Origin of the sequence: Bacillus solitudinis, from assembly GCF_002797395.1 — a bacterium.
Classification (GTDB): Bacteria; Bacillota; Bacilli; order Bacillales; family Bacillaceae_D; genus Halalkalibacter_A; species Halalkalibacter_A solitudinis.
The window spans coordinates 899681-1015023 of the sequence record NZ_KZ454943.1 but is presented as its reverse complement, the minus strand read 5'-3'; the positions used below and the strand labels follow the sequence as shown (position 1 = coordinate 1015023).

Sequence of the window (115343 nt, the reverse complement as noted above, 5' to 3'; positions counted from 1 at the left end):
CAGCTTGAAAGACTTCTAAACCGAGATAAATCCAAAAAAGATGAGGCACTAAAGAGGATACACTCACAACTGGATTTAGAGGAAAAGCGTATGAGAGCAGATTCAGTTATTGATAATAATGGTTCTTTAGAAGAGACAGAAAAGCAAGTACTTAGAACTTTAGATGAATGGGATATTAAACCTCCAAATTAGTTTGGAGGTTTTTTCGGGGTTAAAATAGAAAAAATTATCGGTTAAAGCAAAAAAAACTGTTTAAAGAAATTATATATGTTATACTATTTATGTTTAAGTTGATGAATAGTATAACATATATAAGGAGAGGTGTTTAATTAGTGAAAGTAAGAGTAGCAATTAACGGGTTTGGACGAATTGGGCGTATGGTATTTCGAAAAGCTATTTTACATCCTGAGATAGAAATTGTGGCAATTAATGCAAGTTATCCATCTGAAACTATCTCCCATCTAATAAAATACGATAGCATTCACGGTATATTTCCAGCTGATATAAAAGCGTTAGCCAATGGAATAAGGGTGAATGGGCAAGACATTATATTATTAAAAGCACGAGACCCAAGGCAGTTACCTTGGGGAGAAATGGACATTGATATTGTCGTTGAAGCAACAGGGAAATTCAAAACAAAAGAAACAGCAGGTTATCATTTAGAGGTAGGTGCCAAAAAAGTTCTAATTACAGCGCCTGGTAAAGATGAAGATAAAACAATCGTAATGGGTGTAAATAATCATGAGTATGATCATGAAAGTCATCACATCATCTCAAATGCCTCTTGTACTACAAACTGCCTAGCGCCTATTGCAAAAGTTATCGATGAAGCTTTTGGAATTGAGAACGGGATGATAACAACAATACATTCTTACACAAATGACCAGAAGAATATTGATAATCCACATAAAGATTTGAGGAGAGCTAGAGCTTGTGGACAATCAATCATTCCGACAACTACAGGAGCAGCTAAAGCAATTTATAAAGTATTACCTCAACTGGAAGGGAAATTGAATGGGTTGGCTTTGAGAGTACCTACACCAAATGTATCACTTATTGATTTTGTTGCGACAGTTAGTCATGACGTTTCTGTTTTTGATGTGAACCGGATATTAAAGCTAGCTGCTGAAACATCACTGATAGGAATATTAGACTATTCAGAGGAGCCGCTGGTCTCGATTGACTTCACTGGCAATGAAAACTCATCGATTGTTGATGGTCTATCGACGATGGTGCTAAATAAACGACAAATCAAAATACTAGCATGGTATGATAATGAGTGGGCTTACTCATGTCGGATCGTCGATTTAATGAATATGATTGCACATGAAATGAACCTCACGAGCAATACTAAATCAGCTTAGAGATCTTAAATTATAAGAATTGAGTCCCCAAGTATTTTGAATTGTTCACTAAATCGAGACAACAATAAGGGAGCTAGAAATAAGGAGATAGGACCAAAGAGAGAAACTTTTGCCTTGCAAAGGAAGAAAATCGTCCAATAAAAAGATAAAGATATTGTTGCATTCGAATTATAAAACAAGTATACTGATTTTCGTGAACTTCAATTAGAGCAAACCAGGAATCGTTTATTTGCAGTAACGGGTTAGGACCTCTCTGGACTAACTTTCCCCCGTGTAACTGAACATTCCTACATGCTTGAGAAGGCATGAATTTTTGGTAAAGGGGGATTCAACTTATGGACACTATGGGTCGTCACGTCATTGCAGAGCTTTGGGGTTGTAACGTGGAGAAGTTGAATAATATGAATTTGATTGAACGGGTTTTTGTGGATGCTGCTTTAAAGGCAGGAGCTGAAGTGCGCGAGGTTGCATTTCATAAGTTTGCTCCACACGGTGTAAGTGGCGTGGTTATTATTTCTGAATCACATCTCACGATTCACAGTTTTCCGGAGCATGGTTATGCAAGTATTGATGTGTATACGTGTGGAGATCGAATCGATCCAAACGTAGCATCTAACTACATCGCAGAAGCACTTGGTGCATCAACAACTGAAGTCATCGAGGTTCCAAGAGGTATGGGACCAGTTAAAATTGAAAAATCAAAAGTTGAGGCACTATAAGATACAGGGAGCGAGGTGATATTCACCTCGCTTTTTTGGTACAAAGAAAAGGTTCCTACCGAAGGACGATGAAAAAGTCCCTTTTAGCAGATTTAAGGAAGAGGCAATGGCTCCACACGTTGCGCGCCACTATGAGAAACCCACTCATAGCAAGCTTAAGAACAAGTAACGGTTCCGCTCATTGCTTAAAGGCTATAGAAAAAAGGTGGAAATCGTACTTTTTTCAGTGCGCTCCTACTATCGGTTTTTCTTATGTTTTTTTCTTTTCCTACATATACTTAGCTATGATATGATAAAATGATAGTATAAAACGTTGAAGGTAAGGTGAAGACTATGGGGTTAAAAGAATCACTAATGATGTTTTTTAGTGCGAGAGCTGAGTCATCAGAAAAGCATTTTATTGAAGAATTAAAAACGCGTTACTATAAAACCTCAAAAGATAAAGCAATTGAAGCAGTAGAGAGTGTATTAAATAAAGAAGGACTTAAAGTGAAAAGAATTGAAGCAGAGCGCGGTGAAGTCATTGCAACATCTCAATCTGGTCAAAAAGTACTTCTAATCGCAACGGTTGTAACAGTTAGACCATTTCGTACTGCGGTTGACTTTTCTTGTTCAAAAGAAACGATTTTACCTTCAGATTTTGGGTATAGCCGTAAGAAAGTTATTAAATTGTACCAAATGCTTGATAAGGAACTCACATACATAGGTTCTGCTCTTGGTGATGAGCTACTGTAAGCCTTTTCGTTACTACAAACGGTAAAACATTCCTTTACTACCTTAGAATCTTAGTCGGAAGTGCTTGTCAGTCTTCGCCTTTTTCTATATCATGGAGATTAGGAAAAAGAAGAACGTGACCTGTACAAACATGAAAAAGTGCAGGAGGTGGAGATGGTCAGATGCGATGTCCAGCTTGTCATTATAATGGAACCAAGGTCCTTGATTCAAGACCAAGTCATGAAGGACGATCCATTCGTCGGAGAAGAGAATGTGAGTCCTGTAACCACCGATTTACGACATTTGAAATGGTTGAAGAAGTGCCGCTTATTGTCGAGAAAAAGGACGGAACTAGACAAGAATTTAGTCGAGATAAAATATTACGTGGTTTAATTCGTGCTTGCGAAAAGAGACCGGTCTCTTTGGAAACATTAGAAAAAATTGTCAATGATGTTGAAAGAGAGCTTAGAGGCAAAGGGAAAAATGAAGTGAATAGTCATGATGTTGGAGAATTGGTCATGGAAAGGCTAGCCAATGTGGACGATGTGGCTTACGTTCGTTTTGCTTCGGTTTATCGACAATTTAAGGATATTAATGTCTTTATTAAAGAATTAACAGAGCTAATGAATAAAAGCTAAAGAATAAGAGCTTAAGGCGCACGGCGCTGCAAGCTCTTTTTTACCTGAAAAACGATTGTTGGCATGAAGGAGGTATGAGAATGAGCTGGCATTGGAAAGAACTTCTACCAGTAGATCGATTAACAATTCGTTCAGCGGACTATTTAACCGATGTGGATCGGCAAGTATTAGCTTTGCTTTATCAACCTTTAACAGGTGCATTTGCTTATAGCTTGTATATGACATTATGGTCACAGCTTGAACAAGATCAATATTGGGGAAAAGAACAAACGCACCGTCAGCTTATGCTCATGATGGGGGGAGATCTGCAAACGATTTTTGAAGAAAGAAAAAAGCTCGAAGCGATTGGTTTATTAAAAACGTTTAAGAAGAAAGAGGAAGAGACATCTGTTTATTTATATGAATTGCAGCCCCCTATGTCACCTCAGCAATTTTTTGAAAATGATGTGTTGAGTGTGTATTTGTTCAATAGACTCGGAAAGAACCAATATCGACAACTTCGTGAGCGCTTCGTAGCAGAGAAGGTTTCTCGTGAGGATTATGTGGAGTTAACGTACTCTTTTGATGAGGTTTATACATCCCTTCATCATTCGGAAATTGTATCAAATCTTCAATCGGAAACAAGTGAAGGGCTGCGACTTGAAGAAGACAAAGAACTTTTATCTAGAAAGAAGGAACGTGATTTGGCGTTCACGGGTGATTTTGACTTTGAATTGTTAAAGCATGATTTATCATCTTTTGTTATCCCAGAACATGTGCTGACATTACCAGTTAAAGATGCAATTATCCGATTGGCGTTTGTTTATCGAATCGAGCCACTTGAAATGAGTCGTATTGTTCAACAAGCTGCACTTCATGATGATAAAGTGGATATTTCGGAATTGCGTAAGAAGGCACAGGAATGGTACAAGCTAGAGCATGGTTCTGAACCGCCTTCTCTATCGCTTAGAACGCATCCACCCGAGCATCAAACAATGGCGCTAAAGGAACCGACGTCAGAAGAAGAAAAAACGATAAGATTCTATGAAACGACGCCGCCATTAACATTACTTGAAATTCGTTCTAACGGGTCAATGGTTGCTCCAGCAGATGTGAAAATAATTGAAGGTTTAATTTTGGATTTTCAATTACTCCCAGGTGTCGTGAATGTTTTACTTGATTATGTGCTTTGGCAGCATGATATGAAGCTACCTAAAGCATTTGTTGATAAAATTGCTGGACATTGGTCTAGGAAAAAAGTCAAGACTGTTACGGCAGCGATGGGTTTAGCCTTGGAAGAAAAGCTAAAGAAAGAAAAGGTTGTCCAACTAGCCGGTGAGAAGAAGCAGCCACAAAGAAAAGCGAAGAACCCTAGAAAAGACACACTTCCTAAATGGTTAATTGAAGAAAAAAAGAAACAAGAAATAGAAAAACATTCGATAGACCGAAGAGAAGAACAAGTTCCATCTCAAGGTCAATCGGATGCAAAGCAACGTTTTGAAGTAATGATGGAAGAAAGAAAGCGTCGGAAAGAGCAGAAGGGGGAGATGTAAATGGAGTCGATTCAATCAGCATTAAAGCAATGGTCAAAAACTAGCCGTGTTCAGGAGAGGTTAGAGGAAGCAAAGCGAGATGTACTTACAGACCCATTTGTACATCAATTCCTTTCAACTGTACCCAACGTGACTGAAAGTATGATTGAGCAAGGTATGATTAAGCTTTATGAATTTAAGAAAGAACAACAACATTGTTCAAAATGTCCTGGTTTAAAAAAATGTCCGAATTTAATGCAAGGATTTCAGCCAGAGTTGTTTGTTGAACGAGGTCATATTAATATAAACTATTCTACTTGTGACGTGAAAAAGAAAGAAGATCAGCTTAAGCAACAAAGACAATTAATTAAATCTCTTTACATTCCAAAGGAGATTTTAGAAGCACGATTTGACGCCATTGATCTTGATTCGGAGCGTGAAGAAGCAAGTGCGACTGCTCTAGAGTTTGCTTTACATGCAAAACCAGGAGAGGACGGCCAAGGCCTTTACTTTTTCGGTATGTTTGGAGTGGGGAAAACCTATATTATGGGCGCAATTGCGAATGAATTAAAGGATCGAGGCGTAGAAACGTTAATTGTTTATACACCTGACTTTTTTAGGGAAATGAAACAATCAATTGGTGACGGTACATTCCAAGAAAAAATTGACTTAGTGAAAAAGGCACAGGTATTAATTCTCGATGATATAGGAGCTGAATCAATTTCAAGTTGGATACGAGATGATGTTCTTGGCGCTATTTTACAGCATAGAATGCTTGAGAAATTACCTACCCTATTTACCTCAAACTATGATTATACGGAGTTAGAACATCATCTATCTTACACTGATAAAAGTGGCATCGAAGAACTAAAGGCAAAGCGAATTATGGAAAGAATAAAACATTACACTGACCCTGTATTTGTTAAGGGGAAAAATCGACGTTCTCGTCATTAAACAGAAACTGTAAAAGAGTAGGCTTTCCTTTGCTGTAAACAGTTTCTGTGTTACGATAAAGCTATTCTATTTTGATAGATTGTGGGGGTTACAAATGAGCATCAATCCTATTCTTGAACGAGCGGTGAATGGCGAGCGGATTTCAATGGAGGATGCCGTCAAGCTTTACGAAAGCGATGAAGTTGAGAAAATGGGTGAGGCTGCCAATAAAATTATGAAAAGATGGCATCCAGAACCAATTACAACATTCGTGATCGGTCGCAATGTTAACTATACAAATTTTTGTGATACGTATTGTCGCTTTTGTGCATTTTATCGGTCACCTGGTAGTAAGGAAGGCTATGTATTAGAAGATGACGTTATCTATCAAAAAATCCAAGAAACAATGGACGTTGGTGGAACGGAAATCCTCATGCAAGGTGGAACCAATCCAAATCTCCCTTTGTCGTACTATACAGACTTATTACGTAATATAAAAAAACGTTTTCCTGGTATTTGGATGCATTCGTTCTCTCCTGCTGAAATATGGAAGATCGTTGAGGTATCAGGGCTATCGCTAGAGGAAGTACTTACAGAGCTGCATCAGGCAGGGCTTGACAGTATGCCTGGTGGAGGTGCAGAAATCTTAACAGAAGAAACGAGATTGCGTGTGAGCCGTTTAAAGGTAACGTGGGAGCAATGGATCGATGCGATGAAGGTATCGAAGAAAGTTGGGATGCACGGGTCCGCTACGATGGTCATTGGCTTTGGTGAATCATTCGAAGAGCGTGCGCTTCATATGCAACGGGTTCGTGACGCTCAAGATGAAACAAATTGCTTTACGGCCTATATTTCCTGGTTATTTCAACCAGAGAACACAGGAATGTATAAAACGAAAAAACTCACACCACGTGATTATTTAAAGAATGTCGCCATTTCACGTATTTTTGTAGATAATATTGAGAATTTCCAATCCTCTTGGGTAACAATGGGACCTGAGGTAGGGAAGAAGTCACTTGAATACGGCTGTAATGATTTTGGAAGCACGATGATGGAAGAGAACGTCGTGTCTGCAGCTGGAACGACACATAAAGTGAACACAAATGAAATTCTTAAATTAATTCGTGAAGCAGGAAAAGTTCCAGCGCAACGGAACACAAAGTACGAAATTGTTCGTCGCTTTGATGGTGAAGAAACTGCAGAAAAAGATTTTGTCATGCAAAACTAATAAAAGTAGATAGAGAGTAAACAAAAACTTAGCGATTAGGAAGCCACTAAAAAAGGTGAAAGTCGAGGCCACTGAAAAACCCTTTGAAAACATTTCGAGTAGGTATGAATGGCTTCACTCGTTGCGCGCCTTGCTATGAAAAAACCACTCATAGCAAGGCTTTTCAAAACCGGGCAACGGATCCGCGCATTACTAAGAGGGCACGGAAAAAGGAAAAGTCGACCTTTTTCCGTGCCCTTTCAGCATTAGCTAGGTCTTTGTGTATTTAAATTAAAATCTCTCTCCAATGACGTCATTTTCGAAGATGTCATCAGAGGTTTCGCAGATTTTCATTTAATTTTTTAGCTTCATTTTTAAAATAGAGGTAGAAACTAAACCATATGATGACATAGACGACAAGAAAGAATGCAATTGAAAGAAGGACGCTTTTCATATCAAATGGTATCCACCCTATACTAAACGATAAGATGAAGTAGGGAACAGTAACCGTAATAAAGTGCAGGGCTGTCTGCTTTGGCAAGCTGAGTGTTTTTATCTCAAAATAAAGTGGTGATACTGTGAAGAACCAACCGCAAAAAATGGTACCAAGAGAGTTCTTAAGAAAAATTTCCCCATCAAGTATATGTTGTCCGCCGAAATAGACGACAATATTTGTTGTGATTACGGCAATAAATGCACCGAAAAAGATACCTATCATACTTCTAAATAAAAAGGTTTCCATTAGTTTTTCCTCCTATCCATTTTTAAAGTCTCTTTAATTGCATTAACGTAATGTCTTGAAACGTACTCTTTTACCCCCCGATTTAAAATGAACACAGAGCGTCCCGTTGAAAGATGCTTCGAAACGGCTTAACTCATAGAGGTTGGCAATAACCGATTTTGACAGACGAACAAATCGTTTGGAAGGTAGGAACTGTTCGAGTTCGTATCGTTTTTCTTTTAATTTGAATGCTCCTTCTGGCGTCACCGCAAGCACAGCATCCCCTTTTGCATGAAAATAATGTATATCGACAGGCTTTAATATATGCTGCATGTCGCCTTTTTTGCCGACAATAAATTCGGTTTCTTGTCCTTTCATGTAATCAAATCTCTTTAATTGAGTCATCCACTTCTTAACAACGAATTGTCACGATCGTCTCTCCGTACTCACTGCTGATATCGAATGATACTTTCAATTGATTGACCTCCTTTTGACCTTTATCTGATAATCATAGTGTATTCGTTTTGTTGCTCACTGCCTGCACAATAAAGATAAAGCACCATAATTTAAAAGCAACTTGTAGATTTTAGCTACTCAAATACAAAGAATTTAAGGTGAAAACCGTATAACACTATAAACAGGGTGTTACTTCTGATATTTCTTGCAGTCTAATCAGTTATTGCGCGTAAAGGCAAGGAAAGCTCGTCAAAGAGTTGAAGAAAAAAGTGGATTAATGCTTATTATTCTTAGTTTGTTCACTAAAATAGGTCAATTTTGAATCTAACTTTATCTACAATGAAATCCCCCAACTTTTCTATCATGTTTTCTTCCTACAAGCATAGGATGGAATTAGAGCCTGTCTGAACAAGACTGCATGAGGAAGCAAACATAGAGGATTTTTTCTTTTAGAGGGTTAGGAGGAGTATGTGTTGATATCAATTCATTTTGAAGAAGAGTATGATTGTCGTCAGCTATTTGAACAGCTGAGAGGGTATATGCGTAAATATGCTCCACTTGGATTGGATGGAGTGGTGGAATCAAGTGGGGGGTCAACAATTCTTGTAAACTATAAAAATGATTATGTAGACTTTTATGATTCCTTTCATCCACTCTTGACATCCGTGTTAACGGAGCACGTGATTAATACGAAAGAGGAAGAATGGCTTCTAGATATCATTGAGACGCTGTTTTACTTCACGGATCGGGAGGAACAGAAACAAATTCTAACAATAGCTCGCTCCATTCTTGAAGGTGATCGAACCGATTTACCATCATTACTGCCTTTTTTTAATCGGCATTCTTTTATTTATGATGCATTTTCAAAGCATCTTGAGGAAGAGACCAGCTTCTATTACGAGCCTTTTTTAATCTTTCGATTGCGTGATTATGGTGAAATGTTAATTGATTGTGTTGAAATTGCCATCGATGAATACATGCTTGAGCAAGAATATCAAAATATGATAGAGGATTATCGACAATACATTCAGTATAAAAAACCGAAAATGGATCTTTTATATATTGTTCATGATCAACATTTCTCATTTTACGATGCTCATTTTCGGAGATTGACGAGAGAGGAAATTTTATTTCACTTACAAGAGGAACTTGTATTTGAGCAGGAAGTTGAAATTGAAGAAATGGTTATAAGCCCCCTAGTAAGCATGGTTCCAAGAATGATCCATGTTTTCTCTGATGATGAAGAACATGGTGTCATCGTATCAATTCAAGCTATTTTTCAAGAAAGAATGAAACTTTTTCCACTTAAAGCCTATGAGCAAGATTTAAGTTAAATTTTAATGACCTCTTGATTTTCTAATCTCGGCTCCATATAATACTACATATCAGTAAATACAACACAAAAAGTATTGACGAGGACATGAGACGTTAGAAAAGTTTTCAGAGAGGGGAGCAAATGCTGGGAGCTCCTTAGCTTGATTAATGATCTTACCACCTTTGAACTGCGACAGGGAAACACAGCGATGTGGATTATCTGAAGCCGGAGCGCAACCGTTATTTGTATGATGAGATATAGCTGATGCTATCAACAAGGGTGGAACCACGAACACACTCGTCCCTTTTTTTGGAGGGATGGGTGTTTTTTTGTGCGAAAATAAACTTAAACAGAAGGAGTGAACGTGATGGCTGAAATAATCAAAATGACTTTTCCTGATGGTACGATCAAGGAGTTTCCAAAAGGAACTACAACAGAAGACATTGCAGCATCGATTAGTCCAGGCTTGAAGAAAAAGGCGTTAGCTGGAAAGGTAAACAATGATCTCATTGATTTACGTACTCCGATTACAGAAGATGGTTCTGTTGCAATCGTTACTCAGGATTCTGAGGAGGCCCTTGAAATCGTTCGACATAGTTCGGCTCACTTAATGGCACAAGCGGTTAAACGATTATTCAAAAACGTGAAGCTGGGTGTCGGACCAGTAATTGAAGGTGGTTTCTACTATGATATCGATTCAGAGGAATCGATTACAGCAGAAGATCTTCCGAAAATAGAAAAGGAAATGAAGAAAATCATTTCGGAGAATCTTGATGTGATTCGTATCGAACTACCGAGAGAAGAAGCCAGAAAGAAGTTTCAAGAAATTGGTGATGAATATAAGCTTGAGTTAATTGAAGCGATTCCTGCAGGAGAAACATTAACGATTTATGAGCAAGGTGAATTCTTTGACTTATGCCGAGGGGTCCACATTCCTTCTACAAACAAAATTAAAGAGTTTAAGCTATTAAGTTTAGCAGGTGCATACTGGCGTGGTGATAGTAAGAACAAAATGCTTCAACGGATTTATGGGACAGCCTTCTTTAAGAAAGCGGACTTGGATGAACATTTGCGCTTGTTAGAAGAAGCAAAGGAACGTGATCACCGTAAGTTAGGAAAAGAACTTGGGATTTTTGCGTTGTCTCAGAAGGTAGGTCAAGGTTTGCCGCTCTGGTTACCAAAAGGAGCAACAGTTCGACGCATTATTGAACGATACATTGTTGATAAAGAGGAACGCTTAGGCTATCAACATGTGTATACACCGATTCTCGGAAGTGCGGAATTGTATAAGACCTCTGGACATTGGGAGCATTATAAGGATGATATGTTCCCGGTGATGGAACGTGACAATGAGGAATTTGTTTTGCGTCCCATGAACTGTCCCCATCACATGATGGTGTACAAGCAAGATATGAGAAGCTATCGACAATTACCTTTACGCATAGCTGAACTTGGGATGATGCACCGTTATGAAATGTCCGGTGCGGTATCAGGTTTACAACGAGTACGTGGTATGACTTTAAATGATGCGCACATTTTCTGTAGACCGGACCAAATCAAAGAAGAGTTCTTACGCGTGGTGCATTTGATACGTGAAGTCTATAAAGACTTCGGGTTAGAAAGTTACAAATTCCGTCTTTCATACCGCGATCCTGAGGATAAAGAGAAGTATTTTGATGATGACGCGATGTGGGATAAGGCACAAAGCATGCTAAAAGATGCGATGAATGAGTTAGGAGATGTTGAATATTACGAAGCAGAAGGAGAAGCTGCGTTCTACGGACCAAAGTTAGATGTTCAAGTTCGAACAGCTCTAGGTAAAGATGAGACTCTCTCCACTGTACAACTTGATTTCTTATTACCTGAACGCTTTGACCTAACGTATGTTGGGGAAGATGGCCAACAGCATCGTCCAGTCGTTGTCCACCGAGGGGTCGTTTCAACAATGGAACGGTTTGTTGCATTTTTACTTGAGGAGTATAAAGGAGCATTCCCAACTTGGCTGGCTCCTGTTCAAGTGCAAGTTATCCCAGTTTCGCCTGAAGTACATCTTGACTATGCAAAAAAGGTAAGAGAAGCTTTGCAAGCAGAGGGCGTTCGAGTTGAAATTGATGAACGAGACGAAAAAATCGGATACAAGATTCGAGAAGCGCAAATGCAAAAAATCCCTTATATGCTTGTTCTTGGTGATAAGGAAATGGAAGCTGAAGCTGTAAATATTCGTAAATACGGGGAGCAGGAGTCAAATTCACTTGAATTATTAAGTTTTATCAACCAAGTGAAAGAAGAAATAAAAAAATAATTTGAACAAAATTCACCCTTATTTTAAAATGACCATTGCAATATTAGAAAATGTTCGCTACACTGTTCTAGTCGCCTTAACTTTAGTTGACACCTTTCAAATGGTTATGTTATAGTGATCTAGTAATTTAATAGTGGACACAAAGCAAGAAGAAGCGCCCGCTTCTCACCTGATTGACGCGATAGCAGTTGGCAGGTTTGATGGGATTCATTTTTTACAAATGACCGAAGCGTGGGCGCATTATGCTTACGCTTCTTTTTTATGAAATGAAGGGAGCTCGTCATGAGTGCCCGGTAGCACAATTGCTTTGATCCGTTAATATCCTTTGGAGGTGGCTCATTATTAGTAAAGACATGTTGGTCAATGAAGGGATTCGTGCACGTGAAGTACGTCTTATTGGGGCAAACGGTGATCAAATTGGTATTAAGCCAAAACTAGAAGCACTGGAAATGGCCCAAAATGTGAATCTTGATTTAGTTTGTGTGTCCCCGAATGCGAAACCACCTGTATGTCGTATTATGGACTACGGAAAATTCCGTTATGAGCAACAAAAGAAAGAAAAAGAAGCACGTAAAAATCAAAAAATCATCAATGTCAAAGAGGTTCGTTTGAGCCCTACGATTGAAGATAATGACTTTAATACGAAGCTTCGCAACGCTCGAAAGTTTCTTGAAAAAGGAGATAAAGTAAAAGTAGCGATTCGCTTCCGTGGACGTGCGATTACTCATTCTCAAATCGGGCGTAAAGTATTAGAACGTCTAGCAAAGGAATGTGAAGACGTTGCAACAATCGAAGCTATGCCTAAGATGGAAGGTCGTAGCATGTTCCTTATCTTAGCGCCAAAAGTTGAGAAGTAAAAGTAGATTAAAGGAGGACCCAAGGAATGCCTAAAATGAAAACTCATAGAGGCGCTGCAAAGCGTTTCAAGAAGACAGGATCTGGAAAGCTCAAGCGTTCACACGCATTTACAAGTCACTTGTTTGCAAATAAGTCAACAAAGCAAAAGCGTAAATTACGTAAGTCTGCAATGGTTCATTCAGGAGACTTCAAGCGTATTCGCGCAATGTTAACGTACAAAAAATAATTGATTCGTTTCGGATAGAAAAAAGGAGGGTTCTTCGATGCCAAGAGTAAAAGGCGGTTATGTCGCTCGTCGTCGTCGTAAAAAGGTTTTAAAGTTAGCTAAAGGTTATTATGGTTCTAAACATACTCTGTTTAAATCAGCTCAAGGACAGGTAATGAAGTCATTACTATATGCTTACCGTGATCGTCGCAACAAAAAGCGCGACTTCCGTAAGTTATGGATTACACGTATTAATGCAGCTGCTCGTATTAATGGTCTTTCATACAGCCGTTTGATGCATGGTTTAAAGCTTGCTGAAATTAATGTAAACCGTAAGATTCTTGCTGACCTTGCAATTAATGATGAGCAAGCATTTGCTCAACTTGCACAAAAAGCAAAATCAAGCTTGAACGTTTAAGCTAAAAAGGTATCTCAAAAGGTTAATATACCTAAGAGATACCTTTTTTTAGGATAATGATAGATCTCTGAGGAGAAGGGAAAGTAGGTGTAGGTTCTGATTGAGCTGATTTATATCTTTACCATGTCATTAATCGGTTATTTCATAATGGGCTATGATAAACGTCAGGCGAAGCTTAGAAATTATCGAGTTTCAGAACGAACTTTATTTATGGTCGCTTTGTTAGGGGGGAGTCTTGGGATGTATGGTGGAATGAAGACTTTTCGACATAAGACGAAGCACCGAAACTTCACGATTGGGATTCCATGTATTATTATTATTCAGACGATTTTGATTCTATTATACTTTAGTTTCTAGATCCTCTAGCGGTAGCCTCCATTAGCAGCAGATAAGAGGCTAAAGCTTTAATCGTTAAATGAATTGTATTAGCCCTCATCATCATGTAAGCTCAATCATAGAGTAAAGAAAGGGGGCTCCCAGAAATGGAAGAATTTTTAGAACAATCCTATCTGTTTATAGAAAAGGCGGGTTGGCTTGGTCCTTTCTTTTTTGTTTTACTTCATATATTTAGACAGGCTTTCTTTATTCCTGTTTTGGTTATTTGTTTAATAGGTGGTTATTTATTTGGCACATTATACGGTTCCATTTACTCAGTTTTAGGGTTAACAGCTGTTAGTGTTGTATTTTATGGTCTTATTCAAATCTTTCCGGGTATCCGTGGGAAATTAACTCGTCTAAAACATCGTTTTTTAAAAGATAAACAAGACTTAAACCTTGCTCAAATGATGGTGATGCGGCTAATGCCGTTCATTCATTTTCATCTTGTCTCTCTCTACTTAATTGAAACAACAAAGAACGTAAGAGAATATACAAAAAAATCTTTTTATGTAAGTATTCCACCTGCCATTGCCTATACGGCATTTGGCGACATGATTCATGAGTTGCCTTTGGCGGGAACGGCTATATTTGCATTATTTCTTGTTCTGTTGTTTGTGCTGATGCGAAAACGTGAAACAAGGATTAGCTGGCAAGAGTTTTTTCAAACAAAAAACACCTAAAAGCCATCAAGAAAACGATGACTTTTAGGTGTTATTTTTTTAGAAAGTCTTTTATCGGACTTTTCCATTCGATTTTAGCATTTGGATAGCGAATCCATATATCATCTTCAATGAATTGAAAATCTTGTCGACTTAAGCCTTTTAGCCGTTCCGTACTTCGAGCCCATATATAAATCGACACGATATCAAACGCTTGCTCAGTTGTACCTAAATATTTTTCGCCTTCAAACATGACACCTTTGTAGGTAAGCAAAAAATTCTTTCGGACATTTTTTTCTTCATCCAAAAAGAAAAATTGTTGTTTTTCATGAGCTTGTTCAAGCTTACGGCGTGGATGAAATAAATATTTAACTGCACTATATATGAGAATGACAAGAGCCAATAGGATGACTAAACGAAATAGGATAACCATAGTCCATTCCCCTTTCTAGAAGGTTTCCCTTCTTATTATAGTCTATACGAACAAGAACGTCATTGGTTGCGAAAAAATTCTGTTATAATGAAAACATCGAATAAAGGAGGAGAAGAATGGATATTGCAGGATTATTTGAAACGCAACGCACGTTAAATGAGCGAATTGTTCGTGAGCATCAATTAACTGGAAAAGACTTATTTTTTGAGCAACAGCTTGCTTTTTTAGTGGAGCTAGGTGAACTAGCAAATGAAACAAGATGCTTCAAATATTGGAGTAAAAAGCCTTCATCAGAAGAAGCCATTATTCTCGAGGAATATGTGGATGGTCTCCATTTCATTTTAACGATGGGAATTGCTCTCAATTTTATAAGTAGTGACCTGGGTAGAACAAGTGAAAAAGAAGAGTCTCTTACAAAGCAATTTATCCGCGTAATGGTACGCACGCATCAATTGACTGAGAAACGCACAGAAGCTAGTTTTAAAACATTGTTTCAGGATTTCCTTATGCTTGGCAAGATGCTTGGTTTATCTGAAGAAACGATTGAACATGGCTACTATGAAAAAAACCAAATTAACCATAAGCGTCAAGATGAAGGATATTAATTTACGTTTCGCTATTTGAGTTGCGTTCTAGGGTTCGTTATAATAGGGAGAGATTGTAAATTGAGGGAGGCTATACATATGGCAAAGCTTAATGAAAAATTGCAAATGTTAAAAGATTTAACTGATGCGAACGGCATTCCCGGTAATGAAAAAGATGTCCGAGAGGTTATGACAAAGTACATAACACCTTTTGCCGATGAGGTATCAACAGATCGTTTAGGAAGCCTTATCGCAAAAAAAGTAGGTAAGGAAGATGGACCTAAAATTATGATTGCTGGTCATCTTGATGAAATTGGATTTATGGTAACAAGCATTGACGATAAGGGGTTTCTACGCTTTCAAACGGTTGGAGGCTGGTGGGAGCAAGTTATGCTGGCTCAGCGCGTGACAGTGATGACGAGAAATGGTAATGTTCCTGGGGTTATTGGTTCAAAGCCGCCGCACATCTTATCTCCAGAAGCACGCAAGAAGCCCGTTGATAAAAAGGATATGTTCATCGATATTGGTGCAACAAGCAAAGAAGAAGCCATGGAATTTGGCATTCGTCCAGGTGATTCAATTGTGCCTGTTTGTGAATTTACTGTTATGAAAAATGAAAAGTATTTGATGGCCAAAGCATGGGATAACCGTATTGGCTGTGCCATTGCAATTGATGTTCTACGTGAGTTAAAAGGTGTCGACCATCCTAACGTCGTTTATGGTGTTGGTACGGTTCAGGAGGAAGTCGGTTTACGAGGAGCGCGTACGTCAACACATCTCATTGAACCAGACATTGGGTTTGCAGTGGATGTTGGAATTGCAGGGGATACACCGGGTGTCACTGAAAAAGAGGCACTTGCAAAAATAGGGGATGGGCCACAAATTGTCCTTTACGATGCATCAATGGTCTCTCACAAGGGACTACGTGATTTTGTAACAGATACAGCGGATGCGAATAATATCCCGTATCAATTTGAAGCTATGGCTGGTGGAGGAACTGATTCTGGGGCTATCCATTTGACGGCAAATGGTGTTCCTGCTTTATCAATCACTGTAGCAACGAGATATATTCACTCACATGCAGCGATTTTGCATCGGGACGATTATGAAAATGCCGTGAAGCTCATTGTCGAAGTGATAAAGAAGCTTGATAGAGAAACTGTAAACACGATTACCTTAAATTAAATAAATCTAAGAAAACAATGTGGTTAATATTTTTCAACCACATTGTTTTTTGACTTTTTGTATAAGGAGATGATTAGGTAAAAGAAAGAGCATATCCAGTTGACTGGACATGCTCTTTCTTTCACTGTAATCCTTGGCTAATTTGCTGACAAAGCTGATCTTTCTGCTCTTCATCTGCATTCTTCCAGTACACTTCAAATAATACGCCTAGACCTGGAAGCATTTTTTCTTCGCCATTTTTAAGGGCATCTTGGATAGTTGCCTCGACGTCTTGGACACTGCTACCTTGGATATTGGACATGATTGCACCACGAATGTTGAAGCTCATTTCGGACCACTCCTTTTATATTTATTTGGATCTAGTATGTAGTATGTCTCATCCTAGACTGGATTATCACGAAAAAAATGGGTATGATGGAAAAAGAATTGAAGCAAAAGAGGGAGTTTAACATGAAGCGGATAGATTCACCAAAAAATGAGCAAATAAAGCATTGGAAAAAGCTTAAAACAAGGAAAGGCCGTGAGAAGGTAGGACGTTTTTTAATAGAGGGTAATCATCTTGTTGAAGAAGCATTGAAATCGCCAATAGAGGTGGAATGGTTGTTAATGACTGAAACGACAGTGATTCCTTCAAGTTGGGAAGCGAGAAATCAAGATGTTATTATAGTAAGCGACCAAGTCATGAAAGAATTAGCTGAAACGGAAACACCTCAAGGAATGGTTGCTATTTGCATCTTACCCCAAGAACAGGCGTTTACAGAACTTAAAGGTCAATTTCTAATGATTGATCGCGTACAGGACCCAGGTAATTTAGGCACCATGATTCGTACTGCTGATGCAGCTGGGGTAACGGGAGTCATCCTTGGTGAAGGAACAGTTGATGTGTTTAATAGTAAAGTGATTCGTGCCTCACAAGGATCAATCTTTCATTTACCCATTGTAAAAGGTGACGTATTAGAGTGGATTCAACAGTTTAAAATGGTAGGAATCCCCGTGTTTGGAACAGCTCTAATGGGAGCAAGCTCCTACACGGCGATTGAACCTCAATCTAATTATGCATTAATTGTTGGCAATGAAGGGGAAGGTGTAGCGGAAGAAATTCTAGCGATTACTGACCAAGATATATACGTACCAATTTATGGCCAAGCGGAATCATTAAACGTTGCTGTTGCAGCAGGTATTTTGCTTTATTATTTACGTGGATAAGAAATTAAGGTTGCAACAGCATTCAAGATTCTCTATAATATAGAAGCAAATTCATATGAAAAAAGCAACGAAAGAGAGTAGTATGATGTCGACCACCATTAAGGGAGGAAATGCCGAGACTGAAAGCATTTCTATGGCAGGAATATCTGAATTCACTCTGGAGCTGACATCGGACCACAGCATCATGTTGTGAAGGTGTTTCCGGCATAGCCGTTATAAAATGAAGTAATTGTGACGTTTATTTTCACAATAATAAGGGTGGTACCGCGAGCCATCGTCCCTTTTAAGTGACGATGGCTCTTTTTTGCTTTTGATACATACTTTAAGGAGGAAATAACATGCGTGAGCGTTTAGAAGAGCTTAAAGATGAAGCCTTAGCAAAGGTTGAAAATGCAGAGGATGTAAAGGCCCTGCAAGAAGTTCGTGTAGCGTATTTAGGAAAAAAGGGTCCGATTACAGAAGTGCTCCGTGGGATGGGAAAGCTTTCTGCTGAAGAACGTCCTGTCATCGGACAAATGGCCAATGATGTTCGTGATGTGATTAAAGTGAAACTAGAAGCAAAGGAACAAGAGCTTGAAGAAGCAGCTGTGGAAGAGCAGTTAGCTAATGAAAGCATTGATATTACATTGCCAGGACGCCCGGTAAGCAGAGGGGCTCGCCATCCATTAACATCGGTGGTTGAGGAAATTGAAGATATCTTTCTTGGATTAGGATTTTCAGTGGAGGAAGGTCCTGAGGTTGAAACAGACTATTATAACTTTGAAGCATTAAATTTGCCGAAAGATCATCCAGCACGTGATATGCAAGACACCTTCTACTTTACTGAGGACCTTTTACTTCGTACTCAAACCTCACCCGTTCAAGCAAGAACAATGGAGAAATTCAAAGGGCAAGGTCCTGTGAAAATCATTTGTCCTGGTAAAGTATTCCGAAGAGATGATGATGATGCAACCCATTCACATCAATTTATGCAAATTGAAGGGTTACTAGTTGATCATAAGGTACGAATGAGTGATTTGAAAGGGGTTTTAGAAACCTTTGCAAAACGCTTCTTTGGAGAAGATCGTAATATTCGTCTCCGTCCTAGCTTTTTTCCTTTTACAGAGCCATCGGTTGAGGTTGATGTTTCCTGTGGAATTTGTGCAGGAAAAGGCTGTCGTATTTGCAAGCAAACTGGCTGGATTGAAGTTTTGGGTGCAGGGATGGTCCATCCAAAAGTTCTAGAGATGAGCGGATTCGATCCGAATGTTTACAGTGGTTTTGCTTTTGGAATGGGTGTTGAACGTTTGGCAATGTTGAAATATGACATTGATGATATTCGTCATTTCTATACGAACGATGTGCGCTTCTTAGCGCAATTTAAACGGGTGTAAGGAGGAGAGAATTATGTTAGTATCTTATAATTGGTTACAAGACTATGTGAAAATAGATGACATTCGTGCTGCTGAAATTGCTGAGAAGATGACAAGAGGCGGCATTGAAATTGATATCATTCATCAACTAAACAACGGAATATCAGGAATTGTCGTTGGACATGTATTGGAATGCACTCAGCATCCAAATGCAGATAAGCTTAATATATGTAAAGTGGATATCGGAGAAGAAGAGCCAGTTCAAATTATTTGTGGTGCTGCAAATATCGGTGCTAATCAAAAGGTCGTTGTCGCAAAAGTTGGAGCAGTTTTACCGGGGAACTTTAAAATTAAGAAAGCAAAGCTTCGTGGTGAAGCGTCCCATGGTATGATTTGTTCCTTACAAGAGCTTGGGATAGAAAGCAAGCTTGTTCACAAAGACTTTTCGGAAGGAATTTATGTATTCCAAGAAGCCGTTGAAGTTGGAAGTGACGCGCTAAAAGCATTGAATTTGGATGATGAAGTGCTTGAGCTTGATTTAACGCCGAACCGAGCGGATTGTATGAATATGATTGGTGTTGCTTATGAGGTAGCAGCTTTATATAGCCGTGATGTAATGCTTCCATCTATCCATGTCACAGCGAGTGAGGAGAAGTCTTCTGACTATGTTACTGTCAACGTTGAAGCAAAGGAAGATAATCCTTATTACGGAGCAACCATTATTAAAAATGTAAAAGTAGGGCCATCTCCATTATGGCTGCAAAACCGATTAATGGCAGCAGGCATTCGTCCGATAAGTAATGTTGTCGATGTGACGAACTATGTTTTACTCGAATATGGTCAACCATTGCATGCTTTTGATTTTGATCGCTTTGGCTCAAAAGAAGTCCTTGTCCGCCGGGCGAAAGCCGGAGAAAAAATAGTCTCGTTAGATGATGTCGAACGAGAATTATCTAGCGAACACCTCGTAATTACAAATGGTATCGATCCAATGGCAATTGCCGGCGTAATGGGTGGGGCAAAGTCGGAAGTTTCAACTGACACGACAACAATTTTGCTAGAAGCGGCTTATTTTAAAGGATCGACGGTTCGGAAGGCTTCACGCGATTTAGGATTACGTAGTGATTCAAGTGCACGTTTTGAAAAAGGAATTGACCCAAGACGAGTAAAAACAGCTGCTCAACGTGCAGCCACTTTAATTGCGGAATTGGCAGGTGGTACGATTCTTTCGGGTGTCGTTGAAGAGGATACTCTCCAAATTGAAGAACCAATTGTTACGATTGCCTTATCGAGAATGAATGAGCGTCTTGGTATGAAATTATCTACTGAAGAAATTCAAAGCATTCTGACGAGACTTCGCTTTGAGTTTAGCCTAAACGGGGATAACGTTAGTGTGAAAGCACCCTCACGTCGTCCAGATATCCGAATTGAAGAAGACATTATAGAGGAAGTTGCCCGGTTATATGGGTACGATAATATCGCGACAACATTACCAGAGGGAAAGACAACACAGGGAGCGTTAACCACCTATCAAGCAAAGCGCCGTCAAGTTCGTCGTTTCTTAGAGGGGGCTGGTCTTTCGCAAGTCATCACATATTCCTTAACAACTGCCCAAAAAGCAAAAGGGTTTGCTGGTGAGTATGCTGGTAAAGCACCGATTCGACTAGCAATGCCGATGAGTGAAGACCGTAGTACGATGAGAACGAGCTTAATTCCTCATTTGTTTGATGTACTAACTCATAACTTAAATCGGAAAAATAATGATGTTCATGTTTACGAAATGGGATCAGTCTTTACTAGTGAAGAGGAAACAATAACGAAGCAACCAAATGAACGTGAAATGGTAGCGGGAGCTTTAACAGGGATGTGGCATGAGCATGCGTGGCAAGGGGAGAAAAAACCTGTTGATTTCTATGTGGTAAAGGGAATTCTAGAAGGGATTTTTGCAGAGCTTGGACTAGAAGAGGAGATTGACTTTGTACAAGCTAAGAAACCAGGGTTACATCCTGGACGTACGGCAACAATTACTTTTGCTGGCCAAGAGATAGGGTTTATCGGTCAAGTTCACCCTACAACTCAAAAAGCAGAAGATTTGAAGGAAACATATGTGTATCAGCTTGATTTAGAAGTAATACTTTCTTACGAAGCAAAACCGGTACTTTATGAAGCTCTTCCACGTTTCCCGGCAATCGGCCGGGATATTGCACTAGTTGTTGATAGAGACCTTGCATCTGGGGATGTAAAATCGGTCATTGTTGAAGCAGGAGGAGAACTATTAAAAAGTGTTCGCTTGTTTGATTTATATCAAGGTGAACATATGGAAGCAGGAAAGAAATCGTTAGCCTTCTCGCTAACATACTTTGATCCAGAACGTACATTAACTGACGAAGATGTGACGACAGTTCATGAGAAGGTTCTTGCGAGGTTACAAGAAAAAGTAGGGGCAACCCTTAGAGGATAGTTTGAAAGCAGTCACGATTGTGACTGCTTTTTCAAAGGAAAAAGAACGATTTGATGAGTATTGCCTTATAGTATTTTAAAAGTATACTGCTGACGGTACTAACATTATATTTCCAACAGTGACGGTTCATGTTATGATAGAGTGTAGAATTTTGTTCAGAAACAGATTGGAGGCATTTGGGTGGCAGATAAAGATGTAAAGCAACGGACAACTGTTACGATATATGGTCAGCAGTACACGGTTGTCGGTCAGGAGTCACCTGCTCATATAAAAGAAGTGGCCCAATATGTTGACCAGAAGATGAAAGAGATAAAAAAACGTAGTCCGTATCTAGATACAACGCGTTTAGCAGTTTTAACGGCAGTCAATGTCGTCGATGATTATATGAAAATTCTAAAAGACTCCCCTAAAATAGAAGATTCAAATGAACGGGAACAATCGACAGGAGACAAATAACATGCTTAGCTTTCTTTTACTGTTTTTAATGCTCTGTAGTTTTTTTATAGGAAGAAGACGAGGATTTATTCTACAAGTGATTCATCTTGTTGGATTTGTCGTATCTTTTATTGTAGCATATAAGTATTACAGTGAATTAGCTACATTTGTTCGCTTGTGGATTCCTTATCCTCAGTTTCCTGAAGATAGTCCGGTTGGTATGATCGTTAATACCCTTAATGGAGAACATGTATATTATTCTGGCATTGCATTTGCGATTTTGTTTTTTGGGACTCGAATAATCTTACAAATTTTCGGTTCAATGCTCGACTTTGTCGCACATCTTCCGATTTTACGTTCGGTTAATGGTTTATTGGGTGGAATTCTTTGTTTTTTAGAGGCCTATTTAATTTTACTAGTTATTCTTTTAGTTGCCGCACTCTTACCGGTTGAACTTGTACAGGAAGCCCTACAAAATTCAATAATTGCACAACTAATGATTAATCACACGCCCTTTTTATCTGGATGGCTTGAAGAAATTTGGGTACGAAATGAATTATAACATCGAGGCTTCTCCATAAACGGAGAAGCCTTTTTAGAAAGATATCATAGCTATCTTAACGAATAGCAATGGCCTTTAAGCACTTAAGTTTACTATGAGTGCGTTTCTCGTAGCAGGCGCGCAACGTGTGGAGCCATTGTTTCTTCCTCGAATCTGCTAAAAGGGACTTTTTCAGTGGCTTCGGGGTTAAGCGTTGATTTTGTAACGAAAATCGGTATCATGAAAGTGAGGAAGAAACATGAATGTGAATAAGAAAGATGTTTTAAAAGTCCTTGAAACGATAGCTATTTATTTAGAGATAAAAGGGGAAAATACATTTAAAGTGTCTGCGTATAGAAAAGCGGCACAAGCACTAGAGACTGATGAACGTACCTTAGATGAAATCAACGATCCATCAACATTAAAAGGAATAGGAAAAGGAACTGCAGAGGTAATTAATGAATTTGCGAAAACGGGAGAATCCTCTTTACTTGAAGAACTAAAGAATGAACTACCAGCCGGACTTCTCCCCCTCTTAAAACTATCAGGTCTAGGTGGAAAAAAGGTCGGAAAACTTTACCAAGAGTTAGGGATTATTGATTCTGTTTCACTGAAGCTTGCATGTGAACAAGGAGAGGTTCGTGATTTAGCAGGATTCGGCAAAAAAACAGAAGAGAAGATCCTTCAAGCACTTGAAGAATTTAATACACGACCAGACCGTCTAGCTCTTCCTCTCGTAATCCCAGTTGCCGAGAAAATTGAAAACCAACTCGAGTGTTTTGAAAAAGTTGAACAATTCTCAAGAGCAGGGAGTTTGCGACGGTTACGAGAAACGGTAAAAGATTTAGATTTTATTATTGCGACCGACGATCCTACTCGTGTACGGGAACAATTATTAGAACTTGATAACATTACCACGATAATTGCTAGTGGCGAAACAAAAGTCTCCATTGAAGTGATAAGCGATTTTCCTATATCAGTTGATTTTAGATTGGTAACACCGGCTGAATTTGCCACAACCTTGCATCATTTTACTGGATCAAAGGATCATAATGTGAAGCTCCGTCAAATAGCGAAAGCGCGTGGAGAAAAAATTAGTGAATATGGTGTTGAGAATGTGGAAACAGGCGACATCAAAACGTTTAAAACGGAAGAAGCCTTCTTTCAATACTTTGATTTGCCTTTTATTCCACCTGAAGCACGAGAAAATCAAGGAGAAATTGAGCGTTTTCAAACGATGACCAATTACGTCACACTCGATAAGATAAAAGCAGACCTTCATATGCATACGACGTGGAGTGATGGGGCTCAATCGATTGAAGATATGGTTAATGCCGCAAGAGCAAGAGGGTATCGATATATTGCAATTACAGATCATTCAAAATTTCTAAGAGTAGCAAATGGATTGACTGAAGAACGCTTACGTGAACAGCATACGAAAATTCGGGCTCTGAACGAACAACTTGACGATTTTACGATTTTCACGGGAATCGAAATGGACATACTTCCAGATGGGTCCTTAGATTATAGTGATGAGGTTTTGGCTGAGATTGACTTTGTTATTGCTTCAATCCATTCCTCGTTTACTCAGTCGAAAGAAGTCATTATGAACCGATTAAAAACAGCACTCATGAATCCACATGTAGATTTAATTGCTCATCCAACTGGGCGGTTGCTTGGACGCAGAGACGGCTATGATTTAGATGTTGAAGCGCTGATTAAGCTAGCGAAAGAAACGAATACAGCTCTTGAGTTAAATGCTAATCCACATCGATTGGATTTATCTGCTCATTGGTTAAAAAGGGCTGAAGAAGCTGGGGTCATTCTTTCGATTAATACCGATGCGCATAATTATAGTATGCTAGAACATATGAAATACGGAACTGGATTGGCTCGTAAGGCAATGTTGAATGCTGACAATGTATTAAACACCTGGTCAGTAGACCGTTTTAGAACATTTTTAAAACGTTGAATCATTTCGTCAGTTAAGCACGTATAAGATATGGATTTAAAAAAGGGGTTTACGAAAATGAAGCGTGTACTAAGAGTATTAGAATATGAAAAGATGAAGCAACAGCTACTTGGTCATGTTTCATCTTCTCTCGGACGACAAAAAATTGAAGAGCTTGAACCCTCAATTCAATTTGAAGAAGTACAGCAATGGCAATTTGAAACGGCGGAAGGAGCACAGGTCCTCAGGCTAAAAGGACATATCCCTTTAGGTGGTATATTTGATGTAAATGCTCATGTGAAGCGAGCGAAAATTGGCGGAGCTCTTTCAGCATCTGAACTAATTGAAGTAGCGAGTACCATCTATGGGGGAAGACAACTAAAGAAGTTCATTGTTATGATGGTGGAGGAAGAGGAGGTCGAACTTCCGCGTTTATTTGATTATGTTACTCAAATCGAACCTTTGATAGAGGTAGAACGTGCGGTAAAGCAATGTATTGATGATAATGGTCATGTCCTCGATTCAGCGAGTTCAGCCTTGCGCACGATTCGTCATCAGGTCAGAAGTTATGAATCAAGTGTTCGCTCTAAGCTTGAGAGCATCACACGGTCATCAAATACGCAAAAAATGCTTTCAGATGCGATTGTTACGATACGGAATGAACGGTTTGTTATCCCTGTAAAACAGGAGTATCGAAGCTCTTTTGGCGGAATCGTCCATGATCAGTCAGCATCAGGAGCTACGCTATTCATTGAGCCACAGGTCATAGTTACTTTGAATAATCAGCTACGTGAAGCCAAAGTAAAGGAATCACGAGAAATTGAACGAATTTTAGCAGAGCTATCAGATTTAGTTGGTGAATGTGCCGATGAACTCCTTGTTAACTTAAATGTGCTAGCAATACTAGATTTTATCATTGCAAAGGCACGCTATGCAAAGCAAATTAAGGCGTCCGAGCCTAAATTAAATGAGACAGGATATGTTGCATTAATAAAAGCTAGGCACCCGTTAATCGACCAAGATGAAGTTGTCCCCATTGATGTTGAACTTGGTGGCGAATTTCGCTCCTTAATTATAACGGGACCAAACACAGGAGGAAAGACGGTTACCCTTAAAACAATTGGCCTACTTACTTTAATGGTGCAGTCTGGGCTCCAAGTACCAGCGGAGTACGGATCTGAAATGGCCGTCTATCAAAAAGTATTTGCAGATATTGGCGATGAGCAGTCAATTGAACAAAGCTTAAGTACCTTTTCATCTCATATGACTAACATTGTCAATATCCTAGATAAAGTCGATTTTCAAAGCCTTGTCCTTTTTGATGAACTAGGAGCTGGAACGGATCCGACGGAAGGGGCGGCATTAGCGATTTCGATCTTGGATGACGTTTATCGGCGAGGTGCGTGTGTCGTAGCCACGACCCATTATAGTGAATTAAAAGGCTATGCCTATAACCGCGAAGGCGCGATGAACGCAAGTGTTGAATTTAACGTTGAAACACTAAGACCCACGTACAGATTATTAATTGGGGTTCCAGGCCGGAGTAATGCATTTGCTATTTCACGAAGATTGGGCTTAAGCGAAAAAGTTATTGAACAAGCAAAACAACAAATCGATAGTGAGTCCAACCATATAGAAAATATGATTGTCTCTCTAGAAACAAGTCAAAAATCTGCAGAATCCGAGTGGGAAGAAGCGGAAAAAATCCGTGAAGAAGCAGAAGGACTTCGCAAAGAATTAATTAGCCAGCTTGAAGAGCTCGAGAAAGAGAAAGAACGTATTTTAGAAGAAGCCGAGACCAAAGCCACGAAAGCAGTAGAAAAGGCGAAGGAAGAAGCAGAATTTATTATTGAAGAGCTTCGTGAAATGCAAAAGGAAGGTCTTTCAGTGAAAGAGCATCAAATTATTGATGCGAAAAAACATTTGGAAGAAGCTACACCTAAACTCACGACACAGCAAAAGAAAGTTAAAAAGCTAGCAGAGGCAAAAAGAAAGATTAAAACAGGGGATGAAGTAAAAGTTCTTAGTTTTGGACAAAAGGGATCTGTGATTGAACAAATCAGTGACGATGAATTCCAAGTCCAGATGGGCATTATGAAGATGAAGGTCAAGCGTGATGACATGCAGCTACTAGAAAAAGCAAAGCAAGTTGAAACTAGAGCGATGGCAATGCTACAAGGAAGTGGCCATGTAAAGCCTGAATTAGATTTGCGTGGTGAACGATTTGAAGAGGCGATGACGCGAGTCGAGAAATACATTGATGATGCCTTGCTCGCAGGATACCATCAAGTTTCAATTATTCATGGTAAAGGTACTGGGGCTCTTAGAAAAGGTGTAAAAGAGTTAGTTAAACGACATCCCCATGTGAAGGGAGCTCGTGATGCTGCGATGAATGAAGGTGGGCTTGGCAATACCGTCATCGAGCTTAAGTAAGCGAGGAGAAGTATATGGAAAAATTATTTGAGATTGAGTTTGTTCAAACTGCAGCCTATTATAGTGTATCGGTCTTAGCGCTCCTCGTATTTTTAGCCATTTTCGAAACGGTCACCAAGTATCGAAATTGGGAAGAAATTAAGAAAGGAAATATGGCTGTAGCTTTAGCAACCGGAGGAAAAATTTTTGGGGTTGCGAATATTTTCCGCCATTCAATTGAGCATGCTGATAGGTTACTAACTATGCTTGGTTGGGGAGTTGTAGGATTTTCTTTACTACTTTTAAGTTATTTTATATTTGAATTTCTAACACCCTCATTCAAAGTAGATGAAGAACTTGCACGTGACAACCGTGCTGTCGGGTTCATTTCGCTAGTGATATCTGTTGGACTTTCGTATGTAATTGGAGCTAGTATCATTGCTAGATGAGGGATGTTGAGGAGAGAGTATTGTGGAAACGTTAATGAAGATATTATATGTATGCTGTGCAGCCTTTTTTCTTGCAGGTATTGCTTATATAGTTTTTTTTACATGATGATAAATTACCGTGCCACTCTTTTTTTAGGGTGGTATGTGTTTTTAGAAAATAGAGAACGCTTTCAATTGGAGTGGTAAACATGGATTTTATTCAAATTGAAGTTGAAAATAAGGTCGCTTTGGTCACGATAGTGAGACCACCTGCAAATGCGTTATCAAAACTTTTAATTAAAGAGTTAGATGAAACGTTTTCTTTTATTGAAGATGAGCCTGATATTCATGTTATCGTTGTTTGTGGTGAAGGTCGTTTTTTTGCAGCTGGGGCTGATATTATAGAATTTGTAAAAGTTGAAAGTGGAGAAGCCTTTACTGAGATTGCTAAAGCAACTCAAAGTTTTTTTAATCGAATTGAGCAAGGCTCAAAGCCGGTCATTGCTGCGATTCATGGGGCTGCGCTCGGTGGTGGGTTAGAGCTAGCCCTAGCCTGCCATATTCGTTTGGCGACTGAAGACGCAAAGCTAGGACTTCCTGAGCTTAATTTAGGGATTATACCTGGCTTTGGTGGAACTCAGCGTTTACCGCGGCTAATTGGGAAAGCAAAAGCGCTTGAATTAATGTTAACTGGTGAGCCTGTTAGTGGAAAGGAAGCTTTAGATATAGGGTTAATTAATGCTATACATTCTAAAGAAAATCTGATCGATGAAGCAAAAATACTTGCTCTGAAGATAGCGGAAAAAAGCGAATTAACAACAAGAATGGTACTTGAATTAATGAAATACCAAGAAACGAATTTGAAGGAAGGATTAAATCAAGAAGCTTTACTATTTGGTCAAGCCTTTGAATCTGAAAATGGAAAAGAAGGAATTCAGGCTTTTATTGAGAAACGAAAACCAATGTTTAAATAGAAAAGTCTCACAAGTCCTAAGATAAGCATTCTATTTGTTTTTCTACTTAGAAAGAGGGTACAATAGCAACGAAGCAACTTATTCGCCACACATTAGCGTGAATGGTATAATCAAGTTGGAACACTTTAACAATCGAAGGAGGCTATTACGATGGCTATTGTACATGCAACAGATCAAAATTTTGCTTCTGTAACAAACGAAGGGGTCGTGCTTGCAGACTTTTGGGCGCCTTGGTGCGGACCTTGTAAAATGATTGCCCCTGTCCTTGAAGAGCTAGACTCTGAAATGGGAGATAAAATTAAAATTGCAAAACTTGATGTCGATGAGAATCAAGAAACAGCTGGTAAATACAGTGTTATGAGTATTCCAACACTTCTTGTATTTAAAGACGGCGAAGTGGTGGATCAAGTCGTAGGATTCCAACCAAAAGAAGCTTTATCAGAATTACTAAACAAGCATTTGTAAGAGGAAAACGGCCGTGTTCTCAAATTTGAGGGTACGGTTTTTTTTGAAGATAAGAAAGCTACTGAACAGCTTTTCTTATTGCTTGACGGATGAAGAGGAGTTAAAGGCATCTTCCAACTTTTCATACTTGAAAAATTCTCGACATTCGCCAACAATAGAGAGAGAAGGGGGGAAGAAGATGAATTATTTAAAAGAAAAACTAGCTGTTCTCCCTGCTCAACCTGGATGCTACCTAATGAAAGATCGCCAAGGTACGATTATTTATGTCGGTAAAGCAAAGTTGTTAAAAAACCGAGTCCGATCTTATTTTACTGGATCGCATGATGGAAAAACACAGCGTCTTGTCAGTGAGATTGTTGACTTTGAATATATTGTAACGTCATCAAATATTGAAGCACTCATTTTAGAATTGAACCTAATAAAAAAGTACGATCCAAAATATAACGTCATGTTAAAAGACGATAAATCCTATCCATATTTAAAAATTACAAATGAAAAGCATCCGCGCTTAATTACAACTAGACAAGTAAAAAAAGATGGTGGAAAGTATTTTGGTCCTTATCCCAATGTGGGGGCTGCCACTGAGACGAAGAAAATGCTAGATCGTCTCTACCCGTTGCGAAAGTGCCGAACATTACCTGATAAAGTGTGTCTTTATTATCATATAGGACAATGTTTAGCGCCTTGTGTGGTGGAAGTTACAGATGAGCAGAATCAAAGTATGGTTCAAGATATTACGAGATTTCTTCGTTCAGGTCATGATGAAATCAAAGCTCAGCTAACAGAAAAAATGATGAAAGCATCTGAGGATTTAAACTTTGAGCGGGCAAAGGAGATTCGTGATACGCTCTCGCATATGGAGGCAGTGCGTGAAAAACAGAAAATGACAATAAATGACCATGTGAACCGAGATGTGTTCGGCTTTGCCTACGATAAAGGTTGGATGTGTGTCCAAGTTTTTTTCATTCGCCAAGGTAAATTAATTGAACGTGACGTATCCGTCTTTCCATTTTATAAAGATGCAGCTGAAGACTTCTTAACATTTATCGGCCAATTTTATTTAAAAAAAGAGCATATAAAGCCGAGTGAAATTCTTGTACCAGAAGTAGCAGATGTTGAGTTAGTTGAGGAGCTCTTAAATGTAAAAACCTCTTATCCTAAGCGCGGAAAGAAAAAGGAGTTAGTTGATCTTGCGACTGAAAATGCAAATGTTGCTTTAAAGGAAAAATTCTCTCTCATTGAAAGAGATGAGGAACGCACGATTAAAGCGATTGAAAACTTAGGTCAAGCAATGGGGATAGCCACACCTTATCGAATTGAGGCCTTTGATAATTCAAATATTCAAGGAACTGACCCTGTATCGGCAATGGTGACCTTTATTGATGGAAAACCAAGTCGGAAAGATTATCGGAAATATAAGATTAAAACCGTTAACGGGCCAGATGATTACGGGTCTATGAGAGAGGTTGTTCGCCGGAGGTATGTTCGTCTTCTTAGTGAACAACTACCCTTACCTGATTTAATTGTTATCGACGGGGGAAAGGGACAAATAGCAATAGCACAGGAAGTGATAGTAGATGAGCTTGGATTATCAATACCAGTTTGTGGCCTTGCTAAGGATGAGAAACACCGGACATCACAATTGTTAAAGGGAGATCCACCTGTTATTGTTCCGTTAAAACGTGACAGTCATGAGTTTTACTTATTACAAAGAATTCAAGATGAGGTGCATCGTTTTGCAATTACGTTTCATCGTCAAACAAGATCAAAAACATTTTTTCAATCAATTCTTGATGACATACCGGGAGTTGGAGAAAAGAGGAAAATGAACTTATTAAAACATTTTGGTTCAGTCAAAAAAATGAAAGAGGCAACGATCGAAGACTTTATACAGCAAGGAATACCGGAAAAAGTTGCTGAAGCAATTTATGAGAAATTAACATTAGAAAAATAATTAAAACTTGCGTAGTTTAGTAATCTTTGCTAAAATAGTAACCAATTGAATATGTGCCACGCTTCAATATGAAGTGATGGTAGAGGCGCGAAAACCATGAGTAGCTAGTAATAGAACGATGAGGTTCATTGACGACATGTGAAAGGGGAATTCGCCGAAGTTTAAGTGAAACTCATAATCGCTTATGCTGGACTTGTGTTGAACAAGCACAAGGCTGTCACATAACCACACCCATAGGTTATGTGGAGAACTATCTCACGTGAGAAAAGGGGAGCAATGTGGTACCAGTCTTGGTATTTTCAAGCAACAGTGAGGGGTTTTCCTTATTGTTGCTTTTTTTGTTACCTTTTGATTGCGTTTCGAGTGTGTGGAGAGGATGAAAGTAAATGGCAAGAATCGTACAAAAATACGGTGGAACATCTGTAGGGTCAGTGGAAAGAATTGAGCATGTCGCTAGTCGAGTGGAGAAATCTTATACTGAAGGAAATGAAGTAGTCGTCGTTGTTTCAGCAATGGGGAAATCAACCGATCAATTAGTTGAGTTAGCAAAAGCTATCACCGATTCACCTAGTAAGCGTGAAATGGATATGCTTCTATCGACAGGCGAGCAAGTCACAATTGCTTTATTAACATTAGCGCTTCAAAAAAGAGGCATTGATGCTGTCTCATATACAGGCTGGCAAGCAGGGATAGAGACAGAAGACACCCATGGTAACGCTCGTATAACCAATATCGATACAGCTAGAATTGAAATGGAGTTAGTTCAAAAAAAGATTGTCATTGTCGCCGGTTTTCAAGGCGCATCGAGACTAGGAAATATAACGACACTAGGACGCGGCGGCTCTGATACGACGGCTGTTGCATTAGCTGCAGCTTTAGAAGCAAACCGTTGTGATATTTATACGGATGTCACAGGGGTGTTTACGACAGACCCCCGTGTGGTCAAACAAGCTAGAAAGCTTCAAGCTATTTCTTATGACGAAATGTTAGAAATGGCCAATTTAGGTGCAGGAGTATTACATCCACGAGCTGTGGAATTCGCGAAAAATTACCAAGTACCGCTAATGGTTGCTTCAAGTATGGTAGATGAAATAGGGACAATGATTGAGGAGGAAGTAACAGTGGAACAAAATCTAGTCGTGCGAGGAATTGCATTTGAAAATGATGTAACAAAGGTAACCGTATCAGGATTACCAAATAAAATTGATACATTACCAACATTGTTTAAGGCGCTATCAGAAAACAATGTCAATGTCGATATTATTGTTCAAAATCAGTTAGATGCCGAGCATGTTAATGTTTCATTTTCAATTACAGAATGCATCATTGTCGAAACGTTAAGAGCTCTTGAACAGGTAAAGGAAGAGTTGGGATTTACTGAGATTACTCATGAAGGTGAACTTGCGAAAGTATCAATTGTAGGTTCTGGAATGGCCTCAAATCCTGGAGTTGCTGCATCGATGTTTGAAGTGCTTGCACAGAATGATATCTATATAAAAATGGTTAGCACGTCAGAAATCAAGGTATCCGCAGTCATTGACGAGGAGAATATGGTTTTAGCGGTTGAAGCATTGCACGAAGCTTTTAGGCTAGCTGAGGAAGTCGAAGTTGTATCCTGAAGTACGCACATATTAAAAATGAATAGTATATGTTTCTAAATGATTTTGTGAGTTAAATAAATCAATGTGCCTGCTATGAGTGATCAATTCATAGCAGGATTAAAAGAAAACAACGGCTGTAAAGCTTTCTATTTTTCAACTGCATCGTGGGTGTCAGTTTGTACTTGTAAAAGGACGTAATCACGCTTCACGTGATAAATTGATTCGGAAATAAAGCCTACTAAACTTTCCACCTGTTGAGCTAAAAAGCCAGACTCTAACTGGTAACAACGTGAATCGTATTTTCCCATCCATGGTCCACGGAGTTCAAATCTACGTTCCTGTTTCTTTTCTTTTACAAGAGATAGGGATCCCCATTCAGCTCTATTAAAGAACTCAATCGTTTCCTCAATTGAATGTAGGGGGTACTTACGAGCTAAAGCTTTCCCACTCCAATATAATAGAGCATCATGCTCTTGACCGAGTAACTCATTTAATAAATCGTTACGAATCAAATCATAACCAAATAACTGGGTTTCATTCGCTTCCATTTTTAAAACACACCTCTTTCTTATCTCATTATAATCGGGATGCCATTTTTTCTCTAGACCTTCTAGATTCAATATTTCAAGAGTGGTATACTTAAGCTCGAATAAATGCGGAGGTTTTAAATGTATGAGATCCTCAATGAGTCAATTTTTAAGTCCTTTTCGTGTCATCATCATTGCTTATATTGTTGCAATGGTCCTTTTTAGTGTATTACTTTATTTACCTATCTCACATTTACCTGGTGTGAATGTTTCTTTCTCTGAGGCGTTATTCACATCAGTTAGCGCAGTAAGCGTAACAGGGTTAACAGTTGTTAACGTCTCTGAGACCTACAGCTATATTGGGGTTATTTTTCTTTCTTTGGCAATTCAACTTGGAGGTATAGGGGTTATGACTTTAGGTACCTTTGTGTGGATGCTTTTTGGACGAAAAATCAATCTATCACAACGAATGCTTATTATGGTCGACCAAAATCAAAATCAATTTGCTGGCTTAGTTAACTTAATGAGAGGTATTTTGTTTGTTGCACTTATTATTGAATTGATTGGTACAATAATATTAGGTAGTTACTATCTGCGTTATTTTGATACGGCATTTGAAGCTTATTACCAAGGTGCCTTTGCGGCCTTAAGTGCATTTACAAACGCTGGGTTTGATGTGACTGGTCAATCATTAATCCCCTTTGCTGATGATTACTACGTTCAGCTTGTGACGATATTACTTATTTTTGCAGGAGCGATAGGATTTCCAGTACTTTTAGAATTAAGAGCATATTTCTCAAGGGAAAATCCTAATTTTAAATTTAGCTTATTTACGAAAATTACGACAACAACTTATTTCGTTGTGTTCCTTATTGGTGTGATCGGAATTTGGGCTTTAGAAAGTGGCAATTATTATGTGGGCTTGGAGTGGCATCAACAATTATTTTTTTCATTATTCAATTCGGCAACGACAAGAAGTGGTGGTCTAACGATAATGGACGTCTCTGACTTAGGACAAGCAACCATCCTCTTTATGTCTGGTTTAATGATTATTGGTGCGAGTCCATCTAGTGTAGGTGGCGGTATTCGAACAACGACCATAGCTGTAATGTTTCTAACGATCAGAAGTTTTGCTTTAGGGAAAGATGATGTTAAAGTATTTGGGCGTGAAATCCATCCTGAGGACCGACAAAAGGCGTTTATTGTTCTTTCTGTATTTTTAGTAATGTTATTTGCTGCAGTAACGTTAATTGTTGCATTTGAAGGCCAACAGATATCCCTTAGTGCAATTATTTTTGAAACAGCATCAGCTTTTGGAACTTGTGGATTATCAATGGGGATTACACCAGAACTATCCTTTCCAAGTCAGTTTATCTTAATTATTTTAATGTTTATTGGTCGAGTTGGGTTGATTGCATTCTTATTTTCGGTTCGGCGCAAAGAAACAAAAAGCCATTTCAAGTATCCAACAGAAAGAATTATCATCGGTTAATATATTAATATATATTTTTTTTAAAAGAGGCTTTGTCATACCCCCTTATTTTTAGTAAAATAAGAGGGGAGAAAAGGTCTTTTTTTCTTTCCTAAACAAGGATTGCAGCTATATTAAAATAAGTAAAAGCTTGTATACGTTTTCTTGACGAGGTTATCCGATGGGAGTACAATTAATTTGTCGTTTTTTTCACAGAAACTTTATAAAGGTTTCACATTTTCGTAGAATTTCCATATCCCGATATTTCGCGGTGGGGAGGTACACATTATACGAAGAAAAGAGAAGAAAGATCTGTTTAGGAGTATGGATAGGGACAAAAACATTTTTGGGGGGAAAAGGTATGGCAAGTAATCGAGAGTATTTTAATCGAAAGTTACATTCCTTACTTGGCGTTATACCAATTGGACTATTTTTAGTTCAACATTTGGTCGTCAATCATTTTGCAACTAAGGGAGCAAGCGCATTTAATCAGGCTTCACATTTTATGGAAGGTTTACCTTTCCGTTACGCACTTGAAATCTTCGTTATTTACATTCCAATTTTATTTCATGCAATTTATGGACTTTACATTGCGTTTCAGGCGCGAAATAATACAAGCCGTTATGGATTCTTCCGAAATTGGATGTTTCGCTTACAACGAATTTCAGGTATCATCCTCTTAGTCTTTATTGCTTGGCATGTATGGGAAACTCGAATTGCAGCAGCATTTGGAGCGGAAGTTAACTACAATATGATGGCAGACATACTTAGTTCACCATTTATGTTAGTTTTCTATATTATTGGTGTTGTGTCAGCTACATTCCACTTAGCAAATGGTCTTTGGTCATTCGTAGTATCGTGGGGAATTACAGTATCACCTCGTTCACAACAAATTGCAACATATGTAACGATAGCAATTTTCGTCGTATTAACGTTTGTCGGGATTCGTGCAATCCTAGCATTCATTAATCCAGACTTAGCAAACATTTAAGGAGTGGGTCAATATGAGTAAAGGAAGAGTTATTGTTGTCGGAGGCGGACTAGCTGGTCTGATGGCAACAATTAAAGCAGCAGAAAAAGGCGTTCCAGTCGATCTTTTTTCGTTAGTTCCTGTTAAACGTTCTCACTCTGTATGTGCGCAGGGCGGAATTAATGGAGCAGTTAACACAAAAGGGGAAGGCGATTCTCCGTATGAACACTTTGATGATACTGTTTATGGAGGCGACTTTTTAGCAAACCAACCTCCTGTTAAGGCGATGACAGAGGCTGCGCCTGGTATTATTCATTTAATGGATCGTATGGGTGTTATGTTTAATCGTACGCCAGAAGGCTTGCTTGACTTCCGTCGCTTTGGTGGAACTCAACATCATCGTACAGCGTTTGCTGGTGCTACGACTGGTCAGCAGTTACTTTATGCATTGGACGAGCAAGTGCGTCGTCATGAAACAAGTGGTCTTGTAACAAAGTATGAAGGATGGGAATTCCTTTCAGCTATTGTTGATGACGAGGGTACCTGTCGGGGAATTACTGCTCAAAACTTAAAAACATCAGAAATCCACAGTTTTGCAGCTGATGCAGTAATTATGGCCACTGGTGGTCCTGGAATTATTTTTGGTAAATCAACCAATTCTGTAATTAATACGGGATATGCAGCCGCTAAGCTTTACGAGCAAGGTGTTTACTATGCAAATGGTGAATTTATTCAAATTCATCCAACGGCCATTCCTGGAGATGATAAGCTTCGTCTAATGAGTGAATCAGCCCGTGGTGAAGGTGGACGTGTATGGACATACAAAGACGGTAAGCCATGGTACTTCTTAGAAGAAAAATACCCTGCCTACGGAAATTTAGTGCCACGTGATATTGCAACACGTGAAATTTTCGACGTCTGTGTTGAGCAGAAGCTTGGAATTAATGGAGAGAACATGGTGTATTTGGACCTTTCTCACAAAGATCCTAAAGAGCTTGATATTAAGCTTGGTGGTATTATAGAGATTTACGAAAAATTCATGGGTGATGACCCTCGTAAGGTACCAATGAAAATCTTCCCTGCTGTTCATTATTCAATGGGTGGTATGTGGGTTGATTACGATCAAATGACTAATATTCCTGGTTTGTTTGCTGCGGGTGAATGTGATTATTCACAGCATGGTGCAAATCGTCTCGGTGCAAACTCTTTATTATCAGCTATTTATGGCGGTATGGTTGCAGGTCCGAATGCGGTTAATTACATTAATAGTCTTGAAAAATCGGCAAGTGACCTGTCATCTTCAGTATTTGAAAATGAAGTGAAGAAGGAACAAGAGACGCTTAATAAGATTATGACTTTGGACGGAAAAGAGAATGCCTATATTCTTCATAAAGAGCTTGGTGAGTGGATGACTGATAACGTAACAGTTGTTCGTTACAATGAAAAGCTTCTTAAAACAGATGAAAAGATTCAAGAATTGATGGAACGCTACCAGAATATTAACATTAATGATACAGCGAAATGGAGCAATCAAGGGGCTTCGTTTACACGTCAGTTAGATGGCATGCTTAAACTAGCACGAGTGATTACAATGGGAGCTTATAATCGTAATGAGAGCCGTGGTGCTCACTTTAAGCCTGATTTTCCTGAACGTAATGACGAAGAATTCTTAAAGACAACAAAAGCAAAATACAATCCTGAGACAAAAGCGCCTGTGTTTGAGTACGAGGAAGTTGACACATCATTAATTCAACCGCGTAAGCGTGACTATTCTCAAAAGAAACAAGGAGCTGTTAAATCATGAGTGAAAAAACAATTCGTTTCGTTGTAACACGACAAGATGACCCGAACAGTACTCCTTATAACGAGGAGTTTCAAGTACCTTACCGTCCGAATATGAACGTTATCTCCGCATTAATGGAGTTTCGTCGTAACCCCCTTAATTCAAAGGGAGAACAGACAACACCAATTGCTTGGGACATGAATTGTCTTGAAGAGGTTTGTGGGGCATGTTCAATGGTTATTAATGGTAAGCCACGTCAATCTTGTACAGCGCTTGTCGACCAACTTGAACAACCAATTCGTCTTGAACCAATGAAAACATTCCCAGTTGTTCGTGATTTGATGGTTGATCGCAGTCGTATGTTTGATTCATTGAAAAAGGTTAAAGCATGGATTCCAATTGACGGTACGTACGATCTTGGTCCAGGGCCACGTATGGCGGAAACGAAACGTCAATGGGCATATGAGCTTTCAAAATGTATGACTTGTGGTGTATGCCTTGAAGCTTGTCCAAATGTGAACAGCAAGTCCGATTTCATTGGTCCTGCTCCGCTTTCACAAGTTCGTTTATTTAACGCACATCCCACTGGTGAGATGAATAAAGCTGAACGTCTTGAAACAATCATGGGAGACGGTGGCCTTGCTAATTGTGGTAATTCTCAAAACTGTGTGCAATCATGTCCTAAGGGAATTCCTTTAACGACATCTATCGCTGCATTAAACAGAGAAACAACTCTTCAATCATTCAAGAACTTCTTTGGTGGTAATTAATTAATGTAAAAAGGCTTCTCCTAATGGAGAAGCCTTTTTTTCTCGTATGAAACTAAAAACCAGAGTCCTTATAGTATGAATAACTGGTTTTTAGTTTTAAACTCATATGAACTATATTTCAAGCTCCCCTAGTCTGATGAGTTCAATAACGGCTTGGGAGCGCCCCTTGACCCCCAATTTCTGCATTGTATTGGAAATGTGATTTCGAACAGTTTTTTCACTTATGAAAAGCAGTTGAGCAATATCTCTTGTCGTTTTGTCTTGCACAAGTAGCTCGAATACTTCGCGTTCCCTTTTCGTAAGTAAAGGTTTAGGTCCAAATTCTGCTCCTTTCAATGAGTTCACTCCTTCTTGCTCAGGCTAAAAGCGATGTGGTTTCTCAGTCCCACGAGTTGAAGGGGTTTAGTCATCATAGTATATGTGGATTTGAGAACTCTTGTGATACGTAAAGAACAAAAATAAGTTAAAAAGTATGAGGAATATGAGGCTGTCGACTAATTAAAATTCAGGAAATACATTTTTAAAGTCTAAGAATCTTATACATCTATTGAAAGACGAATTTCAATTATGGTATAATGTGACTAATCTTATTGTAAACCTATTGGATAATCGCTTTTTTAGTTCTTATTCAATTGGACAATTGCCTGGTATTGTTCTTTTTCTAAAGCTTTCAAGCATACATAGTGGTCGCACTTTAATTTACGTGTTACTGACTCGATCAGGCATGAGTAAGGAAAGTGTATATGGGGATAGGATGGGGTACTCTAAATTAAGTACATCATCATTTCGTCATGTGCGTTTCTTTGCTGGTGTCTTTTTTAGTATGCTTGGAGTGTGAACCGTTTTCAAACTTTTTTCCTAAACAGAAAAATACTGGAAATGAATTAGGTAAATTTGCATAAGAGTTAGCAAAGTTATTTACATCCAAAATTCTTTTATCGAAAGAGGTTGATTAATGATGGCAGAAAAAACATTTAAAATCACAGCAGAAACAGGAATTCATGCGCGTCCAGCTACACAATTAGTGAATAAAGCAGGACAATATTCTTCAGATATCACACTTGAATTCAAAGGTAAGTCTGTAAACCTGAAATCAATCATGGGTGTTATGTCTCTTGGAGTAGGTCAAGGTGCAGAGGTAACAGTCAAAGCTGAGGGATCCGATGCTAGTGAGGCTTTAAAAGGAATTGAAGAAATCATAAAAGATGGGTTAGGTGAATAAATAACATGCAACAAACTCTTACTGGCATCGCTGCATCAGCAGGTGTTGCGATTGCTAAGGCTTTTGTTCATGAGGAGCCTACTTTCAACATAGAACGACTGAACATTGAAAACGTAGAAGATGAAATAGGGCGGTTGCAGGATGCACTCTCTGTGTCAAAGCAAGAGCTTTCGGCAATTCGTGACAAAGCAGAAGCAGAGTTAGGTGCTGATAAAGCTGAAATTTTTTCTGCTCATTTGCTTGTTTTAAGTGATCCTGAATTAGTGGATAGTGTTTCAGATAAAATTAAATCAGATGGTCAAAATGCCGAGTTTGCTTTAAATGAAGTGGCAAATATGTTCATTACGATGTTTGAAAATATGGATAATGAATATATGAGAGAACGAGCGGCAGACATCCGTGATGTGACAAAGCGAGTGCTAGGTCATTTACTCGGAATTGAGGCGCGTTCTTTGGCTACTCTTGTTGAAGAAACGATTGTGATTGCGGACGACTTAACCCCTTCAGATACAGCTCAGTTAAATCCCGTTTTCGTCAAGGGGTTTGCTACAAACGTTGGAGGCAGAACCTCTCATTCAGCAATCATGTCACGGTCTTTAGAAATTCCTGCTGTAGTTGGAACAAAGGAAGTAACCACTCAAGTGAAAACTGGTATGATGGTTATTGTTGATGGTCTGGATGGACAAGTCATTATTGAGCCTACAGAAGCTCAGCTAACTGAGTATCGCAAGAAAAAGGCCGATTATGATAAACAGAAAGAAGAATGGGCAAAGCTCGTTTTAGAATCAACTGTTTCTAAAGACGGGGAACATGTAGAGTTAGCTGCAAATATCGGAACGCCAAAAGATTTGGACGGTGTTATAGGTAACGGTGCAGAAGCTATTGGTCTATATCGTACTGAATTCTTATACATGGGGCGCGACAATCTTCCGACTGAGGATGAACAGTTTGAAGCCTATAAAGAAGTTGTTGAACGAATGGAAAATAAGCCAGTCGTAATCCGAACGCTAGATATAGGTGGAGACAAAGAATTACCCTACTTAGATTTACCGAAAGAATTAAATCCATTTTTAGGATTCCGTGCCATTCGTTTATGTCTAGAAGAGCAAGGCATTTTTCGAACGCAACTGCGAGCATTACTTCGAGCAAGTGCATTTGGAAACTTGAAAATTATGTTCCCGATGATTGCAACAATGGAGGAATTACGTCAAGCGAAACAAATGTTACAAGAAGAGAAGGACAACCTTTTAGCAGACGGTATTGAAATATCTGAACAAATTGAGGTTGGAATCATGGTTGAGATCCCGTCAACTGCAGTTGCTGCTGACCTGTTTGCGAAAGAAGTTGATTTCTTTAGCATTGGGACGAATGACCTTATTCAATATACTATGGCTGCAGACCGAATGAATGAACGGGTCTCCTATTTATACCAACCATATCATCCGGCTATTTTACGCTTAGTAAAAATGGTCATCGATGCCGCTCATAAGCAAGGAAAATGGGCGGGGATGTGTGGTGAAATGGCTGGAGATGAAATTGCCATTCCGTTACTGCTTGGTTTAGGTTTGGATGAATTTAGTATGAGTGCTACATCTATATTGCCGGCTAGAAGTCAAATTCTTAGTCTATCTAAGACTGAGCTTTCTCAATTTGCAGAAGAAATGCTTCAACTTAGTACTGCAGATGAAGTAGAGCAACAAGTTAGAGAACAATTTATAAACGCTTAAGGTGAAAAAGCAATTGTCCTAGGGCAATTGCTTTTTCAGTGTGATGCTTGCAATTCGAAACAAAAACATACACAATAATAAAATGGTAGATAACTAGAAATAACCATGTATCATCCATTTGCGAAATGAATACTGTGATATCAACCAGAGAAGTTTATAAATCTAATCTTTCTATTAAAGAAATGAAGAAATTGAGGGAGTATTGTTGGATAGACCAATTGGAGTAATAGATTCAGGATTAGGTGGATTGACGGTAGCTAAAGAGCTTCTCCGCCAATTACCAAAGGAAGAAATTGTCTATATAGGCGATTCTGCTCGTTGTCCATATGGCCCTCGTTCGGCTGAAGAGGTGAGGGCTTTCACTTGGGAAATGATTAATCGTTTAATGGAAGAACGAATGAAAATGCTAGTTATTGCTTGTAATACAGCAGCGGCTGTTGTGCTTGATGAAGTAAAAAGAGAATTAGCGATCCCTGTTGTAGGGGTTGTACACCCGGGAGCGATTAGTGCTTTAAAGGTGACTAAATCCGACCATGTAGCTGTTATTGGGACAACTGGTACGATTGAAAGCCGAGCATATGAAAAAGCGCTAGTTTCGATTAATAGTCAAGTGAGGGTTGAGAGTCTAGCTTGTCCTCCTTTTGTTCCGCTTGTTGAAAGAGGTGTATTTGAAGGAGAAGAAGCGCGAGAAATCGTTGCGGAAGCACTTCATCCACTTAAGAAAAAAGGCTTCGATACGCTGATTCTAGGTTGTACCCATTATCCTTTGCTACGTCAGGTCATCCAAGAGGAAGTAGGCGATGAAATCCAATTGATTTCGTCAGGGGATGAAACGGCGAGAGAGGTGAGTGGGCTCCTTTATCATAAGGGGCTCCTATATACGAAGGATAGAAATCCTCAGCATTCGTTTTTCACAACTGGAAATGCGGATAATTTTAAATGTCTTGCTGATAAATGGCTTGAGATGAATGTGGAACGTGTAAGAACGATAAAGCTAGGCTAAGAAAGGAAACCTGATTAAGCAAACATGCTTAATCAGTTTTTTTTTTTTGAAAAGAGAAGAAAGTAGATAGTTAGTATTTTTAGGAGAAGCTTTTTTGTAATTAGCAGAAGAACAAGTCCTCCACACACTGGGCGTCTCCTACAAGAAGAGCATTTGAAGATGACCTAAAACCTGACAGCGGTGTACGCTCCTTGCTTCTTAAATAGGGCTGCAGTGTAGCTTTTTCTTAAAAACTAAGACAAAGTTGGTCTATTTTGTATGGAGGCTCGTATATATGTAGTACAAACCATCTTAGGAGGGAAAACAATGCGCAAAGTATTTATAAAAGGAATTCCTGTATTGTTATTTACTACACTAACTGTAACGGCTTGCTCGTTTGGTTCAGATGAGGCGATGAATGAAATGGACACACCTCCTGTAAATTATGTGGAGGAAGGAGATTCATTAGATATTGAAGAGTTGAATGAGGAATTGCCGGGAGAAGAAGCCCCTGATGCGCAAGGTCCAGACGATGAAGAAAATGTAGATAAGATTGAACGCGAAATCTATCTTATTGATTCAAATGGTCTTGTTGTCCCTCAAACGCTATCGCTACCAAAAACGGAGGGTACGTTACGACAATCGCTTGAATACCTAGTAGAAGGCGGTCCGATAACTGAAATATTACCGAATGGATTTCGTGCGGTCATCCCCGCTGGAACGGTCGTTGATGTACATTTAGAAGATGGGACAGCGATTGCTGATTTTTCGAATGAATTCAAGGAATACAACCCAGATAATGAACAGCAAATTCTTCAAGCGATTACTTGGACACTAACACAATTTGAAAATGTAGACCGAGTTCAAATTCGTATAAATGGATACGACCAGGAGATGATGCCTGTAAATGGCACACCGATTGGTAAAGGGGTCAGTCGTGCGAATGGAATTAATCTAGAGGCTGACCAAGTTGTTGATGTGGTGAATAGTAATGAAGTTAATCTGTATTTCCTAGCGCAAAATGGTGAGGATACGTACTATGTTCCTGTTACTCGACGCGTAAACTTAGGTAAAGATGCAGTAAAGACTGCAGTTGAGGAATTGTTAAATGGCCCCTCGTATCATACAAATTTACTTACGGATTTTAGTAAAGATGTTGCATTAATTGATGACCCTATGTATGAAAATGGTGTTGTTACATTGAATTTTAATGAAAGTATTTTAAATCAATTGCAAGGTGCCGCTATATCTGAGGAAGTGATGAGCATGCTTGCACTTACCTTGACAGAACAAGAAGGTATTGAGAAGGTAGCTATCCAAGTAAATGGTGAGAGTAATATTATGCAAGAAAATGGAGAAATGGCTAAACCAGTCGCAAGACCAAGTCTTGTGAATAAAGGTAGTTATTAACCCAAAGAATCAGGAAAAAAATTGGAGTTACGCATACTTTTTTATTATAATAAAAGAATGGTGTAAAGGAGGAGCATATAGCTTCCTCCTTTTTAGTATCTATAATAAGTACATTGCATAAAAGTGGATAGCTACCTATAGTTTGTGTGAAGATAGAGAAAGAGTAAATTGAGGGAGGAATGGATATGAGAGTAGATGGTAGAGCTGTGGACGAGTTACGACCAGTTCAGCTTGATTTGAATTTTATTACACATCCTGAAGGGTCAGTTCTTATCTCAATGGGACAGACGAAGGTGATTTGTACAGCAAGCATTGAGGAACGAGTTCCCCCGTTTATGAGAGGCCAGGGCAAAGGGTGGATTACTGCTGAATACTCGATGCTTCCACGTGCAACAGAACAGCGCAATATTCGTGAATCATCAAAAGGAAAGGTCTCAGGTCGAACGATGGAAATTCAACGACTAATCGGACGTTCTTTACGTGCTATCCTTGATCTCGAGAAATTGGGCGAACGAACGATTTGGATTGATTGTGATGTTATTCAAGCAGATGGGGGCACGAGGACAGCTTCAGTAACTGGGGCTTTCATAGCGCTAGCTTTAGCTGTGAATCAGGCAGTTGAGAAAAAGAAAATAAAAGAATGGCCAATTCGTGATTATCTTGCGGCCGTCTCGGTCGGAGTTGACAAGGAGCATGGTGAAATCTTAGATCTTTGTTATATTGAAGATGCCGCTGCGGAAGTGGACTTAAATGTGATTATGACTAGCTCAGGAGATTTTGTTGAGTTACAAGGTACAGGTGAAGAGGCAACTTTTTCTCGAAGTCAGTTAAATGCCTTACTTGATTTAGCGGAAAAGGGTGTATTATCATTAATTAAACACCAAAAGGAAGCGCTTGGGGAGATTACAAGTAAAATGCAAGCGAAGGGTGAGTGAAAATGATTAATGAAATTATCATTGCAACTAAAAATATAGGAAAAGTTAATGAGTTCGTTCAATTATTTTCTGAATTTAATGTAAAGGTCCGTTCTTTACTTGACTATCCTGAGATTCCGGATATTATCGAGGATGGTCAAACATTTGCTGATAATGCAGTCAAAAAAGCTGAGACTATTTCACAAGTATTTGGTCAGACTGTTATTGCGGACGATTCAGGGCTCATTGTTGATGCCTTGGATGGTAGACCCGGTGTTTATTCCGCTCGATATGCGGGTGGGGAGAAGAATGACGTAGCAAATAATGAAAAAGTGTTAAAAGAGCTTATTGATATCCCGGATTCAGATCGGAATGCTCGTTTTTTTTGTGCAATTGCCGTTGCAAATCCTCTTATTAAAACAAAGGTATTTGAAGGAATATGTGAAGGATACATAACAAGAGAAGCACGTGGTGACAATGGTTTTGGGTATGATCCAATTATGTTCTTACCTGAAATCGGTAAAACGATGGCTGAATTATCTTCAGAAGAAAAAAATAAGCTAAGCCATCGATCCGCAGCTCTTCGTAAATTATTAGAAGAAAAAAATGAATGGATTGGTTAGGCTATAGGAGGAGACAGTGATGAAAGCACTTATTATGAGTGATAGTCATGGTTGGAGTGAACAAGTGATAGAGGTAGTTAAACGTCATGAAAAAGAAGTGGATGTTGTCTTTCACTGTGGGGATAGTGAGCTTGAACAACAATCCACAGCTTTAAAGAATATAATTGTTGTTAAAGGGAACTGTGATTTTGGATCGGATTTCTCAGAAGAAAGAGAGGAAACCGTTCAGGGGGTAAAGTTCTATATTGCGCATGGGCATCATTACAATGTTAAAATGAGTCTTGATTTGATTACTTATCGTGGTGAGGAAAAACAAGCAGATATTGTTTGTTTTGGTCATACACACATAGCGACAAGTTTTCAAAAAAATGGAACGGTTTATATTAATCCAGGTAGTCTACGCTTACCAATACGTCCAAAAACCCAAACGTATTGTATTTGTGGTGTAGAAGATGAAACCATTACAGTGCGTTTTTATACACGTGAAGGTGAAGAAGTGACTGAATTGAAAACTCAGTATGAAAAATAACGATTGGGATAATGCCAAAAGGAGGAACAAGGCTTTTTGGCATGACCTGATAAAAAAAATAGAATTCCCATTGACATTAAATAATTATTTTGGTATGATTATATTCGTCGCTAGGGAACGCTAACGTTACTTGAAAGAGACATGTAAGACTATGTTGGAAATTCATATAATATGCGGGTGTAGTTTAGTGGTAAAACCTCAGCCTTCCAAGCTGATGATGTGAGTTCGATTCTCATCACCCGCTTTTGTCCCAGTAGCTCAGCAGGATAGAGCAACGGCCTTCTAAGCCGTCGGTCGGGAGTTCGAATCTCTCCTGGGACGCCAAAAAAGACTTACAAGTTAAAAACATACATAAGGAAAGCGTCTCCCCGTGGAGATGCTTTTTATTGCAATCAAGCCGAGCAAATTATGCTCGGCTTTTCATTTGTTTCGTTTGCTGCTGAACCATTTGTAAGTAGGACAAATTATCACTGGTTAAGTGATTTACATCGTAAAATAAAACACGCCATTTTTCTTTTCTCAATGCTCGAGAAATTCTCTTTTGTTCATCGAGAGTTTGTTTCTCGATTAGAGCAAGACGATAAGGAATAAGAGCCACGTTTACATGGCATCCTCCAACAGAGTAATCCGGAGTTGGGTAAAGGTTTCCTGAACGTAATTGCTGATAAAGTATAAACTCTGCTTCAGTTTTACAGTCATTCCAGTTATCCTTAACCAGAACAAGAGAGGCCCGCTTCTTCGGATAAATTTGAAGAAATGGGAATCTCCCTTTAAAAGAGATAGAGCGTAAATATGTCCGAATATTTATCATCAAATCATCACCTAGTTAAAAGCTTTACCAATTTTGTATTTAATATGAGAAAAAAAGGAATAAAAATAATTTTATCTAAATGAAATGTAAAGAAAGCGCATACAATAAATGCATGTCTAAATAGTCTAATTATTTTTTCGAAAGTGGTTGACCAAATAACTGAATGAGCGTAACATATAGTTCAAACATGAAAGAAGATTTGACAATTTTCTTGCCGGATTTACTAGCTGTTATAGAAAAATTGGTTGGTAATAATCCCCCTTTTAAAGATTATATTGAAAAATGAAAGCTTTCACTTTATGATATTTAGAGAAACTATTTTTTCAAGCTCTTCATTATTATATTGATATAATTACAAAACAGAAGTTTTAGATAAAAAGTAACAAGACTGGGAGAGATTCGATGAGAAGTAATATGATTAAAAAGGGGATTGACCGTGCGCCACATCGAAGCTTACTTCGTGCGGCTGGAGTAAAAGAAGAGGATATGGACAAACCGTTCATTGGCGTTTGTAATTCATATATCGACATTATTCCAGGTCATATGCACCTGAATAAATTTGCAGAAGTAGCAAAAGAAGCTATCCGTGAAGCTGGCGGGATACCTTTTGAATTTAATACAATCGGAGTCGATGATGGTATTGCAATGGGTCATATTGGTATGCGCTATTCCTTACCAAGTCGAGAAATCATCTGTGATGCAGCTGAAACTGTTATAAATGCACACTGGTTTGATGGTGTCTTTTATATTCCGAACTGTGACAAAATCACACCAGGAATGTTGATGGCGGCTGTTCGCACGAATGTGCCTGCAGTATTTGTTTCAGGGGGCCCGATGGAAGCTGGACGTACTAAAGATGGGAAAAGTCTTTCGCTCGTTTCAGTTTTCGAAGGAGTAGGAGCTGTTGGTTCAGGGAAAATGACAAGAGAAGAGCTTTTAGAAATTGAGCAATCAGCTTGTCCAACCTGTGGATCATGTTCTGGAATGTTCACTGCAAATTCTATGAACTCATTAATGGAAATGCTTGGACTTGCATTACCCGGAAATGGTACACTTGTTGCGACATCAGAAGGACGTCATCAGCTTATTAAAGACGCTGCAAAACACCTTATGACCCTTATTGAAAAAGATATACGTCCACGTGATATAGTTACAAAAGACACAATTGATGATGCATTTGCATTAGATATGGCTATGGGTGGTTCAACTAATACTGTTTTACACACACTAGCTATTGCATATGAAGCAGAGATTGATTATGATTTAAATCGAATAAATGAAGTTGCGGAACGAGTTCCGTACTTATCTAAAATTAGTCCAGCTTCTGACTACTCGATGGATGATGTACACAAAGCCGGTGGAGTAAGTGCAATCATTAAAGAACTTTGTTCTATTGAAGGTGCTATTCATCCAGAACGTATCACGATTAGTGGTAAAACTATATATGAAACCGTCAAGGATTTTGAGATTTTAAATGATGATGTTATTCGACGTAAAGATAATCCATATAGCCCAGTAGGTGGACTTTCTGTTCTGTTTGGTAACCTTGCACCAGATGGGAGTGTTATCAAGGTTGGAGCTGTTGACCCTTCAATAAAAGTATTCGAAGGTGAAGCTATCGTCTTTGAATCACAAGAAGAAGCACAAAAAGGAATTGATGATGGTCTTGTAAAAGCAGGTCATGTTGTGGTTATTCGCTATGAAGGTCCAAAAGGTGGCCCAGGAATGCCAGAGATGCTTGCTCCTACTTCAGCAATTGCTGGTAGAGGTCTTGGTACAAAGGTAGCACTTATTACAGACGGACGTTTCTCAGGAGCATCTAGAGGAATTTCAATCGGTCATATCTCACCTGAAGCTGCAGAAGGTGGGCCTATCGCTTTTGTAGAAAATGGCGATAAGATTCGTATCGACCTTACAAATCGTTCAATTGAGTGGCTCGTTACAGAGGAAACTCATGCAGCGCGCAAGGAGAACTGGGTAGAACCTGAACCTAAAGTCAAAAAAGGATATCTTGCTCGTTATTCAAAACTCGTAACATCTGCTAATACTGGTGGGGTTATGAAAATCTAATAGATAAAACGTTGAAGAGGAAAAGTACTTATTTGAGGCATCAACAGAGAGCCGTAATTGCTGAGATACGGTGTTGCTAAGGTAGGGAAGCTCACCTCTGAGTATCAGCCTGAACGATTCATTCTATTAAGGCTGGTCGAGTGTACACAGCACTCGTTACCAAAATGTGATAAGCAAAAGCTTATCCGTAAGATCGAATGCTTTTTTGTTCGATGAATAAGGGTGGTACCGTGGAAAGAATCTTTTCACCCCTTCAGTCGCCAACGCGGCTTCCTATGGGGTGGGAAGATTTTTTTGTTTGTATTTTTGAAGACAGGTTCAAATTGTTGTGGATGGCCTATAATTAAGACGATTTTGTAAGGAGGAAAAGAGGATGAATGCAAAAGTGAGAAACAAAGAGCAGCAGACGAGTGAACCAACAAAAGAATTAACAGGTTCGGGTATGTTACTAGAGGCGCTTGCTCATGAGGGTGTCGAAGTCATTTTTGGTTATCCCGGCGGAGCAATTTTACCTACGTACGATGAAATCTACAAAATGGGTGTTCGTCACATTTTAGCTCGCCATGAACAAGGTGCTATTCACGCAGCAGAAGGTTACGCTCGAGTTTCAGGGAAACCTGGGGTATGTATCGTTACATCAGGTCCTGGTGCAACGAATGTTATTACAGGTATCGCAGATGCCATGATTGATTCGTTACCACTCGTGGTAATCACGGGTCAAGTAGCCACAACTGTCATTGGTACAGATGCATTCCAAGAGGCTGATATTCTCGGAATCACGATGCCAATTACAAAGCATAACTATCAAGTCCGTTCAGTAGAAGAACTTCCAAGAATTGTAAAAGAAGCCTTTCATATTGCGACAACTGGTAGACCAGGTCCCGTTGTTATTGATTTACCCAAAGACATTTCACTTGAAACAGGAATGTTTAGTTATGATAAAGAAGTCGACTTACCAGGATATCAACCTACAGTGGTTCCAAACAAATTACAAATTCGGAAAGTAGTCGAAGCTGTTACAGAAGCGAAAAAGCCGGTAATTTTAGCTGGGGCTGGTGTACTACACGCAAGAGCATCTGAAGAACTTGCTAAGTATGTTGAGCAACAACAAATTCCGCTTGTAAATACTCTTCTAGGCTTAGGTGGCTTCCCGGGTGAACATGAACTCCACCTCGGTATGGGTGGTATGCACGGAACGTATTCAGCAAACATGGCTTTACACGATTCTGACTTATTAATTAGTATTGGTGCTCGTTTTGATGACCGTTTAACTGGAAACCTTGCTCACTTTTCTCCATATGCCAAAGTGGTTCATATTGATATTGATCCTGCTGAAATCGGGAAAAATGTTAAAACGGAAATACCAGTCGTTGGCGATGCGAAAAAAGCATTAGAAATGTTAATTGCGGAAAATGGTCAACCAGGTGATAATGCAGCATGGAGAGCCGAACTCAAGGCGATGAAGACTGAGTATCCATTGTGGTATCAAGAGGATGGCGAGACAATTAAGCCTCAGCATCTAATCAAAATGATATATGAAGAAACAAAAGGTGAAGCCATCGTTACAACTGATGTAGGTCAGCATCAAATGTGGTCAGCTCAATTTTATAAATTTAATAAACCACACCGTTGGGTAACTTCAGGTGGACTTGGTACGATGGGCTTTGGTTTCCCAGCAGCCATCGGTGCACAGTTTGCAGAACCAGAGACACCGGTAGTTGCGGTTATTGGTGATGCAGGATTCCAAATGACGGCACAGGAATTATCAATTCTTCAAGAGTTAAATCTTCCAGTGAAAATTGTCATTGTAAACAACGCATCGCTTGGTATGGTACGTCAGTGGCAACAATTATTCCATGGAGAACGCTATTCAAACTCTTTGTTCCCGATTCAGCCAAACTTTGTTAAACTAGCTGATGCTTATGACATAAAAGGAATGAAAGTTGAAAAGCTTTCAGAGGTTCGTTCAGCATTGAAGGAAATGCTTGCACATCCTGGTCCGGTTCTTATGGACTTCCGTGTTGCAAAAGAAGAGAATGTGTATCCGATGATTGCTCCAGGTAAAGGGCATCATCAAATGGAGGGGATTAAGCCATGATGAAGCGAACAATTACCGCGCTCGTTAATAATACGGCTGGTGTTCTTAATCGAATTACAGGATTATTTGCAAGAAGACATTTTAATATTGAAAGCATTACAGTAGGTGTTACTGAAAATCCAGCTATCTCAAGGATGACATTTGTTGTCCTTGTTGATAGTATGGAAAACATCGAACAGGTAACAAAGCAATTAAATAAGCAAGTCGATGTTTTAAAAGTAAAGGATATTACCGATGAGTCCATTGTTGCAAGAGAGTTAGCTCTGATTAAAATCGTGGTGACTCCACAGCAACGTGGTGAGGTTGCTGCTCTTGTTAATACATTCCGCGCCTCCACACTTGATGTGGGGCGCGAGAGTATGACAATTCAAATAACTGGTGATCAACCAAAGGTCGAGGCGTTTATTGATTTATTACGCCCTTATGGCATTAAAGAATTGGCACGTACAGGTATAACAGCCTTTAATCGTGGTAACAAAAAGGCACTTAACGATCCATATCGTTTAAGCCTCATTAACTAAATTTTAATTTAAAAAATTAAAATAAATTTATCATTCAAAGGAAAAGGGAGAGATTTTATTATGGCAAAGGTTTATTATAACTCAGATGTAAATGAAGGAATTTTAAAAGGTAAGAAAGTTGCCGTTATCGGTTACGGTTCTCAAGGGCATGCTCATTCATTAAATATGCGTGAAAGTGGTCAAGATGTTATCATTGGTCTTCGTCCTGGTAAATCATGGGATAAAGCTGTTAAAGATGGTTTTGAAGTAGTTTCGGTTCGTGAAGCAGCTGCTCAAGCAGACCTAATCATGATTCTTCTTCCAGATGAGCTTCAACCAACTGTTTACAAAAATGAAATTGAGCCTGAATTAACAGAAGGTAAAACATTGGCATTTGCTCATGGTTTTAACATTCACTTTAATCAAATCGTTCCACCAAGTAACGTTGACGTGTTCCTTGCAGCTCCAAAAGGACCTGGTCATTTAGTACGTCGTGTGTTTGAAGAGGGTGGCGGTGTACCAGGATTAATCGCTGTATATCAAGATGCTACTGGTAATGCGAAAGATATCGCATTAGCATATGCGAAGCAAATTGGTTCTGCACGTGCAGGCGTTCTTGAAACAACATTCCAAGAAGAAACAGAAACAGATCTTTTCGGTGAGCAAGCTGTTCTTTGTGGAGGGGCTTCTGCACTTGTTAAAGCTGGTTTTGAAACACTTGTTGAAGCGGGTTACCAACCAGAAGTTGCTTATTTCGAGTGTCTTCACGAATTAAAATTAATTGTTGACCTTATGTATGAAGGTGGACTTGAAACAATGCGTTATTCAATTTCTGACACAGCACAATGGGGAGATTATGTAGCTGGTCCTCAAATCATCACTGATGATACGAAAAAAGCAATGAAAAAAGTACTTACAGATATTCAAACAGGTAAATTTGCTAAAGGCTGGATCCTTGAAAACCAAGCTAACCGTCCTGAATTCACAGCTATTACAAGAGCTGAAAGCCAACATCCTATTGAAGTGGTTGGTCGTGAGCTTCGTGAAATGATGCCGTTTGTAAAGGCTAAATCAAAAATCTAAGGAGTGGTCGGTAGTGCGAAAAATTAACGTCTTCGACACGACGTTACGCGATGGTGAACAATCTGCTGGCGTTAACCTGAACTTTGAAGAAAAAATGGAGATTGCCAAGCAACTTGAACGACTTGGCGTTGATATTATGGAGGCTGGTTTTCCAGCCTCTTCAAAAGGTGATTTTAATTCAGTGAAAGCTATTGCTGACACGATTAAAAACTGTTCTGTTACGGGATTAGCCCGATCAGTTCATAGTGATATTGACACAGCCTGGGAAGCGTTAAAAGGTAGTGCTGAGCCAAGAATTCACGTGTTTATTGCAACATCTCCTATTCATATGGAATATAAGCTTCGGATGACATCAAATGAAGTAGTCGAGGCGGCGGTTGCAGCGGTCAAACGTTCAGCTGCCAAATTTCCACAAGTTCAATGGTCCGCAGAGGATGCAAGTCGTACAGAGCTACCATTTTTAGCAAGGATTATTGAGGCAGTCATTGATGCTGGTGCAACTGTGATTAATCTACCCGATACTGTTGGATTTACAACGCCTCATGAAATTGGTAACATGTTCCGTTATGTAACGGAACATGTTCCTAATATTCATAAAGCAATTTTATCAACACATAACCATGATGATTTAGGGATGGCGGTTGCCAATTCGTTAGCAGCCATTCAAAATGGTGCAGGTCAGGTCGAGTGTACAATGAATGGAATCGGTGAGCGTGCAGGTAATGCGGCTTTAGAAGAAATCGCAGTTGCTCTTACTATCCGTAATGACTACTATAAAGCGGATACAGGGTTAACGCTTAAAGAAATTAAGAGAACAAGTTCACTCGTAAGTAAGCTTACAGGAATGGTTGTTCCGAATAATAAGGCAGTTGTTGGGTTAAACGCTTTTGCACATGAATCTGGTATTCACCAAGACGGTGTGTTAAAGAATAAAGAAACTTACGAAATCATTACTCCGGAGCTTGTAGGTGTTTCTTCAAATCGCATGGTCCTTGGTAAACATTCGGGGCGGCATGCTTTTAAAGATAAATTAGTTGAGCTTGGATTCGCTGGGAATGATGAACAACTGGAGCGGATTTTCAAGGCGTTTAAAGATTTAGCGGACAAAAAGAAGGATATCACAGAGGATGACTTATTTGCTCTTATGACAGAAGCAACGCTAGGAGATGCCGTTTCCTATTATGAACTTGAATCCCTTCAAGTTAATTATGGAACGAACAATATTCCCACAGCGACAGTCACCATGAAAATACCTTCTCAAGAAATTATTCAGGAAGCGGCAACGGGTTCAGGAAGTGTAGAAGCAATTTATAATACACTTGAACGAATTGTTGATGCTCCAATTGTATTAGAAGATTATCGTATTCAATCAATTAGTGCGGGTCGTGACGCTTTAGCAGAAGTATTTGTCAAAGTGAAATATGATGGAATTGAATCCACAGGTCGTGGGACAGCACATGATGTTTTAGAAGCTTCAGCAAAAGCGTATATAAACGCAGTAAACAGAACGATTAATCGCAAGAAATACAACATTGAACGTACAAAGCACGTCAACATTTAGGGGGAGTGGAAAATGAAAAAGAACATAGCAGTTCTCCCTGGTGATGGGATTGGCCCAGAAGTTGTAAGCGCAGGGATTCGAGTTCTTAATGAAATTGGTCGAATATTTAATCATGAGTTTACATACACCTACGGCAAAATAGGTGGCGTAGCGATTGATGAAGAAAACACACCATTACCTGAAGCGACCGTTGAAATCTGTAAGCAGAGCGATGCGATTCTCTTAGGTGCAGTTGGGGGACCGAAGTGGGATACACTTCCGGGGCATCTACGTCCTGAAAAAGGATTACTCGGTATTCGTAAAGCTCTTCAACTTTTTGCAAATTTACGACCAGTTACAGTGTATGAAAGCTTATCAGAAGCTTCTACATTAAAGGAAGAAGTTATCAAAGGTGTAGATTTATTAATTGTGCGCGAATTAACAGGCGGCATATATTTTGGTGAACCTCGCGAAAGACGCCAGCAAAATGGTGAAGAGGTTGTTGTTGATACGTTAACTTATACTCGTTCTGAGATTGAGCGTATTGTTCGAAAAGGATTTGAACTTGCTGCGGTCCGTCGGGGAAAAGTGACGTCAGTAGATAAAGCAAATGTTCTTGAATCTAGTCGAGTTTGGCGTGAAGTTGCTATTGAAATAGCTAAGGATTTCCCGCAGGTTGAACTTGAGCATATGCTCGTCGATAATGCAGCTATGCAACTTATTCGTAACCCCCGTCAATTTGATGTAATGGTTACGGAAAATATGTTTGGCGACATTTTAAGTGATGAAGCTTCAATGCTAACAGGTTCACTTGGAATGCTTCCTTCATCGAGTTTAAGTGATGGTGGTCCTGGGTTATATGAGCCAATTCATGGATCAGCCCCTGATATTGCCGGAAAAGGTCTTGCAAACCCATTGGCAACAATTGCTTCCATTGGGATGATGTTAAAGTATGAGTTTTCTTTAGAAAAAGAAGCAGATGCCGTACAACAGGCACTTGATACAGTTTTAAGTGAAGGTTACCGAACAGCTGACTTAGCTCGTGAAGGAGAAAAGTCTCTGTCAACGGATGAAATGACTGATAAATTACTTGAGGTACTTGCAAAAGTAACGGTGTAATGTTGAGGAGCAATGGAGAAAATCCATTGCTCTCTCTTTAAAAATCGGCCTCTATAAAAGGGAAATTACCGAATTGTAGAAAAATAGATAAATAAAATGGGAGGGAAATTGGATGACACCTAAAACGATTATAGAAAAAATTTGGGATGCTCATGAAGTGTTAGCGGAAGAAGGGAAACCAAGTCTTCTTTATATCGATCTTCATTTGGTTCATGAAGTGACGTCTCCACAAGCATTTGAAGGATTAAGACTTGCTGATAGGAAAGTTCGTCGACCAGATTTAACGTTTGCAACGATGGATCATAATGTGCCGACAGTTAATCGTTATGATATTACGGATGCTATTGCTCGTAAACAAATGGATACTCTTTCTGAGAACTGTAAAGAGTTTGGCATTGATATTGCTGATTTGAAAAACCCTGAAAATGGAATTGTCCATGTTATTGGACCTGAGCTTGGATTAACTCAGCCTGGAAAAACAATTGTTTGTGGAGACAGTCACACATCCACACATGGTGCATTTGGTGCGTTAGCTTTTGGAATTGGTACGAGTGAGGTTGAGCATGTATTAGCGACTCAAACAATCTGGCAATCCAAACCAAAAACGTTGGAAGTGCGAGTAACTGGGAAGCTTGCAGAAGGTATTGCAGCGAAAGATGTGATTCTAAGTATTATTGCTAAATTTGGCGTTGATGTAGGAAATGGTTCGGTCATTGAATTTACTGGGGAAGCGATTCGTGGCTTAACAATGGAAGAACGTATGACGATTTGTAATATGTCAATTGAAGCTGGGGCTAAAGCAGGATTAATTAGTCCAGATCAAGTGACATTTGACTATTTAGAAGGTCGCCAATATGTAGCAAAAGGTGAAGAATTCTCTAAAAAAGTAGCTGAGTGGAACGCACTAGCAACAGACGCGGATGCAAGTTACGACAGAAGTGTAACGATCGACGCTTCTGAAATTGAACCAATGGTTACGTGGGGAACAAATCCTTCACAAGGCGTTGGGATTTCAAAAGTTGTTCCTTCTCCTGAAGACGCGATAACTGATGCAGATAAGCGTGGTATTGAGCAAGCTTTAGAGTATATGGATTTAAAGTCAGGTACAAAAATCTCTGACATTCAAATTCAACATGTGTTTATCGGGTCATGTACGAACTCTCGTTTAAGTGATATTCGTTCTGCTGCTAATATTGTTAAAGGACGTAAAGTAGCTAGTCATGTTCGCGCAATGATTGTACCTGGTTCCCAAAAAGTAAAAAAACGAGCTGAAGAAGAAGGTTTAGACCAAATCTTTAAGAATGCTGGGTTTGAATGGCGTGAGTCAGGGTGTAGCATGTGTTTAAGTATGAACCCAGACGTCGTACCTGAAGGTGAACGTTGTGCATCGACTTCAAATCGCAACTTTGAAGGAAGACAAGGTAAAGGTGCACGTACTCATCTTGTTAGCCCAGAAATGGCAGCTGCGGCAGCAATTATGGGGCATTTTGTAGACTGGCGTACACTAGAAGAAGTAAAGAACTAGAGGGGGGAGTACAAAAATGGAACCACTTGTTATTCATGAAGGAAAAGCAGCAACAATGAATCGTGTGAATGTTGACACAGACCAAATCATTCCAAAACAATTTTTAAAGAGAGTCGAACGAACTGGGTTTGGGAAATTTTTATTTTTTGATTGGCGCTTCCAAGCCGACGGTTCTGAAAATCCTAATTTCGAATTAAATAAACCACATACCAAAGGTGCGTCTATTTTAGTAGCTGGTCATAACTTCGGTTGTGGATCATCTCGTGAGCATGCACCGTGGGCTTTGCATGATTATGGTTTTCGCGTAGTTATTGCTCCGAACTTTGCTGATATTTTCTTTAATAACTGTGTTAAGAACGGGATGCTACCCGTTCGTCTTAAAGAAGAAGAGGTATACACGCTACTTGAAAAAGGTGCAGACAAAGCTTTGGACCTCACAGTTAATTTAAAAGAACAAACGATTGTAGGAGAAGGTTTTTCTGCAACATTTGAGATTGACCAATATTGGAAAGAAATGCTTTTAAATGGTTGGGATGAAATCGGATTAACACTCCGTTATGCAGATGACATTAAAGCCTTTGAAGAAGCTCGTTAAGAAAAAAGGAATTCGGCCAATACCGAATTCCTTTTTTACTACTATAATTGAAAGCGTTATCAAGAGGATTGATTGAATTGTTATAGGTAAGCTGATACACTAGGAGGAATCCTTAGGTGTTTATAGAACAATAAAAGGAAAGGATAAGGTCAAAAAGAGTGGAGTATGCCAATGAGTGACAAACATAAAAGGAAAAAGGATTCAAATATCGTCTTGTATCCGGGGCTGGTCAAGCGTCTTATTGAAAAGGGAATGGATGCTTTAAAGAAAAAGGAAGCAAGAACGGCTTATGATTATTTCGTTTCAGCAGAGCAACATGAACCAGATAACCCACAAGTACGTTTTGGAATTGTGCTAAGTCTAGTTGAACTTGGGAGGCTAGAAGAAGCTGTAAAGCTTACAAGCTCGTTACTAAAAGAAGGCATCGGGGATTATTACGACAATTTACAAGTTCATATCTCTCTTCTTGTGCAGTTAGGCTATTATCAAGAAGTTGTTGACATATTGGATGCTGTCCTTGCTGAAAATCGCATTCCCTCTCAATTTGCTGAGTCTTTTTATCAACTACTTCATTTTAGTAGACAGATGATTGATGATAATGAGTTAATTGAAACGATCGAAAGTCAAGGAGATGACTTTACTCATGGATCGGCTCAATTGTTGGAAAATAATTCTCTACAAAAACAATGGCAAGGTATTCAAGAACTTAAAACAAGCACACACCCAGTTGCCATTGAGTCTTTAATTACATACATAGAAAACGTTAATCATGATTTATTTTTAAGAAGTATGGCACTGCAAGTATTACATAAGCACAATATCGAACGACCAGTTACGGTTGAGAAGTTAGGTCAAAAAGACATATTCGTCCCTGCCGCCCTAGAGGAATTGTATGAAATGCAATTTGGTCAGAGTGTTGTCAATATGCTTGAACAACAGCTCGAACATGAGAACCCAATTTTGTTAGAGATGGCCAAACAATTATGTTGGGCCCACCTCTATATTGTATACCCGTTCCTTCCGATCCCAAGTGAAGTTCCTTTATGGGGAGCGGTCTTTCATCTTGTTGCTTCTGAACGGTTAGGGCTAGAAGAAACGGAAGAAGATATTGCTACTATCTACGGCTGTTCTCTTAAGCTCTTAATGGAAAAGGGAAATGAAGTTATTGAACTTGAGAGCAAGGTTTTTAGAGGGATTTAGATAGATAAGAAACTCAGAAAAAGGCGTTTGGATAACTAGGATTTGAAAAGAACAGGCATTATGTTATAATAGAATGGTTGTAAATGAAGAAGTGTATAGTTGGAGGGAAAGCGTAATGACTGCAAAGTGGGAAAAGTTAGAAGGTAACGAAGGCGTATTGACAATTGATGTCGCTTCTGAAAAGGTAGATGCTGCACTAGATGCTGCTTTTAAAAAAGTTGTTAAGAAAGTAAATGTTCCAGGATTCCGTAAAGGTAAAGTTCCTCGTTCATTATTTGAAAAGCAATATGGAGTAGAATCTTTGTATCAAGATGCACTTGATATTCTTCTTCCAGAAGCATATGCTAGCGCAGTGGATGAGGCTGGTATCGAGCCAGTTGACCGTCCTGAGATTGATGTTGAAAAAATGGAAAAAGGAAGTAACCTTGTATTTACGGCAAAGGTTGTCGTGAAACCAGAAGTAACTTTGGGAGAATACAAGGGCTTAGAAGTAGTAGAAAAGGATACAAATGTTACAGATGAAGATGTAGATGCTGAGTTAAAAACATTACAAGAGCGTCAAGCTGAACTTGTTGTTATTGAAGATGGAGCGGTTGAAACAGGTGATACAGCAGTTCTTGATTTCGAAGGATTCGTTGATGGCGAAGCATTCGAAGGAGGAAAAGCTGAAAATTATTCACTAGAAATCGGTTCAAACCAGTTTATCCCTGGATTTGAAGAACAATTAGTTGGCTTAAAAGCAGGAGAAGAAAAAGACGTAGAAGTAAGTTTTCCTGAGGAGTATCACGCTCCAGATTTAGCAGGAAAGCCAGCTACGTTTAAAGTTAAGCTTCACGATATTAAACGTAAAGAGCTTCCAGCACTTGACGATGAATTTGCAAAGGATGCAAATGAAAATGTACAAACATTGGATGAACTGAAAAAAGAACTTAAAGATAAGCTTCAAAAGGATAGAGAGCATGAGGCTGAACACGAAGTTCGTGATACATTAGTTGAAAAGGCTGCTGAAAACGCAACAATCGACCTTCCACAATCAATGATTACTACGGAAGTAGATCGCATGTTACAAGAATTTGAGCAACGCTTACAAACTCAAGGCATGAACCTAGAGATGTATTACCAATTCTCAGGTCAAGATGCTGATGGAATGCGTGAACAGTTCAAAGTGGACGGTGAAAAACGAGTTCGTATTAACTTAACGTTAGAAGCTATTGCCGAAGCGGAAGATATTCAAGTTTCTGATGAAGAAGTTGAAAAAGAACTTGAAAAAATGGCTGAAATGTATCAACGATCTGTTGAAGAGTTGAAGTCAATCTTTGCTGCACAAGGCGGACTTGATGGTATTAAAGGTGATTTGAAAATTCAAAAAGCCGTTGAGTTTTTAGTTGAAAACAGCTCAAAAGTAGCTGCAAAAGCGTAAATGTTTATTAAACAAGGTGCGAATTTTTCGTACCTTGTTTTTTGAACACCCTCAAAAAAGCTCGTTTGAAATTTCATTCGAATGGTATGTTGAGGGTATTTATTGAACAAGCTGAAGAGAAGTAGTAAAAGAATCATAAGAGTTACTTTCATTGTATAAAATAGACTATTACTTCAAAGAGGCCGGCTTTCTAGGGTAAGAAAAAAGGGTTTTTAATTAACTATCTTGAATGTATAGTTAGAGAAATCTTGCTTCCAATTATTGCAGTACATAAGGTAAAGGTTATGATTATGTTTTGGAGTTAAACTTGTGTTACAATATCTAAACATACGATTCGATTGTTACATAACAAGCTGTTCAATAGGCAGGGAGCAGATTGAAATGGTACAATACTTTTGAGGGGTGATTTGCATGTTTAAATTTAATGATGAAAAAGGACAACTCAAATGTTCTTTTTGTGGAAAGACTCAGGACCAAGTCCGCAAGTTAGTTGCAGGACCTGGTGTATATATATGTGATGAATGTATTGAGCTTTGTACGGAGATTGTGGAAGAAGAATTAGGTACAGAGGAAGAGGTAGAGTTTCAAGAAGTTCCTAAACCGCAAGAAATTCGAGAAATCCTTAATGATTACGTAATTGGCCAGGACCGCGCGAAGAAGTCACTTTCGGTTGCTGTTTATAATCACTACAAGAGAATTAATTCTTTAAACCGGTCAGAAGATGTAGAACTTTCAAAGAGTAACATCTGTATGATTGGACCAACTGGTAGCGGTAAGACACTTCTTGCTCAAACATTAGCACGTATTTTAAACGTTCCATTTGCAATTGCTGATGCAACTTCACTTACAGAAGCTGGTTATGTTGGGGAAGATGTTGAAAATATTCTTTTGAAATTAATACAAGCTGCTGACTACGATGTAGAAAAAGCAGAAAAAGGGATTATCTATATTGATGAAATTGATAAGGTTGCTCGTAAATCAGAGAACCCTTCAATTACAAGAGACGTATCTGGGGAAGGTGTGCAGCAAGCCCTTCTAAAGATTCTTGAAGGGACAACGGCAAGTGTGCCTCCTCAAGGTGGACGTAAGCATCCTCATCAGGAATTCATTCAAATCGATACAACAAATGTTCTATTTATTTGTGGAGGGGCTTTTGATGGAATTGAACAAATTATTAAGCGAAGACTAGGTAAAAAGGTCATTGGATTTGGATCTGAAGTAGCTGATAAAGAAGAGTTAAAGCCAGGGGAATATCTTGGTAAGGTTCTTCCAGAAGACTTGCTTCGTTTTGGTTTAATTCCAGAGTTTATTGGACGTTTGCCAGTTATTTCGAGCTTAGAGCCGCTTGATGCTGATACGTTAGTTGAAATATTAACCAAACCAAAAAACGCTCTTGTAAAGCAATACCAGAAGTTACTAGAGCTTGATGATGTAGAGCTTGAATTTACAGATGAAGCGCTTGTAGAAATTGCGAAAAAGGCGATAGAACGTAAAACAGGTGCACGTGGGCTACGTTCTATTATTGAAGGATTAATGCTTGAAGTGATGTTTGACTTACCTTCACGTGAAGATGTTGTTAAATGTATCATTCACGAGAAATGTGTAACAGAGGATGAAATGCCGACTTTAAAAACAAAGGATGGTACAGAAATCTCTTTATCGAAGAAAGAACCGAAGGAAAGTGCGTAATTAATTAAACGACACCCCTCAACAGTGAGGGGTGTTTTATCGTTTGAAGGTACCTATTCCATATCTTAGCCAATTCTATGTGGATGAGCAGTGTGCGAAACCAAAGTCCAAATTTGAGTAACGTAATTGAACACGCTTTCTCTGACGAATTTCATGTTTTTCTCTGTATTTCTTTGGTTAGTGTTGGGCTTCCCGGTCATACTAAGAAAAACAAAAGACTATTCTATTCGGGGGGCTACTACATGAATTGGACAGGCATTGCTTTAATTGTTCAGTTATTCTTCGGTATTGTTATCGGGGTCTATTTTTGGAATTTATTAAAGAATCAACGAAACCAAAAGGTAACGATCGACCGGGAATCAAAAAAAGAAATGGAACATCTTCATAAGATGAATGCAATCTCACTCAGTAAACCGTTATCTGAAAAGGTACGTCCCATTAGCTTTAAAGATATTGTTGGTCAAAAGGAAGGAATTCGAACGTTACGTGCTGCATTATGTGGACCCAATCCTCAGCATGTTATAGTTTATGGACCACCGGGTGTGGGGAAAACTGCGGCTGCTAGACTTGTGTTACAAGAAGCGAAGAAAAATTTGAAATCTCCCTTCTCAAAAGATGCAGTATTTATTGAGCTCGATGGTACTACAGCCCGCTTTGATGAAAGAGGAATAGCTGACCCGCTAATTGGTTCAGTTCATGATCCAATCTATCAAGGGGCAGGTGCAATGGGACAAGCAGGGATTCCCCAACCAAAACCAGGGGCCGTGACAAAAGCACATGGTGGTATTCTGTTCATTGATGAAATCGGGGAACTCCATTCCATTCAACAAAACAAACTTCTAAAAGTATTAGAAGACCGGAAAGTTTTTCTCGAAAGTGCTTACTATAGTGAAGAAAATCAACAGATTCCTCGTCATATTCATGAGATTTTTCAAAAAGGTCTTCCTGCAGACTTCAGACTAATTGGTGCGACAACGCGAAATCCAGAGGAGATTCCTCCTGCTATCCGGTCACGTTGCTTAGAAGTATACTTCCACGCTTTAAAACCAGAAGAAGTCATTCAAATTGCACAAAAGGCAACGGAAAAATTAAAATTCACGGCTGAAGACGGTGCAATTGAACGTATTGCCAAGTATGCAACAAATGGACGTGAAGCGGTAAATCTCGTCCAAATCTCTGCAGGTATTGCTACCGCTGAACAACGAGAAGTGATTACGTTAAGTGACATTGAGTGGGTCCTTCACTCCAGTCAGCTCTCCCCACGTCCTGAACGAAAAATCCATGAGGAATCAACAATTGGTTTAGTAAATGGTTTAGCGGTGTATGGACCTAATATGGGGGCTGTATTGGAAATTGAAGTTAATGTAATAGAAAACCGTGGAAAAGGAACAATTAATATTACGGGGATTGCAGAAGAAGAAAGTACAGGTAACCAGATGCGGTCGATTCGCAGAAAGAGTATGGCGAAGGGTTCAGTAGAGAATGTTGTAACTGTGTTACGTCGTATGGGAATTCCCACGTTTGATTATGATATCCATGTTAATTTTCCTGGTGGTACGCCTGTCGATGGTCCTTCCGCAGGTACGGCGATTGCAACAGGTATTTTTTCGGCGATTCAAAAGAAAAAAGTTAAAAATACTGTGGCTATGACAGGAGAGATTGGAATTCATGGAACTGTAAAACCTATCGGTGGTGTCGTAGCTAAAGTAGAGGCAGCTAAGCTCGCGGGGGTTAAACAGGTTATCATTCCTAAGGACAATGAACAGGCTATTCTACAAGAAATTAAAGACATTGAGGTTATTGGCGTAAGACATCTAGATGAAGTTCTCGAAATTGCTATTGAAGGAACCCTAAGCAAAGAAGTCATTCCTGCAAGTTCAAACATGGATTCGACAGTAAGCCCTGTTTAACATTAGACAAAGAAATGGGGATAAGATAAAATTGAGAAAGGTCAAATATCATATTGACAAAGTACTATTTTATTCGATGTTTCATTCGAACTGAAATATAATCAATTGAAATAGGGGATTGAAATTGGAATTAGGAAGTTTGGAGGTGTTTGCGGATGGTCGATATAAATGAAAAGCGACATATTCCGCTACTGCCATTACGTGGACTTTTAGTGTTTCCAACTATGCTGCTTCATTTGGATGTAGGAAGAACGAAGTCTGTATTGGCATTAGAGCAAGCGATGAATGAAGGACAAGAAATTCTTCTTTCAACGCAAAAGGAAATCTCAATCGATGACCCGAAAGAGGAAGAAATTTATCAAATAGGTACACTTGCAAAGGTTAAGCAATTATTAAAGCTCCCAAATGGAACCGTTCGAATTCATGTAGAAGGGTTGCACCGAGCAAAAATAGATAGCTTTGTTAAAAATGAAGACTATCTTAAAGTCGAGATTTCAGTTTTGGAGGAGAAAGACGGATATCAAACAGCTGAAATTAAAGCGATAATTCGAAACCTCCTTAAAATGTTCGAGCAGTACTCGAAAATCTCGAAGAAAATATCTCCAGAAACGCTTGCAACGGTTGCTGATATTACGGAACCTGGACGCCTAGCAGATGTAATTGCGTCTAATTTACCTTTAAAGCTAGCGGAGAAACAAGAGCTTCTTGAGATGAACTCAGTTCATGATCGGTTGATTAAATTGATTGAAACGCTAAACAACGAGCAAGAAGTATTAGGACTAGAGAAGAAGATTGGTCAACGCGTAAAAAAATCAATGGAAAAAACGCAGAAGGAATATTATTTGCGTGAACAAATGAAAGCCATTCAAAAAGAACTCGGTGATAAAGAAGGACGAACAGGTGAAGTTTCGACGCTTCGTGAAAAGATTGAGGAAGCGAATATGCCAGATTTTGTTCGTGAGAAAGCTTTAAAGGAATTGGATCGTTACGAAAAAATGCCTGCAAATTCAGCAGAAAGCTCGGTTCTTCGTAATTACTTGGATTGGCTCGTTCAGCTACCTTGGACTAACGAAACGGAGGATCATCTTGATGTTAATCGTGCAGAAACGATTTTGAACGAAGATCACTATGGTTTAGATAAAGTAAAGGAAAGAGTTCTAGAATATTTAGCTGTGCAACAGCTAACAAGGGAGCTGAAAGGACCGATACTTTGTTTAGCAGGACCTCCAGGAGTGGGGAAAACGTCACTTGCTAGGTCAATTGCTCGCTCCCTTAATCGAAACTTTGTCCGGATTTCTTTGGGTGGGGTTAGAGATGAGGCTGAGATTCGTGGTCACCGGCGTACATACGTAGGAGCGATGCCTGGACGAATCATACAAGGAATGAAGAAAGCCGGATCAATCAATCCTGTGTTTTTACTTGATGAAATTGATAAAATGGCAAATGATTTCCGAGGTGATCCTTCAGCAGCCCTTCTCGAGGTCCTTGACCCAGAACAAAACAATACGTTCAGTGATCATTACATCGAAGAACCTTATGATCTTTCGAAAGTTATGTTTGTTACCACAGCAAATAATATCGGGATGATACCTGGACCTTTGCTTGATCGAATGGAAATCATTTCAATTGCGGGTTATACAGAGCTTGAAAAACTGCATATTGCTAAAGATTACTTGTTACCAAAGCAAGTGAAAGAGCATGGCTTAACAAAAAGCATGCTACAAGTAAAAGATGAAGCTATTTTAAAAGTCATCCGCTATTATACGCGTGAGGCAGGTGTCCGCAACTTAGAACGTCAAATGGCAACAATCTGTCGTAAAGCGGCAAGAATTATTGTTTCTGGTGACAAGAAAAAGGTGATATTAACAGATAAAACAGTGGAAGAAATGTTAGGGAAGCCTCGTTTTCGCTATGGTCTTGCAGAAATTGAAGATCAAGTAGGGGCTGCAACTGGTCTTGCTTATACGTCGGCAGGAGGAGATACACTTTCTATTGAGGTTTCTATCGCACCAGGAAAAGGGAAGTTAACGCTTACGGGTAAATTAGGGGATGTAATGAAGGAATCTGCACAAGCAGCCTTTAGTTATATCCGCTCAAGGTCAAAAGAACTCGATATTAATCCACGTTTTCATGAAGAGAATGATATCCATATTCACGTTCCTGAAGGAGCAACACCGAAAGATGGGCCTTCAGCCGGTATTACAATGGCAACAGCTCTTGTGTCTGCTTTAACTGGTCGAAAAGTTAAAAAAGAAGTTGGGATGACTGGAGAAATCACACTTCGGGGACGAGTGTTGCCAATAGGTGGATTAAAAGAGAAATCAATGAGCGCGCATCGTGCCGGTCTAAAAACCATTATCATTCCAGAAGATAATGAAAAGGATTTAGAGGATATACCAGAAAGTGTTCGAAATGAACTTACTTTCATCCTCGTATCACATTTAGATGAGGTATTGAAGCACGCATTGGGAGAGAAGTAAATGAAAGTAACAAAAGCAGAGCTTGCCCATGTCGCAGTAAAGCCTGAACAATATCCAAAAACGCAACTACCTGAGGTCGCTTTAGCGGGCCGTTCGAATGTTGGGAAGTCTTCATTTATCAATAAGATGATTAACAGAAAAAGCTTAGCGAGAACATCGCAGCGTCCTGGAAAGACACAAACCTTAAATTTTTATGAAATCAACGACCATATCCATTTTGTTGATGTTCCTGGTTATGGTTTTGCAAAAGTGTCGAAGTCAGAGCGTGAAGCTTGGGGAAAAATGATTGAAACCTTCATTCAAACGCGTGAACAGCTGAAAGCCGTTATTCAAATTATCGATGTTCGTCACAAACCTTCTGAGGATGATAAGCTAATGTATAACTGGATAAAACATTTTGATATTCCAGTTATCATCATTGCAACGAAATGCGATAAGGTTCCTAAAGGAAAATGGCAAAAACATTTAAGTATCATTGAAAAAGAATTGGAAAAACATGGAGAGGACCCAATTGTGTTATTCTCTTCAGAAACAGGGTATGGAAAAGAAAACGCTTGGAAAACCATTCTTAATATGATTTCTTAAAAAGCAGAGCAGAACTCCTATATAGGAGTTCTGCTCTATTTGTGTTTATAGAGAAATAAAAGGCCAAGAGCGATAAGGATTAACGGCCAAAGATTTCCGAAAACTGAAAATAACTTCTGGAGGTAATGAAAGGGACTAAAGGATGTAAACATTAATAGTGAAACGGCACTAAAGAGAATGCCTAGCAGTAGGCCATCTTTTTTTGTTTTTCCATATACACAAAGAAAGGATAATCCTAAAATAAGTGTGAAAATCGCCCAATGATTAGGCCAACCATTAACGAGGGATAATCCATGAAAATGAATAGCAAGTCCAGTTAACAGCCAGCCAGGTATGATAAATTGATAGTCTCGAGATAGGTACGCTTGAAATAAAAAGCACAAGCCGATAACCAATAACAAGGAAGGCCAACTCATAATCTGAGCAGAAAAAGGAAACGTATACGATTGAAGATAAAAATACATACCTATACAAATAAGCATCATTCCAGGGTAAATTGCTTGATTTTTCATAAAAATTCTCCTGACATTTCATACAGTTTCTTATGATTGGTTATCCTAGAAAGGAAGCAAATAACTTGCCTTACAGGATACTGAAGGTTTACCATCATAATAGCATATGCGTCATAAGCTGTTCACAATTTTTTTTTGAGACATTTAAAAGACATGTTATAATGGTTTTATGTATTTAGACACTATGGTTGTAAAAGCACGTATAATTGTGCTTAATAGATAATGGATAGAGTAATGAGAGTGGGGTGAGCGTCAGGATGCATATTATCGTTTTAAGTTTAAACTATAAGTCAGCCCCTGTTGAGATAAGAGAGAGATTTTCGTTTCAGGAAGCTGAGCTTCCCGTCGCGCTAAAGCAATTACGAAATCAGAAGAGTATTTTGGAGTGTACGATTATTTCTACTTGTAATCGTACAGAAATCTATGTAGTAGCCGATCAATTGCATACTGGACGTCACTATACAAAGGCTTTTTTAGCTGAATGGTTCGGTTTACCAAAGGATGACTTTACTCTATATCTTGATGTAAGAGAAGACCACCATGCGATAGAACATCTGTTTAATGTCGCCTGTGGTCTTGACTCCATGATTCTTGGAGAAACTCAAATTCTTGGTCAAGTTCGTGATAGCTTTTTACTAGCTCAACAAGAGCAGGCGACAGGTACGATTTTTAATCAACTATTTAAGCAGGCAGTAACTCTTGCAAAACGTGGACATTCCGAGACAGAAATTGGCCAAAATGCTGTTTCTGTTAGCTATGCTGCCGTTGAATTAGGTAAAAAGATTTTTGGGGATTTTGCTGGCAAGCATATTCTTATATTAGGTGCCGGGAAAATGAGTGAATTAACAGCAAAGCATTTGCATGCAAATGGGGCGACTCATATTACGGTTATTAACCGGACGGAAGCAAAAGCCGCAGAATTAGCAGCCCGCTTTCTAGGCAATGCTCTTCCATTTGAGCAGCTACAAAAAACCTTAGTAGAAGCCGATATTTTAATCAGTTCTACGGGCGCGCGGGATTTCGTTGTCACTAAGGATATGATGTCATTAATTATAAAGAAGCGTAAAGGGCGTCCATTATTTATGGTCGATATCGCCGTTCCACGTGACTTAGATCCAGCTTTAGCACAATTTGATAATGTATATTTATATGACATTGATGATTTACAAAATATTGTTGAAGCCAATTTAGTAGAACGGAAGCGTGAGGCTGAGAAAATTGAGATTATGATTGAAGCTGAAATTGATGAATTCAAATCCTGGTTGAATATGCTTGGTGTTGTTCCGATTATTTCTGCGCTACGTACTAAGGCCTTAGCGGTACAAGCAGAAACCATGGAAAGCCTTGAACGGAAGCTACCTCACTTATCAGAACGTGATAAAAAGGTACTAAACAAGCATACAAAGAGCATTGTGAATCAACTGCTACGCGACCCGGTGACACGAGTGAAGGAAATGGCTGGTGAATCTGGTGCGGAGGAAGCTCTTGAGTTATTTACGAAGATTTTTGCCCTTGAGAATGAACTAGTAGTAGATGAACGCTTACAGAAAATCAAGCAGATTGAACAGCAGTGGGATAAGCAGAAACAAGAAATCCCTAATGTTCAGAGGCAACTAGATGCTGTTGCTCGCTCCTGATGAGAGGAGTTGAACGAACATGAATTGGATTTATCCAGTTACAATTATCCTATATAGTTTAAGTGTATTTGGATATTTTATTGATTTCTTACAGCACAACCGGAAGGTCAATATAATGGCTTTCTGGTTGCTTTCTATTGTCTGGGTGTTGCAAACAGTCTTTTTTGTTATTCGAGCATTTGAATTAAATCGTTTGCCTCTTATTACCCCATTTGAAGGGCTCTTTTTTTATGCATGGGTTGTTGTCACGCTTTCTTTACTCATAAACTGGTTCTTCCGGGTTGATTTTCTCGTTTTATTTACGAATGTAGTAGGATTCTCGATGATGGCTTTTAGCTTATTTACTCCTGATGGCGATATTCCAAATTCCTTGAAAGTACTACTCGCATCGGAGTTACTTATTATTCATATTTCGATTATCCTTCTATCGTACGCAGCGTTTACGCTTTCCTTTGCTTTTTCAATTATGTATGTCATCCAATCAAAAATGTTAAAGCAAAAGGTCTGGGGGAAACGCTTATTACGCTTTATCTCACTATCAAAGCTTGATAGCTACGCGTTTTTTACTACAACGGTAGGATTTCCGTTATTACTTATTGGCATTATTTTAGGGTTTGTTTGGGCATCAAATCAACTAGGAATGTTACCATGGTTTGATACAAAAGTTATTAGCTCACTGATTACACTGCTTGTTTACGCGGTATACTTATATCAACGGGTTGTGAAGTTAGTTCGAGGCTATAATATTGCCCTCTTAAATATTGCAGCGTTTCTTCTTGTATTGATTAACTATTTTCTATCAAGTAATTATTCAACTTTTCATTTATGGTATTAATTATAGAAGTGGAGGTTCGATATGCGTAAAATCATAATAGGTTCAAGAAAAAGTAACCTAGCATTGACTCAAACGGATTGGGTCATTGACAAGCTTAGCCAACTAGGATTACCGTATGAATTTGAAGTAAAGAAAATCGTGACAAAAGGTGATCGCATTCTAGATGTGACGCTTTCTAAAGTTGGCGGTAAAGGACTGTTTGTTAAAGAAATTGAACAGGCGTTAGAGGATAAGGAAATTGATTTAGCGGTACATAGCATGAAGGATGTCCCGTCTGTCTTAGCTGAACGCTTTACGCTTGCTGCAATTACAGAACGAGAGGATCCTAGAGATGTGCTGATTTCAAACAATCATGTAAAACTTGCTGATTTACCAGCCGGTGCTATCATCGGGACGAGTAGTTTACGCCGTTCAGCACAAATTCTTGCTAACCGACCTGATTTAGAAGTGAAATGGATTCGAGGGAATGTTGAAACAAGAATGCGTAAACTGAAAGAGGAAGATTTTGATGCAATTATACTTGCGGCAGCTGGTCTAAAGCGTCTAGACTTTCCAGAAGAGATGATAACTGAATATTTGGATCCGGAATTATCTGTGCCTGCAGTAGGTCAAGGTGCACTTGGCCTGGAGTGCCGTTCCGATGATGAGGATGCGGTGGAACTTTTGAAGAGAATTAATGACGATGCGACTGCGAGAACTGTCACAGCTGAACGAACATTTTTACATAAGATGGAAGGTGGCTGTCAAGTTCCAATTGCAGCGTATGCGACATTGCAAGAAGGCGATAAAATCTCGCTAACGGCTCTTGTGGGTTCTCCTGATGGGAAAATAATTATTAAAGAAACATTGCAAGGTGATGATCCTGTTTTGCTAGGGGAAGAAATTTCACAGCGATTACTCGACCGAGGGGCGAAAGAAATTCTCGATAAAGTCAAGAAAGAGCTTGATGAACAATGAACAAAGCTTCCTTAGCTGGGAAACATATACTTGTCACACGGGCAAAAGAGCAGGCTAAGGTTTTGTCACAACGAATTCGGGAAGCGGGCGGTATACCAATAGAGGTACCGCTTTTGGCTTTTCAAAGACCACAAAATCAAGAAGTCATACCTGAAGTCATTTCTAGGTTAGCTGAATTTGATTGGCTTGTATTTACGAGTGCAAATGGAGTACGCTTTTTTATGGAGCATTTTCAAGACAATACCAAAAATAAGAACGTTCGACTTCCGAAAATTGCTGTCGTAGGAATCGAAACGGCAAAAGTGTTACACTTGTATAAAGTTAAAGCAGATGTCTCTCCAGATGTGTATGTGGCAGAAAGTCTTATTGACTGTCTTAAGGAAAATACAGAACCTGGACAACGGATTTTACTAGCACGCGGAAATTTAGGACGTTCAATTTTAAACGATAACCTTTTAACATACGGGCTAGAGGTAACGGATTTAATCGTATATGAGACAGTCTTACCTAAAGAGGCTATCATTGAGATGAAGACTTTGCTAGATAAAAGTATGATCCCAGATGTTGTAACATTCACAAGCTCCTCAACGGTTCAACACTTTATCCAGTTATTACAAAAAATAAATCAGTCCGAGCGATTTAATCCAGTCATGGCTTGTATTGGTCCAGTCACTGCTCAGACAGCAAAGAAGCTAGGTCTTTCTGTAGAGATTATCCCCAAAACATATACAGTTGAAGGGTTAGTGCAGGCAATTTGTACATACATAGAGGAGGAAAACCTAAAATGAAAGATTTAGCGTTTCGTCGGCATCGCCGTTTGCGTCAATCAGCTTCAATTCGAAATATGGTTCGTGAAACACACTTACATACAGAAGATTTTATTTACCCAATTTTCGTTATCGAAGGGGATAATATTAAAAACGAAATTAAATCAATGCCTAACGTGTACCAATGGTCATTGGATTTAATTGATGTAGAGGTTGCTGAAGCCGTCGATCTAGGCATCCAATCAATTATTCTGTTTGGAGTTCCATCTGAGAAGGATGATGTGGGAACCTCAGCTCATCATGACCAAGGTATTGTTCAAAAAGCGATTCGTCAAATTAAAGCAAATCATCCGGAGTTGACGGTGATTGCAGATACATGCTTATGTCAATTTACCGACCATGGTCATTGTGGAGTCATTGAAGATGGAAAAATTCTGAATGATCCTTCTTTAGATTTGCTTGCTAAAACTGCGATTTCTCAAGCTGAGGCAGGTGCTGATATTATTGCACCTTCCAATATGATGGACGGATTCGTTGCGGCGATTCGCCACGGTCTTGATGAAGCCGGATTTCAAGAGGTACCGATTATGTCGTATGCTGTAAAATACTCTTCCGCATTTTATGGTCCGTTCCGTGATGCAGCACATAGCTCACCGAAATTCGGTGACCGTAAGACATATCAAATGGATCCAGCCAACCGCTTGGAAGCGATTCGTGAGGCAGAATCAGACATCGAAGAAGGTGCTGATTTTTTAATTGTTAAGCCAGCCCTGTCTTATCTTGATATTATTCGTGAGGTAAAAGACTTTTCCGGGTATCCCGTTGTCGCGTACAATGTAAGTGGAGAATACTCAATGATTAAAGCAGCTAGTCAAAATGGGTGGATAAATGAAAAAGAAACGGTACTAGAAAAGTTAACAAGTATGAAACGAGCGGGTGCAGACATCATTCTCTCCTATCATGCCAAGGATGCAGCGCGTTGGTTACAGGAAACAAAATAAGAAGGGAGCGGTTTGATGCGTAGGTTTGAAAAATCGAGTGCAGCATTTCAAAAAGCAAAGCCCTTAATGCCAGGTGGCGTTAATAGCCCAGTGCGTGCGTTTAAATCTGTGAAGATGGACCCCATTTATATGGAGCGTGGAAAAGGGTCAAAGATATATGACATTGATGGGAATGAATTCATTGATTATGTTCTTTCATGGGGACCGCTAATTTTAGGGCATGCCGATGAGCAAGTGATTTCTGAGTTAAAAAAGACGGCTAATCTTGGCACGAGCTTCGGAGCCCCAAGTGAGCTCGAAACTAAATTAGCTGAACTCGTTATTGAGCGTGTGCCTTCTATTGAAGTGGTTCGAATGGTAAACTCGGGGACAGAAGCAACGATGAGTGCACTTCGTCTGGCGAGAGGCTATACAGGCCGTAATAAAATCTTAAAGTTTGTTGGCTGTTATCATGGTCACGGGGATTCGCTATTAATTAAGGCAGGATCAGGTGTTGCGACATTAGGCCTCCCCGACAGTCCAGGTGTTCCTGAATCAGTTGCTCAAAATACGTTAACCGTTCCTTATAATGATATTGATAGTGTTCGTTATGTGTTTGAAAAGTTTGGTGACGATATTGCAGGCGTAATCGTTGAGCCAGTCGCAGGAAACATGGGAGTGGTTACACCAAAAGCAGGGTTCTTAGAAGAACTGCGTCGCATCACCGAAGAAAATGGAACGTTACTTATCTTTGATGAGGTGATGACGGGCTTTCGTGTAGGCTATAACTGTGCGCAAGGAAAGTTTGGAGTCATACCAGATTTAACATGCTTAGGAAAAGTAATTGGTGGTGGTCTTCCTGTTGGAGCATACGGTGGGAAGCGAGAAATTATGGAACAAATTGCACCAAGTGGTCCGATTTATCAAGCGGGGACATTATCGGGCAATCCTCTTGCGATGACAGCAGGCTATGAAACACTCTCCCAACTTACCGAAGCTGACTATGACCGTTTTGAAGAATTAGCCAAGCGTTTAGCAGATGGCTTATCAGAAGCGGCGAAAAAACATAACATTCCTCACCACATTAACCGCGCTGGTTCCATGGTTGGCTTTTTCTTCACAGGAGAAGAAGTAACAAACTTTGAACTTGCGTCAACTGCTAATTTAAATTATTTTACTAGCTACTTTCAAGAAATGATCCAACAAGGAATTTCTTTACCCCCTTCACAGTTCGAGGGGATGTTTCTCTCAACGAAACACACGAACGAAGACATTGATAAAACGATTAACGCAGCTGAAATAGCTTTTTCAAAATTAAAAGGTTAGAGAGTAACAATCAAATAAACCAATCAAGGTATGACTTCACACACGAAGTCATACCTTTTTTTATAGGCGACAACTCGTTGGCACCGGCAGCCGAGGAACGAGGCTAAAAGATATAGGGATTCAAAAGAATAGAAGGAAGTCATGCTTTTTATCATATTTCTCGGTAACTTGTCATAGAGTGGTATTGTACTGAACACGAACGTAACAGATATGGATGATAAATGATAAGGAGGAATGTGACATGTCACAAGAACGTCTATCAAAGCTTTCATTTTCGATTGAGGAATCAGTCTGGTTAAATAAAGATCAAGAAATTAAAGAAATTATCTCGATGTCACTAGAGCCTGAAATAACAATTGAAGAAAGAGAACAGCATGTTTATATTAAAGGTGGCCTTCGGTTATTAGGTGAATATCGAACAGGTGAAGATGCGGCTGAGTTGAGTGAAGAAAAGTCTTTAGAAGAGCAACTGAGCTTTCGTTCTGTTGAAGAAATGTCGACTTTCACTAGTAGTACGGGACAAATCAAACACTACTTCCCAATTGACGTGACCATTCCGCTTAACCGTATTCAAAAGTTGGACGATGTCTATGTGCAAGTTGAGTCTTTTGACTACGACATTCCGGAAAAAAGTTGCATTCAATTAACAGCGGATGTGAGTATTAGTGGAATGAGTCAACCAGAACAAGAAGTCCCCGTCGAGGAGCCAGTAAGAGAGCTTGAGCAAGCACCTATATTAGAAGCAGTACCTACTTCATTTTCTTTTGAAGCAAAGAAGCAACCTGATATTGAAATGGCCCCACCACCGTCTTCATTTAATGCACGGATGGAAGAGGATGTAAGTGAAAAGTCGTTTAAAGTAGAGCCGGCTGAAAAACATATTCACATCCCTCCTGTTCAACAACGACAAGCTGAAGAGGAAGAATATGAAGAACCTGCTTTTGTGGAAGAGTCAGCCCCTGAAGAAAGTCCAGAGGAAGCTGAGGAGATTGGTGAAGAGACTCTTCGTGCAGACGAAGATGAGATTGTTGAAGCAGTCGAAGAACCTGAGACTGCCGAGGAACCCGAGATATCAGAGACGAAAATTAATCTAGCTCCTTTAAAAGAAATGGTCCGTCCAAAAGAGATAGTAGCAGCAAAAACGGTGAAAGCAGAAAAAATAAAAAAAGCAGAAACTAAAGTAGTAGACACCGAACGAGAACCGGAGGAGAAGCCGAGTCTTAAGGAAGAAAATGCCTTATATTTAACGAAAATGCTTGCTAGAGAAGAAGAACGATTTTTAAAATGGAAAATGTGTATTATTCAACAAAATGAATCTCTAGATATTATTGCCGAACGCTATGACGTCACTACGAGTCAGCTTGTTCGAATCAACCGGCTTGAGCAAGAGCAGGTGGAGGAAGGGCAGATCCTTTATATTCCTGTGACAGCCCAATCCTGAGAAGGAGTTATCAAATGGAACTGTTGGATTGGATTAAAGAACAATATCAATGGCGTGACGTTGAGTTTGTCAATGAGGCTATCATTGAAACTGAGCATGGCCGAAAAAGAATTTGTTCGTGGAAAGATAAGTCACTTCTTGAGTGGCATACCACGTGGCGTGATCGTTGTAGCGTTACGCCCCACCTGCTCATGAATCGAATGATTCGTAACAAAGACCAACAAAGTTTTGTCGAGTGGAAGGATGGCTGGTTAACGGCGCATGATGAACCTACTGACATCTTTCCACAGCAAGGCGAAGAAGTGATATGGGGTGCCTTATTAAGTACCATGATTCAAGAAGGGAAGAAAGTTGAGTTAGCAGGTGCTAAATTAAGAGATCACAATCCTTCTTTAGAGGAACGAGAAGATGTTCTTAATGCCCTTGAAATTGAGGATAAGGACCTTGTATTTTCTTGCTTGATGGAGGCGAAGATTCGCCAAAAAAAGGCAGCTCTTCTTCGTGAAATGAATCATGATGAAACCTTACCGTTTTTCGTTCCAATTTCATCACCTCAACAAGCAAAACAAGTATTTGATGTCTTCATTTGGTGCGGGACAGATGAACCGCCAGAAAAAAGCTATCAACCATTGCGTACGTTTCTAGGAGATTGGCTTTATCAACATGGGCAAGCCTCAGTTGAAGATCTTCTAAATTCAATGTACGACCACGGAGGATTAACAAAAGAACAAGGACTGCTCTTATTAGCAGAATGCCTTGAGCCAACAGAGCTAAGAAGACTTACATCGGATCGCGGAGCTAACGAGAAGCACGTAACATCCGAAGAGGTGAGAGCATTTATGAAGGAATGGAATCAAACAAAACAACTTGTAGGGGTTTTAAGTGGTTGGTTAGATAAGAAAAAGAAGGTGTTAACATGAACCGGGAGACCGAGAATTGGTATAAATCACTCCTGTTTTCGTATGACCTTTATCCAGAACGAATTGAAGATTATGGTAAAGTGAAAAAAATCCATACTAGACGAGGCGATTTTGCATTAAAGGAAACGTCGATGAAACCTGCCGAAGCGGATGAATTTATTCAAGGAATTCGTAAATTAATGAAATTGGGATTTAAACAAGTGGTCCCAATTCTACCAACCAAATTTGGTGAGTATACCATATCAACACAAACAAATAGTTATTACCTTATGCCGTGGATTGAGCCTGTTGAATATATGGGAAGAGAAACTCAGGAAGAAAAACTAGCTGCTCAAATAGGTGTTATCCATCGTTTAACCGTGAGAACTCAAGAGTTTTCACAAGAACAGGTCGAGCAATCCTATCAGCAACTCCTTTTACAATGGGAACGAAAGAGACTTGATCTCCAAAGCTTTGCTGATGCGGCCGAGAAAAAAACATATATGTCTCCATTTGAGTTAACATTTTTAACACATGCCCATATGCTTGAACAAATGGCCGAGGTTGCTACGGTTCACTTGCGAGCATGGTATGATAGCTGTTTAGAGAAAGAGAAATATCGCAGTGTTCTCTGTCATGGTAAACTTTCACGGACTCATGCGTTATTTAATAACGAGAATGAGCCAATGCTTCTTAATTTTGAACGGGCCAGTCTTGATACACCAGCAAGGGATTTAGCTAGTTTTTGTCGCTTAAGTTTTCCTTATGCCTACTGGTCAGAAGAAGAAGTATTGCGCTGGTTTATGAGATATGAGCGTCATTTACCATTACTAGAAGAAGAAAAGCAGTTATTATGTGGGTACCTAAACTTTCCAGATCCAATTGTGTATTCCGTTGAACAATATGTAAACAATCGCCAAACAATGAGTGAACTTCAACATGTCCAGCGATTGGAGAAACGATTAACAGCAATGAGAAAAGTACAAAGACTCACTCAGAAATTAATCATCGTGAAAACGGAAGAAAATTGACGTTCTCTATTTCCTTTAGAGAACGTTTTTTCTAGTTTTAAAATAGACGTAACATCAAGGACGCATACAACACGATCATAATAACAAGTAAGATTACATCAAATGTAGAGGGAAATAATAAAGTGCGGAGACATTGAAAGCAAATGAGTGGAACTAATATTTGTATTAAAGCAGCACGAATTTTAAACCAAATACCAGGACGATGGTGATGATGGAAGCGATTAAACTTTCGCCTCATATAAAAAACCTCCTTTCACGTACTTTCTTTATATCAACCTATGCATGAAATACGAACTTGTGTCATCAAAACGAGTGTATCTAAAGCTAGACAAAATAACGTAAACTCCCTCAATAATGAGAGAATTTGAATATAGCTTTGCAAAAAAGGCGATGCTGTTATTGACGAATAATCATGAGTTGGATAAAATAAGTTGGAAGAAGGATGAAACGATAAATTAAACATGAGATGCCTAGATTGGGAAGAGTAGGTTCGGAACCTTGTAGAGAGAGAAATCATTAGCTGAAAGATTTCTTAAGATGTACGAATTGAACGTCACCCAGGAGCAGCTTTACTGAAAAAGAGTAGGTGAAGTCGGTTTTAACCGTTATCTGAATGAAGTGTGTACGAAAACCAGCAATTTGGTGTTTTGTACAAACAAAGGTGGTACCGCGAGTTTCTCTCTTCGTCCTTTGGATGGAGGGGGTTTTTTATGTTCTTATTGAACGAAATAAGGAGAGTGAATCAAATGGAAAAAGATCAATTATCAATGCCTACAAAGTACAATCCACAGGAAACAGAAGAAAAGTGGTATGCCTATTGGTTAGAAGGAAAGTTTTTTGAAGCGACTGGAGATACGTCGAAGAAGCCGTATTCAATAGTTATTCCCCCACCCAATGTAACGGGTAAACTTCACTTGGGACATGCCTGGGATACCACATTACAAGATATTTTGTCCAGGGTAAAGCGTATGCAGGGATATGATACGCTTTGGTTACCTGGGATGGATCACGCCGGAATTGCGACGCAGGCAAAAGTTGAAGGGAAGTTACGAGAAGAAGGTTTAAGCCGTTATGATTTAGGTCGTGAGAAGTTCATCGAAAAATCGTGGGAATGGAAGGGAGAGTACGCTAGCTTTATCCGTGACCAATGGTCAAAGCTTGGCTTGTCTCTTGATTACTCACGTGAGCGCTTTACCTTAGATGAAGGGCTTTCCAAAGCGGTTCGAGAAGTTTTCGTAAAGCTTTATGAAAAAGGCTTAATTTACCGTGGAGAATATATTATTAATTGGGATCCAAAAACAAAGACAGCATTATCAGACATCGAGGTTATTTATCAAGATGTACAAGGTGCATTTTATCATATGAATTATCCCCTTACTGATGGTAGTGGACAAATCGAAGTGGCCACAACAAGACCAGAGACGATGCTCGGTGATACAGCAGTTGCTGTGCATCCCGAAGATGAACGCTACAAGCATTTAATCGGAAAAACGGTTACATTGCCAATCACTGGTCGAGAAATTCCGATTGTTGGCGATGATTATGTTGATATGGAATTTGGTTCAGGCGCAGTGAAAATCACACCAGCTCATGACCCGAATGATTTTGAAATCGGAAACCGCCATAATCTCGAACGAATCCTTGTGATGAATGAGGATGGAACGATGAACAAAGTAGCTGGCAGATACGAAGGTATGGACCGATTTGAATGTAGAAAGAAAATAGTTAAAGATTTACAAGAGCAAGGCATCCTTTTCAAAATTGAGGAGCATATGCATTCAGTTGGTCACTCTGAACGAAGTGGAGCAGTTGTTGAACCATATCTTTCAACACAATGGTTTGTAAAGATGCAGCCTTTAGCAAATGCCGCGATCGATCTTCAACAAACAGAAGAAAAAGTAAACTTTGTTCCAGATCGTTTTGAGAAAACCTATCTTCGTTGGATGGAGAATATCCGCGATTGGTGTATTTCAAGACAGCTATGGTGGGGTCATCGTATTCCTGCTTGGTATCACAAAGAAACAGGGGAAGTATTTGTTGGCCATGAAGCGCCAAGTGATATAGAGAATTGGAAGCAAGATGAAGATGTTCTCGATACGTGGTTTAGTTCTGCGCTCTGGCCGTTTTCTACAATGGGTTGGCCTAACGAAGAATCTGAGGACTTCAAGCATTTCTATTCTACAAATGTACTTGTAACAGGTTATGATATTATTTTCTTCTGGGTTTCTCGCATGATCTTCCAAGGACTTGAGTTTACAGATAAAAAACCATTTGATGACGTGTTAATCCATGGTCTTGTTCGAGATTCAGAAGGACGAAAGATGAGTAAGTCACTCGGAAACGGTGTCGATCCTATGGACGTTATCGACAAATATGGAGCAGATGCGCTTCGTTTCTTCCTTTCTACTGGAAGTTCCCCGGGAAATGACCTGCGTTTTTATTGGGAGAAGGTCGAATCGACTTGGAACTTTGGGAATAAAATTTGGAATGCATCGCGTTTTGCTTTAATGAATATGGAAGGCTTAACGTACGATGAAATAGACTTATCAGGAGGGAAGTCAGTTGCTGATAAGTGGATTTTAACGAGACTGCAAGAAACGATTACTGATGTAACAAGACTTATTGATGCCTATGAATTTGGTGAAGTTGGTCGAGTTCTTTATAATTTCATCTGGGACGATGTATGTGACTGGTATATCGAAATGGCGAAACTACCTTTATATGGAGAAGACGAGACAGCTAAAAAGACGACAAGATCCGTTCTTGCTTACGTCTTAGACCAAACAATGCGACTTCTTCATCCAATGATGCCATTTATTACCGAGGAAATATGGCAGCATTTGCCGCACAAAGGCGAATCCATTACAATTGCCTCGTGGCCTGAGCAAAATGAAGCATTGATGTTTGCTGATGCAGTAAAGGATATGGACTTACTAAAAGAAATCATCCGTTCTGTTCGTAATACGAGATCTGAGTTAAATGTACCGATGAGTAAGCAAATCGAGCTTCTAGTTCATGCAAAAGATGAAAAGATTCTAGCGCAATTAGAACGAGGTAGAAGCTTCATCGAGAAGTTCTGTAACCCAAGTAAACTTCAGATTGCGACGGGTCTAAAAGCGCCAGATAAATCAATGTCACAAGTATTATCTGGGGTAGAACTATTCCTTCCACTCGCTGGTCTCTTAGACATTGACGCTGAGATTGCCAGACTAGAGAAAGAATTAGAAAAGCTAGATAAGGAAGTAGAGCGCGTAGACAAAAAGTTAAACAATCAAGGCTTTATCGCGAAAGCTCCAGAAAAGGTAATTGAAGAAGAGAAAGCTAAACAAGACGATTATAAGGCGAAACGTGAAACAGTGAAAGAACGAATTGCCGAGTTGAAAGCTTAGAGTGTTTGTTGAAAAGGGTTTAATTAGATAGAATAAGAATAGAACCATAAGTCGAGGGTGTTTTAAAAGGGAAATGTAACCTTTTAAGACACCCTCATTTAAGTTCGGGATTAACCATATAGGAGAAATAATTAAAATTGTGGAAATGAGGGTTTAATATGAGGAGTTTAGAGGAATGTATAAATTGGATACATAGTCTACTACCATTTGGGGTAAAACCTGGTTTAAAAAGAATGGAATGGATGCTTGATAGAATTGGTAACCCCGAGAAGGATCTTCGTGTTATTCATGTTGGTGGGACAAATGGTAAAGGGTCAACAGTCAGCTTCATGCGTCATATTCTTCAGGAAGAAGGGTATACAGTAGGGACATTTACTTCTCCATATATTGAAATGTTTCAGGAGCGTATTTCTGTTAACGGGGTTGCGATTGAGGACGAAGCTTTAATTACTAGTTGCAATCGTCTCTTTCCTCTTGTTGAGGAATTAAAGAACAGCGAACTCGGGTCTCCGACAGAGTTCGAAGTGATTACAACCATTGCCTTTGACTATTTTTCGAATACAGCTAGACCAGATATTGTTTTGTTAGAAGTTGGTTTAGGAGGACGGTTAGATTCAACCAATGTACTGACTCCACTTCTTTCGATTATTACATCGATCGGTTATGACCATATGCATATTCTTGGCAACACACTTGAAGAAATTGCCTCAGAAAAAGCAGGAATTATTAAATCGAATGTTCCCGTTATCGTTGCGAGTGAATCTGATTCAGCTTGGGAGACGATTAATAGAGTAGCTAAAGAAAGAAAAGCCCAAAGCTACCGATATGGAAGTGATATTGCTGCAACCATTGACTCAGTAACAGAAGATGAGCAATATTTTTCTGTCCAAACGAGTTCTAAGCAATTTCAAAATCTAAGAATTCAAATGAAAGGGCATCATCAAATTGAAAATGCCGCGCTCGCCATTTTTGCAATAGACTTATTAAGGCAAAATCACCTCTACGAAATTAGTGACGAAGCTATCAGAAAAGGGTTAGCAAAAACGTCTTGGATTGGACGGTTTGAGACGGTTCTAACGACACCTCTCGTTGTGATTGATGGTGCGCATAATAAGGAAGGATTCAAAGCACTTCACCAAACACTACAAAATCATTATCCTTCTAGAAAGTACCGATTTTTAATTGCTGCTACACAAGAAAAAGATATGAAAGAATTGCTAGCCCCGTTTAAAGAAAGTGAAGCTAGTTTTGTATTCACAAGCTTTCAATTTTTTCGGGCTCAACAAGCAGAGATTCTCTTTGAACAAGCCCCTGTGAAAAATAAAAGGGTTGTATCTAATTGGCAAGAAGAGATGAAGTATCTAATAGAGGAGTGCCAGAAGGATGAAATGATTGTTGTTGCAGGTTCGCTCTATTTTATCTCAGAAGTACGAAGGTATTTAAAAGACTTATCTAGATATTGCTTATAAGACAACAAATCTAGTAAGAAAGTAGCGATTAATATAAACCAATAAATTAAACACAAATAGATTTAATTACATGTTATATTTAAATAGAAGTTGAATAGACAAAAGTCTTTATAAATTGTAAATAATAGCCATTTCACATGTTATTTCCCAGTAGATAGATGTTGTTTTACTGGGAAGGGCAGTCTATAATACAGGTAATTAGTCTAATTTAAATTAATTTAATCTCAATTTATGTAGTTCTAAAGTTTCATTTTGGTGCGTTTGTCTGGAAAAGGGATTTATGATCCGTGACGTATAGTTGGGCGTCTACATTCGCGGGGAACTAGTGGCACAACCAACCTTTACATGACTGTCAGTGTAGTAAGGTTTTTTTGACTAGTGTAAGTTTGCTTTCGATAGTATTACAAAACCTAGTAATTTATTTATCGGTTTAAAGAGTTACTGCTCTTGACATAAAAAATATCGGTTCAGGGAGAGGATTTACAAAATGAGAAAGTTAATAAAGCAGCATTTGAAAAATCAAAAAGGTCTAACATTAATTGAACTATTAGTTGTTATTGTTATTTTAGGGATTATTGCTGCGATTGCAGTTCCATTGGTTATGAGTAATAGAGAAGATGCTGCTCAGGCAGCTGCAGCACAAACAAATTCAATTATTCTTGATGCGGGGAACAGATATCAGACAATTGAAGGGACTCTACCAACTAATTTTGGCGAACTTGCCACCTATATTGATATCAATTCAATAAGTTGTCCAGCTAATCGGGGGGTAGCATCAGTAGATTCTACTACACCATATGATCCTTCTTTATGTGACGAATCCGAATAATAAAATAGTTTTTAATTTAATATAAAATTAGCTGTCGCTTCACGGCGGTAGCTTTTTTTAACTTAATTATGTAAAACAATGAGAAGGGAAGATTTATGTGTTAATAATTGATATATACGTGATAATCATCGGCCTACTTTTAGGTAGCTTCTTTAATGTCGTTGCGATTCGTTTATTAAAAAAAGAATCGATTGCCTTTCCTCCATCTCATTGTCCCACCTGCAAACATAAGCTGTCTGTCCTTGATTTAGTCCCAGTGATAAGTTATTTATTTTTAAAAGGAAAATGCCGCTATTGTCGCACACCCATTTCACCACTGTATCCTACGGGAGAAATGTTAACGGTGGTTTCGGTATTTATTGTATATAAGGAGATTGGTGTTTCTTTCGAATTAATTCCTGCTTTCATGTTAACGATACTGTTAATTATTTCTGTTTTAACCGATATAAGAGAAAAGCTAATTTTAGATATTGTTACCTTACCTTTTATTGGGCTATTTGTCATAACTCGTCTCTTTATTGGCGATGCACCGATTTGGTACTATATTGTTGGCGGAATAGTAGGATTTTCGTTATTACTTCTGATTTCAATTGTCAGTAAAGGAGGCATGGGCGGAGGCGATATTAAGCTTTATGCGGCAATCGGTATCATCTTAGGACCATGGTTAACCGTAATGAGCTTCGTCCTTGCGTCCTTTGTTGGAGCAATTATAGGTGTAGGCCTTCTTTTTATAGGGAAAGTAAAAAAGAAACAACCTATTGCTTTTGGACCATTTATCTTGATAGGTACGTTAACAGCCTATCTATTTGGGACCAATCTATGGACTTGGTATATTAGCTTTTTTTAAGGATGAGTGCAATGAAAAATGAAAAGGGAATTACGCTTGTTGAGTTATTAGTATCAGTTGTCATTTTAGGAATGGTTTTAGTTCCTGTATTAACAATTATGTCAGGTACGTCGATAAGAACCGATAATCAGGAAAAGTCAACTAGTAATGCTTATATCGCTCAAGATGTTATGGAAAAGGTAAGAATAAATGAAGGAATTTATAAGATTAACCGCAATGAAGATGATTCTGCACAAACTTTTTGTGCTAGTAATGTTACAGAAGCTTGTTCTGGATTTTTAAACATTGCTTTTGAAACAGAACTTAACTTAAATGATGTTCAAATTGTAGAGATAACCGCCGAAATGTATTCAGAAAATGCTAGCTTTAACGAAGTGACTGTGAGTATAAGAGATTCGGTGAATAGGATTGAACTTGTAACGTTGGTGAAAAAATAATGAACTATCAAAAACAACAAGGAGTTACATTAGTGGAGCTTTTAGTCATTATTGTGATAATGGTTGCCATTACGGCACCTATTATTGCGATTGTGTCTCATTCGTTGCAAACGGAGAGGGAAGTTTCAAACAGAAATCATGGTCAACGAGAAGCTCGTTTTATTATGGAATATGCAACTGGAAAAATGCGAGATAGCGGAAACTACTGGTTTGTTGATGGAGATAATTGGGTTCTGTGTTCCTATGAAGAGGGAACAGGGTGCACGGAGACGTTTTTAACGTATTCACCTATGAAACAAGAAATGAGAATGGGAGGAACTGGTGATCGAATATTATCCGAAGAAGTCAGATTTCAATTAAATCCAGGTCCATTAACCCTTTCTTCCCCTAACCTTTCTGCTTTAGATAGAAAACAAGAAGTAACGATTGAAATCACGAAAGCAAAACAAGTAATCGAGCTCAAGAGTAATGTGTACTTTGATAGATTTTAACTAAGAGAGGTGAATGGTCGTGAAACACCTACAAAGCCAAAGAGGGGCCGCACTAATTCTTGTATTGTTTATCGTTGTTTTTATAGCCATTGCTGGAACAATGATGCTGAACTCAACCATCTATAGCCAAAAAACGATTCTTGCAAATGAAGAAGTTCAGGGTGAGTTTTATCGAGCAGAAGGGGCTCTTGATCTTGTCCTTGAAGAAATGAATCAATATGAAGGCGATTTTATAGAATGGCGTGATGCTAATGGAGAGGTTTTCTATGACAGTAAGGGCGAACCTATCTTAATTCAGCAAACTGGACCATTTTTTTATTTAGAAGATAATGTAACACCTTCATCAATCGAAATTGGATCAGAGATAATAAAAGTAAAGATGGACGCTGAATTAGTTAACCCAAACCAGTATATAGCAACAATTACTGCGAACTATTTAAATAAAGATTCTTCGATAAATAGAGTGTTAGAGTTGGATGTTTCAAAATTAGAGACACCGAAAATAGAGTACTCTGGTGGCAATGGAGCATTGGAGGGGCCTATCCAATATGTTTCAAGCTTTAATCATAATGGAAGTACGGTGCATGATGAATTAGATGTTGAAAATACGACGGTGAATATGACAAATTCAACATTTCAAAGTATAAAAAATCATTTAAACACTCCTGTTACGCATGACAAGTTATTTAATATTACTGAATCTCATGAGTTTCCAGCTGGTAGACATTATCCCAACTCAATAAATTATAGCGGGAATGAGAACCAAATAGACATTAAACCAGGAGCTGTTGTTTTTGCGAAAAACGTTAATTTAACTGGTGGGGGTAATTCAAGTTATTTCAAAGTAGATGGGATACTTGTTGTTGATGATTTAAATGTATCAGGAAATATACCTATCATTATCAATGGGGCACTTATCGTCATGAACCATGTAAACATTACTGGTGGAGCTGACATTACAATCAATTCAGGTATCATTGCAAATAATTTTGCCACAACGGGCGCAAATCGTTTTGGAGGCATGGCAAAAGGAATTAATTGTTCTCTTTTGGGGATTTCAAACTGTGGAGGAACTCCAGAGGTCAGTCTTTGGACTTCTTCCATTTTAAATATAAAGTATCAAACGTTAAGAAACTAACAGATTTATAACAACGATTGAAATTATGATAGTAATTTAGAGAGTGGAATAAATTGAGGTGACCATATGTTTTTTAACAACAAGTTCTCAGGAATTAATTTTCAAGATAAGAAAATTACGTTTGCGACGGTAAAAATGGAGAAAGACCTTCCTCTCATACAAACAATTACAGTTAAGGAGATAGATGGAAATCCAGTTGAGAGTGGGCGCCTTTTAAATAAAAGCAAGGTCTCAATGGTACTTCGTAGTTTTTTAGAGGAAAAAAACAGCTCAAAACAAGTGCATTTGGCGATTCCAACACAACATACGTTGGTTCGTAAAATTACGTCTCTCCCTGATTTGGAAGAAGCGGAACTAGGGAAAATTCTTCAATTTCAACTTGGTGACAGTATTCTGCTTCCTTTTGATAATCCTATCTATGACTTTGTGAAAATTGGAACGATCGCATCTGTAAGAAACGCTCAACACGCACAGGAACTTACGATGGACGAGTTAAGTAACTCGATTGAAGACGATTTAAAGGGGGCTAGAAGTGAAATCCTCTTTTTTGCCACTTCAAGGGAACTTTCAGAGGATTTAGTGGACGTCTGTGAAGAGAGTGGCTTAAGGCCATTGTCAGCAGAGGTTCGTGCACTTGCCTTAAAGCGACTTATTAATTTTGTGCATTCCAAATGGTTAACAGAAACGGAAATGATTGTCGAAGTTTCTGAGGAGTCGATAGATCTTCATATTTTTAAGGATGAGTTAATTGCCTTTTCTCGGACAATGCCCGTGAACAGCAATCAATATTTTCATCAACTACAAACAGCGGCAACCACTGAGGAGATTGAGGAGTCTCTTTCGTTGATTAAGGATGAAGAACCCCCCCTTACTCTTCTAGAAGAAGAGGAAATTGAAAATCCTCTCTATTTGAAAGAAGAAAAAAAAATTGCAGCGAGGGTTTTACCACAGTCGAAAAAAAATACTGGTAATGAATCAGTTTTTGAGCAGGAAGCCTATTTAAATGACCTCGTCAATGAAGTGGAAAAAGCTCAAAACTTCTTTCGGTATACCCTAGGCGAACGTCAAACGGAATTTACAAGAATTATTGTTACGGGTGAATATACCGACCTTATTTTTAATTCTTTTTCGGATCAGATGGCGACTGAGGTATGTCGAATTGATTTCGAACCGATTTTGGACCCTAGCTTTATACAAAGAAATTTATTAGATACATGTAGTGTCGCACTTGGCTTGGCGATGCGTGGTCGTGAGAAAGCTAATAAAAGAAGAAAATTCTAATATAGACAGGCACCTGTTTCGGTAGAATGGAGCGATGACGTGAACTTCACAATCGATTTATTACCTAATGTAGAACGTTCAAAGCCAATATGGACACCGATTATTCCTGTTGTGGGACTAGTAGTTTGTGTCGCAACAACGGCTATACTTGTATATAGTTATTTTGATTTAACTGATTCCGTTGAGAATCTTGATTCTTCTATTGTTTCCCAGACAGAATTAAGAGATAGTCTTCAACTTCAATTTATTGAGGAGACAACGGGTGTAACAGAATACAATTATGTGATGAAATATAAGAATCTTGACCAAACCTTGAATACAATTTTTAAGGAGTCAAGTGAACTAAAGGATAACTTTTATCGTTTATTGCCTGGTGAAGCTTCCGTTGAAAACTTTAATTTAGAAAATACTGGTTCACTTACATTAATTGTAAGATTTCCTTCAAAAGGAGATGCTGCTACTTATTTATATCGTTTACTACAAGCAGGATTTGTTGAAAGTGCTGAGTTACAATCAATTGATATATCTGATGAGGATGAGCTTTTCTACACCTCGTTATATCAGCTTAAGCTTAAAACGATTGTAGGTGAAACTCAGTGACGGAATGGTTAAAGAAAAATCAAAAAACAGTCTTTTATGCTCTTATTATCTTATTTTTAGTGTTAATCGCTTGTTATGTTTATCTTGTTCGACCTGTAGCAATTGAAAAAGAGGAGAAGGAACTGTTGCTATCTGGAGTGAACAACGAAATAACTACACTTGAGACGACGCTTGCTTCGCTTGTTCCAGATACGTTAAGCGAGGGAGAAAAACAACAACTAACGGAAAGTGTATCGATAAAGCCAGAAGTTGAACAAATGATAGCAGAACTTGAAAAAACAGAAATAGATGCTGAAGTTGTAATTGAGAATATCTCAGTTTCAGTCCTTCCTAATGTAAATGAACAGGAAAAGTGGAGACATATTTTCTCAGAAGAATTATATGAACCTTTGCAAGAGAAAGTAGTAGAGGTTGAGGATTTAACAGTTTCTTATGTTGAGATGGTGATTAATGTTAGTGGATTAATAGATAATGTTCATTGGTTTGTACGCGAGGTAGAGAATCTTCAGAAAACCGTTCATGTTCAGAGCTACACCTTTGGTTTAGATAGTGAAAACAGAGAGCGAGCAAATGCGATATTAACGCTTCGTACGTTCTATTCCAGTGAATTTGCTCCATTTATTGAGTATCAAGAAGACTTTGAATTGGATTATGAATTTGATTCAGGGAAAATTAAACGCTATGTTACAGAAACAACCAACATCACTGTTGAAGATTACGAAACTATTCAACCAATACCAATTGAACCCCCTTTTTTAGCGCCAATAGCGCCTTCTCCAACTTCTCCCTCTAGTGGGGACTCGTTCGTTCGTGAGAGTCCAAAGTATGAAGTCTATCAAAGGCCGTTACACTATGAAGCAACGGTTACTGAAGGAGATTCGTTCATCTATTTTGTTCAGTCAGGAGGGTATTCATTAGAGGAGTATTTGTACCTTGAAGTTCAAAACCTTGTAAATAAAGGTTTTTATCCAAGAATAGAAGGCAGTAAAACGAATTTTATCTATACGTCTATCGGTTCAGATGAGGCGTCTGCAGTCAGAAAAGCTTCTTATATCAGAGACCAAGGCTTTCCTACATTTGTTAAAGCGATTCCAATCCGTTTATCAGAAGCTGAACAAACGATATTAAATGAAGCATATGAAGTAATGGCGAATATAACAGAAATTACGACGAAAGGGTTAACAGCGCCTGAATATACTTTGACACCTCAACGCTTACAAGCAGCTTCAAATACGCTGACAAACTACCAAACTAAAGTGCAAAGCGTGATTGATAAATCAAGCGGAAATCGAAAAATTGATTTAGAAGAGACTGCTCGTTTATTAAAGCAAGTGGAAAACACACTAAATTATTATCATGCTACGGGAAATACTTCGGTTTTGTGGCAAACCGAAGGACTAATGTTAGACTTTGCTCTCACTCTAAATGGCTTTGAACGAATTAGCTCTAAGTAAACACGTAACGGTAACTAATAGCCAGTTTTAAAAAAGGAGCTATGTTGTATGAATCAAAAACAGCAACGAAAACGATTAGGAGATTTGTTAGTTGAAGCCCAAGTCATTTCAGATGAAGATTTGATGCTAGCCCTTGCTGAACAAAAGAGAACCGGTTATCGGCTGGGCGATCAGTTGGCTCATATGAATCTTGTTAGTGAACAAAGAATTATTGAAGTATTAGAGTTTCAGTTAGGGATACCACATGTCAATCTTTATAAACAGAAAATAGAGCCTAACTTGATTAATGCTATTAGTGAGGACTTAGCAAGACGGTATCAAGTGTTACCGATTCAAAGAGATGGAAATCGGCTGATGGTAGCGATGGTTGACCCATTAGACTACTTTGCTCTCGATGATCTCCGCTTAAGTACGGGTTTTGAGATTCAGCCAGCAATAGCAAGACGAGCGGAGCTTAAGCTAGCAATTAACCGCTACTACGGAATGCAGAAATCGATAGACCAAATGATGAAGGATGTCCCAACAGACGAAAATGATGAGGCATACTTAGAAGCACAGCAGTCCGATGACTCACCAGTGGCAAAAATGGTTAACCAGCTTATTAGCCAAGCAATTGGAGTAGGGGCTAGTGATGTCCATATTGATCCTTTAGAGCATGAAACTTTAATTCGTTTTCGAGTGGATGGTGTTTTAAGAACGGAGAAAAAGGTACCAAAATCAATGCAAAACATTTTAGTTTCGCGCATTAAAATCATGTCAAAACTGAACATTGCGGAAAAACGTCTTCCACAAGATGGACGTTTCAGAATGGATATTGATTTACGTAATATTGATCTTCGCGTTGCCTGTCTTCCTACGATTTACGGCGAGAAGGTTGTCATGCGTCTTCTAGATACCGGAAATGTGACACTCGGAATTGAACAACTCGGTTTTTCAAAAGGAAATGAAGCCAATTTCCAAAAAATGATTCAAAGCGCATATGGAATACTTCTTGTGACGGGACCGACTGGATCGGGTAAGTCGACGACCCTATATACGGCTTTGCATGAAGTGAATACAGATGAAGTAAACATAATAACCGTAGAAGACCCAGTTGAATACCAATTAAAAGGTGTTAATCAAGTTCAAGTTAATTCACTCATTGGAATGACATTTGCAAGAGGGCTACGGTCCATTCTTCGTCAAGACCCTGATATCATCATGGTAGGGGAAATTCGAGATACGGAAACAGCGGAAATCGCTTTGCGATCAGCGTTAACGGGTCATCTAGTACTTAGTACTCTCCATACAAACGATGCAGCTAGTGCGATAAGTCGACTAATTGATATGGGACTTGAGCCTTTTCTTGTTTCCTCTGCACTACTTGGTGTCGTTGGACAGCGTCTTGTTCGCCGTGTGTGTTCTTCATGCACAAAGCCCTACCAGTTAACGTTAGAAGAAGAAGAAGAACTCTTTTTATCTCGGGGACTAAAGATAGATTCGGTTGTAAAAGGTGAAGGATGTTCAGCATGTAACAGTACAGGCTATAAAGGAAGAATGGCAATTCATGAAACAGTGCTGATTGATGACCACTTAAGAGATATGATTACCCAGAAATTACCCTCCTCTGCGTATTTAAAATATGCGCAACAGAAAGGGTTTCAATCGATGTTTGAAGATGGTCTCAAAAAGGTGTCAGAGGGCGGAACCACGATTGAAGAAGTGTACCGTGTCACAATGGAATAAAGGTGGTTTTAAAATGAACATGCATAAATTATTGAAATTTGCCTTCCAGAATCAAGCATCTGATTTACATATTACAGTTGATTCTACACCAATCGTTCGAATAAATGGAAAATTAAAGAAAATTGGTGGTGACTGTCTTACTCCTTCTGATACATTCACCATGGCAAAGGAAATTACGACTGAAGATCAGTTTGAAAAATTTCAGCACCAAGCAGAGCTTGACTTCTCCTATGAAATTGAAGGGGTTTGTTTTTTTCGAGTCAATCTATTTAAACAAAAGGGATCGATTGGCATCGTCTGTCGTCTTATAAATAGTGTAATACCTTCCTTTTTAGATTTAAATTTACCAGATGTCTGCCGCTTCTTCGCAAAGCAAACACAAGGATTGCTTCTTGTCACAGGCCCTACGGGGAGTGGCAAGTCTACAACCTTAGCTTCCATATTGGATTATATCAACGAGACAATGAGTAAACATATATTAACCCTCGAGGATCCGATTGAGTACCTGCATCGCCATAAGAAGAGTTTAATAAATCAGCGAGAAATCGGTCAGGACAGCTCCTCTTTTAGTGTAGGACTTCGTGCAGCTTTACGGCAGGATCCAGACGTGATTCTTGTTGGCGAAATGCGTGATGTTGATACGATTTCCACGGCAATTACTGCCGCTGAGACAGGACATCTTGTCTTGGCTACTCTTCATACTACTGGGGCTGCGCAAACCATTGATCGGATTATTGATGTGTTTCCGGGTGACCAACAGCAACAAATCCGCACACAGCTAGCAGGTACGTTAGCAGGTGTTATCTCTCAACGGCTATTGCCACTACCTGGGGATAAGGGAAGGACAGCTGCAATGGAAATACTTGTTAATACACCGGCGGTTGCTAATTTAATCCGTTCAGACAAGGTTCATCAGATCCAAACGGTTTTAGAAACGTCAAAAGCCATTGGAATGCAAACGATGAATATGGCTGTCGTTGAATTAGTTAAGCAGGGGCTTGTAACACGTCAAGATGCGGATGAATATGTGCCTAATTGGGACAAACATGAGTAAAATATGAATCGAAAGGGAGAAATCTATGCTTTTTCTCTATAAAGCAATTGATGCAAGAACGGGGAAAGAAATAAAAGGAAAATTAACTGCGCCCAATCAAGAAGCGGCAATGACAGAGCTTAAGGGAAAGAGACTTTATATTTCCGAATTAAAGGCTCAAAAGGAAAGTGCGTTAAACATAGATTTAAATATGACGATTGGAAAACCAGTTAAAAACAAGGACTTCGTTATATTTTGTAGACAGCTTGCTACCTTAATTAAAGCTGGTACAACCATTGTTGATTCAATTCGATTACTATCAGATCAAGTATCTTCTAAACCTTTTCAAAAGGCCTTAGAAGAAATTTATGAGGAACTACGTTCGGGTATAGCATTTTCTGATGCGTGCGCGCAATATCCGAAAATTTTTGATAAAGTTTTTGTGAATATGATTCGTGCAGGAGAGACGAGTGGCGACCTCGAAAATGTTCTAGACCGAATGGCGTTGTTTTATGAAAAAGACCATAAGGTTAAAGAAAAAGTCAAATCAGTTTTAATGTATCCACTTGCTGTCTCTGTTGTTGCTGTTATTGTTGTCATTATTCTCTTAACACAGGTGTTACCTAGTTTATTAAATAATTTAACGAGTATGGGTGGGGAGATTCCGCCCCCAACAAAAATGGTTATGGCTGTTTCTGATTTTTTCGTCCAACAGTGGTATGTTGCAATCCTAATTGTTATTTTAATAGCTTTAGTATTTACAGCAGTGAATCAGAATCCTAAGGGTCGCTACTTTCTGCACTTAATGAAATTGAAGATGCCAGTGTTTGGCCCCTTAATTCAGAAGACATTAATTGCAAGAGTAATGCGAACGATGTCATCAATGTTTAAAAGTTCTGTACCCGTTTTGAATATTTTAACAATGAGTTCGGAAATTGCTAACAATGATGTTGTTGCGAAGACATTAAATGATGCGAAGGATTCTTTAAGAAGCGGGGAGAGTCTCTCTGCACCTTTTGCAAAGAGCTGGATTTTCCCCAAAATAGTAACCCATATGATTAAAGTTGGTGAGGAATCGGGGCAGCTTGAAACCATGCTCGAAAAAATAGCTGACTTTTATGAGGACGAGGTTGAACAAATGACTTCGCGACTCAGCTCAATTGTAGAACCTTTAATGATAGCAATATTAGGGATAATTGTCGGGACGATTGTTCTCGCAGCAATGCTACCAATGTTTGAAATTTATAATCAAATTTAACGTAATTCTAAAGAGCAAGGAATAAATAAGGGCCACTGAAAAAGTCCCATTTAGCAGATTCGAGAAACAGCAATGGCTCCACACGTTGCGCGCATGCTGCGAGAAACCCCCTCATAGCATGCTTAAGACAAAGTAACGGTTCCTCTCATTTCTTAAAGGCATTGAAAAGGTGAAAACCGTACCTTTTTCAGTGCACTGGGATAAATGTACTTGTTCTTTCTTGATCTATGAAAAATAAGTTAAACTAGTTCTATCAATTGCCACACTCTAATAGAATAGAGTAAACAAGCTTACGAAAAGGGGTGCTTGATATGGAACGTGAGCAACGGAAAATTTCGATTCGTCTAAACGGTAAAGAGCAGAACGTACATGAATTCTATGATGAGATTGTTGCAGCACGTGACGAAACGTCAGAGAGTGATCGAGAATTTGTACCTCAACCAGATAAGGTTATTAATTTTAATGCAATTCAAGAAGAACGAAAGAAAAGAGGACAACCCTTTTGGGATGATGGAAACCGAGAAAAGGCACCGAAGATACCATATAAGCGAAAGAAAAAAACTAGAAACTATGAGGCGAAGCGCTCATTTCCAACGATGCTCGTGATGGCGATATTTTCTGCAATTATCGTTGGAATTAGCTTTGGTTTTATGGTTCTAACGGTGTTTACTGGCGGTGATCAGCAGAGTATTGAGGCAGGTTCGACAACAGCGTCAACCATTCCAGCCTTCGGTGATGGGGCGGTCGGATTACCGACTCTTGCTGTTGATGTTGTACAGGGTGGAGCATTTTCATCGCAGGAAAAAGGTGAGCTAATTGCTTCGAATATCCATAAGAAGGGTCTCGCAGCGGTATTAACGAAATCAACGGACCCGATTTACATGTTTATCGGTATTGGTGGGGATCGGGCTCAATCCACAGCAATTAGTAAATTATATGAAGGATATAACCAAGAAACGTATCTAAAATCTTATCGCGTTGAAGGAATTACCATTGAAGATATAGAGACAGATGTGACAAACTGGTTTTTTGATGCGTCACACAGCTTTAAAGAGATGATGCAGTTATCTGTTGATGGTCTGACAAGAGATGGTGCGATTATAACTGATAATCAAGTGAACGTGATTGAGGAGCAGTTGTCGCTGTTGCAAGGAAAGCGAGACCGGGCTTTTAGCACGTTACCAAGCTCTGGTCAACCACATGCACTGGCGATGGGAGATGCCCTTGTCAAAGCTGGACAAGGCTTAGAAAATTACGTACAGACTGAAGACAAGCAACAGCTCTGGGTCACGCAACAAGAACTGCTTCATGCATTAGTGAATTACGAACTTTTACTGAGCGAGTGGGAATAACTCGACCTTTAGTGGTCGAGTTTTTGTTTATATCTTTTTACCGTTTTAAATAAATGGGGTAGGCGTGTTGAACTAGGTCAGATAATGTATAAGAATCCAACACTGATTGAAATTGGGTTTCTGCGCTAGAGATTAGCTCTGAAATAAAAGGTTCTACACCCGTAGGTCTAACGGCTATAGGATTTGTATAATTATCTGAACTAAGAATTCTGTATATTTCCCCAACCCGTATAGAATCGCTGTGCTTTCCTAACGTGTAACCACCTTCTCTTCCTCCTTTTGATATAACGATTCCTACTTTTGAGAGTTTTGATAATATCTTTCTAACAAATGTAGGGTCCGCCCCGAGCTTACTTGCTACAACATTGCTTTTCATTCGATCTTCAGACCCAGCTAATAAAACTAAGGCACGCAAAGACACATGAAACCAACTTGGTCCTAAATCTCCAGTCTGGGCTACAAGTTGCACAGAAATCCCCCCTATAGCTTTTCTACCTTCCTCTATTATAAACGATGGTTTTGAATGAATTGCAAGTTTTAATTATAGATAAAAAAACCAATAAAGCGCTTTCGAATTATTGTTGACTTTTTTTTGAAATTTCATTACGATAAACATAAATTAATTGAGAAAAATAAATCACAATTAAACTCGGATGAGAAAGGGGGGGTAGTGATAGGGAAAATCATAATTTCTAAAAATGTAAGTGTTGCAATGAGAGATGGTATTAGTTTACGTACAGATATTTATCAACTTGAAGACATGAAACCATCACCAACTTTGTTGCAACGTTTACCTTACAACAAAGACGAAAGTAACATAGTCGGCAACATAGTCGATCCTCTAAGAGCTGTACAAGACGGTTATGTTGTTGTCATTCAAGATTCACGTGGTCGATTTTCTTCAAAAGGTGAGTTTAAACCCTTTCATTCCGAAGCAAAGGATGGATATGACACTGTAGAATGGATAGCCCAGCAACCCTGGTCAAATGGTAATGTGGGCATGTATGGCGTTTCTTATGTTGGAGCTTTGCAATGGTTAGCAGTGAGTGAAAAACCACCCCATTTAAAAGCGTTGGTTCCTGTTGCTACTTCTTTAGATTTTTATCATGGTTGGGTGTACAACGGGGGTGCGTTTGAATTAGGATTTTCTCTTCTTTGGACTCTAGGGTTGGCACCAAACTATTTGACGAAAAGTAGTGAGTGTTCTGAAGAAGCCATTGACACGGTTATTTGTGCAACGGAACAAATTGAGGAATTATATAAGACACGTCCTTTAAAAAACTTACAGATGATGAAGGAGATAAATTGGTATGACGAATGGCTATCTCATCCTCAATATGATGAGTATTGGAAGAAACTCTATGAACCTCTAAAAAAATCAATTGATTTGCCAATATATCATATTGGAGGTTGGTATGATGTTTTTATTCGGGGGACATTAGATGGCTATAATAGGTTTTCAAAGAAAACAGAAGACTTTACAAATTCGAGAAATAAGCTACTCATTGGTCCGTGGGCTCATTCACCATTGTGGGGGGTCTATCCTGAAAAAGATTTTGGAAGCAAATCTTCAGCCACTTCAATTGACTTATGCGGGAAAATAATTGAATTTTTTGATTGTTACCTAAAAGGAGATTCCGAATTATTATTAAATAAACCTTCTGTTGAAATATTTGATATGGGGGCGGGCGCCTGGAAATATTCTACCCAATGGCCACTTCCTAAAACGACGTATATTCCTTTTTACTTTCATAGTCAAGGTCAAGCAAATACCCTAGAGGGAGACGGAAAGCTTAGTAGAGTTAAGCCTGTTGTAGAACGAGAGGATACTTATTTATTTGATCCAAATAATCCAGTCCCAACTATCGGAGGGCAGACATTTCTACCTGGGGCAAAAGTTCCGACTAATGCTGGGCCCCGTGACCAAAGAGTAGTTGAACAGAGGCATGATGTTCTTTGTTATACTACGGAGGTTCTAGAAAGTTCTTTAGAAGTAATTGGAGCTGTAAAAGCAATAATTTATGCTTCATCATCAGCAAAGGATACCGATTTCACTGTGAAATTAGTTGATGTTCACCCAGATCAAAGAGCATTTATTCTAACTGAAGGGATTATCCGTGGTAGATATAGAAATTCTTTTGAGAAAGAGAAACTGCTAGTTCCCAATCAAACGTATGAATTTCAGATTGACGTCGGTGCCACAGCTAATCTTTTTAAAGCAGGTCATCAAATTCGAGTAGAAATCTCAAGTAGTAATTTCCCTAAATTTGATGCTAATACAAATACGGGTGGAGTAATTGCTGAAGAACAAAACAGTGATACTATTGTTGCAAAAAACTGTATATTTCATAATCAACAGTTTCCAAGTCGAATTATTTTACCAATTATAAACGAAACGTGAGGAGAGGTATATATGTTCAAAAAATTATGGTTCAGCATAATTTTTATCTTTGTCTTATCTATTGTCTTAGTAGCTTGTAATTCAGATAAAGGAGCAACGGAGACAAGTAGCGAACTTGAAGGAGGAACAACCGCGACAAGTGAGGAAGAGGAAGAAATCAAGTTAAGAGTTGCTTGGTGGGGATCAAAAGGAAGGCATGATTTAACACTTGAGGTCATTGATTTATTTGAAGAACAATATCCTCATATCAAAATAGAACCTGAATTCACAGGGTGGGATGGTTATTGGGAGAAACTAAACACCCAAACGGCAGGAAATAATCTACCTGATGTATTTCAAACTGCGTATACAAAGCTAAACGAGTACGATGCAGCAGGTCTTTTGGAAGATTTAACTCCATATGTACAATCAGGACAAATTAATTTAGATAATGTGGATGACATTTATTTAGATGGTAATATCATTGATGAACGCTTGTTAGGCATATCACTAGGAGCTGGGGCATTAGGAGCTGTTTACAATGAGAAAATGTATGAGGATTTTGACATAGACCTTGTACCAGGATATACGTACGAGGATTTAAAAGAAGAACTTTTAAAAGTAAAGGCTGAATTAGGCGAGGCCTTTTATGGTTATGATCTTTTTAACGCTGATTATGAATCATTCAATGTTTTTGTGCGTCAACATTCCCAAACTTTTTTTAACGAAGAAGGTTCTGGTTTAGGATTTGATGACCAAGTACTTATTGATTATTTTGCTTTAACGAAAGACTTGCTTGCTAGTGGCAATATTCCTCCACAGGACCTTGTCCTTGAGCATTTAGATTTAGCAAATTCTTTAATAACACATGGAAGTGTTGCTCTTCAATTAGCAGGTAGCAATCAAATCGTAGGGGTCGCATCTGGTACGGATGATCCTCTTGGGCTTGCGATTTTACCTTCCTTGGAAGGAGGAATTCCAGGTCAATGGATTCAACCGAGTCAGGCCTTCTCTATAAACGCAAACTCTAAGCACAAAGAAGCGGCAGCGTTATTTATCAACTACTTTACAAATGATTTAGAAGCAAATGAAATTTTAGCTGGTGAAAGAGGTGTTCCAATTTCCTCTGTCGTGAGAAATCATATTTACGATATGCTAGAGGTTGATACGCAAAAACAATTCAAATATTTAGAGGAGTTAGCCGAGTTTTCAAGACCGATGGATGCTCTCCCACCTCCCGGAGAAAATGAAGTGCGATCAGCATTTATGAGAGCCATCGAGCTTATTAAATATGGGCGGGCTACACCAGAAGAAGCCACGCAACAATTTAGAGAGGAAGCCGAACAAATCCTTTCAAATTAAATTCGGTCCCTTAGCAAGTCCCCTGAATTTATTTTAGATACAGGGGACTGTTATGTTTTGAACGACATAATAAGTTAGTAGAATCTTATATTGTTTAAAAAAGAAAAATTTGGTATTCTGTTACTAACCTTGTACAATAAGAGAAAATCTTATGAGCGAGGTGTCCCTTCATGAAACCTTTCATTTTAGCCTCAGGTTCCCCGAGGCGAAAAGAACTCCTACAACAAGCATTATATTCCTTTACTGTTGAACCAAGTCAAGTCAATGAATTTGTAAACCCAGCTTATACGCCAAGTCAAGTGGTCGAACAACTTGCTTTTCAAAAAGCAGAAGACGTATTGTCTAGACATCCCTCTGCCATCGTCCTCGGTTCAGACACTATTGTTGTGTGTGATGGAGAAATACTAGGAAAGCCAGAAAATGAGCAGGAAGCTAGAAAGATGTTATCTATGCTTTCTGGTCGTGTTCATCAGGTTTTTACTGGTGTTTCAATTCTCTCAAAAGAAAAGACAATGACCTACTATCAAAATACCGACGTGACCCTATATGACCTTTCTACTAAGGAAATCGATCTGTACATTCGTAGCAAAGAGCCTTTCGACAAAGCAGGTGGCTATGGAATTCAAGGATTTGGAGCTTATTTAGTAAAAGAAATTTCAGGTGACTATTTTACAGTGGTCGGTCTTCCTCTCGCAGAAACCATGAGAGCTTTAACACAGTTTGATATTCATCCTCAACTTAAAAGCTAAGAAAATTCCCCATGAAACTACATGAAATTCCTTAAACATGTACACGTTAGAAAGGAGAGAAAAAAATTGCCGCAACAATCACTCCTCATTCGAGATGTACCCTTACGTGAGCGCCCCCGTGAACGATTATTACAAGACGGGGCGAGTTCCCTCTCTAATCAAGAGGTGCTAGCGATTATATTGCGTTCAGGGTCTCGTAAAGAATCTGTTCTTCAACTCGCCCAGCGGGTGCTCGTTCAATTCGACGGACTCCCTTTATTAAAAGATGCAACCATTGAAGAGCTTTGTGAGATTAACGGAATCGGAGAAGCAAAGGCCGTTGAATTATGTGCAGCAATGGAACTAGGACGAAGAATTCATAGTATGAAAACAGAAGAGCGCTTCGTTATTCGTTCCCCTGAGGATGTTTCAACCTTTGTTATGGATGATATGCGCTTTTTAACTCAAGAACATTTCGTGTGCTTATACCTTAACACAAAAAACCAAGTGATTCATCGGCATACGGTTTTTATTGGGAGTTTAAACGCCAGCATAGTCCATCCGCGCGAAGTATTTAAAGAAGCATTTCGTCGCTCAGCCGCCTCATTTATTTGCCTTCATAATCATCCTTCTGGTGATCCTAGCCCGAGTAGGGAAGACATTGAGGTAACGAAGCGTTTATATGAATCAGGAAAGGTGCTTGGAGTAGAGCTTTTGGACCATGTTATTATTGGAGATAGAAAATTTATTAGTTTAAAGGAACAAGGGTATGTCGGTTCATGATTGATAGGTGACATTCCAAAAAGTTATGGTATGATTTGTTAGGGATAATCATATTGTCGAACGAAAGGTATATTTTCGTTTAAGGGGAACTTAAGGCTATGTTTTTATGTTATTATTCGATATAATAAAGGTTATGATTTCGGATCATCTTGAAGGGAGATACATAGATGTTTGGTGGTTTTTCTAAAGACATTGGAATAGATTTAGGGACAGCAAATACGCTGGTTTATGTAAAAGGGAAAGGTATTGTTGTGCGAGAGCCTTCTGTGGTCGCATTGCGTACAGATACAGGCACAATTGAAGCTGTCGGAAACGATGCAAAGAATATGATTGGTCGTACACCAGGTAACATTATTGCGGTACGTCCGATGAAAGACGGGGTTATTGCTGATTTTGATACGACGGCTAAAATGATTAAGCACTTTATTCGTCAAGCACAACGTACCCGTTCTGTTTTCACAAGAAAGCCCTCTGTGATGGTGTGTGTACCATCTGGGATTACAGCAGTTGAAAAACGTGCGGTAGAAGATGCAACAAAGCAAGCTGGTGCTAAAGAGTCCTATACCCTTGAAGAACCATTTGCAGCAGCAATAGGTGCTGACTTACCGGTTTGGGAGCCAACGGGGAGTATGGTTGTTGACATCGGTGGTGGAACAACAGAAGTCGCGATTATTTCTCTTGGTGGGATAGTGACAAGTCAGTCAATTCGTGTCGCTGGTGATGAAATGGACGATGCGATAATTAATTATGTAAAGAAAAATTATAACTTAATGATTGGTGAGCGAACGGCAGAAACGCTGAAGCTTGAAATCGGATCGGCAGGAGCGCCAGAGGGGGTCGACGATATGGATATTCGTGGACGCGATCTTCTGACGGGATTACCAAAAACGATTTCTATTACAGCTGAAGAAATTGCAGGCGCACTTTCAGATACTGTTTCTACGATTATTGAAGCTGTAAAAAATACGCTGGAACAATCTCCACCGGAACTTGCAGCGGATATTATGGATAGAGGTATTGTCTTAACAGGTGGGGGAGCGTTATTACGTAACCTTGATAAAGTTCTGAGTGATGAAACCAATATGCCTGTCATTGTTGCTGAAGACCCCTTGGATTGTGTAGCTATTGGTACAGGACGTGCTTTAGAGAATCTTCATTTGTTCCGTTCAAAAGCAGGAATTACGTCACGCTCTGATAGAAAATTGTAAGTAGGTGTCTGGCATGCCATCTTTTTTTTCAAATAAAAAGTTAATTATTCTTCTCGTCAGCATTATCATTTTGGTGGCATTGATCGGTTATTCTTTAAGTGAGAGGCAACGAATAACAGGACCCGAGCTAATCATAAGAGATGCCGTTGGATGGGTGCAAACAGCCTTTATGAAACCCGCTCATTTCGCAGCGGGTTTCTTTGAGAATGCTGTTGATTTAAAGCAGATTTATGAAGAAAATCGACTACTAAAGACTAGGCTAGAGGAATACGCTCAAATATCTGTTGAGCGTAATCTGTTAAAAAATGAAAATGAAACGTTGCGCGAAATGCTCGAGTTAGAAGAAAGCTTAAATGATTACTTAATTCGTCCGGCTGTTGTGATTCATCGTAGTCCCGATCAATGGGAGGACTATGTTGGATTAAACAGAGGAGCCCAGCACGGGATTTCATCTAATATGGCTGTTATTGATTCACAAGGTGGATTAATCGGGAAAGTAAAGCGTACCAGTGAATTTACATCATTTATTCAACTTCTTTCCGATAATGACAGAACCAATCGAGTATCTGCACAAATTCTAATGGATGAACCTGAGGTAGGATTCATTGAGGGATTTGATTCAGATCGTGGTTTGTTAATTATGAGAAAGCTTGATATCGAAGCTGATATTGAATTGAAACAAATGGTCACGACGTCTGGTTTAGGTGATGTTTACCCAAGTGGTCTTCTAATTGGTGAAGTTGTTGAAGTTGAGCCTGACGAATATGGTCTAACTCAAAATGCATACATAAAACCAACTGCTGATTTCACTTCTTTGGACTATGTATATATTATTGAACGATCTAGTGCTACACTAGATCCGGCCCTTTTAGAGGAGGATTCATAAGTGAGTCGTACGTATATTGCGCTTATTATGTTGTTATTCCTTGTCATTGAGGGAACACTTTTTCAATTTGTGATTCCAGATAACTATAATCAAGAGTTGATTTTCGTCCCGCGTTTTCTAATTGTTATTCTTGTCCTTATCGGCATCCATATGGGTCGGTATACTAGTGTAATATATGGATTGATATATGGAATGTTCTATGATGTTATTTACACAGAGTTACTGGGCGTATATGTGTTTGGGTTTGGTTTAATCGGCTACTTATTTGCACTAACGAATAAAAGAGTTCAGGATAGTATTCTATTGCAACTATTATTAATTGTTACCGCGGTTTGTTTATTTGAATGCTATCAATATGGGCTTTTTCAAATAATCGGAATTACAGATATGGCTGGTGAATTATTCTTCAAGCAGCGCTTAGTTCCAACAGCAGTATTAAATGGTGCCTTTGCGATTTTAATCTATTATCCGTTTAAAAAAATTGTAAATTACGTCAAACTGCAAGCCAATATGCGTGATAGATAAGCATGGAATTTCCAAATGACAAGAAAAGGAAAAAGGGTTTAACCCTTTACATGTTGAATTATACTATTTATCACCGTTTTCAAGTCCTTCCTAGTCAAATTGGGAAGGGCGAGCAGAGAGGACGTGTGTGTCTGAGGTGAACGTAGGAATGATACAGAAAAAACAACATGTGACAATAAAAGGTACAAAAGATGGTCTCATTTTTTTATTAGATGATCATTGCTCATATGATAGTTTATTAGAAGAGCTTTCAGAAAAATTATCTTCAAAGCACTATCAAGGAACAGATGAACCAGATGTACAAGTGAAAGTTGACGTCGGCTTCAGACACTTATCTGATGAAGAGGAGCAAACTCTTCGTCAAGTAATTACTGAAAATCGTAATCTATCCATTCAGAAATTTGATTCAAAGGTTCTCACTAAAGAGGCAGCAGAAGAAATAAAGCTTGAATCTCAAATGACAACCTTAACTAAAGTCATCCGTTCTGGACAAGTTCTTAAGGTCAAAGGAGATTTGTTACTAATTGGTGACGTAAATCCAGGTGGAACCGTGATGGCTTCAGGGAATATCTTTGTAATGGGTGCCTTAAGAGGAATTGCTCATGCTGGATATACAGGAAATCAAAGAGCGATTATAAGTGCATCTCTTATGGCTCCTTCTCAAGTCCGAATTGGTGACTCTATCCATCACTTTTCTAAAGAAGAATTGACGATGGAAAGTGCGCTTTTGGAGGAATCAGGAGAACTAGTTTTTATTAGAGTGCAGCAACTTATTCATAAAAGGCCAGAGTTATCAAAAAACGAACAGCAAGTTATAGAGTCATAAAGTGTGTTAGAAAGGGGTAATGAGCGTGGGAGAGGCAATTGTCATTACAAGTGGAAAGGGTGGCGTGGGGAAAACGACGTCATCCGCGAACATCGGGACAGCCCTTGCGCTTTCTGGAAAAAAAGTCTGCTTGATTGATACAGATATTGGTTTGAGAAATTTAGATGTGGTCATGGGACTTGAAAATCGAATCATTTATGATTTGGTCGATGTAACAGAAGGACGTTGTAAATTAAAACAGGCGTTGATTAAGGACAAGCGGTTTGAATGCTTATTCTTACTTCCAGCAGCTCAAACAAAAGATAAATCAGCAGTTGAACCAGTGCAAATGAAGAAAATTGTTGATGAATTAAAACAAGAATATGATTATGTCATCATCGACTGTCCTGCCGGGATTGAACAAGGCTTTAAAAATGCTGTAGCGGGAGCGGATAAAGCAATCGTTATTACAACTCCAGAAGTATCCGCGGTGCGGGATGCGGATCGAATAATTGGACTTCTTGAGCAAGAGGATATTGAATCTCCTCGTCTAGTCGTCAATCGAATTCGTGGTCATATGATGAAAAATGGCGAGATGCTGGACGTTGATGAAATTGCGTCAATTCTTGCGATAGATTTGATTGGTATTGTGGTTGATGACGAGGAAGTCATTAAGTACTCAAATAAGGGCGAACCAATCGCTTTACACCCAACGAGTAAAGCGTCGATTGCTTATCGAAACATTGCCCGTCGGATTTTAGGGGAAACGGTTCCTCTCATGTCCCTTGAAGAGCAAAAAGGGATGTTTTCTAAATTGAAAAAGTTTTTTGGCGTTCGCTAAACACCTGATCTCAGGTGTTTTTTTGCTTGCTGGAATAATCATTTAGACGCAACTAAAACAGGATCGCATGGCGATCCTGTTTTAGTTACTAGTTGATAAAGCTCCGTAAAAGTAGGAGTAAACCTTTTCCCTGAAATCTTGAATAGCAAAAGGTTTAGAACAGTAGATTATTTTTAATGTGTTTGAATGAAGACTTGGATGACGTCCCGTTGACATAATCATTAGAGTCGGTTTTTCTACTCGGTACATCAATTCTACTTCGTTTACTAATCTCGAAGCCGACACATCCTGTAATTCGTCACTTAAGATGATCAAATCAGTGTCTATTGTATGAATTTGTTCAATAAAAGCTTGTCCTGTTTGAAATAAATGGGCTTCGATACCCATTTTCCTTAAGTGATACTCCATTAATATTACATGGGAAGGCTCGTCTTCTACAATTGTAATATGCAATGACATACATAATGTCCTCCACTCTATAAAACAATTATTAATTTTATATTAAGATTTCATAGAGGAAATATCAAGATATTTTTGACGGTTTTAGGAACTTTTTGTAAAATCGCCACTTTTTCCACCTGTTTTCCGAGAAAGGTAGGTCGAACCAATAATCATCCCTTTATCAAGTGCTTTACACATGTCATAGACAGTTAGCGCCGTTGCGGAAGCTGCCGTCAATGCCTCCATTTCTACTCCTGTTTGTCCTTTTGTCTTAACTTCAACTCTTATACGCAGGATCCAATTCTTAGTCTGTTCCCAAGAAAAATGGATGTTCACACCGGTAAGAGATAACGGATGACACATTGGAATCCACTGTGACGTATTTTTGGCTGCCATAATTCCAGCAACTTGAGCAACTGCAAGAACATCGCCTTTACCGATTTTCCCTTGTTCAATGTTTTCATAGATTTCCTCGCTTACTTCAATGCTTGAATGGGCAATTGCCGTTCTAGCGGTAGTTGCTTTTTCTGAAATATCAACCATTTTTGCTCTTCCTTGTTCATTAAAGTGGGTTAAATCACTCATCTTCTTTTTCGCCTCGCTTTTTTGTGCTTCACCTTAATTGATAAAGGCCGTCTTTTCTATAAATTCTGTGCTATCATAATGGAAAAGAATGTGGATTGTCAATTAAAGGAGGAATGAAAATGTCAGTGGAAGAACACAAAAGGGAAGCCCCCCAAGTTGTGCGCTGCATGATTTTGACTGTTTCTGATACGAGAACACTTGAAACGGATAAAAGCGGGGCCCTAATTAAGAAAATGCTCGAGGAGGCTGGACATTGTGTAAGTGAGTATCAAATCATTAAGGATGAGTATAGCGGGATTCAACATTGGTTAAAGATTGTTGGAGGCCGTGCCGATATTGATGCAGTTCTTATAAATGGAGGAACAGGCATTGCCCTTCGCGATACAACATACGAGGCAGTTCGCGATAGCTTGGATAAAGAGATGCCGGGGTTTGGGGAGATATTTCGTTATTTAAGCTTCACCGAAGATATTGGCACAGCAGCGATATTAAGTCGGGCCGTAGCTGGTGTTCGGGAAGGTAAGGCGATTTTTTCGATGCCAGGATCATCAGGTGCAGTTAAGCTAGCCATGAAGCGAATCATTGTGCCTGAGCTAGGTCATGTAATGAGAGAAATTTTAAAGGATCAAAAAAAATAAAATTATAATATAATGCTTTTCTGCGTAATGTTCTCATTTTAAGTTCTATTGTTAACAATAAATAAATACAGGTTGACAAACGAGGTTTTGTTTTTTATAGTAAACCTATTAAAACAAAAGTGAGGAATACGTATGAAACTAAGACAATTAATGTATGTTTCAATGTTTGCTGCAGTTGTTGCAGCGCTAGGTATATTTCCCCCTATTCCTGTACCGTTTACACCTGTGCCTATTACGGCTCAGACTCTTGGTGTAATGTTAGCAGGAGCAGTTCTAGGTGCGCGTTTAGGATTTATGAGTATGGGGTTGTTTGTCCTGCTTGTTGCTGTTGGTTTACCTGTGCTTGCAGGGGGCCGTGGAGGATTAGGCATATTATTTGGCACGAGTGGCGGGTATATTTTAAGTTGGCCTTTCGCAGCATTGGTAATTGGTTATCTCGTTCAAACCAATTGGTCCAAAATAAGGTTATGGAAGATGGTATGTTTTAATATAATTGGTGGTGTGCTTGTCGTTTACGCTGGTGGAATTACCTATCTCTCAATTGTGACAGATTTAACTTGGTTTCAAGCAGCTGGTTCAGCACTCATTTACATTCCTGGTGATATGGTGAAAGCTGTCGTTGCAGGCTCTGTAGCGATAAGTATTAGAAAGGCGCTTTTTCCAAGAGCCATTGAACCTTTGAAACGCGCTTCATAGTCTGGTTGTCTAGCAAGAGCTAGACGACCAGGCTTTTTTTAGATAAACTTTCCTTGTTGAAGAAGATTTAAAACAAATAAAGTTGGAGGGGAAATGATGATGATTGGTGAAACGCTGAAACAACATGCAAGCTTACAAGGGGAAAAGGCGGCGATTCGATTCAAAGATGTAGAAATTACATATGAACAATTTTATCATCACATTCAACGTTGGAAAACGAAACTGCATACAATTTTGAAAGTAGACCGTCCAAAACGAGTTGCTCTGTATCTACATAATGAACCATTGTTTCTAGAGCTTTTCTACGCCATCATTTCCCTTGGCTGGACGGTTGTACCGCTTGATTATAAATGGACTACAAAGGAAAGAGAGCATGCTCTATCAATCTCGAATCCGAATTTGGTTATTTGCCATCTTAAAGATATAGATAGGTGTCAAGAAAGTGCAGTGACCCTAACAGTGCTAACGGTCGAAGAGTTAATCCAATCAAAGGAGGTTGAAAAATTATCGATTCAAATAGATGAGGAACAGCCTTTTTATCTAGGCTTTACTTCGGGGAGCAATGGTCGTCCAAAAGGATTTTTACGCAGTCATGCCTCTTGGTTAGAGAGCTTTAAAAGCTGTGAAGATGCTTTTTCATATACAAAGGACGATACGATTTATGCTCCTGGTTCTTATGTTCATTCTTTATCTTTGTTTGCGGCTATTCACGCCCTGCACATCGGATCTACACTATGGGTGACTGATTTGTTCTGTGCAAATGAAGCAGCAGAATTAATTCAGACTGGAAAAATCAATGTTATGTATGTCGTCCCAACGATGCTAGAAGCCATTAGGCGAGCACTGCCCGCCTATTCGAAGGCAAAAGTAAACATGATTTTATCCTCAGGTGCAAAATTGACTGAAGAATCCATAAGAGAACTGAGAGACTATTTTCCTACAACAAAGTTTTATGAATTTTATGGAGCTTCTGAACTAAGCTATGTTTCTTTTATTGATTACCAACAACATTCAAATAAGATTGGTTCAGTAGGAAAAGCGTTTCCTGGAGTTGAAATAGTCATTAAAGGGCTAAATGGTGAGAAGATACAAAGCAATGAGGTTGGGGAAGTTTATGTAAAAAGTAAGCAGGTGTTTTCTCAATATGTAGATGACGAACAGAAGACTAAAAATGTTATTCAAGGGGACGAAGCGACAGTTTCTGATATTGGTTACTTGGATCAGGATGACTTTCTTTATCTGATTGGTAGAAAAGGAAATCTCATTATTACAGGTGGATTGAATGTATTCCCTGAGGAAATAGAGCAGATCGTTAAGCAATTCCCTGAGATTGAAGAGGCAGCACTGCTCGGAAAAAACGATAATTATTGGGGAGAGAAGCTAGTGCTGTTTGTAAAGTGGAAAGGAAGCCAAAATCTATATAACGTTATAGAAGCATGTAGAGAGTATCTTTCAGCTTATAAATGCCCGAAGGAAGTAATTGAGCTAGAAGTATTCCCTTATACAACAAGTGGGAAGGTTAATCGAGAAAGGCTACAGGAATTATTGGAGGAAATACATGAGTAAAGCTGTTATCGTTAGTGCAAAAAGAACGGCTATTGGCAAAGTTGGAGGAGTTCTTAAAGAAATGCATCCTCAGGAATTAGCAGCAGTGGTCATCCGACAAATTCTGAAGGAAACGAGACTTGAGCCAACAGAAATTGATGAAGTCATTCTCGGTAATGCCATTGGACCTGGTGGGAACATTGCAAGGTTATCAGGGCTAGAGGCAGGTCTACCGGTATCTGTTCCTGGTATGACGGTTGACCGCCAGTGTGGATCGGGACTTGAAGCGGTTATACAAGCAGCACGACTGATTCAAGCTGGGGCTGGTGAAGTATACATTGCGGGAGGAGTTGAAAGCACTAGCCTTGCCCCATGGAAGCTTGAAAAGCCAACAAGCCAGGTGGGGTTTCCAACTGTATTAAAACGAGCACGCTTTTCACCTGATGCTATTGGAGATCCGGATATGGGAATGGCAGCAGAAAACGTTGCCATACAGTATGGAATTAGTCGAGAGCAACAGGATTACTTTGCCTTGAACAGCCACCGTAAAGCGATTAAGTCTTTGGACGAAGGGCGTTTTGTTGCTGAGATTGTTCCGTTAAATGGTATCACCTTAGATGAGTGCCCGAGGCGAGAAACATCCTATGAAAAGCTCAGTCAACTGCAACCAGTATTTAAAACGATGGGCACGGTAACAGCCGGAAATGCTTGTCCGATAAATGACGGGGCCGCCATCCTATTAATCATGTCTGAAAAAAAAGCTCTGAAGCTTGGCTATACCCCTATTTTAGAATTTGTTGACGCAACAAGCGCTGGAGTAAATCCAAATGTGTTAGGAATTGGACCTGTTCCTGCAGTGAGAAAACTACTTAGGCGCCAATCATTATCGGTTTCCAATCTCAATTTGATCGAGTTTAACGAAGCTTTCGCAGCTCAAGTTCTCGCTTGTTTAAAGGAATTGGAGATAGATGAAGAGGTTGTCAATATTGGTGGGGGTGCACTAGCGATTGGACACCCATACGGGGCATCTGGAGCAATTTTAGTCACGCGTTTATTTTCTGAGATGATAAAGGGAAACGGCAAGCTAGGTCTAGCGACGATGGGCATTGGTGGAGGCATTGGTTTAGCGGCATTATTTAAGCGTTATGAATGGAGAAAATGATGGAATTATTAGTAGGATTGAAGACTGAGGAAATTGAAGTGACTGTTACTGAAGAAATGATACAAACTTATCTAAAAGCAATAGGGGAAATATCTTCAATAGGCGAAGGGGAGGCACCAATTACGTTTCTAATGACATTTTGGCAGAAAATAAAAATCCCTTGGTTGCAATGCTATGAGGGTTTTATTCACGGTGAACAAATGTTTGAGCTTCGCGAACCAATTTGTGCAGGTAGCAGCTATCTATGTTCAATTAGCCTTACAAAAAGAACAAGAAAACGAAATCTAGAATTTCTTGTTCACACACTTACCATTTCAAACGAAGGCAAATTGATCGGGAAAGCGACATCGACGTTAATACGAAAAATAGCATGAGGAGTGCAATGTGATGGGAGAAAGAGTTTGTTTAGCAGCAAATACATTTCAAATAAATGAGGACTTAGTTTCGAGTTATGGTTATGCCCTCCAAGATTTAAATCCAATACATTTCGATGATAAGGCTGCTGAAGACGCCGGGTACCCTGCGAAAGTGGCTCATGGTATGATTTTGATGACTCTAGCACAAAAGACGATTACTTTGAAAGAAGTAGGGTGGTTTGCTTCTATGTATGAGGCGAGGTTCACAGCACCTGTTTTCGTTGGTGAGAGGATCTTTATTGAACCAGTTATGCTTAGCGAAGAGGAAAGTATGATGCAGTTTCGGATTGAAGCACAAAACCGAGGAGGCAAAAAGGTATTAGATGGTTTTGTCGTCTTTACTAAAAGGAGCTCAACATGAACGGGAAAGTCTTCATTGTTACTGGATCGACTAGAGGAATTGGTAAGAGCATTGCCTTGCACTTAGCTAAATGTGGTGCGAAAGTGGTAATAAATGGACGTACAGAGGAATCAGTTACAAATGCTGTCAATGACCTGAACAAGAAAGGATATGAAGCCATTGGTGTCCCGGGTTCAGTTGAAATGATAACGACTGGGGAAGCACTTGTTAAAGAAACCTTAAGCAACTTTGGTGTTATTGATGGAATTATAAATAATGCGGGGATTGTTCGTGATAGGATGTCGCACCGGATGAGCGAGCAAGAATGGGACGATGTTATTTCTGTTAACTTAAAGGGAACGTTCAGTTGTACGATTCCTTTTATCCGTTACATGAAAGAATTGAAGCGCAGCGGTTCGATAATCAATATGACATCTCTAGCAGGGATCGAAGGAACGATTGGTCAGTTAAATTATAGTGCAGCAAAAGCTGGAATTATTGGGATGACAAAGACTTGGGCAAAGGAGTTAGCGTCATTAAATATAAGAGTTTATGCAATTGCTCCGGCAGCTTACACTGATATGACACGTCCCTTTCTAGAAGAGCAACATGATAACGATGAAAAGTCTAATTATTGGGATATTGGCACAGCAGATGATGTAGCACGCTTTGTCCTTGCCTTAGTAGAAAACAAGAAGCAGACTATCTCAGGTGAGGTGTTTAGTATAAATGGAAAGAGCATAGGTATTTGGCATAACCCTGCTTATGAAATCCTAAGTGAAAATGGAGTTTCTGGAATTCAAGATCTATAAATAAATGTAAGTTAACTTAACACTTCGCTGTCTTTTTAATCAAGAATCCCGTATAATGAGAACCTATTTACACGAGAATTGAGGTGGATGACTTGGTCGAACACAGGAAACCAATATCAGTAGCTGAGGCTGTAAAGGCAGTCCTCAACCATAGTCAACATGCAGAGAAAGAACTTGTCCCAATTGAATATTGTGACGGTCGTTATTTAGCTACGGAATTAAAGGCAGACCACGATGTACCACCATTTGATAAATCGCCACTCGATGGCTTTGCGGTCCGTTCTGAGGACACGACGAAGGCAACACGTGAGAATCCTATAACCCTGAAAATTATAGAAGAAATCGGTGCAGGTTCTGTTGCAAAAAGAATCCCGCAACAAGGGGAAGCAATTCGAATTATGACTGGCGCGCAAATTCCAACAGGTACAGACGCGATTGTTATGTTTGAACTGACGAAGGAGCATAAAAAGGATGGACAGGCGTTTATTGATATAACACGTACCTTCCAAAAAGGAGATAATATTTCCTTCCAAGGGGAAGATACGATAAAAGGGACGGCGCTTGTAGCAAAGGGTCGTCAAATTGATGCCGGTGTGAAGGCATTACTCGCTACATTTGGGTATGCACAGGTTCCAGTTTTTAAAAAACCTAAGGTGGGCATTTTTGCAACAGGTACTGAGTTACTTGATGTAGCGGACCCACTAGAGCCTGGAAAAATTCGGAATAGCAATGCCTATATGGTTGCCTCCGAGTTAAATCAAATGGGAGCAGAGCCCATCTACTTAGGAAAACTCGTTGATGATTTTGAGCAATGTTACGAAGCAATCTCATCTGCTTTAGAAAAAGTAGACCTTTTAATTACAACAGGTGGTGTCTCTGTTGGTGATTATGATTATTTGCCAGCGATATACAAGAAGCTTGGTGCGAATGTATTGTTTAATAAAATTGCTCAACGTCCGGGTAGTGTGACAACAGTTGCTGAATTAGATGGAACCTTATTGTTCGGATTATCAGGAAACCCCTCAGCCTGTTTTGTTGGCTGTGAATTATTGGTTCGACCCCTAATACTCACTAGTTTTTCTAGTGAGAAACCACATTTACAAAGAGAGAAGGCTTTGTTAGCACAGGACTTTCCAAAGCCGAATCCATTTACTCGTTTTGTCCGAAGTCGAACCTATTTTGAACATGGCTGCTTGCACGTTATTCCAACGGGCTTAGACAAGTCAGGTGTTGTTACCTCTCTTGCGGATGCGAATGCACTAATAATCTTACCAGGTGGAACCCGTGGCTACGAAGCTGGGATGCGAGTTGATGTCCTGTTATTGAACGGTGAAGGAAGCGCTTGGATGTGGAATGAATGAGAAATGTTTGGCAAATTATTGGCTTCAGTAACAGTGGGAAGACGTCATTAGTAGAGAACCTTCTTGAACGTGCAGATAAACAAAATAAACGGGTTGCTACGATAAAGCACCATGGCCATGGCAAAAATTTAACCGTACTTGATACTGGGAAAGACTCATGGCGCCACCGGGAAGCTGGAGCAATAGGCAGTGCTGTGGTCGCTAATAAGACATTACAGCTACAAGTGACCAGTCAAGTGACATGGCAAGTTGAAGATATATTATTATTTTATAAACAGCTGAACCTTGATGCCGTAGTAATCGAAGGCTATAAGCAAGAAAATTATTTAAAGATTGCGATTGTTCGAAAGCAAGCGGACATGGTGTTAATAAATGAAGTAACGAATATCAAAGCACTTGTCGTGTGGGATGGCTTACATGTCCCCGTTGAATTTAAGGGGAGCGTATTTGGCATCAATGAAGTTGAACAAATTGCCATGTGGTTATTTGATCAGTGGGAGGAACAAGTATGAGTGAGAAAATGTTTGAAATAACAAAAGATGAGATTTCAATAGAAGTTATTGTCAAGAAAGTAACTCACCCTCATGCAGGAGCAATTAATACTTTTATTGGGACGGTACGCGAGCTAACAAAAGGTAAGCGGACACTTTATTTAGCGTATGAAGCCTATGAGTCTATGGCTGAAAAAAAGTTAAAGCAAATTGGTGATGAAATTATTGAAAAGTGGTCGGATGCAAGAGTAGCCATCACACATCGAATTGGAAAACTTGAAATCTCTGATATTGCAGTTGGTATTGCAGTTTCAACGCCACATCGCAATGATTCATATGAAGCGAGTCGTTATGCAATTGAGAGAATTAAAGAGATAGTTCCGATTTGGAAAAAGGAACATTGGGAAGACGGTGAAAAGTGGATTGGTGATCAGCTTGAGAACACAGCTTATCCTTTAGGTGCCCCTGAATTGGAGGGAGAGAAATGATTCAAGTGTTATTGTTTGCTGATTTGGAAGAAATCGTAGGTCAAAGAGAACTGTCAATAGAGTTCGATAAAGGGACAGTGCTAGATGTGAAAAACTTACTTAATGCCACCTACCCTAGGCTTTTATTAGACAATGTCATGGTGGCAGTAAATGAGGAATACGCAGAGCTTAAACAGGATATAAAGTCAGGTGATATTGTTGCATTTATTCCACCTGTTAGCGGTGGTTAATTAAACAGTAAAATGAAGTGTGTCCGCCGAATGTTCTCTATAAATATAAGGGGGGTGTGACATAAGGTCGGTTTTGGACCTTATGTCACACCCCTTTAAGTTAATGTAGCGTACTGAGCCCATTGCCATATCTATTTATGTTTTGGGACAGTCCTTTCTTTTAAACAATACATACTTTTTGTGTAAAAAAAGTATGTTATTGTTTAAAAATGAAACTTCCTCTACAATAATACGTAGGAATATACATAGCCACAATGTGCTAATTTTTATAAGGGGTGATGTATTTTGATAAATATTATTGGACTCATACTGGCAGGAATTATTTTATTTATTTTACTTATAGTAGGCGGTATAGGATTTTTTATTTTCAAGAAGCGGTATAAGACGGCAAGCTCCAACCAAGCGTTAATTATTACCGGGCCTAAATTAGGTGATCCAGAAGAAGACAAACGAATCTTTTTTGATGAGAACGGAAGAAGTTTGAAAATTATTCGTGGTGGTGGTGTGCGCTTGAAGCTATTCCAAACATGCACACCAGTTGATTTAAATTCTTTTCAAATTAAATTGACTACGCCAAAAGTTTACACTTTACAGGGGGTCCCGGTGATAGCGGATGCGTTTACCTCTGTGAAAATTGCGGATACGTTAATTGGGATTGCCAACTATGCAGAGCAATTTTTAGGGAAAAAGCAGGATGAAATTGAAGAAGAAGTATCGAAGGTTTTAGGAACAAATTTAAGAGCAATCTTATCGAAAATGACCGTGGAACAAATTAACAATGATCGTGAGTCCTTTAACCACGAGGTCCAGGATATTGCCCAGCAAGAATTAGATAATATGGGCTTTAAAATTACGTCATTTGGTTTAGACGATTTAAGGGATGCGGATGAAGAAAATGGTTATTTAGATAATTTAGGTCGCCCTCGAATTGCGGAAATTCGTAAAAAGGCTGACATGGCAGAATCTGATGCTGAGAAAGAAACCCGAATGTATAAAGCAAAAAACCATCAAGAAGCACAAGATGAAGAGAATAAGCGCTTAACGACGATTGCTGAATCGAAAAAAGAAAAGGATATTAAGGAAGCACAAATAAAAGAAGAAACTGAGAGAGCACGAGCGAAATCAGAGCAATCATATGAACTAGAAAAAGCTAGACTAGCTCAACAAGTCAAAGAAGAAGAAATGAAAATACAATATATAGAGCGGCAAAGACAAGTAGAATTGGAGCTTGAGGAACAAAAGCGTAGAAAAACTCAAGCAGATTCAGACGCGTATGATATTAAGGCCAAGGCTGAAGCGGAGGCATCAAAAGCTCGAATTGATGGTGAAACAAAGACAGCCATTGAGAAAGAAAAAGGCTTAGCTGAAGCAGAGGTTATTCGTGAACGAGGTCGGGCTGAGGCCGAGGCGAAAGAATTAATGGCCACTGCGATGGAAAAGTATGGCGAAGCAGCCATTTTGGAAATGTTTATCGATATGCTGCCTAAATATGCTCATGAAATTGCCCAACCTCTTTCTAAAATTGAAAGCATGAAAGTAATCGATATGGGCGGTTCCGATTCAAGTGGAGGGGCGTCGAAAATTACAAACAATGTGACGAAAACGATGCTTGGGCTTCAGGAAAGCTTGAAAGAAAGTACAGGTATGGATTTAAAGGGAATGCTTGAGAGTTTTGTGTCACGTGGAAAAATTAATGATTTCGGTCAAAGTAAGTCAGAAGTAGCAGCAAGTAGTGTTGAAGAAAAGCAAGAGAAAGTTACTGGCAATAACGCTGAAACTCGAGAAAATGAGCAAGAGAAGGAATAGCCATTAACAGCTTTTGAATGAAGGAATGTAGTGGTTTAATGCATGGATGCCTCCTTAATAGGTTAAAGTAACAGGTAACCTGAAAATCAAGGAGGATAAGCAATGGATAACACACATGAGTTTGTTGAAAAGTTACATGATAAGCAAAAGAAGGATGAACAAAACAAAAAACGCCAAGGTAAAGGAAATCCTAGCGATAAACTACCGAATAAGCAGCATTAAGCGAGAGGCCACTAAAAAAGGAAGGGTTGTACTGTTTTTAGTGGCCTCTGCTCTTTATCTTTTTCTAAATCCTCTAAACTTAACGATGTTGCTCATAGGATGGGGCTTTTGTTAATTCTTTAAAAGCAGTTATTTCATCTTGCGAAAGGTTAAGAGCTTGGATGGCTTTAACATTATCTGCAATTTGTTCAGGCTTACTAGCACCTGTAATCACCGACGCTACGACTGGATGAGCTAGATTATAGAGTAGTGCATTTGACGTCAATGTGCGTACACCACCAGCTTGCTTTAAGGCTTCTTGGACGTGGTTTAGTTCTTCAAACGTATAACTTAGATACCCTTTTTCTTTTAGGGTTTTAGGTCCTTCATGGAGTGGGCGTTCGGTTAAAATACCTTTTGCTAAAGGCCCCCTTGCGACAACGCTAACGTTATTTTCTTCTAAAAAGGGAAATAACTCTTCGGGTCTGCGGTCAAGAAGGCTATATTGCATCATGACACTTACAATTGTTGAACGTTCAACATATTCCCGAATAACATTAGGTCGAATCGATGAAATGCCATACTGGCGAATGTGTCCTTCTTGTTTTAACTCTTCAAACGCTTCAATAGTTTCATCAATGTTATCTTCAATCGTTCCACCATGAAGTTGGTATAAATCAATATAATCTGTTTGTAGCCGCTGTAGGCTTTCTTTAACTGAACGTTTAATATGTAATTTAGAGGGGTCCCATGTCCAACCATCTTTACCTTTTTCAAACTTGTTACCAACCTTTGTAGCAAGAACGATATCCTGGCGTTTGCTCTTGATTACCTCGCCGATTAATTCCTCGTTTACTCCTTGGTCATACAAATCAGCTGTGTCTAGGTAATTAATACCTAAATCAAGTGCCTTATCAAGAATGTTTTTTGCTACATTTTTTTCTGTGCCAATGGACATGCAGCCAAGGCCTACAACACTTACTTCTAAATCA

At 39.1% G+C, this 115343-nt stretch carries 111 protein-coding genes, 2 tRNA genes, 1 pseudogene, 1 riboswitch and 4 other annotated features (2 of these 119 running past the window's edge); of the genes and pseudogenes, 101 read left to right on the top strand and 13 right to left on the bottom strand.

The features are described 5' to 3' along the window. From coaE to mqnC, 8 genes are all read left to right on the top strand, one after another. A protein-coding gene (gene coaE, locus CEF19_RS05075) for a dephospho-CoA kinase (protein WP_100405078.1) crosses the window boundary here: on the top strand, positions 1–192 show its 3' end. 411 nt of this gene lie to the left of the window's left edge; only the last 192 of its 603 coding nucleotides appear in the window; its start codon lies beyond the left edge, outside the window; its stop codon occupies positions 190–192. A 140-nt stretch (positions 193–332) separates the two neighbouring features. Then, positions 333–1364, top strand: coding sequence for a glyceraldehyde-3-phosphate dehydrogenase (locus CEF19_RS05070; RefSeq protein WP_100405077.1), 1032 nt, complete (start codon positions 333–335; stop codon positions 1362–1364). 335 nt (positions 1365–1699) lie between these two features. Then, entirely contained in the window at positions 1700–2083 is a 384-nt protein-coding gene (gene speD / locus CEF19_RS05065; RefSeq protein WP_100405076.1) for an adenosylmethionine decarboxylase, read from the top strand. 333 nt (positions 2084–2416) lie between these two features. Continuing rightward, positions 2417–2818 (top strand): DUF1499 domain-containing protein, encoded by a 402-nt coding sequence (locus CEF19_RS05060; RefSeq protein ID WP_100405075.1) that lies wholly within the window; start codon positions 2417–2419, stop codon positions 2816–2818. A 161-nt stretch (positions 2819–2979) separates the two neighbouring features. Continuing rightward, positions 2980–3435 carry a transcriptional regulator NrdR gene (gene nrdR / locus CEF19_RS05055; RefSeq protein ID WP_100405074.1) on the top strand — a complete coding sequence of 152 codons (456 nt, stop codon included), beginning with the start codon at positions 2980–2982 and terminating at the stop codon, positions 3433–3435. 80 nt (positions 3436–3515) lie between these two features. Beyond that, the gene (locus CEF19_RS05050) at positions 3516–4967 is read left to right on the top strand and encodes a replication initiation and membrane attachment family protein (protein WP_100405073.1); all 1452 of its coding nucleotides are present in this window, start codon (positions 3516–3518) and stop codon (positions 4965–4967) included. After that, positions 4968–5900, top strand: a complete 933-nt coding sequence (gene dnaI / locus CEF19_RS05045) for a primosomal protein DnaI (RefSeq protein WP_100405072.1) — start codon at positions 4968–4970, stop codon at positions 5898–5900. A 94-nt stretch (positions 5901–5994) separates the two neighbouring features. After that, a complete protein-coding gene (gene mqnC, locus CEF19_RS05040) occupies positions 5995–7107 on the top strand; it encodes a cyclic dehypoxanthinyl futalosine synthase (protein ID WP_100405071.1) in 1113 nt (370 codons plus the stop codon). 310 nt (positions 7108–7417) lie between these two features. Here mqnC and CEF19_RS05035 read toward each other — a convergent pair whose 3' ends face one another. Both CEF19_RS05035 and CEF19_RS05030 read right to left on the bottom strand, forming a co-directional pair. Next, the gene (locus CEF19_RS05035; RefSeq protein WP_100405070.1) at positions 7418–7828 is read right to left on the bottom strand and encodes a DUF3021 domain-containing protein; all 411 of its coding nucleotides are present in this window, start codon (positions 7826–7828) and stop codon (positions 7418–7420) included. Beyond that, positions 7828–8282, bottom strand: a pseudogene (locus tag CEF19_RS05030) (LytTR family DNA-binding domain-containing protein). Before CEF19_RS05030 ends, CEF19_RS05035 begins: the two are co-directional and overlap by 1 nt. Before the next feature lie 451 nt (positions 8283–8733). Between CEF19_RS05030 and ytxC the strand changes: the two are divergent. The 7 genes from ytxC (at position 8734) to CEF19_RS04995 (ending at position 14419) form a co-directional block, all read left to right on the top strand. Continuing rightward, positions 8734–9597 carry a putative sporulation protein YtxC gene (gene ytxC, locus CEF19_RS05025; protein ID WP_227521916.1) on the top strand — a complete coding sequence of 288 codons (864 nt, stop codon included), beginning with the start codon at positions 8734–8736 and terminating at the stop codon, positions 9595–9597. Between the two features lie 348 nt (positions 9598–9945). Then, positions 9946–11880 (top strand): threonine--tRNA ligase, encoded by a 1935-nt coding sequence (thrS, locus tag CEF19_RS05020; protein ID WP_100405068.1) that lies wholly within the window; start codon positions 9946–9948, stop codon positions 11878–11880. Between the two features lie 140 nt (positions 11881–12020). Beyond that, positions 12021–12144, top strand: a sequence feature (ribosomal protein L20 leader region). Positions 12145–12218: 74 nt separating this feature from the next. Continuing rightward, positions 12219–12737, top strand: coding sequence for a translation initiation factor IF-3 (infC, locus tag CEF19_RS05015; protein WP_198510354.1), 519 nt, complete (start codon positions 12219–12221; stop codon positions 12735–12737). Positions 12738–12763: 26 nt separating this feature from the next. Then, complete coding sequence (rpmI, locus tag CEF19_RS05010) at positions 12764–12964, top strand: 50S ribosomal protein L35 (RefSeq protein WP_100405066.1); 201 nt, start codon at positions 12764–12766, stop codon at positions 12962–12964. Positions 12965–13001: 37 nt separating this feature from the next. Next, positions 13002–13361, top strand: coding sequence for a 50S ribosomal protein L20 (gene rplT / locus CEF19_RS05005; RefSeq protein ID WP_100405065.1), 360 nt, complete (start codon positions 13002–13004; stop codon positions 13359–13361). A 123-nt stretch (positions 13362–13484) separates the two neighbouring features. Then, positions 13485–13718, top strand: coding sequence for a DUF1294 domain-containing protein (locus tag CEF19_RS05000; protein ID WP_100405064.1), 234 nt, complete (start codon positions 13485–13487; stop codon positions 13716–13718). A 125-nt stretch (positions 13719–13843) separates the two neighbouring features. Next, complete coding sequence (locus CEF19_RS04995) at positions 13844–14419, top strand: TVP38/TMEM64 family protein (protein ID WP_100405063.1); 576 nt, start codon at positions 13844–13846, stop codon at positions 14417–14419. Positions 14420–14450: 31 nt separating this feature from the next. On the opposite strand, the gene CEF19_RS04990 is transcribed toward CEF19_RS04995, so the two are convergent. After that, positions 14451–14831: a sigma-w pathway protein ysdB gene (locus CEF19_RS04990; protein WP_100405062.1), complete on the bottom strand. Its 381-nt coding sequence runs from the start codon at positions 14829–14831 to the stop codon at positions 14451–14453. 116 nt (positions 14832–14947) lie between these two features. Between CEF19_RS04990 and CEF19_RS04985 the strand changes: the two genes are divergently transcribed. Together CEF19_RS04985 and CEF19_RS04980 are read left to right on the top strand one after the other, a co-directional pair. Then, on the top strand, positions 14948–15436 hold the full coding sequence (locus CEF19_RS04985) for a dUTP diphosphatase (protein WP_100405061.1): 489 nt from the start codon (positions 14948–14950) through the stop codon (positions 15434–15436). 78 nt (positions 15437–15514) lie between these two features. Then, positions 15515–16600 (top strand): M42 family metallopeptidase, encoded by a 1086-nt coding sequence (locus tag CEF19_RS04980; RefSeq protein ID WP_100405060.1) that lies wholly within the window; start codon positions 15515–15517, stop codon positions 16598–16600. Positions 16601–16721: 121 nt separating this feature from the next. Here CEF19_RS04980 and sspI read toward each other — a convergent pair whose 3' ends face one another. Beyond that, positions 16722–16928, bottom strand: coding sequence for a small acid-soluble spore protein SspI (gene sspI / locus CEF19_RS04975; protein WP_100405059.1), 207 nt, complete (start codon positions 16926–16928; stop codon positions 16722–16724). A 122-nt stretch (positions 16929–17050) separates the two neighbouring features. Here sspI and CEF19_RS04970 point away from each other — a divergent pair, with 122 nt between their 5' ends. From CEF19_RS04970 to CEF19_RS04915, 12 genes are all read left to right on the top strand, one after another. Next, positions 17051–17806, top strand: a complete 756-nt coding sequence (locus CEF19_RS04970) for a TrmH family RNA methyltransferase (RefSeq protein ID WP_100405058.1) — start codon at positions 17051–17053, stop codon at positions 17804–17806. A 58-nt stretch (positions 17807–17864) separates the two neighbouring features. Next, positions 17865–18091 (top strand) — a binding site (T-box leader). Between the two features lie 53 nt (positions 18092–18144). Then, positions 18145–19179 (top strand): phenylalanine--tRNA ligase subunit alpha, encoded by a 1035-nt coding sequence (gene pheS / locus CEF19_RS04965; protein ID WP_100405057.1) that lies wholly within the window; start codon positions 18145–18147, stop codon positions 19177–19179. 13 nt (positions 19180–19192) lie between these two features. After that, entirely contained in the window at positions 19193–21619 is a 2427-nt protein-coding gene (pheT, locus tag CEF19_RS04960) for a phenylalanine--tRNA ligase subunit beta (RefSeq protein ID WP_100405056.1), read from the top strand. Positions 21620–21799: 180 nt separating this feature from the next. Continuing rightward, the gene (gene zapA, locus CEF19_RS04955) at positions 21800–22075 is read left to right on the top strand and encodes a cell division protein ZapA (RefSeq protein ID WP_100405055.1); all 276 of its coding nucleotides are present in this window, start codon (positions 21800–21802) and stop codon (positions 22073–22075) included. Between the two features lies 1 nt (position 22076). Further along, positions 22077–22616: a CvpA family protein gene (locus CEF19_RS04950; protein WP_100405054.1), complete on the top strand. Its 540-nt coding sequence runs from the start codon at positions 22077–22079 to the stop codon at positions 22614–22616. A gap of 238 nt (positions 22617–22854) precedes the next feature. Then, a complete protein-coding gene (gene polX / locus CEF19_RS04945; protein ID WP_100405053.1) occupies positions 22855–24567 on the top strand; it encodes a DNA polymerase/3'-5' exonuclease PolX in 1713 nt (570 codons plus the stop codon). Positions 24568–24624: 57 nt separating this feature from the next. Beyond that, positions 24625–26979 (top strand): endonuclease MutS2, encoded by a 2355-nt coding sequence (locus tag CEF19_RS04940; protein WP_100405052.1) that lies wholly within the window; start codon positions 24625–24627, stop codon positions 26977–26979. Positions 26980–26993: 14 nt separating this feature from the next. After that, positions 26994–27407: a DUF350 domain-containing protein gene (locus CEF19_RS04935; RefSeq protein ID WP_100405051.1), complete on the top strand. Its 414-nt coding sequence runs from the start codon at positions 26994–26996 to the stop codon at positions 27405–27407. Between the two features lie 188 nt (positions 27408–27595). After that, a complete protein-coding gene (locus CEF19_RS04930; protein WP_100405050.1) occupies positions 27596–28360 on the top strand; it encodes an enoyl-CoA hydratase in 765 nt (254 codons plus the stop codon). Between the two features lie 150 nt (positions 28361–28510). Further along, the gene (trxA, locus tag CEF19_RS04925; protein WP_100405049.1) at positions 28511–28825 is read left to right on the top strand and encodes a thioredoxin; all 315 of its coding nucleotides are present in this window, start codon (positions 28511–28513) and stop codon (positions 28823–28825) included. A gap of 178 nt (positions 28826–29003) precedes the next feature. Continuing rightward, positions 29004–30779, top strand: coding sequence for an excinuclease ABC subunit UvrC (gene uvrC / locus CEF19_RS04920; protein WP_100405048.1), 1776 nt, complete (start codon positions 29004–29006; stop codon positions 30777–30779). Between the two features lie 72 nt (positions 30780–30851). Further along, positions 30852–31040: riboswitch (Lysine riboswitch) on the top strand. Positions 31041–31165: 125 nt separating this feature from the next. Then, entirely contained in the window at positions 31166–32398 is a 1233-nt protein-coding gene (locus tag CEF19_RS04915; protein WP_100405047.1) for an aspartate kinase, read from the top strand. 128 nt (positions 32399–32526) lie between these two features. Here the strand turns inward: CEF19_RS04915 and CEF19_RS04910 are convergent, their stop codons facing one another. Next, positions 32527–32928, bottom strand: a complete 402-nt coding sequence (locus CEF19_RS04910; protein WP_100405046.1) for a YslB family protein — start codon at positions 32926–32928, stop codon at positions 32527–32529. A gap of 124 nt (positions 32929–33052) precedes the next feature. Between CEF19_RS04910 and CEF19_RS04905 the strand changes: the two genes are divergently transcribed. The 4 genes from CEF19_RS04905 (at position 33053) to sdhB (ending at position 37901) form a co-directional block, all read left to right on the top strand. Then, positions 33053–34399: a TrkH family potassium uptake protein gene (locus CEF19_RS04905; protein WP_100405045.1), complete on the top strand. Its 1347-nt coding sequence runs from the start codon at positions 33053–33055 to the stop codon at positions 34397–34399. Positions 34400–34739: 340 nt separating this feature from the next. Beyond that, entirely contained in the window at positions 34740–35369 is a 630-nt protein-coding gene (locus CEF19_RS04900; protein ID WP_100405044.1) for a succinate dehydrogenase cytochrome b558 subunit, read from the top strand. 13 nt (positions 35370–35382) lie between these two features. Continuing rightward, on the top strand, positions 35383–37152 hold the full coding sequence (gene sdhA / locus CEF19_RS04895) for a succinate dehydrogenase flavoprotein subunit (protein ID WP_100405043.1): 1770 nt from the start codon (positions 35383–35385) through the stop codon (positions 37150–37152). After that, a complete protein-coding gene (gene sdhB / locus CEF19_RS04890; RefSeq protein ID WP_100405042.1) occupies positions 37149–37901 on the top strand; it encodes a succinate dehydrogenase iron-sulfur subunit in 753 nt (250 codons plus the stop codon). The genes sdhA and sdhB overlap by 4 nt, the downstream gene beginning before the upstream one ends. A gap of 111 nt (positions 37902–38012) precedes the next feature. Here sdhB and CEF19_RS04885 read toward each other — a convergent pair whose 3' ends face one another. After that, positions 38013–38237 carry a helix-turn-helix domain-containing protein gene (locus tag CEF19_RS04885; protein WP_100405041.1) on the bottom strand — a complete coding sequence of 75 codons (225 nt, stop codon included), beginning with the start codon at positions 38235–38237 and terminating at the stop codon, positions 38013–38015. 622 nt (positions 38238–38859) lie between these two features. On the opposite strand from CEF19_RS04885, the gene CEF19_RS04880 reads away from it, so the two are divergent. The 9 genes from CEF19_RS04880 (at position 38860) to CEF19_RS04840 (ending at position 45632) form a co-directional block, all read left to right on the top strand. Next, positions 38860–39123 carry a phosphocarrier protein HPr gene (locus CEF19_RS04880; protein ID WP_100408210.1) on the top strand — a complete coding sequence of 88 codons (264 nt, stop codon included), beginning with the start codon at positions 38860–38862 and terminating at the stop codon, positions 39121–39123. Between the two features lie 5 nt (positions 39124–39128). Next, a complete protein-coding gene (gene ptsP / locus CEF19_RS04875) occupies positions 39129–40850 on the top strand; it encodes a phosphoenolpyruvate--protein phosphotransferase (RefSeq protein WP_100405040.1) in 1722 nt (573 codons plus the stop codon). A gap of 205 nt (positions 40851–41055) precedes the next feature. Further along, positions 41056–41853: a glutamate racemase gene (racE, locus tag CEF19_RS04870; protein ID WP_100405039.1), complete on the top strand. Its 798-nt coding sequence runs from the start codon at positions 41056–41058 to the stop codon at positions 41851–41853. A 306-nt stretch (positions 41854–42159) separates the two neighbouring features. Then, positions 42160–43242 (top strand): GerMN domain-containing protein, encoded by a 1083-nt coding sequence (locus tag CEF19_RS04865; RefSeq protein ID WP_100405038.1) that lies wholly within the window; start codon positions 42160–42162, stop codon positions 43240–43242. A 185-nt stretch (positions 43243–43427) separates the two neighbouring features. Beyond that, the gene (gene rph, locus CEF19_RS04860) at positions 43428–44177 is read left to right on the top strand and encodes a ribonuclease PH (RefSeq protein ID WP_100405037.1); all 750 of its coding nucleotides are present in this window, start codon (positions 43428–43430) and stop codon (positions 44175–44177) included. A 5-nt stretch (positions 44178–44182) separates the two neighbouring features. Then, entirely contained in the window at positions 44183–44779 is a 597-nt protein-coding gene (locus tag CEF19_RS04855) for an XTP/dITP diphosphatase (RefSeq protein ID WP_100408209.1), read from the top strand. A gap of 19 nt (positions 44780–44798) precedes the next feature. Next, complete coding sequence (locus tag CEF19_RS04850; RefSeq protein WP_100405036.1) at positions 44799–45308, top strand: metallophosphoesterase family protein; 510 nt, start codon at positions 44799–44801, stop codon at positions 45306–45308. Positions 45309–45481: 173 nt separating this feature from the next. Beyond that, a tRNA-Gly gene (locus CEF19_RS04845) sits at positions 45482–45552 on the top strand. Between the two features lie 3 nt (positions 45553–45555). After that, positions 45556–45632: transfer RNA gene (locus CEF19_RS04840), tRNA-Arg, on the top strand. Positions 45633–45714: 82 nt separating this feature from the next. On the opposite strand, the gene CEF19_RS04835 is transcribed toward CEF19_RS04840, so the two are convergent. Next, positions 45715–46119, bottom strand: coding sequence for a hypothetical protein (locus CEF19_RS04835; RefSeq protein ID WP_100405035.1), 405 nt, complete (start codon positions 46117–46119; stop codon positions 45715–45717). Positions 46120–46521: 402 nt separating this feature from the next. On the opposite strand from CEF19_RS04835, the gene ilvD reads away from it, so the two are divergent. From ilvD to yihA, 14 genes are all read left to right on the top strand, one after another. Beyond that, the gene (ilvD, locus tag CEF19_RS04830; RefSeq protein ID WP_100405034.1) at positions 46522–48189 is read left to right on the top strand and encodes a dihydroxy-acid dehydratase; all 1668 of its coding nucleotides are present in this window, start codon (positions 46522–46524) and stop codon (positions 48187–48189) included. Between the two features lie 2 nt (positions 48190–48191). Beyond that, positions 48192–48445 (top strand) — a binding site (T-box leader). A 117-nt stretch (positions 48446–48562) separates the two neighbouring features. Beyond that, positions 48563–50287 carry an acetolactate synthase large subunit gene (gene ilvB, locus CEF19_RS04825; RefSeq protein ID WP_100405033.1) on the top strand — a complete coding sequence of 575 codons (1725 nt, stop codon included), beginning with the start codon at positions 48563–48565 and terminating at the stop codon, positions 50285–50287. Next, the gene (ilvN, locus tag CEF19_RS04820; RefSeq protein WP_100408208.1) at positions 50287–50808 is read left to right on the top strand and encodes an acetolactate synthase small subunit; all 522 of its coding nucleotides are present in this window, start codon (positions 50287–50289) and stop codon (positions 50806–50808) included. The genes ilvB and ilvN overlap by 1 nt, the downstream gene beginning before the upstream one ends. Positions 50809–50868: 60 nt before the next feature. Continuing rightward, entirely contained in the window at positions 50869–51870 is a 1002-nt protein-coding gene (gene ilvC / locus CEF19_RS04815; protein ID WP_100405032.1) for a ketol-acid reductoisomerase, read from the top strand. Between the two features lie 13 nt (positions 51871–51883). After that, a complete protein-coding gene (locus tag CEF19_RS04810) occupies positions 51884–53431 on the top strand; it encodes a 2-isopropylmalate synthase (protein ID WP_100405031.1) in 1548 nt (515 codons plus the stop codon). Between the two features lie 12 nt (positions 53432–53443). Next, positions 53444–54529 (top strand): 3-isopropylmalate dehydrogenase, encoded by a 1086-nt coding sequence (gene leuB / locus CEF19_RS04805; protein ID WP_100405030.1) that lies wholly within the window; start codon positions 53444–53446, stop codon positions 54527–54529. A gap of 112 nt (positions 54530–54641) precedes the next feature. Next, a complete protein-coding gene (leuC, locus tag CEF19_RS04800; RefSeq protein WP_100405029.1) occupies positions 54642–56054 on the top strand; it encodes a 3-isopropylmalate dehydratase large subunit in 1413 nt (470 codons plus the stop codon). Between the two features lie 16 nt (positions 56055–56070). Further along, positions 56071–56649 (top strand): 3-isopropylmalate dehydratase small subunit, encoded by a 579-nt coding sequence (leuD, locus tag CEF19_RS04795; protein ID WP_100405028.1) that lies wholly within the window; start codon positions 56071–56073, stop codon positions 56647–56649. Between the two features lie 171 nt (positions 56650–56820). Continuing rightward, the gene (locus CEF19_RS04790; protein WP_100405027.1) at positions 56821–57849 is read left to right on the top strand and encodes a tetratricopeptide repeat protein; all 1029 of its coding nucleotides are present in this window, start codon (positions 56821–56823) and stop codon (positions 57847–57849) included. 115 nt (positions 57850–57964) lie between these two features. Further along, a complete protein-coding gene (gene tig, locus CEF19_RS04785; RefSeq protein ID WP_100405026.1) occupies positions 57965–59269 on the top strand; it encodes a trigger factor in 1305 nt (434 codons plus the stop codon). A gap of 411 nt (positions 59270–59680) precedes the next feature. Next, positions 59681–60958 carry an ATP-dependent protease ATP-binding subunit ClpX gene (gene clpX / locus CEF19_RS04780; RefSeq protein ID WP_100405025.1) on the top strand — a complete coding sequence of 426 codons (1278 nt, stop codon included), beginning with the start codon at positions 59681–59683 and terminating at the stop codon, positions 60956–60958. A 242-nt stretch (positions 60959–61200) separates the two neighbouring features. After that, complete coding sequence (gene lonB, locus CEF19_RS04775; RefSeq protein ID WP_100405024.1) at positions 61201–62868, top strand: ATP-dependent protease LonB; 1668 nt, start codon at positions 61201–61203, stop codon at positions 62866–62868. Positions 62869–63023: 155 nt separating this feature from the next. Next, a complete protein-coding gene (lon, locus tag CEF19_RS04770; RefSeq protein ID WP_100405023.1) occupies positions 63024–65348 on the top strand; it encodes an endopeptidase La in 2325 nt (774 codons plus the stop codon). Continuing rightward, positions 65349–65933 (top strand): ribosome biogenesis GTP-binding protein YihA/YsxC, encoded by a 585-nt coding sequence (yihA, locus tag CEF19_RS04765; protein ID WP_100405022.1) that lies wholly within the window; start codon positions 65349–65351, stop codon positions 65931–65933. A gap of 35 nt (positions 65934–65968) precedes the next feature. On the opposite strand, the gene CEF19_RS04760 is transcribed toward yihA, so the two are convergent. Continuing rightward, complete coding sequence (locus tag CEF19_RS04760) at positions 65969–66445, bottom strand: LiaI-LiaF-like domain-containing protein (RefSeq protein WP_100405021.1); 477 nt, start codon at positions 66443–66445, stop codon at positions 65969–65971. Positions 66446–66702: 257 nt separating this feature from the next. Between CEF19_RS04760 and hemA the strand changes: the two genes are divergently transcribed. The 9 genes from hemA (at position 66703) to ysxE (ending at position 76318) form a co-directional block, all read left to right on the top strand. Continuing rightward, the gene (gene hemA, locus CEF19_RS04755; RefSeq protein ID WP_100405020.1) at positions 66703–68082 is read left to right on the top strand and encodes a glutamyl-tRNA reductase; all 1380 of its coding nucleotides are present in this window, start codon (positions 66703–66705) and stop codon (positions 68080–68082) included. Between the two features lie 19 nt (positions 68083–68101). Further along, positions 68102–68917 (top strand): cytochrome C assembly family protein, encoded by an 816-nt coding sequence (locus CEF19_RS04750; protein WP_100405019.1) that lies wholly within the window; start codon positions 68102–68104, stop codon positions 68915–68917. Positions 68918–68938: 21 nt separating this feature from the next. Continuing rightward, positions 68939–69874: a hydroxymethylbilane synthase gene (hemC, locus tag CEF19_RS04745; protein ID WP_100405018.1), complete on the top strand. Its 936-nt coding sequence runs from the start codon at positions 68939–68941 to the stop codon at positions 69872–69874. Then, positions 69871–70662: a uroporphyrinogen-III synthase gene (locus tag CEF19_RS04740; RefSeq protein ID WP_100405017.1), complete on the top strand. Its 792-nt coding sequence runs from the start codon at positions 69871–69873 to the stop codon at positions 70660–70662. Before hemC ends, CEF19_RS04740 begins: the two co-directional genes overlap by 4 nt. After that, positions 70659–71642: a porphobilinogen synthase gene (gene hemB, locus CEF19_RS04735; RefSeq protein ID WP_100405016.1), complete on the top strand. Its 984-nt coding sequence runs from the start codon at positions 70659–70661 to the stop codon at positions 71640–71642. Before CEF19_RS04740 ends, hemB begins: the two co-directional genes overlap by 4 nt. A gap of 15 nt (positions 71643–71657) precedes the next feature. Beyond that, entirely contained in the window at positions 71658–72947 is a 1290-nt protein-coding gene (hemL, locus tag CEF19_RS04730; RefSeq protein WP_100405015.1) for a glutamate-1-semialdehyde 2,1-aminomutase, read from the top strand. A 241-nt stretch (positions 72948–73188) separates the two neighbouring features. Continuing rightward, positions 73189–74388, top strand: a complete 1200-nt coding sequence (spoVID, locus tag CEF19_RS04725) for a stage VI sporulation protein D (RefSeq protein ID WP_157800882.1) — start codon at positions 73189–73191, stop codon at positions 74386–74388. 14 nt (positions 74389–74402) lie between these two features. Continuing rightward, positions 74403–75308: a hypothetical protein gene (locus CEF19_RS04720; RefSeq protein WP_100405013.1), complete on the top strand. Its 906-nt coding sequence runs from the start codon at positions 74403–74405 to the stop codon at positions 75306–75308. Then, entirely contained in the window at positions 75305–76318 is a 1014-nt protein-coding gene (ysxE, locus tag CEF19_RS04715; protein ID WP_100405012.1) for a spore coat protein YsxE, read from the top strand. Before CEF19_RS04720 ends, ysxE begins: the two co-directional genes overlap by 4 nt. Positions 76319–76355: 37 nt before the next feature. Here ysxE and CEF19_RS04710 read toward each other — a convergent pair whose 3' ends face one another. Then, positions 76356–76556: a hypothetical protein gene (locus CEF19_RS04710; protein WP_100405011.1), complete on the bottom strand. Its 201-nt coding sequence runs from the start codon at positions 76554–76556 to the stop codon at positions 76356–76358. A gap of 224 nt (positions 76557–76780) precedes the next feature. After that, positions 76781–77012 (top strand) — a binding site (T-box leader). A 52-nt stretch (positions 77013–77064) separates the two neighbouring features. Between CEF19_RS04710 and CEF19_RS04705 the strand changes: the two genes are divergently transcribed. The 14 genes from CEF19_RS04705 (at position 77065) to CEF19_RS04640 (ending at position 93621) form a co-directional block, all read left to right on the top strand. Then, the gene (locus CEF19_RS04705; RefSeq protein ID WP_100405010.1) at positions 77065–79707 is read left to right on the top strand and encodes a valine--tRNA ligase; all 2643 of its coding nucleotides are present in this window, start codon (positions 77065–77067) and stop codon (positions 79705–79707) included. A 158-nt stretch (positions 79708–79865) separates the two neighbouring features. Then, positions 79866–81176, top strand: a complete 1311-nt coding sequence (locus CEF19_RS04700; RefSeq protein ID WP_100405009.1) for a bifunctional folylpolyglutamate synthase/dihydrofolate synthase — start codon at positions 79866–79868, stop codon at positions 81174–81176. Positions 81177–81663: 487 nt separating this feature from the next. Further along, entirely contained in the window at positions 81664–82005 is a 342-nt protein-coding gene (locus tag CEF19_RS24080; RefSeq protein ID WP_100405008.1) for a competence type IV pilus major pilin ComGC, read from the top strand. A gap of 97 nt (positions 82006–82102) precedes the next feature. Beyond that, positions 82103–82852, top strand: a complete 750-nt coding sequence (locus CEF19_RS04690; RefSeq protein WP_227521915.1) for a prepilin peptidase — start codon at positions 82103–82105, stop codon at positions 82850–82852. An 11-nt stretch (positions 82853–82863) separates the two neighbouring features. Further along, positions 82864–83289, top strand: coding sequence for a type II secretion system protein (locus CEF19_RS04685; RefSeq protein WP_100405006.1), 426 nt, complete (start codon positions 82864–82866; stop codon positions 83287–83289). Further along, positions 83289–83780 (top strand): type II secretion system protein, encoded by a 492-nt coding sequence (locus CEF19_RS04680; RefSeq protein ID WP_100405005.1) that lies wholly within the window; start codon positions 83289–83291, stop codon positions 83778–83780. Before CEF19_RS04685 ends, CEF19_RS04680 begins: the two co-directional genes overlap by 1 nt. 19 nt (positions 83781–83799) lie before the next feature. Continuing rightward, complete coding sequence (locus CEF19_RS04675; protein ID WP_157800881.1) at positions 83800–84918, top strand: hypothetical protein; 1119 nt, start codon at positions 83800–83802, stop codon at positions 84916–84918. Positions 84919–84984: 66 nt separating this feature from the next. Then, on the top strand, positions 84985–86199 hold the full coding sequence (pilM, locus tag CEF19_RS04670) for a pilus assembly protein PilM (RefSeq protein ID WP_100405003.1): 1215 nt from the start codon (positions 84985–84987) through the stop codon (positions 86197–86199). A 39-nt stretch (positions 86200–86238) separates the two neighbouring features. After that, positions 86239–86799, top strand: a complete 561-nt coding sequence (locus tag CEF19_RS04665) for a hypothetical protein (RefSeq protein ID WP_100405002.1) — start codon at positions 86239–86241, stop codon at positions 86797–86799. Next, the gene (locus tag CEF19_RS04660) at positions 86796–88253 is read left to right on the top strand and encodes a hypothetical protein (RefSeq protein ID WP_100405001.1); all 1458 of its coding nucleotides are present in this window, start codon (positions 86796–86798) and stop codon (positions 88251–88253) included. Before CEF19_RS04665 ends, CEF19_RS04660 begins: the two co-directional genes overlap by 4 nt. A 48-nt stretch (positions 88254–88301) precedes the next feature. Then, complete coding sequence (locus CEF19_RS04655) at positions 88302–89978, top strand: GspE/PulE family protein (RefSeq protein ID WP_100405000.1); 1677 nt, start codon at positions 88302–88304, stop codon at positions 89976–89978. 13 nt (positions 89979–89991) lie between these two features. Then, positions 89992–91032 carry a type IV pilus twitching motility protein PilT gene (locus CEF19_RS04650; protein ID WP_100404999.1) on the top strand — a complete coding sequence of 347 codons (1041 nt, stop codon included), beginning with the start codon at positions 89992–89994 and terminating at the stop codon, positions 91030–91032. Positions 91033–91057: 25 nt separating this feature from the next. After that, positions 91058–92269, top strand: a complete 1212-nt coding sequence (locus tag CEF19_RS04645; RefSeq protein ID WP_100404998.1) for a type II secretion system F family protein — start codon at positions 91058–91060, stop codon at positions 92267–92269. Positions 92270–92580: 311 nt separating this feature from the next. After that, positions 92581–93621, top strand: a complete 1041-nt coding sequence (locus CEF19_RS04640; RefSeq protein ID WP_100404997.1) for a hypothetical protein — start codon at positions 92581–92583, stop codon at positions 93619–93621. Positions 93622–93658: 37 nt separating this feature from the next. Here CEF19_RS04640 and CEF19_RS04635 read toward each other — a convergent pair whose 3' ends face one another. Continuing rightward, positions 93659–94090: an RrF2 family transcriptional regulator gene (locus tag CEF19_RS04635; protein WP_157800880.1), complete on the bottom strand. Its 432-nt coding sequence runs from the start codon at positions 94088–94090 to the stop codon at positions 93659–93661. 201 nt (positions 94091–94291) lie between these two features. Between CEF19_RS04635 and CEF19_RS04630 the strand changes: the two genes are divergently transcribed. The 9 genes from CEF19_RS04630 to minD all read left to right on the top strand — a co-directional run bounded on the left by CEF19_RS04630 (position 94292) and on the right by minD (position 103139). Further along, a complete protein-coding gene (locus CEF19_RS04630; RefSeq protein WP_100404995.1) occupies positions 94292–96022 on the top strand; it encodes a CocE/NonD family hydrolase in 1731 nt (576 codons plus the stop codon). Between the two features lie 12 nt (positions 96023–96034). Beyond that, positions 96035–97363: an ABC transporter substrate-binding protein gene (locus tag CEF19_RS04625; RefSeq protein ID WP_100404994.1), complete on the top strand. Its 1329-nt coding sequence runs from the start codon at positions 96035–96037 to the stop codon at positions 97361–97363. 170 nt (positions 97364–97533) lie between these two features. Further along, positions 97534–98112, top strand: a complete 579-nt coding sequence (locus CEF19_RS04620) for a Maf family protein (protein ID WP_100404993.1) — start codon at positions 97534–97536, stop codon at positions 98110–98112. Positions 98113–98178: 66 nt separating this feature from the next. Next, positions 98179–98874, top strand: coding sequence for a RadC family protein (gene radC / locus CEF19_RS04615; RefSeq protein WP_227521914.1), 696 nt, complete (start codon positions 98179–98181; stop codon positions 98872–98874). Between the two features lie 167 nt (positions 98875–99041). Next, positions 99042–100082, top strand: coding sequence for a rod shape-determining protein (locus CEF19_RS04610; protein WP_100404991.1), 1041 nt, complete (start codon positions 99042–99044; stop codon positions 100080–100082). A gap of 13 nt (positions 100083–100095) precedes the next feature. Beyond that, the gene (gene mreC / locus CEF19_RS04605; protein WP_100404990.1) at positions 100096–100968 is read left to right on the top strand and encodes a rod shape-determining protein MreC; all 873 of its coding nucleotides are present in this window, start codon (positions 100096–100098) and stop codon (positions 100966–100968) included. Then, positions 100969–101493, top strand: coding sequence for a rod shape-determining protein MreD (mreD, locus tag CEF19_RS04600; protein ID WP_100404989.1), 525 nt, complete (start codon positions 100969–100971; stop codon positions 101491–101493). 148 nt (positions 101494–101641) lie between these two features. Continuing rightward, positions 101642–102319 carry a septum site-determining protein MinC gene (minC, locus tag CEF19_RS04595; RefSeq protein WP_198510239.1) on the top strand — a complete coding sequence of 226 codons (678 nt, stop codon included), beginning with the start codon at positions 101642–101644 and terminating at the stop codon, positions 102317–102319. Positions 102320–102344: 25 nt separating this feature from the next. Further along, positions 102345–103139, top strand: a complete 795-nt coding sequence (minD, locus tag CEF19_RS04590; protein WP_100404988.1) for a septum site-determining protein MinD — start codon at positions 102345–102347, stop codon at positions 103137–103139. Between the two features lie 81 nt (positions 103140–103220). On the opposite strand, the gene CEF19_RS04585 is transcribed toward minD, so the two are convergent. Both CEF19_RS04585 and moaC read right to left on the bottom strand, forming a co-directional pair. After that, positions 103221–103598, bottom strand: coding sequence for a DNA-binding transcriptional response regulator (locus CEF19_RS04585; RefSeq protein ID WP_100404987.1), 378 nt, complete (start codon positions 103596–103598; stop codon positions 103221–103223). A gap of 84 nt (positions 103599–103682) precedes the next feature. Next, positions 103683–104165 carry a cyclic pyranopterin monophosphate synthase MoaC gene (gene moaC / locus CEF19_RS04580; protein WP_100404986.1) on the bottom strand — a complete coding sequence of 161 codons (483 nt, stop codon included), beginning with the start codon at positions 104163–104165 and terminating at the stop codon, positions 103683–103685. A gap of 119 nt (positions 104166–104284) precedes the next feature. Here moaC and CEF19_RS04575 point away from each other — a divergent pair, with 119 nt between their 5' ends. The 13 genes from CEF19_RS04575 (at position 104285) to CEF19_RS04515 (ending at position 114372) form a co-directional block, all read left to right on the top strand. Next, entirely contained in the window at positions 104285–104803 is a 519-nt protein-coding gene (locus CEF19_RS04575; protein WP_100404985.1) for a MogA/MoaB family molybdenum cofactor biosynthesis protein, read from the top strand. Positions 104804–104935: 132 nt separating this feature from the next. After that, positions 104936–105499: a biotin transporter BioY gene (locus CEF19_RS04570; protein WP_100404984.1), complete on the top strand. Its 564-nt coding sequence runs from the start codon at positions 104936–104938 to the stop codon at positions 105497–105499. A gap of 93 nt (positions 105500–105592) precedes the next feature. Further along, a complete protein-coding gene (locus tag CEF19_RS04565; protein WP_100404983.1) occupies positions 105593–107065 on the top strand; it encodes an AMP-binding protein in 1473 nt (490 codons plus the stop codon). After that, complete coding sequence (locus CEF19_RS04560) at positions 107058–108206, top strand: thiolase family protein (protein WP_100404982.1); 1149 nt, start codon at positions 107058–107060, stop codon at positions 108204–108206. The genes CEF19_RS04565 and CEF19_RS04560 overlap by 8 nt, the downstream gene beginning before the upstream one ends. Further along, positions 108206–108580, top strand: a complete 375-nt coding sequence (locus CEF19_RS04555) for an FAS1-like dehydratase domain-containing protein (protein ID WP_157800879.1) — start codon at positions 108206–108208, stop codon at positions 108578–108580. The genes CEF19_RS04560 and CEF19_RS04555 overlap by 1 nt, the downstream gene beginning before the upstream one ends. 13 nt (positions 108581–108593) lie before the next feature. Next, positions 108594–108983, top strand: coding sequence for a MaoC family dehydratase (locus CEF19_RS04550; protein ID WP_100404980.1), 390 nt, complete (start codon positions 108594–108596; stop codon positions 108981–108983). Then, positions 108980–109774, top strand: coding sequence for an SDR family NAD(P)-dependent oxidoreductase (locus tag CEF19_RS04545; protein WP_100404979.1), 795 nt, complete (start codon positions 108980–108982; stop codon positions 109772–109774). Before CEF19_RS04550 ends, CEF19_RS04545 begins: the two co-directional genes overlap by 4 nt. Before the next feature lie 92 nt (positions 109775–109866). Next, positions 109867–111135: a molybdopterin molybdotransferase MoeA gene (locus tag CEF19_RS04540; protein ID WP_100404978.1), complete on the top strand. Its 1269-nt coding sequence runs from the start codon at positions 109867–109869 to the stop codon at positions 111133–111135. Further along, the gene (gene mobB, locus CEF19_RS04535; RefSeq protein WP_100404977.1) at positions 111132–111647 is read left to right on the top strand and encodes a molybdopterin-guanine dinucleotide biosynthesis protein B; all 516 of its coding nucleotides are present in this window, start codon (positions 111132–111134) and stop codon (positions 111645–111647) included. The genes CEF19_RS04540 and mobB overlap by 4 nt, the downstream gene beginning before the upstream one ends. Then, the gene (locus CEF19_RS04530; RefSeq protein ID WP_100404976.1) at positions 111644–112114 is read left to right on the top strand and encodes a molybdenum cofactor biosynthesis protein MoaE; all 471 of its coding nucleotides are present in this window, start codon (positions 111644–111646) and stop codon (positions 112112–112114) included. Before mobB ends, CEF19_RS04530 begins: the two co-directional genes overlap by 4 nt. After that, positions 112111–112344, top strand: coding sequence for a molybdopterin converting factor subunit 1 (moaD, locus tag CEF19_RS04525; protein ID WP_100404975.1), 234 nt, complete (start codon positions 112111–112113; stop codon positions 112342–112344). The genes CEF19_RS04530 and moaD overlap by 4 nt, the downstream gene beginning before the upstream one ends. 288 nt (positions 112345–112632) lie before the next feature. After that, complete coding sequence (locus CEF19_RS04520; protein WP_100408206.1) at positions 112633–114150, top strand: flotillin family protein; 1518 nt, start codon at positions 112633–112635, stop codon at positions 114148–114150. A 102-nt stretch (positions 114151–114252) separates the two neighbouring features. Continuing rightward, on the top strand, positions 114253–114372 hold the full coding sequence (locus CEF19_RS04515; RefSeq protein ID WP_100404974.1) for a DUF4023 domain-containing protein: 120 nt from the start codon (positions 114253–114255) through the stop codon (positions 114370–114372). A 79-nt stretch (positions 114373–114451) separates the two neighbouring features. Here the strand turns inward: CEF19_RS04515 and CEF19_RS04510 are convergent, their stop codons facing one another. Then, positions 114452–115343, bottom strand: partial view of an aldo/keto reductase gene (locus tag CEF19_RS04510; protein ID WP_100404973.1) — the 3' portion only. It continues 26 nt past the right edge of the window; only the last 892 of its 918 coding nucleotides appear in the window; its start codon lies off the right edge, out of view; it ends in the stop codon at positions 114452–114454.

Bases quoted from the DNA above. Each gene is read 5' to 3' on its own strand.
- ilvN (WP_100408208.1), top strand. From the start codon at position 50,287: ATGAAGCGAACAATTACCGCGCTCGTTAATAATACGGCTGGTGTTCTT.
- CEF19_RS04700 (WP_100405009.1), top strand. From the start codon at position 79,866: ATGAGGAGTTTAGAGGAATGTATAAATTGGATACATAGTCTACTACCA.
- ptsP (WP_100405040.1), top strand. From the start codon at position 39,129: ATGCAACAAACTCTTACTGGCATCGCTGCATCAGCAGGTGTTGCGATT.
- mqnC (WP_100405071.1), top strand. From the start codon at position 5,995: ATGAGCATCAATCCTATTCTTGAACGAGCGGTGAATGGCGAGCGGATT.
- moaC (WP_100404986.1), bottom strand. From the start codon at position 104,165: ATGAGTGATTTAACCCACTTTAATGAACAAGGAAGAGCAAAAATGGTT.
- leuD (WP_100405028.1), top strand. From the start codon at position 56,071: ATGGAACCACTTGTTATTCATGAAGGAAAAGCAGCAACAATGAATCGT.
- CEF19_RS04995 (WP_100405063.1), top strand. From the start codon at position 13,844: ATGGAAGAATTTTTAGAACAATCCTATCTGTTTATAGAAAAGGCGGGT.
- CEF19_RS04910 (WP_100405046.1), bottom strand. From the start codon at position 32,928: ATGGAAGCGAATGAAACCCAGTTATTTGGTTATGATTTGATTCGTAAC.
- CEF19_RS04545 (WP_100404979.1), top strand. From the start codon at position 108,980: ATGAACGGGAAAGTCTTCATTGTTACTGGATCGACTAGAGGAATTGGT.
- CEF19_RS04850 (WP_100405036.1), top strand. From the start codon at position 44,799: ATGAAAGCACTTATTATGAGTGATAGTCATGGTTGGAGTGAACAAGTG.
- trxA (WP_100405049.1), top strand. From the start codon at position 28,511: ATGGCTATTGTACATGCAACAGATCAAAATTTTGCTTCTGTAACAAAC.
- CEF19_RS04750 (WP_100405019.1), top strand. From the start codon at position 68,102: ATGAATTGGATTTATCCAGTTACAATTATCCTATATAGTTTAAGTGTA.
- uvrC (WP_100405048.1), top strand. From the start codon at position 29,004: ATGAATTATTTAAAAGAAAAACTAGCTGTTCTCCCTGCTCAACCTGGA.
- rpmI (WP_100405066.1), top strand. From the start codon at position 12,764: ATGCCTAAAATGAAAACTCATAGAGGCGCTGCAAAGCGTTTCAAGAAG.
- CEF19_RS04685 (WP_100405006.1), top strand. From the start codon at position 82,864: ATGAAAAATGAAAAGGGAATTACGCTTGTTGAGTTATTAGTATCAGTT.
- hemC (WP_100405018.1), top strand. From the start codon at position 68,939: ATGCGTAAAATCATAATAGGTTCAAGAAAAAGTAACCTAGCATTGACT.
- leuC (WP_100405029.1), top strand. From the start codon at position 54,642: ATGACACCTAAAACGATTATAGAAAAAATTTGGGATGCTCATGAAGTG.
- CEF19_RS04560 (WP_100404982.1), top strand. From the start codon at position 107,058: ATGAGTAAAGCTGTTATCGTTAGTGCAAAAAGAACGGCTATTGGCAAA.
- mobB (WP_100404977.1), top strand. From the start codon at position 111,132: ATGAGAAATGTTTGGCAAATTATTGGCTTCAGTAACAGTGGGAAGACG.
- sdhA (WP_100405043.1), top strand. From the start codon at position 35,383: ATGAGTAAAGGAAGAGTTATTGTTGTCGGAGGCGGACTAGCTGGTCTG.
- leuB (WP_100405030.1), top strand. From the start codon at position 53,444: ATGAAAAAGAACATAGCAGTTCTCCCTGGTGATGGGATTGGCCCAGAA.
- CEF19_RS04915 (WP_100405047.1), top strand. From the start codon at position 31,166: ATGGCAAGAATCGTACAAAAATACGGTGGAACATCTGTAGGGTCAGTG.
- thrS (WP_100405068.1), top strand. From the start codon at position 9,946: ATGGCTGAAATAATCAAAATGACTTTTCCTGATGGTACGATCAAGGAG.
- CEF19_RS04940 (WP_100405052.1), top strand. From the start codon at position 24,625: ATGAAGCGTGTACTAAGAGTATTAGAATATGAAAAGATGAAGCAACAG.
- CEF19_RS04575 (WP_100404985.1), top strand. From the start codon at position 104,285: ATGTCAGTGGAAGAACACAAAAGGGAAGCCCCCCAAGTTGTGCGCTGC.
- ilvD (WP_100405034.1), top strand. From the start codon at position 46,522: ATGAGAAGTAATATGATTAAAAAGGGGATTGACCGTGCGCCACATCGA.
- CEF19_RS04645 (WP_100404998.1), top strand. From the start codon at position 91,058: ATGCTTTTTCTCTATAAAGCAATTGATGCAAGAACGGGGAAAGAAATA.
- CEF19_RS04530 (WP_100404976.1), top strand. From the start codon at position 111,644: ATGAGTGAGAAAATGTTTGAAATAACAAAAGATGAGATTTCAATAGAA.
- polX (WP_100405053.1), top strand. From the start codon at position 22,855: ATGAATGTGAATAAGAAAGATGTTTTAAAAGTCCTTGAAACGATAGCT.
- CEF19_RS04970 (WP_100405058.1), top strand. From the start codon at position 17,051: ATGAAGCGGATAGATTCACCAAAAAATGAGCAAATAAAGCATTGGAAA.
- CEF19_RS04880 (WP_100408210.1), top strand. From the start codon at position 38,860: ATGGCAGAAAAAACATTTAAAATCACAGCAGAAACAGGAATTCATGCG.
- CEF19_RS04680 (WP_100405005.1), top strand. From the start codon at position 83,289: ATGAACTATCAAAAACAACAAGGAGTTACATTAGTGGAGCTTTTAGTC.
- hemA (WP_100405020.1), top strand. From the start codon at position 66,703: ATGCATATTATCGTTTTAAGTTTAAACTATAAGTCAGCCCCTGTTGAG.
- dnaI (WP_100405072.1), top strand. From the start codon at position 4,968: ATGGAGTCGATTCAATCAGCATTAAAGCAATGGTCAAAAACTAGCCGT.
- ysxE (WP_100405012.1), top strand. From the start codon at position 75,305: ATGAACCGGGAGACCGAGAATTGGTATAAATCACTCCTGTTTTCGTAT.
- lonB (WP_100405024.1), top strand. From the start codon at position 61,201: ATGAATTGGACAGGCATTGCTTTAATTGTTCAGTTATTCTTCGGTATT.
- CEF19_RS04720 (WP_100405013.1), top strand. From the start codon at position 74,403: ATGGAACTGTTGGATTGGATTAAAGAACAATATCAATGGCGTGACGTT.
- minC (WP_198510239.1), top strand. From the start codon at position 101,642: ATGATACAGAAAAAACAACATGTGACAATAAAAGGTACAAAAGATGGT.
- CEF19_RS04740 (WP_100405017.1), top strand. From the start codon at position 69,871: ATGAACAAAGCTTCCTTAGCTGGGAAACATATACTTGTCACACGGGCA.
- pheT (WP_100405056.1), top strand. From the start codon at position 19,193: ATGTTAGTATCTTATAATTGGTTACAAGACTATGTGAAAATAGATGAC.
- CEF19_RS04985 (WP_100405061.1), top strand. From the start codon at position 14,948: ATGGATATTGCAGGATTATTTGAAACGCAACGCACGTTAAATGAGCGA.
- CEF19_RS04550 (WP_100404980.1), top strand. From the start codon at position 108,594: ATGGGAGAAAGAGTTTGTTTAGCAGCAAATACATTTCAAATAAATGAG.
- CEF19_RS05060 (WP_100405075.1), top strand. From the start codon at position 2,417: ATGGGGTTAAAAGAATCACTAATGATGTTTTTTAGTGCGAGAGCTGAG.
- CEF19_RS04650 (WP_100404999.1), top strand. From the start codon at position 89,992: ATGAACATGCATAAATTATTGAAATTTGCCTTCCAGAATCAAGCATCT.
- sspI (WP_100405059.1), bottom strand. From the start codon at position 16,928: ATGAGCTTCAACATTCGTGGTGCAATCATGTCCAATATCCAAGGTAGC.
- CEF19_RS04565 (WP_100404983.1), top strand. From the start codon at position 105,593: ATGATGATGATTGGTGAAACGCTGAAACAACATGCAAGCTTACAAGGG.
- CEF19_RS04865 (WP_100405038.1), top strand. From the start codon at position 42,160: ATGCGCAAAGTATTTATAAAAGGAATTCCTGTATTGTTATTTACTACA.
- ilvB (WP_100405033.1), top strand. From the start codon at position 48,563: ATGAATGCAAAAGTGAGAAACAAAGAGCAGCAGACGAGTGAACCAACA.
- CEF19_RS04555 (WP_157800879.1), top strand. From the start codon at position 108,206: ATGGAATTATTAGTAGGATTGAAGACTGAGGAAATTGAAGTGACTGTT.
- CEF19_RS04930 (WP_100405050.1), top strand. From the start codon at position 27,596: ATGGATTTTATTCAAATTGAAGTTGAAAATAAGGTCGCTTTGGTCACG.
- CEF19_RS04640 (WP_100404997.1), top strand. From the start codon at position 92,581: ATGGAACGTGAGCAACGGAAAATTTCGATTCGTCTAAACGGTAAAGAG.
- CEF19_RS04980 (WP_100405060.1), top strand. From the start codon at position 15,515: ATGGCAAAGCTTAATGAAAAATTGCAAATGTTAAAAGATTTAACTGAT.
- CEF19_RS04515 (WP_100404974.1), top strand. From the start codon at position 114,253: ATGGATAACACACATGAGTTTGTTGAAAAGTTACATGATAAGCAAAAG.
- rplT (WP_100405065.1), top strand. From the start codon at position 13,002: ATGCCAAGAGTAAAAGGCGGTTATGTCGCTCGTCGTCGTCGTAAAAAG.
- CEF19_RS04905 (WP_100405045.1), top strand. From the start codon at position 33,053: ATGAGATCCTCAATGAGTCAATTTTTAAGTCCTTTTCGTGTCATCATC.
- CEF19_RS04655 (WP_100405000.1), top strand. From the start codon at position 88,302: ATGAATCAAAAACAGCAACGAAAACGATTAGGAGATTTGTTAGTTGAA.
- clpX (WP_100405025.1), top strand. From the start codon at position 59,681: ATGTTTAAATTTAATGATGAAAAAGGACAACTCAAATGTTCTTTTTGT.
- CEF19_RS05000 (WP_100405064.1), top strand. From the start codon at position 13,485: ATGTCATTAATCGGTTATTTCATAATGGGCTATGATAAACGTCAGGCG.
- CEF19_RS04610 (WP_100404991.1), top strand. From the start codon at position 99,042: ATGTTTGGTGGTTTTTCTAAAGACATTGGAATAGATTTAGGGACAGCA.
- CEF19_RS04935 (WP_100405051.1), top strand. From the start codon at position 26,994: ATGGAAAAATTATTTGAGATTGAGTTTGTTCAAACTGCAGCCTATTAT.
- rph (WP_100405037.1), top strand. From the start codon at position 43,428: ATGAGAGTAGATGGTAGAGCTGTGGACGAGTTACGACCAGTTCAGCTT.
- CEF19_RS05035 (WP_100405070.1), bottom strand. From the start codon at position 7,828: ATGGAAACCTTTTTATTTAGAAGTATGATAGGTATCTTTTTCGGTGCA.
- CEF19_RS04585 (WP_100404987.1), bottom strand. From the start codon at position 103,598: ATGTCATTGCATATTACAATTGTAGAAGACGAGCCTTCCCATGTAATA.
- hemB (WP_100405016.1), top strand. From the start codon at position 70,659: ATGAAAGATTTAGCGTTTCGTCGGCATCGCCGTTTGCGTCAATCAGCT.
- sdhB (WP_100405042.1), top strand. From the start codon at position 37,149: ATGAGTGAAAAAACAATTCGTTTCGTTGTAACACGACAAGATGACCCG.
- pilM (WP_100405003.1), top strand. From the start codon at position 84,985: ATGTTTTTTAACAACAAGTTCTCAGGAATTAATTTTCAAGATAAGAAA.
- CEF19_RS04705 (WP_100405010.1), top strand. From the start codon at position 77,065: ATGGAAAAAGATCAATTATCAATGCCTACAAAGTACAATCCACAGGAA.
- speD (WP_100405076.1), top strand. From the start codon at position 1,700: ATGGACACTATGGGTCGTCACGTCATTGCAGAGCTTTGGGGTTGTAAC.
- CEF19_RS04900 (WP_100405044.1), top strand. From the start codon at position 34,740: ATGGCAAGTAATCGAGAGTATTTTAATCGAAAGTTACATTCCTTACTT.
- hemL (WP_100405015.1), top strand. From the start codon at position 71,658: ATGCGTAGGTTTGAAAAATCGAGTGCAGCATTTCAAAAAGCAAAGCCC.
- ilvC (WP_100405032.1), top strand. From the start codon at position 50,869: ATGGCAAAGGTTTATTATAACTCAGATGTAAATGAAGGAATTTTAAAA.
- CEF19_RS05050 (WP_100405073.1), top strand. From the start codon at position 3,516: ATGAGCTGGCATTGGAAAGAACTTCTACCAGTAGATCGATTAACAATT.
- spoVID (WP_157800882.1), top strand. From the start codon at position 73,189: ATGTCACAAGAACGTCTATCAAAGCTTTCATTTTCGATTGAGGAATCA.
- CEF19_RS04710 (WP_100405011.1), bottom strand. From the start codon at position 76,556: ATGAGGCGAAAGTTTAATCGCTTCCATCATCACCATCGTCCTGGTATT.
- CEF19_RS04950 (WP_100405054.1), top strand. From the start codon at position 22,077: ATGCTTAGCTTTCTTTTACTGTTTTTAATGCTCTGTAGTTTTTTTATA.
- CEF19_RS24080 (WP_100405008.1), top strand. From the start codon at position 81,664: ATGAGAAAGTTAATAAAGCAGCATTTGAAAAATCAAAAAGGTCTAACA.
- CEF19_RS04990 (WP_100405062.1), bottom strand. From the start codon at position 14,831: ATGGTTATCCTATTTCGTTTAGTCATCCTATTGGCTCTTGTCATTCTC.
- CEF19_RS04790 (WP_100405027.1), top strand. From the start codon at position 56,821: ATGAGTGACAAACATAAAAGGAAAAAGGATTCAAATATCGTCTTGTAT.
- CEF19_RS04835 (WP_100405035.1), bottom strand. From the start codon at position 46,119: ATGATAAATATTCGGACATATTTACGCTCTATCTCTTTTAAAGGGAGA.
- pheS (WP_100405057.1), top strand. From the start codon at position 18,145: ATGCGTGAGCGTTTAGAAGAGCTTAAAGATGAAGCCTTAGCAAAGGTT.
- moaD (WP_100404975.1), top strand. From the start codon at position 112,111: ATGATTCAAGTGTTATTGTTTGCTGATTTGGAAGAAATCGTAGGTCAA.
- CEF19_RS04620 (WP_100404993.1), top strand. From the start codon at position 97,534: ATGAAACCTTTCATTTTAGCCTCAGGTTCCCCGAGGCGAAAAGAACTC.
- lon (WP_100405023.1), top strand. From the start codon at position 63,024: ATGGTCGATATAAATGAAAAGCGACATATTCCGCTACTGCCATTACGT.
- nrdR (WP_100405074.1), top strand. From the start codon at position 2,980: ATGCGATGTCCAGCTTGTCATTATAATGGAACCAAGGTCCTTGATTCA.
- CEF19_RS04625 (WP_100404994.1), top strand. From the start codon at position 96,035: ATGTTCAAAAAATTATGGTTCAGCATAATTTTTATCTTTGTCTTATCT.
- mreC (WP_100404990.1), top strand. From the start codon at position 100,096: ATGCCATCTTTTTTTTCAAATAAAAAGTTAATTATTCTTCTCGTCAGC.
- tig (WP_100405026.1), top strand. From the start codon at position 57,965: ATGACTGCAAAGTGGGAAAAGTTAGAAGGTAACGAAGGCGTATTGACA.
- yihA (WP_100405022.1), top strand. From the start codon at position 65,349: ATGAAAGTAACAAAAGCAGAGCTTGCCCATGTCGCAGTAAAGCCTGAA.
- CEF19_RS04760 (WP_100405021.1), bottom strand. From the start codon at position 66,445: ATGAAAAATCAAGCAATTTACCCTGGAATGATGCTTATTTGTATAGGT.
- CEF19_RS04570 (WP_100404984.1), top strand. From the start codon at position 104,936: ATGAAACTAAGACAATTAATGTATGTTTCAATGTTTGCTGCAGTTGTT.